General features: G+C 69.5%; 88 protein-coding genes, 4 tRNA genes and 1 pseudogene. 38 read left to right on the top strand and 55 right to left on the bottom strand.

Annotated features, from left to right (window positions below; genetic code table 11):
- The first annotated feature begins 23 nt into the window (after nucleotides 1-23).
- Together thiE and Tfont_RS04665 are read left to right on the top strand one after the other, a co-directional pair.
- The gene (gene thiE, locus Tfont_RS04670) at nucleotides 24-941 is read left to right on the top strand and encodes a thiamine phosphate synthase (RefSeq protein ID WP_143968581.1); all 918 of its coding nucleotides are present in this window, start codon (nucleotides 24-26) and stop codon (nucleotides 939-941) included.
- An 11-nt stretch (nucleotides 942-952) separates the two neighbouring features.
- A tRNA-Asn gene (locus Tfont_RS04665) sits at nucleotides 953-1028 on the top strand.
- 54 nt (nucleotides 1029-1082) lie between these two features.
- Here the strand turns inward: Tfont_RS04665 and Tfont_RS04660 are convergent.
- Nucleotides 1083-2324: a glutamine synthetase family protein gene (locus tag Tfont_RS04660; protein WP_260682260.1), complete on the bottom strand. Its 1242-nt coding sequence runs from the start codon at nucleotides 2322-2324 to the stop codon at nucleotides 1083-1085.
- Nucleotides 2325-2556: 232 nt separating this feature from the next.
- Nucleotides 2557-3975, bottom strand: a complete 1419-nt coding sequence (locus Tfont_RS04655) for a Rieske 2Fe-2S domain-containing protein (protein ID WP_143968566.1) — start codon at nucleotides 3973-3975, stop codon at nucleotides 2557-2559.
- 146 nt (nucleotides 3976-4121) lie between these two features.
- Between Tfont_RS04655 and Tfont_RS04650 the strand changes: the two genes are divergently transcribed.
- Complete coding sequence (locus tag Tfont_RS04650) at nucleotides 4122-4700, top strand: LexA family protein (protein WP_068609461.1); 579 nt, start codon at nucleotides 4122-4124, stop codon at nucleotides 4698-4700.
- 29 nt (nucleotides 4701-4729) lie between these two features.
- The gene (locus Tfont_RS14680; protein WP_260682259.1) at nucleotides 4730-4864 is read left to right on the top strand and encodes a hypothetical protein; all 135 of its coding nucleotides are present in this window, start codon (nucleotides 4730-4732) and stop codon (nucleotides 4862-4864) included.
- 30 nt (nucleotides 4865-4894) lie between these two features.
- Here the strand turns inward: Tfont_RS14680 and bktB are convergent, their stop codons facing one another.
- Nucleotides 4895-6079: a beta-ketothiolase BktB gene (gene bktB / locus Tfont_RS04645; protein WP_068609459.1), complete on the bottom strand. Its 1185-nt coding sequence runs from the start codon at nucleotides 6077-6079 to the stop codon at nucleotides 4895-4897.
- Here bktB and Tfont_RS04640 point away from each other — a divergent pair.
- Both Tfont_RS04640 and Tfont_RS14675 read left to right on the top strand, forming a co-directional pair.
- Complete coding sequence (locus Tfont_RS04640) at nucleotides 5982-6446, top strand: globin domain-containing protein (RefSeq protein ID WP_313906458.1); 465 nt, start codon at nucleotides 5982-5984, stop codon at nucleotides 6444-6446. The two genes, bktB and Tfont_RS04640, sit on opposite strands and share 98 nt — an antisense overlap.
- Nucleotides 6447-6476: 30 nt before the next feature.
- A pseudogene (locus Tfont_RS14675) lies at nucleotides 6477-7592 on the top strand (diguanylate cyclase domain-containing protein); the annotation flags it as partial.
- Between the two features lie 84 nt (nucleotides 7593-7676).
- On the opposite strand, the gene Tfont_RS14670 reads toward Tfont_RS14675, so the two are convergent.
- From Tfont_RS14670 to Tfont_RS04625, 3 genes are read right to left on the bottom strand one after another with little or no spacing between them, the layout of a single operon-like run.
- Nucleotides 7677-7913 (bottom strand): DUF2789 domain-containing protein, encoded by a 237-nt coding sequence (locus Tfont_RS14670; protein ID WP_260682263.1) that lies wholly within the window; start codon nucleotides 7911-7913, stop codon nucleotides 7677-7679.
- A 28-nt stretch (nucleotides 7914-7941) separates the two neighbouring features.
- Entirely contained in the window at nucleotides 7942-10413 is a 2472-nt protein-coding gene (gene dnaB / locus Tfont_RS04630; protein ID WP_143968563.1) for a replicative DNA helicase, read from the bottom strand.
- A 56-nt stretch (nucleotides 10414-10469) separates the two neighbouring features.
- Nucleotides 10470-14021 (bottom strand): EAL domain-containing protein, encoded by a 3552-nt coding sequence (locus tag Tfont_RS04625; RefSeq protein WP_143968562.1) that lies wholly within the window; start codon nucleotides 14019-14021, stop codon nucleotides 10470-10472.
- Nucleotides 14022-14147: 126 nt separating this feature from the next.
- Between Tfont_RS04625 and Tfont_RS04620 the strand changes: the two genes are divergently transcribed.
- Nucleotides 14148-17528 carry a bifunctional diguanylate cyclase/phosphodiesterase gene (locus Tfont_RS04620; RefSeq protein WP_143968561.1) on the top strand — a complete coding sequence of 1127 codons (3381 nt, stop codon included), beginning with the start codon at nucleotides 14148-14150 and terminating at the stop codon, nucleotides 17526-17528.
- 73 nt (nucleotides 17529-17601) lie between these two features.
- Here Tfont_RS04620 and Tfont_RS04615 read toward each other — a convergent pair.
- From Tfont_RS04615 to Tfont_RS04605, 3 genes are all read right to left on the bottom strand, one after another.
- Nucleotides 17602-17678, bottom strand: a tRNA-Val gene (locus Tfont_RS04615).
- 66 nt (nucleotides 17679-17744) lie between these two features.
- Complete coding sequence (locus Tfont_RS04610; RefSeq protein WP_143968560.1) at nucleotides 17745-19961, bottom strand: RelA/SpoT family protein; 2217 nt, start codon at nucleotides 19959-19961, stop codon at nucleotides 17745-17747.
- Nucleotides 19958-20935, bottom strand: a complete 978-nt coding sequence (locus Tfont_RS04605) for an alpha/beta fold hydrolase (RefSeq protein WP_143968559.1) — start codon at nucleotides 20933-20935, stop codon at nucleotides 19958-19960. The genes Tfont_RS04610 and Tfont_RS04605 overlap by 4 nt, the downstream gene beginning before the upstream one ends.
- 76 nt (nucleotides 20936-21011) lie before the next feature.
- On the opposite strand from Tfont_RS04605, the gene Tfont_RS04600 reads away from it, so the two are divergent.
- Entirely contained in the window at nucleotides 21012-21782 is a 771-nt protein-coding gene (locus tag Tfont_RS04600; protein ID WP_143968558.1) for a 3-hydroxybutyrate dehydrogenase, read from the top strand.
- A 9-nt stretch (nucleotides 21783-21791) separates the two neighbouring features.
- On the opposite strand, the gene Tfont_RS04595 is transcribed toward Tfont_RS04600, so the two are convergent.
- On the bottom strand, nucleotides 21792-22562 hold the full coding sequence (locus tag Tfont_RS04595; protein ID WP_143968557.1) for an SIMPL domain-containing protein: 771 nt from the start codon (nucleotides 22560-22562) through the stop codon (nucleotides 21792-21794).
- A 104-nt stretch (nucleotides 22563-22666) separates the two neighbouring features.
- Between Tfont_RS04595 and ompR the strand changes: the two genes are divergently transcribed.
- Nucleotides 22667-23386: an osmolarity response regulator transcription factor OmpR gene (gene ompR, locus Tfont_RS04590; RefSeq protein WP_068609445.1), complete on the top strand. Its 720-nt coding sequence runs from the start codon at nucleotides 22667-22669 to the stop codon at nucleotides 23384-23386.
- Nucleotides 23386-24687 carry an ATP-binding protein gene (locus tag Tfont_RS04585; protein ID WP_143968556.1) on the top strand — a complete coding sequence of 434 codons (1302 nt, stop codon included), beginning with the start codon at nucleotides 23386-23388 and terminating at the stop codon, nucleotides 24685-24687. The genes ompR and Tfont_RS04585 overlap by 1 nt, the downstream gene beginning before the upstream one ends.
- Before the next feature lie 28 nt (nucleotides 24688-24715).
- Here the strand turns inward: Tfont_RS04585 and ispD are convergent, their stop codons facing one another.
- Complete coding sequence (gene ispD, locus Tfont_RS04580; RefSeq protein ID WP_143968555.1) at nucleotides 24716-25981, bottom strand: 2-C-methyl-D-erythritol 4-phosphate cytidylyltransferase; 1266 nt, start codon at nucleotides 25979-25981, stop codon at nucleotides 24716-24718.
- 28 nt (nucleotides 25982-26009) lie between these two features.
- Between ispD and mfd the strand changes: the two genes are divergently transcribed.
- From mfd to serB, 5 genes are read left to right on the top strand one after another with little or no spacing between them, the layout of a single operon-like run.
- Entirely contained in the window at nucleotides 26010-29498 is a 3489-nt protein-coding gene (gene mfd / locus Tfont_RS04575) for a transcription-repair coupling factor (RefSeq protein ID WP_143968554.1), read from the top strand.
- On the top strand, nucleotides 29495-30115 hold the full coding sequence (locus Tfont_RS04570; protein WP_143968553.1) for a YitT family protein: 621 nt from the start codon (nucleotides 29495-29497) through the stop codon (nucleotides 30113-30115). Before mfd ends, Tfont_RS04570 begins: the two co-directional genes overlap by 4 nt.
- A 51-nt stretch (nucleotides 30116-30166) precedes the next feature.
- A complete protein-coding gene (locus tag Tfont_RS04565; RefSeq protein ID WP_185974471.1) occupies nucleotides 30167-30385 on the top strand; it encodes a DUF2281 domain-containing protein in 219 nt (72 codons plus the stop codon).
- Complete coding sequence (locus Tfont_RS04560) at nucleotides 30382-30741, top strand: type II toxin-antitoxin system PemK/MazF family toxin (protein ID WP_143968551.1); 360 nt, start codon at nucleotides 30382-30384, stop codon at nucleotides 30739-30741. The genes Tfont_RS04565 and Tfont_RS04560 overlap by 4 nt, the downstream gene beginning before the upstream one ends.
- Nucleotides 30738-31454, top strand: a complete 717-nt coding sequence (gene serB, locus Tfont_RS04555; RefSeq protein ID WP_143968550.1) for a phosphoserine phosphatase SerB — start codon at nucleotides 30738-30740, stop codon at nucleotides 31452-31454. Before Tfont_RS04560 ends, serB begins: the two co-directional genes overlap by 4 nt.
- A 41-nt stretch (nucleotides 31455-31495) precedes the next feature.
- Here serB and Tfont_RS04550 read toward each other — a convergent pair whose 3' ends face one another.
- Nucleotides 31496-32866, bottom strand: a complete 1371-nt coding sequence (locus tag Tfont_RS04550; protein WP_143968549.1) for a TrpB-like pyridoxal phosphate-dependent enzyme — start codon at nucleotides 32864-32866, stop codon at nucleotides 31496-31498.
- A 56-nt stretch (nucleotides 32867-32922) separates the two neighbouring features.
- Here Tfont_RS04550 and Tfont_RS04545 point away from each other — a divergent pair, with 56 nt between their 5' ends.
- A complete protein-coding gene (locus Tfont_RS04545; RefSeq protein WP_143968548.1) occupies nucleotides 32923-33462 on the top strand; it encodes a redoxin family protein in 540 nt (179 codons plus the stop codon).
- Nucleotides 33463-33662: 200 nt separating this feature from the next.
- Here Tfont_RS04545 and Tfont_RS04535 read toward each other — a convergent pair whose 3' ends face one another.
- Nucleotides 33663-34856 (bottom strand): aminotransferase-like domain-containing protein, encoded by a 1194-nt coding sequence (locus Tfont_RS04535; protein WP_143968580.1) that lies wholly within the window; start codon nucleotides 34854-34856, stop codon nucleotides 33663-33665.
- A gap of 101 nt (nucleotides 34857-34957) precedes the next feature.
- On the opposite strand from Tfont_RS04535, the gene nth reads away from it, so the two are divergent.
- Genes nth through Tfont_RS04515 form a run of 4 tightly spaced genes read left to right on the top strand, consistent with a single transcriptional unit; the run spans nucleotide 34958 to nucleotide 38007 of the window.
- On the top strand, nucleotides 34958-35638 hold the full coding sequence (gene nth, locus Tfont_RS04530; RefSeq protein WP_143968546.1) for an endonuclease III: 681 nt from the start codon (nucleotides 34958-34960) through the stop codon (nucleotides 35636-35638).
- The gene (gene aat, locus Tfont_RS04525; RefSeq protein WP_068609433.1) at nucleotides 35638-36429 is read left to right on the top strand and encodes a leucyl/phenylalanyl-tRNA--protein transferase; all 792 of its coding nucleotides are present in this window, start codon (nucleotides 35638-35640) and stop codon (nucleotides 36427-36429) included. Before nth ends, aat begins: the two co-directional genes overlap by 1 nt.
- On the top strand, nucleotides 36426-37163 hold the full coding sequence (locus Tfont_RS04520) for an arginyltransferase (protein ID WP_068609429.1): 738 nt from the start codon (nucleotides 36426-36428) through the stop codon (nucleotides 37161-37163). The genes aat and Tfont_RS04520 overlap by 4 nt, the downstream gene beginning before the upstream one ends.
- A gap of 58 nt (nucleotides 37164-37221) precedes the next feature.
- Nucleotides 37222-38007: an IclR family transcriptional regulator gene (locus Tfont_RS04515; protein ID WP_143968545.1), complete on the top strand. Its 786-nt coding sequence runs from the start codon at nucleotides 37222-37224 to the stop codon at nucleotides 38005-38007.
- A gap of 52 nt (nucleotides 38008-38059) precedes the next feature.
- Here the strand turns inward: Tfont_RS04515 and Tfont_RS04510 are convergent, their stop codons facing one another.
- From Tfont_RS04510 to Tfont_RS04485, 6 genes are all read right to left on the bottom strand, one after another.
- Complete coding sequence (locus Tfont_RS04510; RefSeq protein ID WP_143968544.1) at nucleotides 38060-39331, bottom strand: D-alanyl-D-alanine carboxypeptidase family protein; 1272 nt, start codon at nucleotides 39329-39331, stop codon at nucleotides 38060-38062.
- 150 nt (nucleotides 39332-39481) lie between these two features.
- A complete protein-coding gene (locus tag Tfont_RS04505; protein WP_143968543.1) occupies nucleotides 39482-41023 on the bottom strand; it encodes a 2-isopropylmalate synthase in 1542 nt (513 codons plus the stop codon).
- A 251-nt stretch (nucleotides 41024-41274) separates the two neighbouring features.
- Nucleotides 41275-42078 (bottom strand): CDP-diacylglycerol--serine O-phosphatidyltransferase, encoded by an 804-nt coding sequence (gene pssA, locus Tfont_RS04500; protein ID WP_068609425.1) that lies wholly within the window; start codon nucleotides 42076-42078, stop codon nucleotides 41275-41277.
- A gap of 177 nt (nucleotides 42079-42255) precedes the next feature.
- Entirely contained in the window at nucleotides 42256-43272 is a 1017-nt protein-coding gene (gene ilvC / locus Tfont_RS04495) for a ketol-acid reductoisomerase (RefSeq protein WP_068609424.1), read from the bottom strand.
- 30 nt (nucleotides 43273-43302) lie between these two features.
- A complete protein-coding gene (ilvN, locus tag Tfont_RS04490) occupies nucleotides 43303-43794 on the bottom strand; it encodes an acetolactate synthase small subunit (RefSeq protein ID WP_068609423.1) in 492 nt (163 codons plus the stop codon).
- Nucleotides 43795-43922: 128 nt separating this feature from the next.
- Complete coding sequence (locus Tfont_RS04485) at nucleotides 43923-45701, bottom strand: acetolactate synthase 3 catalytic subunit (protein WP_143968542.1); 1779 nt, start codon at nucleotides 45699-45701, stop codon at nucleotides 43923-43925.
- A 280-nt stretch (nucleotides 45702-45981) separates the two neighbouring features.
- Between Tfont_RS04485 and Tfont_RS04480 the strand changes: the two genes are divergently transcribed.
- Nucleotides 45982-46527, top strand: a complete 546-nt coding sequence (locus Tfont_RS04480) for an RDD family protein (RefSeq protein WP_143968541.1) — start codon at nucleotides 45982-45984, stop codon at nucleotides 46525-46527.
- 32 nt (nucleotides 46528-46559) lie between these two features.
- The gene (locus Tfont_RS04475; RefSeq protein WP_143968540.1) at nucleotides 46560-47162 is read left to right on the top strand and encodes an LOG family protein; all 603 of its coding nucleotides are present in this window, start codon (nucleotides 46560-46562) and stop codon (nucleotides 47160-47162) included.
- A 33-nt stretch (nucleotides 47163-47195) separates the two neighbouring features.
- On the opposite strand, the gene Tfont_RS04470 is transcribed toward Tfont_RS04475, so the two are convergent.
- Nucleotides 47196-47534, bottom strand: coding sequence for a P-II family nitrogen regulator (locus Tfont_RS04470; protein WP_068609418.1), 339 nt, complete (start codon nucleotides 47532-47534; stop codon nucleotides 47196-47198).
- A gap of 129 nt (nucleotides 47535-47663) precedes the next feature.
- The gene (locus Tfont_RS04465) at nucleotides 47664-49355 is read right to left on the bottom strand and encodes an NAD+ synthase (RefSeq protein ID WP_143968539.1); all 1692 of its coding nucleotides are present in this window, start codon (nucleotides 49353-49355) and stop codon (nucleotides 47664-47666) included.
- Here Tfont_RS04465 and Tfont_RS04460 point away from each other — a divergent pair.
- Nucleotides 49354-50583, top strand: coding sequence for a GNAT family N-acetyltransferase (locus Tfont_RS04460; RefSeq protein WP_143968538.1), 1230 nt, complete (start codon nucleotides 49354-49356; stop codon nucleotides 50581-50583). The genes Tfont_RS04465 and Tfont_RS04460 overlap by 2 nt on opposite strands.
- On the opposite strand, the gene ppa is transcribed toward Tfont_RS04460, so the two are convergent.
- Nucleotides 50559-51107, bottom strand: a complete 549-nt coding sequence (gene ppa, locus Tfont_RS04455) for an inorganic diphosphatase (protein WP_143968537.1) — start codon at nucleotides 51105-51107, stop codon at nucleotides 50559-50561. The genes Tfont_RS04460 and ppa overlap by 25 nt on opposite strands.
- Nucleotides 51108-51355: 248 nt before the next feature.
- Between ppa and Tfont_RS04450 the strand changes: the two genes are divergently transcribed.
- A complete protein-coding gene (locus tag Tfont_RS04450) occupies nucleotides 51356-53410 on the top strand; it encodes a sodium-translocating pyrophosphatase (protein ID WP_143968536.1) in 2055 nt (684 codons plus the stop codon).
- A 21-nt stretch (nucleotides 53411-53431) separates the two neighbouring features.
- Here Tfont_RS04450 and Tfont_RS04445 read toward each other — a convergent pair whose 3' ends face one another.
- Entirely contained in the window at nucleotides 53432-53971 is a 540-nt protein-coding gene (locus tag Tfont_RS04445; RefSeq protein ID WP_068609410.1) for a TlpA family protein disulfide reductase, read from the bottom strand.
- Nucleotides 53972-54056: 85 nt separating this feature from the next.
- Here Tfont_RS04445 and moaA point away from each other — a divergent pair, with 85 nt between their 5' ends.
- From moaA to moeA, 3 genes are read left to right on the top strand one after another with little or no spacing between them, the layout of a single operon-like run.
- On the top strand, nucleotides 54057-55193 hold the full coding sequence (gene moaA, locus Tfont_RS04440) for a GTP 3',8-cyclase MoaA (RefSeq protein ID WP_068609409.1): 1137 nt from the start codon (nucleotides 54057-54059) through the stop codon (nucleotides 55191-55193).
- A gap of 4 nt (nucleotides 55194-55197) precedes the next feature.
- The gene (gene mobA / locus Tfont_RS04435) at nucleotides 55198-55866 is read left to right on the top strand and encodes a molybdenum cofactor guanylyltransferase MobA (protein WP_143968535.1); all 669 of its coding nucleotides are present in this window, start codon (nucleotides 55198-55200) and stop codon (nucleotides 55864-55866) included.
- Between the two features lie 58 nt (nucleotides 55867-55924).
- Nucleotides 55925-57223 carry a molybdopterin molybdotransferase MoeA gene (gene moeA / locus Tfont_RS04430; protein ID WP_143968534.1) on the top strand — a complete coding sequence of 433 codons (1299 nt, stop codon included), beginning with the start codon at nucleotides 55925-55927 and terminating at the stop codon, nucleotides 57221-57223.
- A gap of 40 nt (nucleotides 57224-57263) precedes the next feature.
- Here moeA and Tfont_RS04425 read toward each other — a convergent pair whose 3' ends face one another.
- Nucleotides 57264-57812 (bottom strand): YggT family protein, encoded by a 549-nt coding sequence (locus Tfont_RS04425; protein ID WP_068609402.1) that lies wholly within the window; start codon nucleotides 57810-57812, stop codon nucleotides 57264-57266.
- Between the two features lie 35 nt (nucleotides 57813-57847).
- Nucleotides 57848-60139, bottom strand: coding sequence for a ribonuclease R (gene rnr, locus Tfont_RS04420; RefSeq protein ID WP_390612278.1), 2292 nt, complete (start codon nucleotides 60137-60139; stop codon nucleotides 57848-57850).
- A 112-nt stretch (nucleotides 60140-60251) separates the two neighbouring features.
- On the opposite strand from rnr, the gene Tfont_RS04415 reads away from it, so the two are divergent.
- Nucleotides 60252-60336, top strand: a tRNA-Leu gene (locus Tfont_RS04415).
- 206 nt (nucleotides 60337-60542) lie between these two features.
- Nucleotides 60543-60627, top strand: a tRNA-Leu gene (locus Tfont_RS04410).
- A 107-nt stretch (nucleotides 60628-60734) separates the two neighbouring features.
- On the opposite strand, the gene rimO is transcribed toward Tfont_RS04410, so the two are convergent.
- Nucleotides 60735-62144, bottom strand: a complete 1410-nt coding sequence (rimO, locus tag Tfont_RS04405) for a 30S ribosomal protein S12 methylthiotransferase RimO (protein ID WP_143968532.1) — start codon at nucleotides 62142-62144, stop codon at nucleotides 60735-60737.
- 61 nt (nucleotides 62145-62205) lie between these two features.
- Entirely contained in the window at nucleotides 62206-62748 is a 543-nt protein-coding gene (gene phaR, locus Tfont_RS04400; protein WP_068609395.1) for a polyhydroxyalkanoate synthesis repressor PhaR, read from the bottom strand.
- Between the two features lie 135 nt (nucleotides 62749-62883).
- Between phaR and Tfont_RS04395 the strand changes: the two genes are divergently transcribed.
- Nucleotides 62884-63480, top strand: coding sequence for a chromate transporter (locus Tfont_RS04395; RefSeq protein ID WP_068609394.1), 597 nt, complete (start codon nucleotides 62884-62886; stop codon nucleotides 63478-63480).
- A gap of 8 nt (nucleotides 63481-63488) precedes the next feature.
- Complete coding sequence (locus Tfont_RS04390) at nucleotides 63489-64094, top strand: chromate transporter (protein WP_143968531.1); 606 nt, start codon at nucleotides 63489-63491, stop codon at nucleotides 64092-64094.
- A 40-nt stretch (nucleotides 64095-64134) separates the two neighbouring features.
- Here Tfont_RS04390 and rlmB read toward each other — a convergent pair whose 3' ends face one another.
- Nucleotides 64135-64923, bottom strand: a complete 789-nt coding sequence (gene rlmB / locus Tfont_RS04385; RefSeq protein ID WP_068609388.1) for a 23S rRNA (guanosine(2251)-2'-O)-methyltransferase RlmB — start codon at nucleotides 64921-64923, stop codon at nucleotides 64135-64137.
- A gap of 28 nt (nucleotides 64924-64951) precedes the next feature.
- Nucleotides 64952-65656, bottom strand: coding sequence for an ABC transporter ATP-binding protein (locus Tfont_RS04380; RefSeq protein WP_068609386.1), 705 nt, complete (start codon nucleotides 65654-65656; stop codon nucleotides 64952-64954).
- A 14-nt stretch (nucleotides 65657-65670) separates the two neighbouring features.
- Between Tfont_RS04380 and Tfont_RS04375 the strand changes: the two genes are divergently transcribed.
- Complete coding sequence (locus Tfont_RS04375; RefSeq protein ID WP_143968530.1) at nucleotides 65671-66327, top strand: arylesterase; 657 nt, start codon at nucleotides 65671-65673, stop codon at nucleotides 66325-66327.
- A 14-nt stretch (nucleotides 66328-66341) separates the two neighbouring features.
- Here Tfont_RS04375 and hutC read toward each other — a convergent pair whose 3' ends face one another.
- Nucleotides 66342-67067 (bottom strand): histidine utilization repressor, encoded by a 726-nt coding sequence (gene hutC, locus Tfont_RS04370; protein WP_143968529.1) that lies wholly within the window; start codon nucleotides 67065-67067, stop codon nucleotides 66342-66344.
- Between the two features lie 131 nt (nucleotides 67068-67198).
- On the opposite strand from hutC, the gene Tfont_RS04365 reads away from it, so the two are divergent.
- The 5 genes from Tfont_RS04365 to hutG are packed head-to-tail and all read left to right on the top strand — an operon-like array spanning nucleotide 67199 to nucleotide 74036.
- Nucleotides 67199-68563, top strand: coding sequence for a YjiH family protein (locus tag Tfont_RS04365; RefSeq protein ID WP_143968528.1), 1365 nt, complete (start codon nucleotides 67199-67201; stop codon nucleotides 68561-68563).
- A gap of 37 nt (nucleotides 68564-68600) precedes the next feature.
- Nucleotides 68601-70301, top strand: a complete 1701-nt coding sequence (hutU, locus tag Tfont_RS04360) for a urocanate hydratase (protein ID WP_143968527.1) — start codon at nucleotides 68601-68603, stop codon at nucleotides 70299-70301.
- A gap of 8 nt (nucleotides 70302-70309) precedes the next feature.
- Nucleotides 70310-71857 (top strand): histidine ammonia-lyase, encoded by a 1548-nt coding sequence (gene hutH / locus Tfont_RS04355; protein ID WP_143968526.1) that lies wholly within the window; start codon nucleotides 70310-70312, stop codon nucleotides 71855-71857.
- Entirely contained in the window at nucleotides 71854-73086 is a 1233-nt protein-coding gene (gene hutI, locus Tfont_RS04350; protein ID WP_143968525.1) for an imidazolonepropionase, read from the top strand. Before hutH ends, hutI begins: the two co-directional genes overlap by 4 nt.
- Entirely contained in the window at nucleotides 73083-74036 is a 954-nt protein-coding gene (gene hutG, locus Tfont_RS04345; protein WP_143968524.1) for a formimidoylglutamase, read from the top strand. Before hutI ends, hutG begins: the two co-directional genes overlap by 4 nt.
- A gap of 46 nt (nucleotides 74037-74082) precedes the next feature.
- On the opposite strand, the gene Tfont_RS04340 is transcribed toward hutG, so the two are convergent.
- The 20 genes from Tfont_RS04340 to Tfont_RS04245 form a co-directional block, all read right to left on the bottom strand.
- Entirely contained in the window at nucleotides 74083-75276 is a 1194-nt protein-coding gene (locus Tfont_RS04340; RefSeq protein ID WP_143968579.1) for a cystathionine beta-lyase, read from the bottom strand.
- A 5-nt stretch (nucleotides 75277-75281) separates the two neighbouring features.
- Nucleotides 75282-75806 (bottom strand): phosphoribosyltransferase, encoded by a 525-nt coding sequence (locus Tfont_RS04335; RefSeq protein WP_068609383.1) that lies wholly within the window; start codon nucleotides 75804-75806, stop codon nucleotides 75282-75284.
- A 32-nt stretch (nucleotides 75807-75838) separates the two neighbouring features.
- Complete coding sequence (locus Tfont_RS04330; protein WP_143968523.1) at nucleotides 75839-77227, bottom strand: adenylosuccinate synthase; 1389 nt, start codon at nucleotides 77225-77227, stop codon at nucleotides 75839-75841.
- A gap of 69 nt (nucleotides 77228-77296) precedes the next feature.
- Nucleotides 77297-78475 carry an ATP phosphoribosyltransferase regulatory subunit gene (locus Tfont_RS04325; RefSeq protein WP_143968522.1) on the bottom strand — a complete coding sequence of 393 codons (1179 nt, stop codon included), beginning with the start codon at nucleotides 78473-78475 and terminating at the stop codon, nucleotides 77297-77299.
- A 72-nt stretch (nucleotides 78476-78547) separates the two neighbouring features.
- Nucleotides 78548-79444 carry a protease modulator HflC gene (gene hflC, locus Tfont_RS04320; RefSeq protein WP_143968578.1) on the bottom strand — a complete coding sequence of 299 codons (897 nt, stop codon included), beginning with the start codon at nucleotides 79442-79444 and terminating at the stop codon, nucleotides 78548-78550.
- A 17-nt stretch (nucleotides 79445-79461) separates the two neighbouring features.
- A complete protein-coding gene (gene hflK / locus Tfont_RS04315) occupies nucleotides 79462-80829 on the bottom strand; it encodes an FtsH protease activity modulator HflK (RefSeq protein WP_143968521.1) in 1368 nt (455 codons plus the stop codon).
- Nucleotides 80826-82040, bottom strand: coding sequence for a GTPase HflX (hflX, locus tag Tfont_RS04310; RefSeq protein ID WP_260682254.1), 1215 nt, complete (start codon nucleotides 82038-82040; stop codon nucleotides 80826-80828). The genes hflK and hflX overlap by 4 nt, the downstream gene beginning before the upstream one ends.
- Nucleotides 82037-82291 (bottom strand): RNA chaperone Hfq, encoded by a 255-nt coding sequence (gene hfq, locus Tfont_RS04305; protein ID WP_068609376.1) that lies wholly within the window; start codon nucleotides 82289-82291, stop codon nucleotides 82037-82039. Before hfq ends, hflX begins: the two co-directional genes overlap by 4 nt.
- Before the next feature lie 93 nt (nucleotides 82292-82384).
- On the bottom strand, nucleotides 82385-83722 hold the full coding sequence (der, locus tag Tfont_RS04300; protein WP_143968520.1) for a ribosome biogenesis GTPase Der: 1338 nt from the start codon (nucleotides 83720-83722) through the stop codon (nucleotides 82385-82387).
- Nucleotides 83719-84873: an outer membrane protein assembly factor BamB gene (gene bamB, locus Tfont_RS04295; protein ID WP_143968576.1), complete on the bottom strand. Its 1155-nt coding sequence runs from the start codon at nucleotides 84871-84873 to the stop codon at nucleotides 83719-83721. The genes der and bamB overlap by 4 nt, the downstream gene beginning before the upstream one ends.
- Before the next feature lie 5 nt (nucleotides 84874-84878).
- Complete coding sequence (locus Tfont_RS04290) at nucleotides 84879-85544, bottom strand: YfgM family protein (RefSeq protein WP_068609374.1); 666 nt, start codon at nucleotides 85542-85544, stop codon at nucleotides 84879-84881.
- Between the two features lie 69 nt (nucleotides 85545-85613).
- The gene (gene hisS, locus Tfont_RS04285) at nucleotides 85614-86921 is read right to left on the bottom strand and encodes a histidine--tRNA ligase (RefSeq protein ID WP_143968519.1); all 1308 of its coding nucleotides are present in this window, start codon (nucleotides 86919-86921) and stop codon (nucleotides 85614-85616) included.
- A gap of 91 nt (nucleotides 86922-87012) precedes the next feature.
- Nucleotides 87013-88317 (bottom strand): flavodoxin-dependent (E)-4-hydroxy-3-methylbut-2-enyl-diphosphate synthase, encoded by a 1305-nt coding sequence (gene ispG / locus Tfont_RS04280; RefSeq protein ID WP_068609372.1) that lies wholly within the window; start codon nucleotides 88315-88317, stop codon nucleotides 87013-87015.
- Nucleotides 88318-88322: 5 nt separating this feature from the next.
- A complete protein-coding gene (locus tag Tfont_RS04275; protein WP_143968518.1) occupies nucleotides 88323-89249 on the bottom strand; it encodes a helix-turn-helix domain-containing protein in 927 nt (308 codons plus the stop codon).
- Nucleotides 89242-90069 carry a type IV pilus biogenesis/stability protein PilW gene (pilW, locus tag Tfont_RS04270; RefSeq protein WP_143968517.1) on the bottom strand — a complete coding sequence of 276 codons (828 nt, stop codon included), beginning with the start codon at nucleotides 90067-90069 and terminating at the stop codon, nucleotides 89242-89244. The genes Tfont_RS04275 and pilW overlap by 8 nt, the downstream gene beginning before the upstream one ends.
- On the bottom strand, nucleotides 90066-91220 hold the full coding sequence (gene rlmN, locus Tfont_RS04265; RefSeq protein ID WP_143968516.1) for a 23S rRNA (adenine(2503)-C(2))-methyltransferase RlmN: 1155 nt from the start codon (nucleotides 91218-91220) through the stop codon (nucleotides 90066-90068). Before rlmN ends, pilW begins: the two co-directional genes overlap by 4 nt.
- A 7-nt stretch (nucleotides 91221-91227) precedes the next feature.
- Nucleotides 91228-91653, bottom strand: a complete 426-nt coding sequence (ndk, locus tag Tfont_RS04260; protein ID WP_068609364.1) for a nucleoside-diphosphate kinase — start codon at nucleotides 91651-91653, stop codon at nucleotides 91228-91230.
- 42 nt (nucleotides 91654-91695) lie between these two features.
- Nucleotides 91696-92694 (bottom strand): 23S rRNA pseudouridine(2605) synthase RluB, encoded by a 999-nt coding sequence (gene rluB / locus Tfont_RS04255; RefSeq protein ID WP_143968515.1) that lies wholly within the window; start codon nucleotides 92692-92694, stop codon nucleotides 91696-91698.
- Complete coding sequence (scpB, locus tag Tfont_RS04250) at nucleotides 92691-93338, bottom strand: SMC-Scp complex subunit ScpB (protein WP_143968514.1); 648 nt, start codon at nucleotides 93336-93338, stop codon at nucleotides 92691-92693. Before scpB ends, rluB begins: the two co-directional genes overlap by 4 nt.
- Complete coding sequence (locus Tfont_RS04245) at nucleotides 93335-94435, bottom strand: RluA family pseudouridine synthase (RefSeq protein WP_143968513.1); 1101 nt, start codon at nucleotides 94433-94435, stop codon at nucleotides 93335-93337. The genes scpB and Tfont_RS04245 overlap by 4 nt, the downstream gene beginning before the upstream one ends.
- A 36-nt stretch (nucleotides 94436-94471) precedes the next feature.
- Here Tfont_RS04245 and Tfont_RS04240 point away from each other — a divergent pair, with 36 nt between their 5' ends.
- Nucleotides 94472-95296 (top strand): outer membrane protein assembly factor BamD, encoded by an 825-nt coding sequence (locus Tfont_RS04240; protein WP_068609361.1) that lies wholly within the window; start codon nucleotides 94472-94474, stop codon nucleotides 95294-95296.
- A 60-nt stretch (nucleotides 95297-95356) separates the two neighbouring features.
- Here Tfont_RS04240 and rplI read toward each other — a convergent pair whose 3' ends face one another.
- The 5 genes from rplI to Tfont_RS04215 form a co-directional block, all read right to left on the bottom strand.
- Complete coding sequence (rplI, locus tag Tfont_RS04235) at nucleotides 95357-95809, bottom strand: 50S ribosomal protein L9 (protein WP_068609359.1); 453 nt, start codon at nucleotides 95807-95809, stop codon at nucleotides 95357-95359.
- A gap of 14 nt (nucleotides 95810-95823) precedes the next feature.
- Nucleotides 95824-96102, bottom strand: coding sequence for a 30S ribosomal protein S18 (gene rpsR, locus Tfont_RS04230; protein WP_068609357.1), 279 nt, complete (start codon nucleotides 96100-96102; stop codon nucleotides 95824-95826).
- A gap of 9 nt (nucleotides 96103-96111) precedes the next feature.
- Nucleotides 96112-96429 (bottom strand): primosomal replication protein N, encoded by a 318-nt coding sequence (gene priB / locus Tfont_RS04225; protein ID WP_260682252.1) that lies wholly within the window; start codon nucleotides 96427-96429, stop codon nucleotides 96112-96114.
- On the bottom strand, nucleotides 96426-96788 hold the full coding sequence (rpsF, locus tag Tfont_RS04220) for a 30S ribosomal protein S6 (RefSeq protein WP_068609356.1): 363 nt from the start codon (nucleotides 96786-96788) through the stop codon (nucleotides 96426-96428). Before rpsF ends, priB begins: the two co-directional genes overlap by 4 nt.
- A 64-nt stretch (nucleotides 96789-96852) precedes the next feature.
- Entirely contained in the window at nucleotides 96853-98934 is a 2082-nt protein-coding gene (locus Tfont_RS04215) for a sodium:solute symporter family protein (protein WP_143968512.1), read from the bottom strand.
- Between the last annotated feature and the right edge of the window lie 85 nt (nucleotides 98935-99019).

Here is a 99019-nt window from a genome sequence, read left to right as displayed (position 1 = left end):
CCCCCGCTGTCCTCGACGCCCCCCTGTCCGCGGTGGACGCCATCGTGCAGCACCACCGTGCGCTGCGGATCGAGCGCGACGCCGACCCCACTGCCACCCCCGCCGATGGCACCGTGCAGGCCGTCGCCTATGCCGCGGCGCGTCGCCTCGGCTTCGTGGATGGGGATGCGCAGTGCGTGGCGCAGGCCTGGGCCCGGCGCAGCGCCCACCGCCCGTTCGACCCCGCCGACTGGCCGGACGATCCGGCGGATTTCGGGTTCGACCCGCCCGCGGCCCGCTTTGCCCCCTGCCCCCATCGGCTGGGGCTGTACGCCGTGTTGCCGGACGCGGCCTGGGTGGCCCGCATGGCGCGTGCCGGGGTGCCCACCCTGCAACTGCGCTTCAAACACCCCGATCCCGAACGCATCGCCCACGAAGTGCGCGCCGCCGTCGCCGCCGTGCGCGACACACCCGCGCGGCTGTTCATCAACGACCACTGGCGCGACGCCATCGACGCCGGCGCCTATGGCGTCCACCTGGGGCAAGAGGATCTGGACACCCTGACGACGGACGATCTGGCCCGCCTGCGCGACAGCGGGCTGCGCCTGGGGCTCAGCACCCACGGCTACGCCGAAATGGCGCGTGCCTGGCGCGTGGGGCCCAGCTACCTGGCGCTGGGGGCCGTGTTCCCCACCACACTCAAAGTCATGCCCACCGCCCCGCAGGGGCCGCAACGGCTGGCGCATTACGCCCGCGTGGCGCGCGACGTGCCCACGGTCGCCATCGGCGGCATCGGCCTGGCCGAGTTGCCCGCCATCGCAGCCAGCGGGGTGGGGTCGTTCGCCGTGGTGCGGGCCATCACCGGCGCAGAGGACCCCGAGGCAGCGGCGGCCACCCTGATGCACACCTGGGCCCGCCTGCAGACTGGCACGCAAGAGCAAAGGGCCGGCGAAGGGTTATAATGGAAGCTTGTTCCCCGATAGCTCAGTCGGTAGAGCGCCGGACTGTTAATCCGTAGGTCCCTGGTTCGAGCCCAGGTCGGGGAGCCAGCAAAATCAATGACTTAGCCCGCTTCGCGCGGGCTTTTTGCTTTTCCCTGCCGCTCACAACCGACTGAAATACTCCCGCCGCTCGAAGGCCTCGCGGTCCTCGGCCGCGGTGTAGCGCTGCCACTCCAGCCCCTTGATCTGGCGAATGTAGGCCACCCAGTCGTGGCCCAGCCGCTCGGCCAGCGCCGTGTCCTGGTCCAGGGCGTCGAGCGCCTCACCCAGGCTGGTCGGCAAAGGGGTGGCGGTCGAGCCGTACGGGTCCTCGGTGGCAGGCGGCGGCATCAGCCCCCGCTCCAGGCCGTCCAGTCCGGCTTCGATCTGCGCGGCCAGGTACAGGTAGGGATTGGCCGCCGGCTCGCCGATGCGGTTTTCGATCCGGGTGGCCGCATCGCCGCAACCACCGATGACGCGCAGCATGGCGCCGCGGTTGTCGCGCCCCCACTGCACCGACTGCGGGGCCAGCGCATGCGGGCGAAAGCGCCCGTAGCCATTGGCCGTGGGGGTGCAGAAAACGGCCATGCCGCGCGCATGCGCCAGCAGGCCGGCCAGATAGTGCGCGCCGGCGTCGGACAACACGCTGCGCGCGTCGCTGGGGGCGCAATCGGGCGCAGGCGCCGCGCGGCACATGGCGTTGGCACCAGTGGCCAGATCGACCAGCGACTGGTGCAAATGCCACCCGCTGGACATGATTTGGGCAAACGGCGGCCGGCACATGAACGTGGCGTGGTAGCCCGCCTCGCGCAGCGCCATGCGCACCGCGTTGCGAAACAGCACCATGTTGTCCGCCGCCGTCAACGCATCGGTGACGTCGAACACCGCCTCCACCTGGCTGGGGCCCATCTCGGCCTCCAGCGACGACAGCGGCAGGCCCAAGCCCTGCGCCGTCTGGCGCACGATGCGCAGGGCGGCGTCGGCCTGGTCCAGCCAAGCCTCGGAGAGCAACTGGTAGCCCGGGTGGATCATGCGCACCGCCGGGGGCTCGCCCGGCCAGGCGGCGCACCGCGGGTCGGTCTGCGCGCCGTCGTCCACGATGCGGTAGATGTGGAACTCGACCTCCAGCCCGCAGCGCAGGCCATAGCCCCGCGCGGCCAGGCGCTGCAAGGCGCGCTGCAACAGGCGGCGGCTGTCGAAGGGGACGGGCCGGCCGTCGGCAAACCACGCCTGCGCGCGCAGCCAGCCGGTGGAGGGCCGCCACGGCAGCACCCGGAAACTGGCCGGATCGGGCAGCAGCACCACATTGTTGGCTTGCCCGAAGCCGGGCAGATCGGCTGCCCCCCGGGCTGGAAAACCGGCCACGCCGTGCGGTCCGACGTGTCCTTGAGCAGCAGCGTGGATACCATGCCGACCCCGCCGTGCAAGGCGGCGCGAACGGCCGCCGGCGTCAGGGCCTTGGCGCGGGTGATGCCGTGAATGTCGCACCATGCCACCCGCACCAGATCCAACCCGCCGGACTCGATGGCGGCCAGCACCGCCTCGGCAGCGCGCTGCCGCTCGGGCGAGTGCTCGCCGCCGCGGAGGGCGAAATCGCTCATGCCGCCGTGGCCGCGCGACGGTCGGACGGATGGCCGGCCATTGGGTCTGCCCGCCGCTGCGACAGCCACGGCGCACGTCGCCGCTTGTCCTGGGCCTGCTGCTGCCACCAGCCGACCCAGTCACCGGCCGGGGCGATGCCGTCCACCGTATCGGGCCCGGCGATCTGATCGTGCAGCGTCGCATCCGCCACCCCGGGGGCCTCTCCCCCGGCCTGCACGGTGTCGATGGCCTGCAGCAGCAGACGCCGGTGCGCCATGATGACCTTGTCCGTCGTGCCCAAATGCTCCCGGGTGCGGTCCTGAATCGGGCCCATGCTCTCGACCGCCCATTGGTCGTGGACGTTGATGTCCTCTTCCCCCATCCCAAGGTAGGTGCGTTCGCGCTGCTCCCGCGGGTCGAACCCCCACTGGTTGTGGCGCCCAGCCTTGGGCAGGTAGTGCGGCGGTTCGATGAACTGCGCCCGCTGGGCGCGCATGGCCACCTTGTCCACCGGCTTGTCGAAGCTGGTGAAAAACGCATACCAGTAGGTGCGCGTGTCGTCCACGGGCACATGCATCTGGGTGATGGTGAGCGTCTCGGACAGCGGGATGACGAAGGTGTGCGGAAAAACGTCGTGCGTCACCCGAACATGGGTGAGCGCCTCGGTCATGGCCCGCAGCGTGGTGAGCTGAAAGCCCCACGGGCGCGGCTCGAAGCGGATGTCGGGGCGGTGGAACTCGCGCATGATGCGCGTCATGGGCCAGCGCTGGCCGTCGGCCTCGCCCAGGCTGGCGCTGCGGAACTGCTTGCCCGCCGCGTTATCCCCGATGGCCTCCAGAGGCGCATCGTTCAAGAAGCGGTGCAAAAACGACGTGTGCGCCGGATCGATGCCCACCTCGAAGGCCTGCAGCCAATTGCAGTGCCACAAGCCCTTGAAGGCAAACACATGGGTATCGGGCGCCACCCAACAGTCCAGCCGCGGCAGCGGTGGGGGCGAGCGCCCCTCCTCCCACAGCCACGCAAACAGCACCCCGCTGCGCTCGACGACCGGGTAGCTGCGCTGTCGCACCCGGTCGCACAGCGTGCTGCCCAGCGGCTCTGCCGGCGTCTCCAGACAGCGGCCGGTGGCGTCGAACTTCCAGCCATGGAAGGGACAGCGCACGCCATCCCCCTCGTGCCGGGCAAAGGCCAAATCGGCATTGCGGTGCGGGCAGTCCCGATCCAACAGGCCCCAGCGCCCGAGGTCGTCGCGGAACAGAATCATGTCCTGCCCCAGCACGCGCACGGCCTTCAGCGGGCGCTCGGCCATGCGGGAATCGAGGGCGGGGTCGAACTCCTCCGCCAAGGCCACCGGCTGCCAGTAGCGGCGCAACAGTGCTCCGCAGGGCGTTCCCGGCCCGATCCGGGTCAGACGTTCGTTCTGCTCGGCCTTCATGGGCAATGCGCCTCCTGCACACGCGACGTGGCAGATATAGCGCGCTCCTCCCGCGCTGTCCATGGCCGATGGCGCGCGCCGTTGACAGCCACCCACGATTCACTCACAATGGTGAACATTCATTCACTCGAGTATCGGTTCTTGCCATGTCGGACGATCAACACCTCAACGCCCTGCGGGTGTACTGGAAGGCGCACAAGGCCTTCCCCTCCATGGCGCGGCTGGCCGACGTGCTCGGGCTGTCGTCGTCGGGCGGCGTGTTCAAGGTGATCGGCCGGCTGGTGGACGCCGGCTACCTGGAGCGGGTGGATGGCCGCATCGCCCCGACACGCCAGTTTTTTGCGTTGCCGGTGCTGGGCCAAGTGCGGGCCGGGCTGCCACAGCCGGAAGACCAATCCGCCGGCCTGGAGAGCGTGGGGGTGGAGGACTATCTGATTCGCCACCCGGAGCGCACGGTGTTCTGCCGCGTCCGGGGCGACTCCATGAAGGACGCGGGCATGCTCGACGGCGACATGCTGGTGGTCGAGCGCAACCGCCCCACAAAGCCCGGCGACATCGTGGTGGCGGTGGTGGACAACGAGCTGACCGTCAAGCACCTGTACCCGCTCAAGGGCGCCGCGGGCTGGGTGCTCAAGCCCGCCAACCCCGACTACCCCGACATCATCGCGCACCAGTCGCTCGAGGTGCTGGGGGTGGTGGTCGGAGTGTTCCGGCGCCACGACTGACCCACTACCCCAGACGGAGACGATGCGACATGAGCCTCAAAGCCTGGATCCGCAAGCTCACCGGCAAAGGGGGCGCGCTCAACCGCGCCACCTCGGCCCGTGACGTGTGCCGCCTCAACGCGATCGCGATGGCGTCTCGGGTGTCGGTGTACGAACTCGACTGACGCCCGGGATCGCCACCGGTGGGCGCAGCGTCAGACCCGCTCGAAAATCGCGGCGATGCCTTGTCCGCCGCCGATGCACATGGTCACGAGGGCATAGCGGCCGTTGATGCGCTGCAGTTCGTGCAAGGCCTTGACGGTGATGAGCGCACCGGTCGCCCCGATCGGGTGACCCAGCGAGATGCCGGAACCGTTGGGATTGACCTTGGCCGGATCCAGCCCCAGGTCGCGCGTGACGGCACAGGCCTGAGCGGCAAAGGCCTCGTTGGCCTCGATGACGTCCAGATCGTTGACGCTCAGGCCCGCCTTTTGCAGCGCCAGGCGCGACGCCGGCACCGGGCCAATACCCATATATTTGGGGTCCACCCCGGCGTGCGCATAGGTCACCAGCCGCGCCATGGGCTTCAGGCCGCGGGCCTGCGCCGTGCGGGCGTCCATCAGCAGCACGGCCGCCGCCGCATCGTTGATGCCGGAAGCGTTGCCGGCCGTCACCGTGCCGTTTTCTTTCAGGAAAACGGGCTTGAGCTTGGCCAGTTCTTCCATCGTTGCGTTGGGACGGAAGTGCTCGTCGGTCGCATAGGCTACTTCGCCCTTGCGGGTCTTGATCGTCACGGGGATGATCTGGTCCTTGAAGTAACCCGCCTCGGTCGCCCGCTGGGCGCGTTGGTGGCTTTCCAGCGCCAGACGGTCCTGGTCCTCGCGGGTGATGCCCCATTTGGCGGCAATGTTCTCCGCCGTCACGCCCATGTGGATGTTGTGGAAAGGATCGTGCAACGCACCCACCATCATGTCCACCAGTTTGGTGTCCCCCATGCGGGCACCCCAGCGCGTGTTCAGGCTGGCAAAGGGGGCACGGCTCATGTTTTCGGCGCCACCGCCGATGGCGATGTCGCAGTCACCCAGCAGAATCGACTGCGCCGCCGACACGATGGCCTGCAGACCCGAGCCGCACAGGCGGTTGACGTTGAACGCGGGCGTGCCCTCGGCACAGCCGCCCTGGAGGGCTGCCACACGGGACAGATACATGTCCTTCGGCTCGGTGTTGACGACGTGACCAAAGACCACATGGCCGACGTCCTGCCCCGGCGTCTGGGCACGGGCCAAGGCCTCGCGCACCACGATGGCCCCCAGCTCGGTGGGGGGCACGTCTTTCAGGCTGCCGCCAAAGGTGCCGATGGCGGTGCGCACGGCGCTGACGACGACAACTTCACGGGTCATGACGGGGTCTCCGATAAATCAAAACAGGGGGCGATGCGCCACTGGACATCATAGCTGCCTGACGGTGGCACCCCCAGACGTTCGAGAAAAGCGCGCGGATCGTGCGTGGCGACAAAGGCCTCCAAAGCGTCACCCGGCACAGCGGGGCGACGCACGCCAGAATCTGTTCGAGTTTCTCTCCGGCTGGCTGGGCGGCCCGCCGCTGTATGCGCAGAAGCACGGCCACCCGCGCCTATGCACGCGCCTGGCGCTGGCCGATGCGCTGCAAACTGGCCGACCACATGGTCAACGTCACGCCGGCAACAGCCTGAGCGACACCATCCCCAAAATGGGGGATGGCCAAGGTCAACCCGAATTTATAGCATAGCTTTTTTATCGGATTTGACCTGCTGCCCTCATGCACCGTCAACCGCTACTGCCAGCTTCACCGACTTCCGAGACGGCAGGTGCGGCGTGGCCTTGGCCGGCGCCACCCGAGGCGCTGCTGGCGCTGGCCGCCGACTGGGTCTGGACAATGGACGCGCAGTTGCGCCTCGTGCGCATGGCACGAATCGACGGCCAGCCGTTGCCGTCCGGCCTGGAGCGGGCGCTGGGCGTGGCGCCGTGGGACAGTCCCTTGTTCGAGCCAGGCCTTGGTCAGTGGCGCCGCCACCGGCGGGTGCTGTGCTCACAGCGGCCGTTTGCGGGGCTGGAACTCGGCTGGCACCGCCCCGGTGAGTCGTTGCGGTGGTTTGCCATCAGCGGCATGCCACGCTGCGACGACCATGGATGTTTCGCCGGCTACATGGGCGTGGCGATGGACATCACCGCGCGCAAGCGCACCGAACAAACCTTGCGCGAGGTGCGGGCGGATCTGACGGCGACGCTGCGCGCCCTGCCGGACCTGATGTTCGAAGTCGACCGCGAGGGCACCTTCCACCACGTGCACGCTCCCCGGCCGGAGTTGCTGCTGGTGCCGCCGGACGCCATCGTCGGCCGCAACCAGCGCGACCTGCTGCCACCGGGGACCCTGCGCGAGGCCGAGCTGAGCGAGCTGGCGTTCTACGACGCGTTGACCGGGCTGCCCAACCGCCGGCTGCTGCTGGACCGCATCGAGCAAACACTGCTGCGCCAGGCACGCGAGCCGTCGTGGTGCGCACTGCTGTTCATCGACCTGGACGATTTCAAACGGGTCAACGATCACCACGGCCACGGCGTCGGCGACCAGGTGCTGACCGTGGTGGCGCAGCGTTTGCGCGCCAGCGTGCGCGAGACGGACCCCCTGGGGCGGTTGGCCGGCGACGAGTTTGTCGCCTTGCTGCCTGACCTGGGCGAGAACGCCGCTGCGGCGCGCCGGGTAGCGCAACGGGTGGCGCGTACACTCGTGCGCACGCTGGGCACCCCACTGCACGACCGCCCGGCGATCACGCCGTCCGCCAGCGTCGGGGTGCTGATGTTCCGCGGTCACCACGCCGTGGCGGACCTGCTGGCGCAGGCCGACTGGCTGATGTACCGCGCCAAGGACGCCGGCAAGGGTCAGCTGACCCTGCGCTGGTACGGCCGTGAAGCGCCCACACCCGCCCCCCGCCCCCCGCCCGCCGGCACCGCGGCTGACGCCTCAGCCGCGGCGCAAGGCAGCGTCGAGCTGCTCGACCACCCCGGCCCAGTCGGCGTCCTCGCACACCGCCTCACGCAGAAACCGTGCCTGCGCCGGGGTCCACCAAGGCGCATCGGCCAGCGCGACGCCAGCCGGCAACGGTGCGTGCGTCTGCACGAAAGCCTCGATCGAGGCCGCATCGTCGGGCAGGCCAAGCTGCCGGAACAGTTCACTCAGGGGGTGGAACGTCTGCTGCATCGCGTCGATCCTTTCGTTGTCAACCGCCTCAGTAACCGCTGTCGTAACCCGCCAGGTTCTCAAAGCGGGTCAGCGCGTTGAGGAACGCCAGCTTGACGGTGCCCGTGGGGCCGTTGCGCTGCTTGCCGATGATGATCTCGGCCACGCCCGGTTCCTTGCACTGGTCCTTGGTGTAGTACTCGTCGCGGTAGATGAACATGATGATATCCGCGTCCTGCTCGATCGCACCCGATTCGCGCAAATCGGACATCATCGGCCGCTTGTCGGTGCGCTGCTCGACCCCGCGGTTGAGCTGCGACAGCGCGATCACCGGGCACTGCAGTTCCTTGGCCAACATCTTCAGGCCGCGCGAGATTTCACCCAGCTCGGTCGCGCGGTTTTCGCCGTCGCTGTTGGTGCCGCTCATGAGCTGCAGATAGTCCACCACGATCAATCCGAGCTTGCCGCACTGGCGCGCCAGCCGGCGCGCGTTGGCTCGCAGCTCGGACGGCGTCAGGCCCGGCGTCTCGTCGATGTAGAGCGAGATGTTGCGCAGCTTTTCGATCGCTTCGGTCAGGCGCGGCCACTCGTCGGGTGTGAGCTTGCCGGTGCGCAAATGCCCTTGGTTGATGCGGCCGATGGAGCCGACCACCCGCACCGCCAGCTGCGCCGCGCCCATTTCCATCGAAAACACCGCCACCGGCAACCCCTCGTTGAGGGCCACGTGCTCGGCGATGTTGATCGCAAACGCGGTGTTGTGGGTGACGATGTCGCCGTCGGTGATGTACAGGCGTGACGGGTGGCTGACGGCGATGCACTGGCACTCGGCCTCGCGGCTCGGCTCGATGGCGACGATGTTGAGCCGTTTCTGGCGCATCCGCTGGGGTTGCAGCCGCGCCTGTTTGTCCGACAGCAGCAGCAACTGGTCTGGCTGCGGGTGGGCGATGTTGAGCACGTGCGCCGGGCGGCCGGGGTGGACCTGCCCTTGCGCGTCGCGAAACGTCGTCGCGCGGACATGCACGCGGCACCAGCCGCCCAGCGAGCGCACCAGCTCGGCCACGTCCTGCGCCAGCTGGGGGCTGGCGGTCGCGAAGCGGATGCTGCCCCAGCGCTCGACCCAGCCGCCGGTGTCCAGCAACCCGCGCAGCAGGTCCAGTCGCGCCGAGCGGGACGCCTCGAGGTACGGACGCGGGATGAACTTGTGCTCGCTCGACACGCCGGTCAGCCCCAGCGCATCCAGCGCCTGGCGCAGCGGGTTCGGCAGCACGCCGGCCTGACCGGCCGTGTGCGCACCACCGCGGCGCACGATGCGGTGGTCCACGGCCGAAGCGGCGCTGAGCGCGAGCTCCCCGCCCAGCCGTTCGGCCAGGCGCTGCAGCATCTCGTCCGACGCGGTGGCAAAGCGCACCGTCCCGCGGCCGGTCAGGTTGCCGTCGCCCAGCAGCGCCCCGAGCACCCACGGGTCGATCGGCAGCGGCTCCTGGTGGCCGAACTCGCCGCTGTGCGGCTCGATCCAGACGCGGTTGCGGTAGCGCGCCTTGCCGAGCAGCACGATGAGCTCCGCGGTGCTGAGCACGCGCGGCCCGGTCCAGTGGCGGCAGTGCACCTGCCACAGGTGCTCGGCGCAGCATTCGGTGCTGCGCCCATCCGACAGCGTGACGCGGTACAGCGCGCGCCGCCCCTGCGGGTAGATACCGGTCACGATCGACGGGCGCCCGTCGACCGAGGCCAGCGCGTCGCCGACGCGCAGCTCGCCCATGCGCTTCCAGCCGGTGAGCGTGCGCACGCGGGCGTCCAGCGGCTGCGCCTTGCCCATACTGGGGCGCGCCGCCAGCACGATCAGGTCGCCCGGCTGCAGCCCGGCGGTCATGCGGTCCAGGTCGATGAAGCCGGTGGGGACCCCGGTGATGTCGTTGGGGTTGTCGGCCATCTCCTGCACGCGGTCGAGCAGCTCCACCACCAGCTTGTCCATCGACTGGAAGCCCTGCTTCATGCGGCTGCCTTCTTCGCCGATCGACAGGATCTTCTGCTCGGCCTCGTCCAGGATGGTGGCCACCGCCTTGCCGCGCGGCGCAAACGCCTGCGAGGCGATGTCGTCGCTGGCGGCGATCAGCTTGCGCAGGATGGCGCGCTCGCGCACGATCTCGGCGTAGCGACGGATGTTGGCGGCGCTGGGCACGAACTGCGCCAGCTGGTTCAGGTACGCCAGCCCCCCCACGTCGTCGGCGCGGCCCAGGCTGGCCAAGTGCTCGTACACCGTGATGACGTCGGCCGGCTTGTTGGCGTTGATCAAGGCGGCGATCGACTCGAACACCCGCTGGTGCTCGGGGCGGTAAAAGTCGGTTTCGGTCACCAGATCCGCCACACGATCCCAGGCCCCGTTGTCCAGCAACAGGCCGCCCAGCACGCTGGACTCGGCCTCCAGCGAGTGCGGCGGCACGCGCAACTGGGTGAGCTGCGGGTCGTCGTAGTGGGGCACGACCGGATCGGTCGGCAGAGGGTAAGACAGTTCGTCGCTCATTGGTCCGGATTGTGGCAGCACGCCGCCGGGCGCGGGCAGGGGGCCCGGCGATACGGTCAGCGGGGCACGGCGTCGCCCGGCGGTGGCGCCCCTAGGCGTTCGAGGAAGGCGCGCGGATCGTGCGCGGCGACGAAAGCCTCGAAGGCGTCGGCGGGCACGGCCGGACTGACCAGCCAGCCCTGCAGATGGTCGCAGCCCGCCTGCGCCAAAAAGCGCGCCTGCTCCCATGTCTCCACCCCCTCGGCCAGGGTCTGCATGCCCAGCGTCTGCGCCAACTGGACGATGGCGCGGATGATGGCCTCGTCGTCCGGGTCCCGCCCGATGTCGGTGACGAAGGAGCGATCGATCTTGAGCTTGTAGAAACCCAGCTTTTTCAGATAGCCCAGCGACGAATGGCCGGTTCCGAAGTCGTCGATGGACACCCGCACCGACAGCTCGGCCAGCCGGGCCAGGATGGCGGCGGCCGCAGCGGGCTCGCCCATGGGGATGGACTCGGTCAGCTCCAGCTCCAGGCGCTGCGCGGGTAAGCCCTCGCGCTGCAAAACGTCGCGGACGGTGTCCACGAAGTCCCGGTGCCGGAATTGCACGGCGGAGATGTTGACCGCCACCGTCAATCCATCCCCAGGGATGCGCCAATGGCGGGCCTGCCGCGCCGCGGTCGACAGAACCCAGCGACCCAGCTCCAGAATGCGTCCGGTGTTCTCGGCCACCGGCACGAACTCCGCCGGCGAGACATCGCCCAGCTCCGGGTGGCGCCAGCGCAACAGGGCCTCGGCCGCGACCACGCGGCCGGTGCGCAGCGACACGAGCGGCTGGTAATGCACGACCATTTGCTCCAGCTCCACCGCGCGCGCCAGCGCCGTGGACAGCGCCAGCAGCCGATCGGATCGCGCCTGCAGCTCCGGCGTGAAGAAACGAAAATCGTTGCGCCCTGCCGCCTTGGCCTGGTACATGGCCGCGTCGGCTTTGCGCAGCAGCACATCGGCCTCGGTTCCATCGTCCGGGAACAGGGCGACGCCAATGGAGAGCCCGACGCTGATCTCGCTGTGCGCCACGTGCACGGGCGCGCGCATCGCCTCGATGAGGCGCTGGGCGAAGTGGGTGGCCCCGGCCGCGTCGGTTTCGGCGAGGATGACGACGAACTCGTCCCCACCCATGCGGCTGGCGATGTCCGATGACCGGCACACCCCCTGCAAGCGCTGCGCCACCTGGACCAGGAGCTGGTCGCCCGCCTCGTGGCCCAAGGAGTCGTTGATGGTCTTGAAGTGATCCAGATCGACGAACACCACCGCCAGCGCGTGCGCGTTGCGCTGCGCCAGCGCCAGGTGCTGCTCGAGCAATTGGTGCAACTGCGTGCGGTTGGGCAGGCCGGTCAGTTGGTCGAAGTGCGCGAGTTGCTCGATGCGGGCCTGGGCGGCCTTGCGCTCGCTGATGTCGCGCGTGACGCCATGGATCTCCACCGCGCCGGTCAGCGGATCTTCGACGTAGTTGACGACCACCTCCGTCCAGACCAGCGAGCCGTCTTTGCGCGGCTGGGGCAGCTCGCGGACCACGACGTCCTCCGGGCGCAGGCGCCCCGCCCGAAAGTCGCTCAGATCGCGCTGGATCTGCGCGCGCAGCTCGCTGGCCACATCGGGCGGCAGCGCGGCATCGAAAGGTTGCGCCATGACCTCCTGCGGCGTATAGCCGCGCAGCCGCTCGACGCTGGGGCTGACGTAGGTGAAGCGCATGGTCTGCGGGTCCAGGGTCCAGATGACGTCCCGGATGGATTCGGTGATGCGGCGGTAGCGCTGTTCGCTGCGGCGCAGTTCCACGACCAGGTGGCGGCGCTCCTCGTCCCGCGCGAGCTTGTCCAACCCGTATTCCAGCGCCCTGGCCATGCGCAGCAGCAAGACCTGGGTCTGCTCGTCGAAGGCGTTGATCGCCTGCGCGTAGAGCACCAGCACGCCCTCCACCCCGTCGCCCCGGCGCAGGGGAATGGCTGCGAGCGAACGCCAGCCGTGCACCTGGGCCACGGCATGCCAGGGCGCGAGCCGCGGATCGGCCAGATAGTCCTGGCACCAGTAGGGGGCCCCCGTCTGCACGGCATGCGCCACCGGGCCGGCGGGTTGCGACGGGTCCTGCGCTTGCAGGGGCAGGACCAGATGGCGCAGCACCTCCTGGCCCAGGCCGTACCACGCCTGTGGCCGCACGGTTTGCGTGCTGCGGTCGATCCAGCCCACCCACGCCAGCGCCAGTCCACCCACCGCCACGGCGGCCTCGCACACCCCGGCGATCATGCGGTCGGCGTGGGCGGCGCGGATGACCGCCTCGTTGGCCTGCCCCAGCGCCGCGTACAGGCGCGAGACGTGGTGCACCCGCATCTCGGCGTTGCGGCGATCGGTGATGTCGCGCGCCAACACCAGCGCGGTGGGGTTGCCCGCGTCCGATGCCTTGCGGGCAACGGACAGCTCGAACCAACGCGGGCCCGTCGGCGTCTGCACGGCGAGCACATGGCCATGGCTGACGCCCGCCTCCAGGGCTTGCCGCACCGCCCCCAAAAACTCCAGCGCCGTGTCGGGGAGCAGCAGATCCTGCACGAAGCGCCCCACCCACTGCGGCCCGAGCACCGCCTCCGCACCGGGGGACACGGCGTGCACCGCGGTGCAACGGCCCTCGGCATCGATTTCGCACAGGGTATCGGGAATCGCCTGCAGCGTGGCCCGCAGGTTGTGGTGCGCGGCCTGCAAGTCGGCCACCGCCCGGCGCACCCGGCGGCGCAACCACACCACCGCCACCCCCAGGCCCGCCCCCAGCGCTGCCGCACCGGCCAGCGCCTTGGGCACCCAGTCGGGCAGCACGGCCTCGGCGGGTGGCCCGATCCAGCGCCGCAACGCCTGGAAATACGGCGATCGGTCGTCGGCCTGCCAAGCGCGCAGCCGCCGGTCGATGGCCTCCAACACCGCCGTGTGGCGCCCTTTGGGCGCGGCGATGAAGAGCTTGGACGGGTTCCACATGATCGGCGTGATGACCAGCCCATACCGCCCCGACTGGTAGCCGCCAAAAAAGTGATTGACCGCGGCCAGATCCGCGCGCCCATCCGCCACCGCTTGAAAGGCTTGGGCAAACGACGCGACGGGCACCAGCTCGGCCTGGATGCCGAAGCCGCTCAACATCGCGCGCAAGGTCGATTCCTGCACACTGTCGCGCAGCACCGCGATGCGCAGACCCTGCACGTCCAGCACCGTATTGACGGCCAAGCCCGGACGCCGGTAGAGCTGTGACCAGCTCTGCAACGCCGGCGTTTGGTGGAAGGCAAACCGCCGCAGCCGCTCATCGGTTTGCGCCATGTCGGGCATCAAATCCAGATCGCCGCGCTCCAACTGCGCCAGGCAGTCGCTCCATTCGCAGCGGACGAACTGCAGGGTCCACCCCTCCTGGGCCGCCATGGCCCGCAGCAGGTCCGGGAAAATTCCGCTGGCCTCGCCGTGCGGCGAGGTGAAGAGCTTGGGCTCATTCTCGTACAGGCCCACGCGCAGGGTCTGCGCGTGCGCGGGCCATGCCAACATCAGCGCGCCCAGCATCAGCAGGAAGCGCAGCCAGGGGGTCGGCGAGCGCAGCGGGTCCATGGTGCAATGCCGCAACGATAGCACGCGCTCGTCCGCTGCGGCCCCGTGCGTGGCATGGCCCCGTGGTACGCTTGCCAGCGGTTCGTATGGGCGCTTTGCGCCGTGGGTACGCTCCGCCCAACCCTCATGGTCACTTTTTCCATTGCGCGCGCACCGGGCTTCAGGGCCTTCGTGCTGTGGCTCATCGCCCTGTTGCTGGGTGTAGGTCTGGCGCAACTCTTGCCCCCGCCCCCGCAGGCCGAGGGTTTGGCAGGCTACGTTCCGCTGCACACCCTCCTCGAAATGGTGGCGGTGGCAATTGCGGTGATGATCTTCGGCATCACCTGGGAGACCCACCCCTACCGATCGGACGGCCGGACGCTGGTGCTGGGCGTGGGGTTTTTGGGTGTGGCGCTGCTGGACATCGGGCACACCCTGTCCTACCACGGCATGCCCGACTTTTTGACCCCCAACACGGTCGAAAAGGCGATCAACTTCTGGCTGGCGGCGCGCACGCTGGCCGCCGGGGTGCTGTTGTTCGTGGTGTTCTGGCCCGCGCGATGGGACGCGCGGCTTCTGCGCCTGCCCCGGCACGCGCTGCTGGTGGCGTGCGTGGCACTGGCCATCGGGCTGAGCTATGTGTTCCTCTTTCACGGCGACCGCCTGCCCGCGACCTATGTGGCGGGCAGCGGGCTGACGCCTTTCAAGGTGGGGTACGAATACGCGTTGATCGCGCTCTACGTCCTTGCTGGCCTGGGCTGGCTCGCCCGCTCGTCGACGGGCCCCACCCCCACGGTGTGGAATCTGGCGCTGGCCGCCTTGGCCATGGCGATGAGCGAGTATTTCTTCACGCTCTACGCCCTGGCCACGGACGTCTACAACCTGCTGGGGCATGTCTACAAGATCGTCGCCTACGGCTTTTTGTACCGCGGGCTGTTCGCCTCCACCATCGCGCAGCCGTATCTGGCGCTGCAACGATCACAATCCGAGTTGCAAGCCACGATCAGCACCTTGCCCGATCTGCTGTTCGAGATGGACGCCCGGGGCGTCTATCTGGCCATCCATGCGCGGGAACGCCATGCACTCACGGCCCCGCCGAGCGAGTTGCTGGGCCGCAATCTGCAGGCGGTCATGCCACCAGACGCCGCACAGCAGTGCTTTGCCGCGATGGACGAGGCGCGCCGCACCGGGATTTCGCGCGGGCGGCGGATCCGCCTGCCGCTGCCGCAGGGGCCGCGGTTTTTCGAGCTGTCGGTGGTCCTGAAGCCACCCAGCGGCCCGCCGGACCGGCGGGAGCCCACCTTTTTGGTACTGTCGCGGGACGTCACCGAAACCGTGCACAACGAGCAGCGCATCGAGCGCGAAGCCCGGCTGAACGCCGCCATCCTGGACCTGCGCGACCATGTCGATCGGGAGCAGGAAAGCGAGTTTTTTCGCCGCGGCGTGGAGCACGCGGAGCGGCTGACGGGCAGCGTGATCGGGTTCGTCCACCTGGTCCACGAGGACCAGGACACCATCGAACTGGTGTCCTGGTCGTCGAGCACACTGCAAAACTACTGCACCGCCACCTACGACCGGCACTACCCCGTCAGCCGCGCCGGCATCTGGGCGGAGGCCTTGCGGCAGCGCCGCGCCGTCGTTTTCAACGACTATGCGCAGGCACCGGAGCGGCGCGGCCTGCCCCCGGGCCATGCGCCGCTGCAGCGGCTGGTGAGCCTGCCCGTGGTGCGGGGCGACCGTGTGGAACTGCTGATGGGCGTGGGCAACAAGCCCGAGGACTACACCGACGCCGACGTCGAGCTGCTGCAGCGGCTGGCCGACACCCTGTGGTCGCTGGTGACCCAACGGCGCCAGCAGGCGCTCATTCTGCGCCTGTCGCAGGCACTGGAGCAAAGCCCCTACCCCGTGCTGATCACCGACACCCATGGGGCGATCCAGTACGTCAACCGCGCATTCACCCAGGTCAGCGGCTACGAGGCGGCCGAGGTGATCGGCGCCAATCCCCGGCTGTTTCAGTCGGGCCAGACCCCGCCCGAGACCTACGCCGGGCTGTGGCAGACACTGGAGCGTGGCCAGCCGTGGGAAGGCGAATTCATCAACCGGCGCAAAGACGGCGGCATCTATTTCGAAAAGGCTGCCATCTACCCGATTCGCGACGAGTCCGGGCAGCTCACCCACTACGTCGCGCACATGGAGGACGTGAGCCTGCGGCGCGAGGTCGAGCAACGCATCCGCAACCTGTCCGACTTCGACCCGTTGACGGGTTTGATGAACAAGAAGGCCTTCGAGGAGCGGCTGCACAGCGAGGTGCACCTGGCACGCAGCCGTGGCGAGCCGCTGTCGCTGCTGTGGTTCAACCTGGACAACTTCAAAGTGGTCAACGAATCCCTGGGCCACCCGGTGGGTGACGAGCTGCTGGTGGAGACCGCGCACCGCCTGCGCGAGGCACTCGGCCCCGACACGGCCCTGGCGCGCTACGCGGGTGACTCCTTCGTCGCGTTGATGCCGCGCGCACCGCAAAGTGCGGTGGCCCTGTCGGCGCGCGCCGCCCTGCAGGCCGTGCAGGCGCCGCTGACCGTGCGCGACAACCTGCTCTCGGTCGGGGCCTCGGTCGGCATCGCGGTCTTTCCGGCCGATGCGGACAGCGCCACGGCCCTGGTATCCGCCGCGGAAAGCGCCATGTTCCGCATGAAGCAGGAGGGCCGCAACGGCCTGCGCTTCTTCTCGCCGGATCTGCAGGCCAACACCCAGCGCTCGCTCGAACTGGCAGCGGCCCTCAAGGGCGCGATTGCGGCCAACGAGCTGTTTTTGGTGTTTCAGCCCCAGATGGCGCTGCGCGACGGCCGCCTCACCGGGGCCGAGGCCCTGTTGCGCTGGCAGCACCCCAAATGGGGGGCGGTGTCGCCGGCGGAATTCATTCCATTGGCGGAACAGACGGGCAGCATCGTGCCCATCGGCCGGTGGGTGCAGCGGCAGGCGCTGCGGACGGTGCGCGCCTGGGACGAAGCCGGCTTGCCCCCCATCACCCTGGCCATCAACGTATCGGCGGTGCAGTTTGCGCAGACCGAGCTGGTCGATGAGCTGTGCACCATGGCGCGCGACGCGGGCGTGCCGCCCGAGCGCATCGAGATCGAACTGACCGAGGCGGTCGCCTTGCGCGACCCAGTGGCCGCGGGCAAGACGCTGCAGCGCCTGCACGACGCGGGCTTTCGCCTGTCGATCGACGACTTCGGCACGGGGTACTCGTCGCTGAGCTATCTGCGCGATTTCTCGGTCAACAAGCTGAAGATCGACCGCTCGTTCGTCCGCGACATCGCCCACGACGAGATGGCGCGCCGGCTGGTCCGGACGATGGTGGACATGGCGCACGCCCTGGGCATGACGGCCATCGCCGAAGGGGTGGAAACGGACGAGCAGCGCGCGCATCTGCAAGCCTGCGGATGCGACGAAATCCAGGGCTTTCTGTACAGCCGGCCGCTGGAGGCGGACGCCTTTGTGGCATTCGCCCGCGCCAACGCCCGCCCCTGACCGGGCACAAACAACACCCGGCACAAAAAACAAAGGCCCGGAGGTGACTCCGGGCCTTTGTGCTGTTGGTGTTTGGTAGGCGCGATTGGACTCGAACCAACGACCCCCACCATGTCAAGGTGGTGCTCTAACCAGCTGAGCTACGCGCCTGTCGCGTCTAGCACATCGGTGCGTCGACAGAACCGAGACTATAGCAGAAAAACGGGCCGATCGCCGTCAGCGGCGCCAGACTTTTTGCACCCCCGGCACGTCGGTGAGCACCGCCATCACGCGGCTGACGCGGGTCGCATCGCTGACCTCCACGGTAAATGTCATCCACGCCACGCCTTTGACGGATTGGGTTTGCACGCCGATGACGTTGATCTTCTCGCGCGCAAAGGCTTCGGAAATGTCGCGCAGCAGGCCCTGGCGGTCCTGGGCCTGCACGCCCACGTCCACCGCATAGACGGGGGCATGGGGCCCTGCGGGGGCGCTGCCGGACCACTCCACCTCGATCACCCGGCCGGGCTGGCGGCGGGCCAGGGCCAAAAAGTCGGGGCAGTCGGCGCGGTGCACGCTCACCCCCTTGCCTCGGGTGACGAAGCCGCGAATGTCGTCGGGCGGCGCAGGCTTGCAGCAGCGCGCCAGCGTGGTCATGAGGGACCCCACCCCCACCACCAGCACACCGCCGGGGCGCCCGCCGGGCTGGCTGCGCGCCTTTTTCAGCACCAGTTCGTCGGGCGGCGGGGCCGGCTCGGCGCGGTGGAGCAGCTGCTCGATGGCGCGCAGCGTCAGCGCCTCCTTGCCCACGGCTTCGAACAGGTCGTCCGGGGTCTCGAACCCCAGCTCCAGGGCCAGGTCTTCGAGCTTGACGGCGGTTTTGCCTTCGCGCTGCAGCAGCCGCTCGACCTGCTCGCGGCCCCGCGCGATGTTGTCGGCCGCAGCCTGCGCGTTGAACCAGGCGCGCACCTTGGCCTTGGCGCGGTGACTGACCAGATAGCCCGCTTCGGGGTTGAGCCAGTCGCGCGACGGCCCGCCCTCCTTGGCCGCGACGATCTCCACCGTCTGGCCATTGGCCAGCGGGGTGTTCAGCGGCACCATCTGCCCGTCGACGCGCGCGCCGCGGCAGCGGTGGCCCAGATCGGTGTGCACCGCGTAGGCAAAATCGACCGGCGTGGCCCCTTTGGGCAGCTCGACGATGGCCGCGTGCGGCGTGAGCACGTAGATGCTGTCGTCGAACAGACCGTGCGACAGGCCGCTCAAGTCGCGCTGCCACGCCAGCAGCTGGCGCAGCACCGCGATCTTGGCGTCGTAGGACGACCCGGCGGTCACGCCCGCGTAGCCCTTGGTGCCGGCCTCCTTGTAGGCCCAGTGGGCCGCCACGCCGTGCTCGGCGTGCTCGTGCATGGCCCGCGTGCGGATCTGGATCTCGAAGGCGCGCCCCTGCTCGTCGCGCACCACGGTGTGCAGCGACTGGTAGCCATTGGGCTTGGGCTTGGCGATGTAGTCGTCAAACTCGTCGGGCACCGGCGAAAAATGCGCGTGCACCCACGCCAGCACCCGGTAGCAGTCGTCCACCGTCTCGACGATCACCCGCAGCGCCCGCAGGTCGTAAACCTGGTCGAAATCGAGCGACTTGCCGCGCATCTTCTTGACGATGCTGTAGATGTGCTTGGGCCGGCCCTGTACCTGCGCGGACAGGCCGAGGGCCGCCAGCTCGCGCTCCAGGCGCTGGCGGACGTGCTCGACATGTGTCTCGCGTTCGACCCGCTTTTCGTCGAGGAGCCGGGCGATGTGCTTGTAGGTGTCCGGCTCCAGAAAGCGGAAGGCCAAATCCTCCAGCTCCCACTTGAGCTGCCAGATGCCCAGGCGGTTGGCCAGCGGCGCGAACACCTGCAGCGACTCGGCGGCGAGCGAGCGCTCCGGCAGGCGCTTGACGGCGGCGTGGTAGCGCAGCGTCTGCAGGCGCGAGGCCAGCCGCAGCAGCACCACGCGCAGGTCGCGCGAGAAGGCCAGCAGCATCTTGCGCACGTTTTCGGTCTGCGCGGCATCCAGCGCCGACGCGGCGGCGTCGGCCGGTGCGCTGCGCTGGCGCGCCTGGCGCTGCAACTGGATGAGCTTGTTGGTCTCGATGGCGACGTCGGCGAACGCCTCGCCGAAGGCCTTGGCGATCATCTCGCGCGGGCGCGCAAGAAAGGGACTGGCGTAGACGAGGTACACACAGGCTTGCAAGTCCGGCGTGCCCCCGATGCGGCCCAGGATCTGGACCACGGCGTCGGCGTGGTCGAGCACGGGCTCGCCCGTGTCCAGCGCTTCGCCGCTGAGCAGGGGCTCGGCAAACGCCCGGGCGCGCTGCAGGGCGCGGCCGTCGCCGTCGGTGGGGGTGGCGAGCGCGGCCGTGATCGCCGTGGCCGTGCCGGGGGCTTCGTCCTCGTGGGTGGGGCGGCTGATCATGGCGCAAGCAGAAAGTCCCGCACGACCCGCACCTGGTCCTCCTGCACCAGCGTCGGGGCGTGGCCCACCCCGGCAAACTCCACCAGCCGCGCGCGCGGGCCGCGCTGTGTCATGGCAACGGCCGTGGCGCGGGACAGCAGGTCCGACTCGGCCCCGCGCAACAGCAGCGTGGGGCAGGTGATGGCGTCGTACATCGCCCACAGGCCCGCCTCGCCCGCCTGCTGCGCGGCGGAGCGGGCCTGGGCTGCGGCAACGGGGTCGGCCGCCTGGGCCGCGCGCTGGGCCTCCAGAAGGGCACGAAACGGCACCGCGATGGCGGGGTCGTAATGCAGCGTCCATCCCCCCGCCACCGGCCGCAGCATCGGGCGCGTCAGCGCCAGCCACTGCTCGGGCGTGTGCGGGCCGAAGGTGCTGGACACCTGCCAGAGCGCGTCCGCCGCGGCCTGCTCGCTCGGATAGACGGGCTGCTGGCCCAGATAGCGGGCGATGCGCTCCAGCGAGGCCGGCTCGATCACCGGCCCGACATCGTTGAGGACCAGCCGGTGCAAGCCCATGGCGGGCTGCGACGCCAGCGCCATGCCGATCAACCCGCCCATGCTGGTGCCCACCCAGTCGATGCGCAGCGCATAGGGCTCGGCGGTGCCGGTCGCCTGGGCATGGCGCTGGCGCAGGTGGGCCAGCAGAACCGCCAGGTCGTTGACGTAGGTCGGGATCTGGTAGGCCAGCGGATCGTCGAGCCAGTCGCTCTGGCCGCGGCCGGCCACATCCACGCACACGACGGCCGCGTGGGGCGCCAGCGCCCGCGCCAGCACATCGAAGTCGCGCGCCTGGCGCGACAGGCCGTGCACGCACACGACGACATGGGCGGGGTGGGCGGCTCCGGTGGCGTTCCACTCCCACCAGGCGATGCGACGGGGCTCGCCATGCGCAGCGCGGGGGCCAGGAACGGCCAGGTGATGCAGCGTCGGTTCCATGGGCATGTGTGGCTGATAATGCGTGCGATTTCGTCGACGTCGATCGCCAGATCGTAAAGGAATTGGAGCGCGCACCATGCTGAAGCACAAGACGGCCCTCGTCACCGGATCCACCAGCGGCATCGGGCTGGGCATTGCCAAGGCCCTGGCTCGCCAAGGGGCCAACATCGTCCTCAACGGCTTTGGCGATGTGGACGGGGCGCAGGCGGAGATCGCCGCGCTGGGCGTGGACGTGCTCTACCACGGCGCCGACATGAGCCGGCCGGCGGAGATCGAGGACATGATGCGGGCCGCCGCCGAGCGCTTCGGCCGCGTGGACATTCTGGTCAACAACGCCGGCATCCAGCACGTGGCGGCGATCGAGGACTTTCCGCCGGAGCGCTGGGACGCCATCATCGCGATCAACCTGAGCAGCGCCTTCCACACCACGCGGCTGGCGCTGCCGGCCATGAAGGCGGCCAACTGGGGGCGCATCATCAACGTCGCCTCGGTGCACGGCCTGGTGGCCTCGGCGCAGAAGTCCGCTTACGTGGCGGCCAAGCACGGCATCGTGGGGCTGACCAAGGTCGTGGCGCTGGAGACGGCCACCACCGGCGTCACCTGCAATGCCATCTGCCCGGGCTGGGTGCTGACGCCGCTGGTGCAAAAGCAGGTGGACGCCAAGGCCGCGGCCCTGGGCATCAGCAACGAAGAGGCGACGCGCCTGCTGCTGGGCGAGAAGGAACCGTCGATGCAGTTCACCACGCCCGAGGAACTGGGCGAACTCGCGGTGTTTTTCTGCTCGCCGGCGGCCAACAATGTGCGCGGCGCGGCCTGGAACATGGACGGCGGCTGGGCCGCGCAGTGAGGGGCCGCGTCACTTCAACCGCACGGCCCCCGAGACGGTGACCTGCAGCAGCGCCTGCCCCGGCTCCACCGGCAGCGCGGGGGCGGCCTCTGCGACATTGGCCGCCATGGCCCGCAGCAACGGACGCGGCTCCGGCCCCGGGGTCTGCGTCCCGACGTGGACCTCGCGCAGCTCGTAGCCCTGGAAACCGAAGGCCCGCGCCACCTCTGCGGCCTGTTGGCGAAAGGCCTCGATCGCCTGCCCGCGCACCGCCGCCTCGGCCTGCCGGGCGGCCTCGCGGCTGAGCGACATCTGCAGCCCCGTGACGGCCATGCCCGGCAGCTCGGCCGCCAGGGCGGCGATGCCCGCCAGATCCCGCCCCTGCAGCAGCAGCTCGGCGCTGCCCTGCCAGCCGGTGATCTGCCCGTCGCGCCCGTAGCGCGGCTGGACCTGGAAGCCGCCGCTGGCCACCTCCAGCCGTCCGGCCCGCTCGCGCGGGCGGATGTGCGCCAGCGCCTGATCGAGCGTTCGCCGCAGGTGCGCTTGCACGGTGGCAGCATCGGGGGCTTGGTGGCGCACCGCCACGGTGACGGTGATCCAGTCCTGCGGCAGGCGCTGCTCGGCCTGGGCGCTGAGGTGCACGACATTCGCTTCCGACACCCCCTGGGCCAGCAGCGGCAGCGGCGCGCCCAGGCACAGGGCCCACACGACGGCGCTCGACGACAACGCGCCGCGCAGCCCGCAACGCGCAAGGACAGCGGGGTGGGTGGTGACGGGCGAGGTCGTTCGGGCAAACGGCATGGGGTGCTCCTGGGGCGACGGCAAGCCTGCAGTGTGCCACCGTCGAGCGATGCCGCGCCCGCGCCGGCGCTGCCAGCGCGGGATTTTCACGCCACAATGCCCGCATGAACACGCGCCGCCCGGACCGCCTCGTGATCGTCGACGACGACACCCGCATCCGCGAACTGCTGCACCGCTACCTGAGTCAGGAAGGCTTCGAGGTGCTGCTGGCCGAAAACGGCCAGCGCCTGGACCGCCTGCTGCTGCGCGACCCCGTGGACCTGATCGTGCTGGATCTGATGCTGCCCGGCGAAGACGGGCTGTCCATCTGCCGGCGCCTGCGCGCCAGCGGCGACCACACGCCCATCATCATGCTCACCGCCAAGGGCGAGGACGTGGACCGCATCGTCGGCCTCGAACTCGGCGCCGACGACTACCTGCCCAAGCCCTTCAATCCGCGCGAGCTGCTCGCGCGCATCCATGCCGTGCTGCGCCGCCGTCCCCGCCCCGAGGCCCCGGGGGCCGCCGCCGCGGACAAGGCCGTGGTGCACTTTGGGCCGTTTGCCTTCGATCTGGGTCAGCGCATCCTCACCCGCGACGGCGTCGAGGTGCCGCTGACGACGGGCGAGTTCGCCATGCTCAAGGCCCTGGTGCGCCACCCACGCCAGCCGATGTCGCGCGACAAGCTGGCGCAACTGGCCCGCGGGCGGGAGTTCGAACCCTTCGACCGCAGCCTGGACGTGCAGGTCTCGCGCCTGCGCAAGCTGATCGAGCCCGACCCCGCCAACCCGCGCTACATCCAGACGGTCTGGGGTGTGGGCTACATGTTCGTGCCGGACGACTGATGAGCCTGTTCTGGCGCAACTTTCTGCTGCTGTCGGGGTTGCTGCTGCTCAGCGTGCTGGCGTGGTTTCAGACCTTTCGCACGCTGGAGCAGGAACCCCGCGCCCTGCAGAGCGCGCAAGCCCTGGCCTCGCTGGTCAACCTGACGCGCGCGGCCCTCATCTACACCGACCCCATCGCCCGCGTGGCGCTGGTCAAAACCCTGGTGGACGAAGAGAACGTACGCATCGCCGTGCGCGACGAGCACGACACCTACACCCCGTTCGAGGCCGACTCCCCGGGCCACCGGGTCGCAGTGGCCCTGATCGATCGCCTGGGCCCCGGCACCATCGTGGCGCGGGAGGTCAACGGCTTCGATGGGCTGTGGATCGGCTTTGCCATCGAGGGGGAGAAGTACTGGCTGCTGGCCGACCCCTCCCGGCTGGATGCCGTGCGCGGGCGCACCTGGCTGGCCTGGCTGGCGACGGCGCTGGCGCTGTCCATGGTCGGCGCGGCGGCGATCACGCGCTTGATCAACCAGCCGCTGCAGCGGCTTGCGCAGGCCGCGGCGCGCGTGCGCGACGGGGATTTCGACGGCGCGCGCCTGGACGACACCCTACCCACGCGCGAGATTGCCGGCGTCAACCGGGCCTTCAACCGCATGGCCGAGCAGCTCGCCCGCGCCGAAGCGGACCGCCGCCTGATGCTGGCGGGCATCTCGCACGACCTGCGCACCCCGCTGGCGCGGCTGCGGCTGGAAATCGAAATGGGCGTGCCGGACGCCTCGACGCGGGCCCGCATGGCCGACGACGTGGCCGATGTGGACACCATCATCGGCCAGTTTTTGGATTACGCGCGCGAGCGCCCGGCCCACCTGGACGCCACGCCGATCGCTGGCGCGCTGGAGCGGGCCGCCGCCCCCTACCGCCAGCGCGACGACGTCGAGCTGCGCGTGCGTGCTCCAGAGGGGCTGCACGCGATGGCCGACACCACGGCCTTGCAGCGCGTGCTGACCAACCTGTTCGAGAACGCCACGCGGCACGGCCGCAGCGCCGACGGCCGCGTGCGCATCGACATCCAGGTCGCGCGGCGGGGCGAATGGATCGAGCTGGAGGTGCGCGACCACGGCCCGGGCACGGCGCCGGACGCGCTGCCGCGGCTGACCGACCCCTTCTACCGTGCGGAAAGCGCGCGCACCACGCCGGGCAGCGGCCTGGGGCTGGCGATCGTGCGGCGCGCGCTGGAGCGCATGGGGGGCGAGTGCCACATCCGCAACGCCCCGGGGGGCGGCCTGTCGGTGACGCTGCGGCTGCGGCCGGCGTAAGCCGGTTGCGCCCGCGGGGGCCGCCGCGTCAGGCGCACGACGCGCGCCGCAACAGCACCACCGCGCGCGCCTCGATGCACAGCCCCTGGCCCGCGGGCCCCAGCCGTTCGGCCGTCTTAGCCTTGACGTTGACGGCCTGCGGCGGCAGGTCCAGACAGGCGGCGATCCGGGCCTGCATGGCTGCGCGGTAGGGGCCCAGACGCGGCGCCTGCGCGACGACGGTGGCATCGACGTTGACCGGCAACCATCCCCGTTCACGGACGGCGGCACGCGCCTCGGCCAACAGCCGGACGGAATCCGCACCGCGCCAGCGCTCGTCCGTATCGGGGAACCAGGTGCCAATGTCGCCCAAACCCGCCGCGCCCAGCAACGCGTCGGTGATGGCGTGCAGCAGCGCATCGGCGTCGGAGTGGCCCAACAGCCCGCGGTCGAACGGAACCTCCACCCCGCCCAGCACCAGCCGCCGGCCCGGCACCAGCGCATGGACATCCCAGCCTTCGCCAATGCGCCAGGCGGGCGCGTCGGAATCGGTCAGCAAAGCCTGGGCCACGGCAAAGTCCTCCGGGTAGGTGAGCTTGACGTTGTGGGTGCTGCCGCGCACCAGCCGCGGGCGGGCGCCGCAGCGCTCGAGGGCGCTGGCCTCGTCCGTGATGCCGGCAAACCCCGTATCGCGGTGGGCCTGCAGGGCGTCGCGCAAGGCCCCCAGGCGAAACATCTGCGGCGTTTGTGCCAGCCACTTGCCGTCTCGCGGCAGGGTCCGGTCGATGCCGCCGTCGGCGCCCGCCTCCTTGAGCGTGTCCGCCAACGGCACCGCCAGCAGCCCGCCCACGGGCTCGTCGCGGCAGGTATCGATCAGGGCCTGGATGTCCGCCGGCCGCACCAGACAACGCGCCGCGTCGTGCACCAGCACCCAGTCGTGGTCGCGCGCACCGGCCTCGGCCAGGGCTGTCAACCCGTTGAGCACGCTCTCGGCGCGGGTCGCGCCCCCGACGTGCCAGACCCGCACCCGCGCATCCTGGCCGACGGGGGTGTCGTCCTGCGGCGCCAGCACCACCCCCACCCCGACCAGCGCGGGCACCGCCGTCAACGCCGCCAGCGTGTGGTCGATCACCCGGCGCCCCGCGATCACGTGGTACTGCTTGGGCGTGCTCAGGCCCGACCGGCTGCCGCTGCCCGCCGCCGGCACGAGCGCATAGCAACGCACCGCGCCCCCCGCGTCCGAGGGCCACGGCACGCCAGCGCCATTCGCCGCTCGGGAAACCGGCAGGGCATGCGCAACATTCGCATCCGTCATGGCCGTGGATTCTAGAATGCAGCCCCTCATGGAACTTCCCCGCCTCACCCCTGGCAAGCGCTTCCAGTCGGCGCGCCCCGCCCCATCGGCCGATGCGATGGTGCTCGCCGCCCTGGCCACGCGCGAGAAGGCCGCCGGCCGCCCGACGGCCATCGTCACCGCCGACGCGGCAGACGCCCAGCGGCTGCTCGCCGAGCTGCCGTTCTTTGAGCCCGGGCTGCGCTGCGCGCTGTTTCCGGACTGGGAAACCCTGCCCTACGACACCTTTTCGCCGCACCAGGACCTGATCTCTGAGCGGCTGGCCACGCTGTGGCGCATCCAGCAGCGCGCGGCGGACGACGGCGCCGACGTCATCCTGGTGCCGGCCACCACGGCGCTGTACCGGCTGGCGCCGCCGTCGTTTTTGGCGGCCTACACCTTTGCCTTCAAAACCGGGCAAAAGCTGGACGAAGCGCGCCTGCGCGCCCAGCTCACCCTGGCGGGTTACCAGCACGTCACCCAGGTCGTCAGCCCGGGCGAATACGCGGTGCGCGGCGGGCTGATCGATCTCTTCCCCATGGGGTCGCCCATGCCGTACCGCGTCGATCTGTTCGACGACGAGATCGACTCCATCCGCACCTTCGATCCGGACACGCAGCGCAGCCTGTACCCCGTGCCCGAGGTGCGCCTGCTGCCCGGGCGCGAGTTTCCGATGGACGATGCGGCGCGCGCGCGCTTTCGCGCCCGCTGGCGCGAGCTGCTGGAAGGCGACCCGACCAAGAGCCGCCTGTACAAGGACATCGGCAACGGCGTGGCCACCGCGGGCATCGAGTACTACCTGCCGCTGTTCTTCGACGAGACGGCCACCGTCTTCGACTACCTGGGGGCGGACGCGACGCTGGTGTGGCACGGCGACCTGGACGACGCCTTCCAGCGTTTTTGGCAGGACACCCGCGAGCGCTACCGCCTGGTGCAGGGCGACCCGGAGCGCCCCGCCCTGCCGCCGGAGACCTTGTTTTTGGACGCCGAGGGCTTTTATGCCCGCGCCAAACCGCACGCCCAATGGGCGCTGCGCCCCGCCGCTGCCGCGCAAGCGCTGGCGGCATGGCCCGGCGTCATCGACGCGCTGCCCGACTTGACCGCGCAGCGCGGCGCCGACGACCCGCTGGAGCGGCTGCACGCCCACCTGCGGCGCACCACGGCCCGGGTGCTGATTCTGGCCGAAAGCGACGGCCGGCGCGAGAGTTTGCTGGACTTTCTGCGCTCCAGCCGGCTGGATCCCCCGGTTTTCGACGACCTGGCGGCCTTCCGCGCCAGCACCGAGCCGGTGGGCATCGCCACCGGGCCGCTGGCGGCGGGGTTTGCCTGGCCCGAGGCCGGTATCGAACTCGTTACCGAGACCGAGCTGTTTGCCGCCGGTCCGACCGTGCGCCGACGGCGCAAGCAGGAGCAGACCAGCGATGTCGAAGCGCTGATCAAGGACCTGAGCGAGCTGCAATTGGGCGACCCCGTCGTGCACGCGCAGCACGGCATCGGGCGCTACCGCGGGCTGGTCAACCTGGACCTGGGCGAGAAGAACCCCGACGGCACGCCCGCCCTGCAGGAGTTTTTGCACCTGGAGTACGCCCAGGGGGCGACGCTTTACGTGCCCGTGTCGCAGCTGCACCTGATCAGCCGCTACACCGGCGTCAGCGCCGAGGAGGCGCCGCTGCACCGCCTGGGCAGCGGCCAGTGGGACAAGGCCCGGCGCAAGGCCGCCGAGCAGGTGCGCGACACCGCCGCCGAGCTGCTCGACGTCTATGCGCGCCGTGCCGCGCGCGAGGGCCACGCCTTCCGCTTCGACGCCAAGGACTACGAGGCGTTCGCCAACGACTTCGGCTTCGAGGAAACGCCGGACCAACGCGCCGCCATCCACGCCGTCATCCAGGACATGATCAGCCCGCGGCCGATGGATCGGCTCGTCTGCGGCGACGTGGGCTTTGGCAAGACCGAGGTGGCGCTGCGCGCGGCCTTCGTCGCCGTGACCGGGGGCAAGCAGGTCGCCTTCCTGGCCCCGACGACGCTGCTGGCCGAGCAGCACTACCAAACGCTGGTGGACCGTTTTGCGCGCTGGCCGGTGCGCATCGCGGAGATGAGCCGCTTCCGCACGGCCAAAGAGATCAGCGCCGCACTCAAGGGCATCGCGGACGGCACCATCGACATCGTGGTCGGCACGCACAAGCTGCTGTCGGAAAAGACCCAGTTCAAAAACCTGGGGCTGCTGATCATCGACGAGGAGCACCGCTTCGGCGTGCGCCACAAGGAGGCCATCAAGGCGCTGCGCGCCGAAGTGGACGTGCTGACGCTGACCGCGACGCCCATCCCGCGCACGCTCGGCATGGCGCTGGAGGGGCTGCGCGACCTGTCGGTGATCGCCACCGCGCCGCAGCGGCGGCTGGCGATCAAGACCTTCGTGCGCGAGGAAAACGCCGGCGTCATCCGCGAGGCGGTGTTGCGCGAGCTCAAGCGCGGCGGGCAGGTCTACTTCCTGCACAACGAGGTGGAAACCATCGAGAACCGTCGGGCCAAGCTGGAGCAGCTGCTGCCCGAGGCGCGCATCGGCATCGCCCACGGCCAGATGCCGGAGCGGGAGCTGGAGCGCGTGATGCGCGACTTCGTCGCCCAGCGGTTCAACCTGCTGCTGTGCTCCACCATCATCGAGACCGGCATCGACGTGCCGACCGCCAACACCATCGTCATCAGCCGCGCCGACAAGTTTGGCCTGGCGCAGCTGCACCAGTTGCGCGGGCGCGTCGGGCGCAGCCACCACCAGGCCTACGCCTACCTGCTGGTGCCCGACATCGAGGGGCTGACCAAGCAGGCCGCGCAGCGGCTGGAGGCGATCCAGCAGATGGAGGAGCTGGGCAGCGGCTTTTACCTCGCGATGCACGACCTGGAAATCCGCGGCGCCGGTGAGGTGCTGGGCGAGAGCCAGAGCGGCAACATGATGGAGGTCGGCTTTCAACTCTACAACGAGATGTTGGCCGAGGCCGTGCGCAGCCTGCGCGAGGGAAAGGAGCCCGATCTGCTCAAACCCCTGGCCGCGACCACCGAGATCAACCTGCACGCCCCGGCCCTGCTGCCGCAGGACTACTGCGGCGACGTGCACCTGCGCCTGAGCTTTTACAAGAAGCTCGCCACCGCCAAGACCAACGAGCAGATCGACGCGCTGGTCGAAGAAATCGTCGACCGCTTTGGCAAATTGCCCCCGCCCGCGCAAAACCTGATCGACGTGCACCGGCTGCGTGTGCTGGCCAGCCGCTACGGCGTGGTCAAGATCGACGCCGCCCCGTCGCATGTGCTGATCAGCTTTCGCCCCAATCCGCCCGTGGACCCGATGCGCATCATCGAGCTGGTGCAGAAGAACCGCCAGGTCAAACTGGCGGGCAATGACCGCCTGAAGATCGAGCGCGCCCTGCCCGAGCCATCGGGGCGCGCCCAGCTGGTGCGTGACGTGCTGCGATCGCTGGGTCAGCCTTTGGCCGCCGAAACCGCATGACCCCCGCCGACACGCCCTTTCCCACCCCGCGCCACACCTGGCTGGACGATACACAGGCCCTGCTGACCGGCACGCTGATCGTGACGCTGGGGCTGGTGCTGTTCCGCCAGGCGGGGTTGGTGACCGGCGGCACCGTGGGTCTTGCTTTCGTCACTCACTACGCCACCGGCTGGCCGTTCGGCGCGCTGGTGTTCGCCATCAACCTGCCGTTCTACGCGCTGGCCTGGGTGCGCATGGGGGGCGCGTTCACGCTCAAGACGGTGCTGGCCGTCGGGCTGCTGGCCGCCTTTACCGAGGCCGTGCCGCGCTGGCTGGCAATCGAGTCGCTGCATCCGCTGTTCGCCGCCGTGGCCGGCGGGCTGCTGATCGGCGTCGGCTTCATCATCCTGTTCCGCCACCGGGCCAGCCTCGGCGGCTTCAACACCCTGGTGCTGTGGCTGCAGGAGCGCTACGGCTGGCGCGCCGGCGTGGTGCAGCTGGCCATCGACGCCGTCATCCTGCTGGCCGCCATTCCGTGGGTCGGCCCGCTGCAGCTGCTGCTGTCGGTGCTCGGCGCGGCGCTAATGAACCTGACGCTGGCGATCAACCACCGGCCCGGGCGCTACGTGGCGTACTGATGCCTTATGCCCAGTAGAATTTCCATATCCAATACCTTGGGCGTGATGACCATGACCACCCTTGCCGATCGACTGCTGGAGCGGTTCCAGACGCTGCCCGCCGACGCGCAGGCGGAGGTCGTCGATTTCGTCGAATTTCTTCTCACACGGCATCAGTCGATGGTCGCAGACTGGAGCGAGGCCGACCAAAACATCCTGGCCCAGCTGGCGGCGATCGACGATGACCCCGTCGCATACGACGAGCGCGACCTTCGGGAACGCTGGGCATGAAGCGACCTGGTCAGGTCGCCCTGCTGCGCCTTGCCCAGACCGACCTCACCCCCGGCAAGCTACGGCCCGTTGTGCTGCTGCGCCGCGCCTCCAGCCGCTTCGACGACTGGCTGGTCTGCATGGTCACCTCCCGCCTGCACCAGGCCGAGCCGGATCTGGATGAACCGATCCTGCCCACCGACCCGGACTTTGCCGACACCGGCCTGAAGGCCCCGAGCGTGGCACGGCTGTCGCGGCTGGCGGTGGTCGAGGGGGCCACGCTGGCGGGCGCCCTGGGTGCCGTCGCGCCCGCGCGGCTGGATCGCATGCGCCAGCGGCTGGCCCACTGGATCGTCCACGAACCAACCCCACCATGACCCCACTGACCGACATCGCCCCCGGCCTCGCGGTGCGGGGCATCGCGCCGCCGCTGCGTCTGCGCGACTTCAAGCTGATCGCCTTCGACATGGACTCCACGCTGATCAACATCGAGTGCGTGGACGAGATTGCGGATGCCGCCGGGCGCAAGGCCGAGGTCGCCGCCATCACCGAAGCCGCCATGCGCGGCGAGATCGCCGACTACAAGGAAAGCCTGCGCCGCCGCGTGGCGCTGCTGGCCGGCGTGCCGGTGCAGCACCTGGAGGACGTCTACCGCCAGCGCCTCCAGCTCAACCCCGGCGCGGCCGAGCTGGTGCTGGCGTGCAAGGGGGCGGGGCTCAAGGTGCTGCTGGTCAGCGGGGGCTTCACCTTCTTCACCGACCGGCTGCGCGAGCGGCTGGCGCTGGACTTCGCGCGCAGCAACAAACTGGAAATCGTCGACGGCCGCCTGACCGGGCGGCTGCTGGACCAGCACTGGGGCGACATCTGCGACGGCGCCGAGAAGCGCCGCACGCTGCTGCAGGCGTGCGACCTGATCGGCTGCACGCCCGAGCAGGCCATCGCGATGGGCGACGGCGCCAACGACCTGGAGATGATGGCCGCCGCCGGCCTGGCGGTGGCCTACCGCGCCAAGCCGAAGGTGCGCCAGCAGGCCCACGTCGCCATCGACATGGGCGGGCTGGACCGGCTGCTGGAGGTCGTGCGGCCCTGAGCAACCAAACCATTTCCATCGGATGCCAACCCACGCCTTTCTCAAACCGGCTCCGGCACGCTCGGCAGGCCCGACAACGCCATCGCCAGCTCGCGCTCGTCGTAGGTCTCGTCCTTGAGCTCGCCGGCGAAGTATTTCTGGTACGCGGCCATGTCGAAGTGGCCGTGGCCGCACAGGTTGAACAGGATCGTCTCGCTCCGGCCCTCGCGCTTGCAGCGCAGCGCCTCCTCGATCGCGCCCTTGACGGCGTGGTTGGCCTCTGGCGCCGGCACGATGCCCTCACTGCGCGCGAACAGCACACCGGCCTCGAAGCACTGCGTCTGCGTGTAGGCCACCGCCTCGATCAGGCCCAGCTCCTTCAGGTGCGACACCAGCGGCGCCATGCCGTGGTAGCGCAGCCCGCCGGCGTGGAACGGCGGCGGCGTGAAGGTCGAGCCGAGCGTATGCATCTTGGTCAGCGGCGTCAGGTGCGCCGTGTCGCCGAAGTCGTAGGCATATTTGCCGCGCGTCAGCGACGGGCAGGCGGCCGGCTCCACCGCCACGATGCGCGGCCGCGCCCCGCCGCGCAGCCCGTGGCCGATGAACGGGAAGGCGATGCCGGCGAAGTTGCTGCCGCCGCCGGTGGCGCCGACGATCACGTCCGGCCAGGCGTCGGCCATCTGCAGCTGCTCCATCGCTTCCAGCCCGATCACGGTCTGGTGCAGCAGCACATGGTTGAGCACCGAGCCGAGCGCGTACTTGGTGTCGTCTCGCTGCGCGGCCAGCTCCACCGCCTCGGAGATCGCAATGCCGAGGCTGCCGGGGTGGTCCGGCCGCTGCGCCAGGACGCGGCGGCCGTACTCCGTCTCGGTGGACGGCGACGGCAGGCAGCGCGCGCCGTAGGTCTCCATCACCGCGCGGCGGTAGGGCTTCTGGTCGTAGCTGACGCGCACCTGGAACACCAGCACCTCCAGCCCGAACAGCTGCCCCGCGAACGACAGCGACGTGCCCCACTGCCCGGCGCCGGTTTCGGTCGTCAGGCGCTTCGTGCCGGCCTGCGCGTTGTAGAACGCCTGCGGCACCGCGGTGTTGGGCTTGTGGCTGCCGGCGGGGCTGACGCCCTCGTACTTGTAGAAGATCTTGGCCGGCGTGCCCAGCGCCTTCTCCAGCCGGTGGGCCCGGAACAGCGGGCTCGGCCGCCAGAGGCGGTAGATCTCGCGCACCGGCTCGGGGATCTCGATCTCGCGCTCGGTGCTGACCTCCTGCAGGATCAGCTCCATCGGGAACAGCGGCGCCAGATCGTCCGGGCCGACCGGCTGCAGCGTGCCCGGGTGCAGCACCGGCGGCGGGGCCTTCGGCAGGTCCGCGGCGATGTTGTACCAGTACTTGGGCATCTGGCTTTCCTGCAGCAGGAACTTGGTCGGCGTCGTCACGGGGGGATCTCCTCGAGGGTCGGATACGGTGGGGGGTGCCCGGGCACAATGGCGCCATGGGCCGCATCCGCCATTTTGTACGCGAAGCTTCGATCACCCTGACGCTGGCGCTCGGGGTTTTCCTGGGGGTGCAGGCGTGGCTGACGCGCGCCACCCCAGAACGCTGGGCGCCCGAAGGGACGCTGGCGTGGCTGCTGCCGGACGGCAGCGAGGGCCGCGGCACTTGGGCCGACCTGCGCGCGCAGCTGGGCGCCGGCGTGGGGTCGCCCGTGGCGCTGCACGTCTGGGCCACCTGGTGCGGCATCTGCCGCGCCGAGGAAGGCACCGTCAGCGCGCTGGCCGCCCACCGGCCGGTGGTGACGCTGGCCACGCGCAGCGGCGATGCGGCCACCGTGCGCGCCTACCTGCGGCAGCGCGGCCTGCCGTGGGTCACGGTGCTCGACGCGGACGGGCGCCTGGCCGCCGCGCACGGCTGGCGCTCGGTGCCGGTGTTCGCGGTGCTGGACGCCGGCGACCGCCTGCGCCACGTCACCGTCGGCTACACCACCGGCGTCGGCATGCGGCTCAGGTTGTGGGCGGCCACGCTGGCGCGGTGACCCGCAGAAAGATGATGACGGCGGCTGCGAAGATCAACAGGGCGATGAGTTTGGACAGCGCATCCCGAGAGGCGGAAGTGCGAGCCCACCGACCACCCAGCCATCGCCCCAGCACGATGGACGCCGCCCATAACGCCATGACCCCGATCACCAGGGCCACGGTCTTGAAGAAGATGGCCTGAACCACCCTCGAGCGCCTTTCAGCCCAAGGCGACCGCCAGCCGCCGCACCCCCTCGCGGATGCGCTCCTCATCCACCGTCGCGAAGCTCAGCCGCAGCGTCGCCGGATCCGGGTCGCGGGCGAAGAACGGCGCCCCCGGCACGAAGGCCACGCCCTGTTCGATCGCCCGGCGCGCGAGCTCGCCGCCGTCCGCCGGCTTGCCGCCCGCGCCGGTCAGCCGCGCCCAGACGAACAGCCCGCCGCGCGGCGGCACGAAGTCGATCGCCTCGCCCAACTCCTGCCGCAGCGCCTCCACCATCGCCGCGGCGCGGCGGGCGTAGATGCTGCGCACGCGCTCGAGCGTCGCCGGCATGCGGCCGCTGGCCAGATACTGCGCCGCGGTGGCCTGCGCGAAGGTGCTGGTGTGCGCATCGCTGAACTGCTTGCACATCGTCGCCTTGGCCAGCAGCTCGGGCGGGGCCACCATCCAGCCAATCCGCAGCCCTGGGGAGAGCACCTTGCTCAGGCTTCCGCAGTGCACGAGGCAGTCCCGGCTGCCCGGCACCTCGTGGCTCAGCGCCAGCAGGCTTGGCGGCGGCGGGGCGTCGAAATAGAGATCGCCGTAGGGATCGTCCTCCACCACCAGCGTGCGCGTGCGCACCGCCAGCTCCAGCACGCGGCGGCGGCGCTCCAGGCTCATCTGCGCGCCGCTCGGGTTGCCGAACGTCGGGATGAGGTAAACGAACTTTGGCCGGTGCCGCTCGATCAGGCGCTCGAGCTCCCCGACATCCGCGCCCTGCCCGTCCACCGGCACCGTCAGCAGCTGCGCGCCGTAGAGGCGGAAGCACTGGATGGTGGCCAGGAACGTCGGTGCCTCGACGATCACCGTGTCACCCGGCGAGACGAGCGTCTTGCCGATCAGGTCCAGCGCCTGCTGGCTGCCGGTGGTCACGATCAGGTCGGTGGGCGCCACGCCGCGCGCGCCCTTGGCGGCCATGAAGGCCGCCAGCTGCTCGCGCAGCGGATCAAACCCCTCGGTGGCGCCGTACTGCAGCGCCGCGCCGGGGTTGGCGGCAAGCGCCGCCAGCGTCGCCTCGCGGATGCCGTCGACGTCGAACAGCGCCGCATCCGGAAAGCCGCCGGCGAAGCTGATGATGCCGGGCTTGCCCAGCAGCTTGAACAGTTCCCGGATCGCCGAGGTCTCGACGTAGGCCAGCCGCTCGGCCAGCCGCACCGGGGAGGCGGGCGCGTCATCCGTCATCGCGTATCCTTCAGGAGAAAATGCGCATCCGCAGCACCCCGCCACCTGGGGGCCTCAAGCGCCACGGACCCGTGATGAAACCGCGCGACATCGAAGCCTTTTTCTCGGCCCTGCAGGCCGAGCGGCCCGAGCCGCAAACCGAGCTCGAGTATACGAGCGTGTTCGAGCTGCTCGTGGCCGTGATGCTGAGCGCCCAGGCCACCGACCGCAGCGTCAACCAGGCCACGCGGCGGCTGTTCCCCATCGCCAACACGCCGCAGGCCATCCTCGCGCTGGGGCAGGAGGGGCTGGAAAGCCACATCCGCACCATCGGGCTGTACCGCAGCAAGGCGCGCCACGTCCTCGAGACCTGCCGCCTGCTGCTGGAACGCCATGGCGGCGAGGTGCCGCGCCGCCGCGAGGAGCTGGAAGCGCTGCCCGGCGTCGGCCGCAAGACCGCCAACGTGGTGCTCAACGTCGCCTTCGGCGAGCCGACGATGGCGGTGGACACGCACATCTTCCGCGTGGCCAACCGCACGGGGCTGGCCCCCGGCAAGACGCCGCTGCAGGTCGAGCGGGGACTGCTGCAGCGGGTGCCGGCGCGCTTTTTGCGCGACGCGCACCACTGGCTGATCCTGCACGGCCGCTACACCTGCACCGCGCGCGCGCCGAAGTGCGGCGCGTGCCCGGTGGCAGCGTGGTGCGACCACGCCAAGGCCCAGACAACAGCATCGACCCAGCCCCGTCACCCGCGTCGGGCCCGAACCGCCCCCTGATGAGCACCCCCCGCCCGCTGCCTTGGCTGGATCCTGGCGACCCTTTTCCGCCCGCGGAGCGCGCCTGGGGGCGACGGGACCCCATCCCGGGACTGCTCGCGGCCGGCGGCGCGCTGGACACCCCGACCCTGCTGCAAGCGTACCGCCACGGGGTGTTCCCATGGTACGGCGAGGGGCAGCCCATCCTGTGGTGGAGCCCCGACCCGCGCATGGTGCTGCGGCCCTCGCGCTTTCACCTCAGCCATTCGCTGCGCAAGGCCCTGCGCGCCGCGCTGCGCCAGGGGCGGCTGCAGATCCGCATGGACAGCGCATTCGACGCCGTGATCGACGCCTGCGCCCACACCCCGCGCCCCGGACAGGACGGCACCTGGATCGTCCCGGAGATGCAGGCTGCCTACCGGGGGCTGCACCGCGCCGGCCACGCGCACAGCGTCGAGACGTGGTGGGATGGCCAGTTGGTCGGCGGTCTGTACCTGGTCAACATCGGGCGCGCGGTGTTTGGCGAATCGATGTTCAGCCACCGCCCCGACGCCTCCAAAATGGCCCTGGCGGCGCTGGTGGCGGCCTGCCGCGCCTGGGGCGTGCCCTTGATCGATTGCCAGCAAAACACGCGCCATTTGGCATCGCTCGGGGCGGCCGAGGAATCGCGCGACCGTTTTTTGCACGAGGTTCGTCAGGCCATCGATGCGCCCACCCCCGCATGGCGCTGGGATTGCCTATACTGGAACTGCCTTTGGCCTGACGCGCCGCTGGACCCGCTGCCCCCCACCATCCCTTCGACACCCCCGTGACCCGCCTGCACGAACTGCCCCTGACCGCCGTGCAGTTCTATGCCACGGCGCCGTACCCGTGCAGCTATCTGCCGCAGCGGCTGGCGCGCTCGCAGGTGGCCACCCCCAGTCACCTGATCCAGGGCGAGACCTACTCCCGCCTCGTGGCCAGCGGGTTTCGGCGCAGCGGCCTGTTCACCTACCGGCCCTATTGTGACGGCTGCCAGGCGTGCATCCCCTTGCGCGTGCGCGCCGCAGAGTTCGCCCCCAACCGCAGTCAGCGCCGCGCCTGGCGAGAACACGCCACGTTGCACGCGCGGGTCATGCGCCTGGGCTATTCGCCCGCGCACTACGCGCTGTACCTGCGTTACCAGCGCAGCCGCCACGCGGGGGGCGGCATGGACCACGACAACGTCGAGCAGTACAGCCAGTTCCTGCTGCAAAGCCACGTCAACTCGCGGCTGGTGGAGTTTTGGGCGCGCGGTGACGCCGACACCCCAGACCGGCTGGTGATGGTGTCCTTGATCGACCTGCTCGACGATGGCCTGTCCGCGGTCTACACGTTCTACGACCCCGACTGGCCCGGCTCGCTGGGCACCTACGGTGTGCTGTGGCAAATCGAGCAGGCCCGCCGCCTGCACCTGCCCTATGTGTACCTGGGGTATTGGATCGCCGACAGCCCCAAGATGGCTTACAAGGTCCGCTTTCGCCCGCATGAGCTGTACCAGGACGGCCGCTGGCAACTGGCGCTGTGAGGATGAGCCCTGATTTCATCTGGTAAAATCGGCCGTCGATATTTCCGACGACGGTCTCATGCGCAAAACGGACGACAGCCCCCCTCCACGGCCCAGCGTGCAGGTGCTCGAGCGCATGTTCGCCGTGCTCGACGTTCTGTCGCGGCACGAGGATCCCGTGTCGCTCAAAACGCTGGGCGAAGAAACCGGTTTGCACCCCTCCACCGCCCACCGCATCCTCAACGACCTGGCGATCGGCCGCTTCGTGGAGCGCCCCGAACCCGGCATGTATCGGCTGGGTCTGCGCCTGCTGGAGCTGGGCAACCTCGTCAAGGCGCGTCTGGATGTGCGCGAAGTCGCCGTCGGCCCGATGCGCGAGCTGCACCGCCAAATCCAGCAGCCGGTCAACCTGAGCGTGCGCCAGGGCGACGAGATCGTCTACATCGAGCGCGCCTACAGCGAGCGCTCGGGCATGCAGGTGGTGCGCGCCATCGGGGGGCGCGCGCCGCTGCATCTGACCTCCGTGGGCAAGCTGTTCCTCGCGCAAGAGGACCCGCAGCGCCTGCGCGCCTACGCCACCCGCACCGGGCTGGCTGGCAACACCCCCAACAGCATCACCCAGCTGGCCGTGCTGGAAAAAGAGCTGGCCCTGTGCCGCCGACTCGGGGTGGCGCGCGACAACGAGGAACTGGAGCCCGGCGTGCGCTGCATGGCCGCCGGCATCTACGACGATCAGGGGCGGCTGGTGGCTGGTCTGTCCATCTCCGCCCCCGCCAACCGCATCGACGAGAGCTGGCTGCCCAAGCTCCAGGCCACCGCGGCCGAAATCAGCGCCGCGCTCGGCTATCGCGGCGAGCGCGCCTGATCAACCCCCACCCGATCATCCCGACCTGCCCGTCGGCGCGGCGCCACAGGCCTCACCCCGGCAGGCGTTCGGTCCAACGATCCGCCACGGGGTCCGCCATGGCGCCCCACGGCTGCGACACGCGCTCCGGCATCAACGCCTCGCGCTTGCCCGCCCCGGGACGCAGCAACGACTGCTCCAGCCAGCGCAGCAAGCGCTCGGCATCCGTCCAGCGCGCCGACGAATCCGCGGCATCCATCAACACCATGATCAGGTCGCGCCCCGCCAGCCGCACCTGCATGGCGACACAGCGGCCGGCCTCGCGGATGTAGCCGGTCTTCTGCAGCAGGATGTCCCACTCGCTTTCGCGCACCAGCTTGTTGCTGTTGCGGTAATGCACCACGCGCCGGCCGCTGGCCAGTTCGTACTCGGGCGATGTGGTCAGCTCGCGCAGCACCGGGCGCTCGGCTGCGGCGGACACGAGTCGCGCCAGATCGCGCGGGCTGGACTGATTGTCGCTGGACAGGCCGGTGGGCTCGACGAAGCGGGTGGCGCTCATGCCCAACTCCGCCGCCTTGCGATTCATGGCCGCGACGAACGCCGGAATGCCCCCCGGATAGGTCCGCCCCAGCGCATGGGCCGCACGGTTCTCGCTGGACATGAGGGCCAGATGCAGGGCCTCGGCCCGCGACAGGCGCGTGCCCACCGCCAGGCGCGATCCGCTGCCCTTGAGGCGATCGACGTCGTCCGCCGTGATGGTGAGGATTTCATCCATCGGCAGGCCCGCGTCGGCGATCACCAGCCCGGTCATCAGTTTGGTCAGCGACGCGATGGGCAGCACCGCCGCGTCGTTTTTGCCGACCAGCACCGCGTTGGTGTCGCGGTCCACGACCAGCACGGCGTTGGAGTTGAGGCGCACCGGATCGAGCGACAGCGCGTGCATGTCGTCCGCCCCACCTCCCGCCGCTGCGGAGGCGTATGCCGCGCCCGACAACGCAGCCGCCCCGGCGGAAGCGGATACCAGCGTGGCGCGTGTCCGGGGCATGGGCGCGGCCGCCGCGCGCGGTGCCGCGGCGGCGGGAAGCGCCGCCTGCGCCTTGGGGGCCGCAGGCTGGGCCGATGCGGCGCGGCGCTCGCCCGTGCGTTGCACCCGATGTTTGGCGCGGGGCGCGGCCTTGGCGGCCTTGGCGGCCTTGGCCCGCGGCTTGGCCGGGGGTTTTGCGCGGTCCGCCTTGGCGCTCACCGCCACAGCCGCCGCATGCGCCGCCTGCGGCGGCAGACTCAAACCCCATCCGACCAGCGCGAGCACCAGCGCCCGCGTGCCCCACAACAGCGTCTTGTTCATGGTGTCGGCCCCATAGCCATCGACAAGGTTGGCAGTATAGGGGAGCGATCGCTCAAAACACCCTTTTCGACACCGTGTTAGGCAAAATTTTTGAGCCGTTTCCACAACACCGGGGCCGCGCCCACCGCCCGGCCCCGGCGCAACGCCCGCTCAGCCCTGCGCGGCGACGCGATCGACCTTGCTGTGCAGCTTGTTGAGGGCCGACAAATAGGCCTTGGCCGACGCGACGACGATGTCCGGATCGGCCCCGACGCCGTTGACCACGCGACCGCCGTGCTGCAGGCGGATCGTCACTTCGCCCTGCGACTCGGTGGAGCCGCTGGTGATGGCGTTGACCGAGTACAGCAGCAGCTCCGCGCCGCTCTTGACGTGCGACTCGATGGCCTTGATCGACGCATCCACCGGCCCGTTGCCGTCGGCCTCGCCCACATACTCCTTACCGTCGATGGTGAAGACGACTCGCGCGTGCGGGCGCTCGCCGGTCTCGGAATGCTGCGACAGCGACACCAGCCCGTACTGTTCCTTCTCCGGCGTGACGCTCTCGTCGCTGACCAGCGCCAGAATGTCCTCGTCAAAGATTTCGGCCTTGCGGTCGGCCAGCTCCTTGAACTTGGCAAAGGCCGTGTTGAGGTCCGTCTCGGACTCCATCTCGATGCCCAGGTCCTGCAAGCGCTGCTTGAAGGCGTTGCGCCCCGACAGCTTGCCCAGCACGATCTTGTTTGCGCTCCAGCCCACGTCCTCGGCGCGCATGATTTCGTAGGTGTCGCGCGCCTTGAGCACGCCGTCCTGGTGGATGCCGCTGGCGTGCGCAAACGCATTCGCCCCCACCACCGCCTTGTTCGGCTGCACGACGAAGCCCGTGGTCTGGCTGACCATGCGGCTGGCGGGCACGATCTGCGTGGTGTCGATGCCGACCTCCAGCCCAAAGTAATCGCGGCGGGTCTTGACCGCCATGACGATCTCCTCCAGCGAGCAGTTGCCCGCCCGCTCCCCCAGGCCGTTGATCGTGCATTCGACCTGACGCGCCCCGCCGATCTTGACACCGGCCAGCGAGTTGGCCACCGCCATACCCAGGTCGTTGTGGCAGTGCACGCTCCAGATCGCCTTGTCGGAGTTGGGAATGCGCTCGCGCAGGGTCTTGATGAAATGGCCGTACAACTCCGGCACCGCGTAGCCGACGGTGTCCGGGATGTTGATGGTCGTCGCCCCTTCGGCGATCACCGTCTCCAGCACGCGGCAGAGGAAGTCCACCTCGCTGCGGTAGCCGTCCTCGGGGCTGAACTCGATGTCGGCGCACAGGTTTCGCGCAAAGCGCACCGCCTGCCGCGCCTGCTCCAGCACCTGGTCGGGCGTCATGCGCAGCTTCTTTTCCATGTGCAGCGGCGACGTCGCGATGAAGGTGTGGATGCGCGCGCGGTTGGCGCCGCGCAGCGCCTCGGCCGCCCGCGCGATGTCGCGGTCGTTGGCCCGGGCCAGCGAGCAAACGGTGGAGTCCTTGATCGTGTCGGCAATCGCCTTGACCGCCTCGAAGTCGCCGTTGGAGCTGGCCGCAAAGCCCGCCTCGATCACATCGACGCGCAGCCGCTCGAGCTGGCGCGCGATGCGCAGCTTTTCGTCCTTGGTCATCGAGGCGCCCGGGGACTGCTCGCCGTCGCGCAGGGTGGTGTCGAAAATGATCAGCTTGTCGGTCATGGCGGAACTCCTGCTAGGGGTGGCTGTGGTCGCTGCCCATGCGCTGCCGGCAAAACAAACGGCCCGCAGCGGGGGCATGCGGGCCGTGGGGGTTTGGAAACGCGCGCTAAACCGCCTGCCCGCAACGGGGTAGCAGCAGTAGGCGGATCGACGCGAATTCCATGGACTTCAATGTAACACAAGCGGCACGGGGCGCGCGATGGATGGGCGATAGACCATGACGATCACCGCGATGGCCTGCGCCGCGCCGCTCAGTCGTGCAGCCCGCGCTCGTCCGGCTCGTCGGTGGAGGTGGACAGCACACTCGCCGGCTTGCCCTTGGCCTTGCGCATGCCGTAGACCACGTAGCCCGACAGACCGTACAGCACGAACAGCGCGAACAGCACCGTCGGCGGGTGGATGTTGATGACGGCGATGCCCAGCGCGATGGCCACCAGCGTCGCAAAGGGCACGCTGCGCTTGAGGCTCAGGTCCTTGAAGCTGTAGAACGGCACATTGGTCACCATCGTCAGCCCGGCGTACAGCGTCAGCCCGAACAGTGCCCACTGCAGCCCGTCGCCGTCGTGGCCGGCGTCGGTGGCCAGCCAGATGAAGCCAGCCACCAGCGCCGCCGCCGCCGGCGACGGCAGACCCTGAAAGTAGCGCTTGTCGACCACGTGCGTGTTGACGTTGAAGCGCGCCAGCCGCAGCGCCGCACAGGCGCAGTACACGAACGCCGCGATCCAGCCCCAGCGCCCCAGGTCGCGCAGCGCCCACTCGTAGGCCACCAAGGCGGGCGCCGCGCCGAACGAGACCATGTCCGACAGCGAGTCCATCTGCTCGCCAAACGCGCTTTGCGTGTGCGTCAGGCGCGCGATGCGGCCGTCCAGGCTGTCCAGCACCATCGCCACGAAGATGCCGCTGGTGGCCAGGTCGTAGCGGCCGTTCATGGCCATCACGATGGCGTAAAAGCCACCGAACAACGCCGCCAGCGTCACCAGGTTGGGCAGGACATAAATGCCCTTGGCGCGCCGCGGCGCCTCCGAGGTGGGGGGAATGTCAGATCCGTCGAGCATGAACCAAAGCCACTGCGAGGGGACTGTCCCGGCGCGGCGAGCGCGCGGGCCGAGCGCAAGTGTACGCCCACGCGGGACGGCCCACGCGCCCCCGCATGCGACAACGCCCGCGCACGGGCACGGCGTGCCGCACGCGGGCGTTGGGGAGGGAGCGGCCGGCCACCGGCCGGCGATCCATCAGTTGCGGCTCTGATCGACCAGCTTGTTCTTGGCGATCCAGGGCATCATGGCCCGCAATTGGGCGCCGACCACTTCGATCGGGTGCGCGGCCAGGTTGCGGCGGCGCGCCGTCATGCTGGGGTAGTTCAGGCGGCCTTCCTGGATGAACATCTTGGCGTAATCGCCGTTCTGGATGCGCTCCAGCGCCTTGCGCATGGCCTTGCGAGACTCCTCGTTGATCACCTCGGGGCCGGTGACGTACTCGCCAAACTCCGCGTTGTTGGAGATGGAGTAGTTCATGTTGGCGATGCCGCCCTCGTACATCAGGTCGACGATGAGCTTGAGTTCGTGCAGGCACTCGAAGTAGGCCATCTCGGGCGCGTAGCCGGCCTCGACCAGCGTCTCGAAGCCCATCTTGACCAGCTCCACCGCGCCGCCGCACAGCACGGCCTGCTCGCCGAACAGGTCGGTCTCGGTCTCTTCCTTGAAGGTGGTCTCGATGATGCCGGCCTTGCCGCCGCCGTTGGCCATGGCGTAGGACAGCGCCAGATCACGCGCCTTGCCGCTGCGGTCCTGGTGCACCGCCACCAGATGCGGCACACCGCCGCCCTGCAGGTAGGTGCTGCGCACGGTGTGGCCCGGGGCCTTGGGCGCGACCATCCACACGTCCAGATCGGCGCGCGGCACCACCTGGTTGTAGTGCACGTTGAAGCCATGCGCGAACGCCAGCGACGCGCCCTGCTTGATGTGCGGGGCGACGTTCTGGTTGTAGACCTCGGCGATCTGCTCGTCGGGCAGCAGAATCATCACGACATCCGCCGCCTTGACCGCGTCGTTGACCTCCATCACGGTCAGGCCGGCCTTCTCGGCCTTGCTCCACGAGGCACCACCCTTGCGCAGACCGACGATGACCTTGACGCCGCTGTCGTTGAGGTTTTGCGCATGCGCGTGGCCTTGGCTGCCATAGCCGATGATGGCCACGGTCTTGCCTTTGATCAGGCTCAGGTCACAGTCCTTGTCGTAGAAGACTTTCATTGTTCGCTCCAGGTAAAAAGGGGGTGGGGTTCAGACGCGCAGAATGCGCTCGCCGCGGCCGATGCCGCAGGCACCGGTGCGCACCGTTTCCAGAATGGCGCTGCGGTCGATGGCTTGCAGAAAGGCATCGTTCTTGGCCTGGTCGCCGGTGAGCTCAATGGTGTAGCTCTTCTCGGTCACGTCGATGATGCGGCCGCGGAAAATGTCGGCCATGCGCTTCATCTCCTCGCGCTCCTTGCCGACCGCGCGCACCTTGACCAGCATCAGCTCGCGCTCGGTGTAGGCGCCCTCGGTCAGGTCGACGACCTTGACGACCTCGATCAGGCGGTTGAGGTGCTTGGTGATCTGCTCGATGACGTCGTCCGAGCCCGTCGTCTGGATCGTCATGCGCGACAGCGACGGGTCCTCGGTCGGGGCGACGGTGAGCGACTCGATGTTGTAGCCCCGCGCCGAGAACAGCCCGACGACGCGCGACAGGGCCCCGGCCTCGTTTTCCAGCAAAACGGCGATGATGTGTTTCATGGGTGAGATTCCTCTTTTCGGCCGCCCTCCCCCGCCCCCGGTAAGGGGCGGGCTTGGCGGTCAATAGATTCCTCGGATTCGTCGCCAGCGGGCCATCCCCACACCGGGGGCCGCCCGCCGCGATGGCGTCACAGGTCCTCGCTGCCGAGCAGCATCTCGGTGATGCCCTTGCCCGCCTGCACCATGGGCCAGACGTTTTCGGTCGGGTCGGTGCGGAAGTCGATGAACACCGTGCGATCCTTGAGCTTGCGCGCCTCGCGCAGCGCGGGCTCGACGTCCTGCGGCCGCTCCACCAGCAGGCCGACATGCCCGTAGGCCTCGGCCAGCTTGACGAAGTTGGGCAGCGCGTCCATGTAGGAGTGGCTGTAGCGGCCGGAGTACTCGATCTCCTGCCACTGGCGCACCATGCCCAGGTAGCGGTTGTTCAGCGACAGGATCTTGATCGGCGTGTTGTACTGCAGGCAGGTGGACAGCTCCTGGATGCACATCTGCACCGAGCCTTCCCCCGTCACGCAGAACACCTCGGCCTCGGGCTTGGCCAGCTTGATGCCCATGGCATAAGGGATGCCCACACCCATGGTGCCCAGGCCGCCCGAGTTGATCCAGCGCCGCGGCTGGTCGAACTTGTAGAACTGCGCCGCCCACATCTGGTGCTGACCGACGTCCGAGGTGATGTAGGCCTCGACATCCTTGGTCATTTTCCAGAGGGTTTCGATGACCATCTGCGGCTTGATCACGTCGGTGTTGTCGCGGTCGTAGCGCAGGCAGTCGCGAGAGCGCCAGCCCTCGATCGCCTCCCACCAGGCGGCCAGCGCCCGCTCGTCCGGACGGACCGGGCTTTCCCGCACCATCGCGATCAGCTCGGTCAACACGTCCTTGACATCCCCGACGATGGGCACATCCACCTTGACGCGCTTGGAGATGCTGGACGGGTCGATGTCGATATGGATGATCTTGCGCTCGATCTGGGCGAAGTGCTTGGGGTTGCCGATGACGCGATCGTCGAAACGCGCCCCCACCGCCAGCAGCACGTCGCAGTTCTGCATGGCGTTGTTGGCCTCGAACGTGCCGTGCATGCCCAGCATGCCCAGGAAGCGCCGGTCGGTCGCCGGAAACGCCCCCAAGCCCATGAGGGTGTTGGTCACGGGGTAGTTGAGCAGGTCCACGAGCTGCCGCAACTCGGGCACCGCATTGCCCAGAATGACGCCGCCGCCCGTGTAGATGTAAGGCCGCTTGGCGCTCAGCAGCAGTTGCAGCGCCTTGCGGATCTGGCCGCCGTGCCCCTTGCGCACCGGGTTGTAGGAGCGCATCGTGACGCTTTCCGGATAGCCGGTGAACGCGGTCTTCTTGAAGGACACGTCCTTGGGAATGTCCACCACCACCGGCCCGGGACGGCCGGTGCGCGCGATGTGGAAGGCTTTCTTGATCGTGCTGGCCAGATCGCGCACATCCTTGACCAGGAAGTTGTGCTTGACGATGGGCCGGGTGATGCCGACGGTGTCGCACTCCTGGAAAGCGTCCAGGCCGATGGCGGCCGTGGGTACCTGCCCGGTGATGATGACCATCGGGATGGAGTCCATGTACGCCGTGGCGATGCCGGTGATGGCATTGGTCACGCCCGGACCGCTGGTGACCAGCGCCACGCCGACTTCGCCGGTGGCGCGGGCGTACCCGTCCGCGGCATGCACGGCCGCCTGTTCGTGGCGCACCAGCACATGCTGGATGCTGTCTTGCTTGTAGAGCGCGTCGTAGATGTAGAGGACCGCGCCGCCCGGGTAGCCCCAGACGTATTTCACGCCTTCGGCCTGCAGGCACTTGACGAGCACCTCCGCACCCATGAGCTCGGCGGCGGGGGGCTGGCTGGCAGCAGCCGCGGCGGATGCGATTTCGGCCTTGTTGATTTCCATGGCAAACAACCTTTCAGTATTTCTCTGACGAAAAACCTCCGGTGCCCCTCGATCGCGCCCTTGTGAGGCGGCTTTGGGACTTGAGGCCAAGGCCATGGCGGTTGATCCGCGACCTTGACCCGTTTCGGGCTGGCAATGATGAATACCGACCCCCATTATGGCACTGCAGCATGCAAACTCCGCGCCCCGGCCGGATTTTTTCCGCACCGGGGGCACGAACGGGACATGCGACAATGACCGACCGGTTTTCTCTGGCCCCGACCGCTTCCCCGCCGCGCGCATGCCCCCATCCCCCGCCGCCCCCAACTCGACCGCCACGATCGAACGGCTGCCGACCCCGTCGCTGCCGCGCCGCATGGCCTGCTGGCTCTACGAGGGCATGCTGCTGTTCGGCGTGGTGTTCATCGCGGGTTACCTGTTTTCGGCCCTGACCCAGACGCGCCACGCGCTGGACAACCGGCACCTGCAACAGGCCTTTTTGTTCGTCGTGCTGGGGGTGTATTTCACCTGGTTCTGGCACAAGGGCCAGACGCTGGCCATGAAAACCTGGCACATCCGCGTGGTGGACCGCCAGGGACGGCCGCTGACGCAGGCGCGCGCCCTGCTGCGTTATCTGCTGTCGTGGTCGTGGTTCTTGCCGCCGCTGGCGCTGCGCGAGGCCATGGGCTGGCCCGCGCTGGAAGCCGTGGTGCTGCTGGGCGGCTGGATCGCCATCTGGGCGGTGCTGGCGCGCTTTCACCCGGACCGGCAGTTCTGGCACGACGCCTGGGCCGGCACTCGGCTGGTCGACAGCCGCCCCGCGCGCTCCATCGCCAAAGCCGCCTAAATCGCGCCCGCCCTGTACGCCCGCCGACACGCATGAACACCCCCCGCCCGGACGATCCGCCTTTTTCGTTGTGTGTTTATTGCGGCTCGCGCCCCGGCGCCGACGGCCGCTTTCTGCCGCTGGCCGAGGCCGTGGGCACCTGGATCGGCCGCCACGGCGGGCGGCTGGTCTATGGGGGCGGCAACCAGGGGCTGATGGGCCGAGTGGCGGACGCGACGCTGGCGGCTGGCGGCACGGTGGTCGGCATCATTCCCGAAAGTCTGGTGGAGCGCGAGTTTGCCAAACGCGACTGCACCGAGCTGCACGTGGTGCAGACGATGCACCAGCGCAAGCAGATGATGGCCGAGCGGGCCGACGCCTTCCTGGCGCTGCCCGGCGGCATCGGCACCTTCGAGGAACTGTTCGAGGTGTGGACATGGCGCCAGCTGGGCTACCACGACAAGCCAGTCGGCATCCTGAATGCGGACGGCTACTACGATGCGTTGCTGCGCTTTCTGGCGCAGACGGTGGCAGACGGCTTCGTCAGCGGCTGGCAGATGGACCTGGTGACGGTGGGCGCCGACCCGAACATCTTGCTGCCGCGCCTCGTCGAGGCCGCGGGCTGCTCGGTGCAGGCCCAGTTTCAACAGATTTGAGCCCACCCGCCGCGGGTGGGCCGGGGCGCGGAATCAGACTGCGGCGTCGTCTTCTTCGCCGGTGCGGATGCGGATCACCTTCTCCACCGGGGTGACGAAAATCTTGCCGTCGCCGATCTTGCCGGTGCGCGCCGCGCGCACGATGGCATCGATGCAGCGATCGACATCGTCATCGCGCACCACCACGTCGATGCGCACCTTGGGCAAAAAGTCCACCACGTATTCGGCACCGCGGTACAGCTCGGTGTGCCCCTTCTGGCGGCCAAAGCCCTTGACCTCGGTCACCGTCAAGCCCGTCACGCCCTGCTCGGCCAGCGCCTCGCGCACTTCCTCCAGCTTGAACGGCTTGATGACGGCGGTGATCTGCTTCATGCGGGACGACTCCGAAACGACAAAGGGTACTCGACGGGGAACGCTAGGCGGGCGCTGGTCGGCCCGGCCGGGCCGCCATGCGAATGGAATCTACCATACCGGGGCGGGGTTTCGGGTCGCCCCACCCGCTCACCCCCGCCAGCGGTTGGTGTTGGGGTAGCGCCAGTCCTTGCCGAAGCTGCGGTGCGTGACGCGAATACCCACCGGCGCCTGGCGACGCTTGTATTCGTTGACGCGGATCAGCCGCACCACCTGCTCCACCGCCGCGGCGGGGTAGCCCTCGGCGACGATTTCCGCCGGGCTGTGGTCGTTTTCCATGTAGCGCTCGACAATGGCGTCCAACACATCGTAGGGCGGCAGGGTGTCCTGGTCCTTTTGGTCCGGGCGCAGCTCCGCGCTGGGCGGGCGGGTGATGATGCGCTCGGGAATCGGATCCCGCCCGCGGCCGAAGGGGTCGTTCGCATTGCGCCAGCGCGCCAGCCGCCAGACCCAGGTCTTGGTGACGTCCTTGATGACGGCAAAGCCGCCCGCCATGTCGCCATACAAGGTGCAGTAACCGGTGGCCATCTCGCTCTTGTTGCCGGTGGTCAGCACGATGTGGCCAAACTTGTTGGACAGCCCCATGAGCAGCGTGCCGCGGATGCGCGCCTGCAGGTTTTCTTCGGTGGTGTCGGCCGGCCGACCTTCGAACAGCGGATCGAGCGCGGCCAAAAACCGCTCGAAGATGGGCCCGATCGCGATCTCGTCGTAGCGCACGCCCAGCCGGGCCGCCATCTCGCGCGCATCGAGCCACGAGATGTCCGCCGTGTACGGCGACGGCATCATCACGGCCCGCACTGCGTCGGGCCCGAGCGCGTCGACGGCAATGGCCAGCACCAGCGCCGAGTCGATGCCCCCCGACAGGCCGATGATGGCACCGGGAAAGCCGTTTTTGCGCACATAGTCGCGCGTGCCCAGCACCAGCGCGTGCCACAGGTCCGACTCGGTCGACGGCTCCGGCGCAATGGACCCGCGCACCGTCCGGCCGCCGGGGCCGTCGTCCAGCTCCACGACCAGCAAATCCTCGGCAAAACTGGGCGCGCGGGCCGCCACCGCGCCGCGCGCATCCAGCGCGAAGCTGCGGCCCTCGAAGACGATTTCGTCCTGCCCACCGACCAGATGGGCATACACCAGGGGCCGCCCCGTTTGCAGGACGCGCTCGCGCATGGCGCGCTCGCGTTCATCGCCCTTGCCGATGTGAAACGGCGAGGCGTTGATGACACAGAGGACGTCGGCGCCCGCATCCGCCGTTTCGGCCGCCGGACGGGTGTGCCAGGCGTCCTCGCAGATCAGCAATCCCATACGGTGGGTGCGCCCGGCATGGGCCACCTCGAAGACGCAGGGCCGGTCGCCGGGCACGAAATAGCGCCGCTCGTCGAACACCTGGTAGTTGGGCAGCTCGCGCTTGGCGTAGCGATGGGTGATGCGGCCTTCGCACAGCACGCTCGCGGCATTGAGGCAGGGTGTGCGGCCGACGCTGCGCCCAACGGACGGCGCGGCTGTACCGGGCGCCGGCAGCGGCTGTCCCACCACGATGTGCAGGCCCTTCAAGCCCGCCGTCTGCGCGGCGACCGATTGCACGGCATCATCGCAGGCATCGACGAACGCGGGCCGCAAAAACAGGTCTTCGGCGGCGTAGCCGCAAATGGCCAGTTCCGGCGTCAGCAGCACCTGCACGCCCTGGGCATGGGCCGCGTGCGCGGCGTCGACGATGCGGCGGGCGTTGCCGGCCAGGTCACCCACCACGAAATTGCACTGCGCCACCCCGATCTTGATCGCCATGGATGCCCCGACGTCCTCTGAAAGCGCGGATTATGTCACCCGAGTCGTGCACGATCCGCATGCGGTGCCGGCCCACGCCTGGAACGCGCTGCTGCACGCCCAGCCGGATGGCCAGGCCTGCGGGCCGTTCATGCGCCACGAGTATTTGGCGGCGCTGCACGACAGCGGCTGCGCAACGGCCGCCACCGGATGGGCGCCGCACTGGGTGACGCTGTGGTCGCGTGCGGATGGCGCGCTGGTCGCCGCCGCACCGCTGTACGTCAAGACGCACTCCTACGGCGAGTATGTGTTCGACTGGGCGTGGGCCGAGGCCCACCACCGGCATGGGGTGCGCTATTACCCCAAGGGCGTGGTGGCGGTGCCCTTCACCCCCGTGGCGGGCCCGCGCCTGCTCGCCCGGGACGCCGCCGCGCGCGCCGCGCTGGTGCGGGCGCTGCTGGCCCATGCCCGCGCCCAGGGCCTGTCCTCGCTGCATGTGCTGCTGGGCACGGCCGCCGACTGGGCCGCAGCGGATGCATCCGACCTGCTGGCCCGCGAGACGGTGCAATTCCACTGGCACAACCGCCATCCGGCACGCGGCGGGGCGTTTGCCGATTGGGAAGACTTTCTGGCCAGCCTGAGCCACGACAAGCGCAAAAAAATCCGCCAGGAGCGGCGCAAGGTGGCCGACGCCGGGGTAACCTTCGAGGCGCGCCGGGGAGCCGACATCACGACCGAGGACTGGGCGTTCTTTACCCGCTGCTATCGGCAGACCTACCGGGAGCACGGCAATCCGCCGTACCTCAACGAAGCGTTTTTCCGCGCCGTCGGCGCGGCCCTGCCGGATGCGTGGCTGATGTTTACCGCCCGCGATGCCGCGGGCACCCCCATCGCGGCCAGCCTGGTCGCCCTCAGCGACGACAGCGCGTCACCCGCCGCAGCCTATGGCCGGTATTGGGGCGCGATGGCACGCGTGGATTGCCTGCACTTCGAGGCGTGCTACTACCAACCACTGGCCTGGTGTCTGGCGCATGGTGTCGGGCGCTTCGAGGGCGGCGCCCAGGGCGAGCACAAAATCGCCCGCGCCCTGTTGCCCGCGGTGGTGCACAGCCGCCACTGGCTGGCGCACCCCGCTTTTGCGGACGCGGTGGGGGACTACCTGGTCCGCGAGCGCGCCGCGACGGAGCACTACCGTGCGGCGCTGCAGGCGCACTCGCCGTTTCGTCAGGCGCCCTGCGCGCCCGCCTGAGCCTGATAGGCCTGCACGCCAGAGAGCACCTCCTGGCGCGCTTCCTCGACGGAACCCCAGCCGATCACCTTGACCCACTTGCCGGGGTCCAGGTCCTTGTAGTGCTCGAAGAAGTGCTCGATCGTCTTCAGGCGCACGGGGTTGAGGTCTTCGTACGACTTCCAGCGCGAGTACAGCGGCAGAAGCTTTTCGGTCGGCACGGCCAGCACCTTCCAGTCCACGCCGCCTTCGTCTTCCATTTTCAGCACGCCAAGCGGGCGGCACTTCACCACCACGCCCGGGGGCAGCGGCACGGGGGTGATGACCAGCACGTCCACCGGATCGCCGTCGCCCGACAGCGTCTTGGGCACGTACCCGTAGTTGGTCGGGTAGTGCATGGCGGTGTTCATGAAGCGGTCGACGAAGATGGCGCCGGAGGCCTTGTCCACCTCGTATTTGATCGGCTCGCCGTGCATCGAGATTTCGATGATGACGTTGAAGGAGTCGGGGATCTTGTCACCCGCGGTGACTTGGTCGAGGGACATGGGTACGCAGCTCCGAAAAAAGTGATGGAGATGAGAGAGTTTGGGGGATTTTACTGGCGCGAGCCTGACGGGCCGGCGCAACACGGGGGTGCATCGCGGCGCGCCTTGCGCTACAGTGAACGCGTTGGCCAATCGCCGCCGGAGGACGCGCCCGGATGCGCCCCGGCGGTGAGGAAGCAACGCAGCGGAAGCCGGCGGCTCGCTTGCGTTGGCTTCCTCCAAGTCGAACCCTTTGAGGAGACACTGGCATGGTTGGTCAATCCGCGTTGATATTTGCGGTGGTCTGCGCGCTGGTCGCCGTGGCGTACGGCATCTGGGCACGGACCTGGATCCTGGCGCAAGACCCGGGCAACCCCCGCATGCAGGAAATCGCCGCGGCGGTGCAAACGGGTGCCGCCGCCTACCTGGCACGGCAATACAAGACCATCGCGGCGGTGGGCGTCGTGCTCGCGGTGCTGATCGCGGTGGCCATCGACGGGGTGACGGCGGTGGCCTTCGTCGTGGGGGCGGTGCTGTCGGGCACCTGCGGCTTCATCGGCATGAACGTCTCGGTGCGCGCCAATGTGCGCACCGCTCAAGCCGCGGCACGCGGCATCGGGCCGGCGCTGGAGGTGGCGTTTCGCGGCGGGGCCATCACGGGCATGCTGGTGGTGGGCCTGGGCCTGCTGGGCGTGACCGCGTTCTACGGCTTTCTGGTCGGCAACGGGCAACTGACGCCCGACCGCAAGCTGACCACGCTGTTGCAGCCGCTCATCGGCCTGGCGTTCGGCGCTTCGCTGATTTCGATCTTTGCCCGGCTGGGCGGCGGCATCTTCACCAAGGGCGCCGACGTCGGGGCCGATTTGGTGGGCAAGGTGGAGGCAGGCATCCCCGAGGACGACCCGCGCAACCCCGCAGTCATCGCCGACAACGTTGGCGACAACGTGGGCGACTGCGCCGGCATGGCGGCCGATCTGTTCGAGACCTATGCGGTCACACTCATCGCCACCATCGTCCTGGGTGCTTTGCTGGTGAGCGCGGCCCCGCTGCAAGCCAGCCTGTACCCGCTGGCGCTGGGCGGGGTGTCGATTCTGGCGTCCATCGTGGGCTGCTTCTTCGTCAAAGCGACGCCGGGCATGAAGAATGTGATGCCGGCGCTGTACAAGGGGTTGATCGTCGCGGGCGCCCTGTCGGCCGTGGCGTTTTATGGGGTGACGGTGTGGCTGATGCCCGATGACGCCATCGCCGCCAGCGGCACGCAGTGGCGGCTGTGGGCGGCGGCGCTGGTCGGGCTGGCGCTGACGGCGGCCATGGTCTGGATCACCGAGTACTACACCGGCACCGACTACGCCCCGGTGCGGCACGTCGCGCAGGCCTCCACCACCGGGCACGCCACCAACATCATCGCCGGCATCGGCGTGAGCATGAAGTCCACCGCTTGGCCGGTGCTGGCGGTCTGCGCGGCCATCGTCGCCTCGTACGCGCTGGCAGGCCTGTACGGGGTGGCCGTGGCGGCCACGGCGATGCTGAGCATGGCGGGCATCGTGGTCGCGCTGGACGCTTACGGCCCCATCACCGACAACGCCGGCGGGATTGCCGAAATGGCGGAGCTGCCCTCGAGCGTGCGCGACGTCACCGATCCGCTGGACGCGGTGGGCAACACCACCAAGGCGGTCACCAAGGGCTATGCCATCGGCTCCGCCGGGCTCGCGGCCCTGGTGCTGTTTGCCGACTACACGCACAAGCTGGAGCATGCCGGGCGGGCGCTGCGCTTCGATCTGTCCGACCCCATGGTCATCGTCGGCCTGTTCATCGGTGGCCTGATCCCCTACCTGTTCGGGGCGCTGGCCATGGAGGCCGTGGGCCGCGCCGCCGGCAGCGTGGTCGAGGAGGTGCGCCGCCAGTTCCGCGAGATCGCGGGCATCATGGACGGCACCGCCAAACCGGAGTACGGCCGCGCGGTGGACATGCTGACCACGGCGGCCATCAAGGAGATGATGCTGCCCAGCCTGCTGCCGGTGGTCGTGCCGATCGTGGTCGGCCTGGCGCTGGGGCCGGTCGCCCTGGGGGGGCTGCTCATGGGCACCATCGTGACCGGGCTGTTCGTCGCCATCAGCATGTGCACCGGCGGTGGCGCCTGGGACAACGCCAAAAAGTACATCGAGGACGGCCACCACGGCGGCAAGGGGTCCGACGCGCACAAGGCCGCCGTCACGGGCGACACCGTGGGCGATCCCTATAAGGACACCGCGGGCCCGGCCGTCAACCCGCTGATCAAGATCATCAACATCGTGGCGCTGCTGATCGTGCCGCTGCTGGCCTGAGCAGGGGCGGGGGCGGCCGGCTCACAGCCACTGGGCGATGGCGTCGATGTCCTCGGCAAAGAGCTGGCCGCGCTCGGCCATCAGGAGGCGGCCGTCGCGCCCGCGCACCAGCGTGATCGGCAGGCCCTTGGGCTTGGGCATGGCGCGCTGGATGTCGGGCGTGACCCACGCGCACGGGAAGGCGTAGCCGCGCTGCTGCAGGTAGCGCACCGCCGCCTCGCGCGTGCGGTCGATCGACAGCGTCAGCAACTGCCAGCCGGGTCGCTGGCGGTGGCGCTGCCAAAAAGCGTTGAGGTGCGGCGTCGTCACGGCGCAGAACGGACAGGTACTGGCCCACCAGTACAGCACCAGCACTTGGCCATCGGCACGCACCGGCTCGAAGCGGCCGCCGTCCAGCAGTTCCATCGGCGGCAGCGCCCACGGCGTGCCGAGCGCCGGCAGAGGGGGCGCTTTGGCTTCGGCCGCGGCGGCATCGGTGGGTTGGGCCCAGCCGCGCGCAGCGACCGTGGCCAGCGCCAGCGCGCCGGCACCGGCCATCCAGTCGCGTCGGTTCCGGGTCATCGTGTCTCCTCGTATCGCCAGCCCTGTCGCCCGCGGAAAACCCCACCCGCGTCGCAGGCGGCGGATGGCGATAATCTAGCGCACCATGGCCGAGCGTGTCATTCCCCTGTACGACCAGCGCGCCGCCGCGTTGCCTGCCCCTCGTCCGTCCGCCCCGGTGGCGCCCGACGGTCGGCTGCTCGACCGCCTGCAGCGGCCGCTGCGCGACCTGCGCATCAGCGTCACCGACCGCTGCAACTTCCGATGCAGCTACTGCATGCCCAAGGAGGTGTTCGGCAAGGACTACCCCTATCTGCCGCACGCGGATTTGCTGACGTTCGAGGAGATCACCCGGCTGGCGCGCATTTTTCTCGCGCACGGCGTGCGCAAGATCCGCCTGACCGGCGGCGAGCCGCTGCTGCGCAAGCACATCGAGCGCCTGATCGAGATGCTGGCCGCGCTGCGCACGGTGGACGGCACGCCGCCGGAGCTGACACTGACCACCAACGGCAGCCTGCTGGCGCGCAAAGCGCGCGCGCTGCGCGACGCCGGCCTGCAGCGCGTGACCGTCAGCCTGGACGGCTTGGACGACGCGGTGTTCCAGCGCATGAACGACGTCGGCTTTCCGGTGGCGGAGGTGCTGGACGGCATCGCCGCCGCGCAGGCCGCGGGCCTGGCGCCGATCAAGGTCAACATGGTGGTCAAGCGCGGCACCAACGACGACCAGATCGTGCCGATGGCGCGCCACTTCCGCGGCAGCGGCATCGTGCTGCGCTTCATCGAGTACATGGACGTCGGCAGCTCCAACGGCTGGTGCATGGACGAGGTGCTGCCCAGCGCCGAGGTGCTGGCGCGGCTGCAACAGGCCTTCGCACTGGTGCCGCTGGAACCCGGCAGCCCCGGCGAGACCGCCGAACGCTGGGGCTACGCGGGCGCCGACGGCCGCCACGACCCGGCGCTGGGCGAGGTCGGCTTCATCAGCAGCGTCACGCAGGCGTTCTGCCGCGACTGCAACCGCGCGCGCCTGTCCACCGAGGGGTGCCTGTACCTCTGCCTGTTCGCCGAGCGTGGCTACGACCTGCGCGCGCTGCTGCGCGGCGGCGCCAGCGACGCCGAGATCGCCGCGTCGCTCGCCGCCATCTGGGGCCAGCGCGCCGACCGCTATTCCGAAATCCGCGCCACGCTGCCGCCGGAGACGCGCCGCGCCGCGCGGCGCATCGAGATGAGCTACATCGGAGGCTGACCGCATGACGAGCGCCGCGCCGACATCGCTGCCCCCTCCGCCTGGACCGCGAACGGTCACGGGCGTGGTCCTGGCCGGCGGGCAAGGCAGCCGCATGGGCGGGGTGGACAAAGGGCTGCAATCCTTTCAAGGGGCGCCGCTGGCGCTGCACGCGCTGTGGCGGCTGCGCATGCAGCACGGCGACTGGATGGCCGATTGCATGATCAACGCCAACCGCAACCTGGCGGCGTACGAGGGCTTTGGCGTGCCGGTCTGGCCCGACGAGCTGGGCGGCTACGCCGGCCCCCTGGCGGGCATGCTGACGGCGCTGATGCACTGCGAGACGCCGTACCTGCTGACCGTCCCGTGCGACACCCCCCGGCTGCCGCTGGATCTGGCACAACGGCTGTGCCAGGCCCTGACCGAGCAGCAGGCCGACCTGGCGATGGCCGCCGCCCCCGAGGCCGACGGCCGCGTTCGCACCCAGCCCGTGTTCTGCCTGCTGGGGGCGCACCTGCTCGAGAGCCTGAGCGCGTTTTTGCAGGAGGGCGGTCGCAAAATCGACGCCTGGACCGCGCGCCACCGCTGTGCGGTCGTGTCCTTCGACCGCCCCGACGACGACCCCCTCGCCTTCACCAACATCAACACACGCGGGGAGCTGCACGCCTTGCAACAGGCCACCGCCTCCCCCTGACCGCTGCGGCCGCCCAGTGCCCGCTGGTCGGCCAGCCACCGCACCGCGCCCCAAAACCATGAAGACGCTCGATCAGATCGCCGCCGAACTCCAGGGCTACGACCCCACGGCCCTGCCCGCCACGACCGTGGGTGATTTTCTGGCCCAACTGGTGGAGCCGCTGTCCGACACGGAGACGGTCGGGATTTTCAAGGCGCTGGACCGGGTGCTGGCGCAAGACATCGTCTCCCCCATCGACGTGCCGCCGCTCGACAACGCCGCCATGGATGGTTTCGCCCTGCGAGGGGCCTGCCTGTCGGGGGACGGGGAGACGGTCTTGCGCGTGGTGGGGACCTGCTACGCGGGCGATGCCCGCTGGTCCCACCCCATCCCGGCGGACGCCTGTGTGCGCATCATGACCGGGGCGGTGATGCCCGACGGGCTGGACACCGTGGTGCCGGTGGAGTTCGTGCGCACCGACCGGGACGGTACGCAGGAGCGCGTGCACATCCCCGCCGGGGTGGTCCAGCCCGGCGATCACCGGCGCCGGCGCGGCGAAGACCTGACGGCCGGACGGGCCGCCGTGCGCGCGGGCCAACGCCTGGGACCGGCGGCGCTGGGCCTGATTGCCAGCCTGGGCATCGCGCAGGTCCCCGTGGTGCGGCGGCTGCGCGTGGCGTATTTTTCCACCGGCGATGAAATCGTCTCGCTGGGCGAGCCGCTGCGCGAAGGCGCCATTTACGACAGCAACCGCTACACCGTTTATGGCCTGCTGCGACGGCTGGGCGTGGAGGTCATCGACCTGGGCGTGGTGCGCGACGACCCGGCTGCGCTGGAGGCGGCCTTCCGGCAGGCGGCCGCGCAAGCCGACGCCGTCATCACCAGCGGGGGCGTGAGCATGGGCGAGGCCGACCACACCAAGGCCATGATGCGCCGCCTGGGGGATGTGGCGTTTTGGCGGATCGCCATGCGTCCGGGCCGCCCGATGGCGGTCGGCCGCCTGCTGGACCCCGCGGGCGGCGCGCCGACGGTGCTGTTCGGCCTGCCCGGCAACCCTGTCGCGGTGATGGTGACGTTTCTGGCCTTCGTGCGCCCGGCCCTGCTGCGCATGATGGGTGTGCGCGAGACGGCGCCCGTGCTGCTGCGCGCCCGCAGCGCCGAGCCGATGCGCAAAAAACCGGGGCGCACGGAGTACCAGCGCGGCATCGTGACGCGGGAGGCCGACGGCACCCTGCGGGTGCGCACCACGGGCAACCAGGGCTCGGGCGTGCTGCGCTCGATGGTCGAGGCCAACGGGCTGATCGTGCTGGGTCACCAGCAGGGGCCGGTGGCCGTGGGCGACGAGGTGGATGTGATGATGTTCGACGGCGTGATCTGAACCGGCTGCGGCCGTGGCCCCGCCCAGCCGCACATGGGCATCAGCCCAGCAGCATCAGGCCCACCTGCAGCAACACCAGCAGCACCAGCACCGACAGATCCACGCCGCCCACGGTGGGGACGATGCGCCGCACCGGCGCCAGCACCGGATCCAGCAGCCGCCCCAAGGTCCCGATCAAGGGCGAAAACGGCTGCACCCAGGTCAACACCGCGTAGACCAGCAACAACAGCATCAACCCCTGCAACACGGTGCGCAGCAGCATCTGCAGCGCCATCAGGGGCACGGTCAAGGCAAAACCCAGGGCCTCCACGCCCGGCAGCGCGCCGCCCCACAGCAGGTGCACCAGCCCCGCGTAGGCCAGCGCCAGCAGCGCCGCGGCCAAAAAACTGCCCCAGTCCACATTGGCCTGGGCCCACGCGCGGGGGAGCGAGCGGCGCAGCGGCTGGACGATCCAGTCCGTCACCGCGATGACGAACGGCCCCGGCTGGGCGGCCATGCGCAGACGCCGCGTGTTCATCCAGCCTCGCAGCAAGGCCGCCCCGATCAAAAAGAACGACAGCGTGTCGAGCAAAAACAGGACGATGCGCATGGGCCGATGGGCAAAGTTGGCGATGAGCGGCCGCGTCAACCGCGACCGGGGCGCGCACGGCGGCCGCGCCCGGACACCGGGGATTGTGCCGCAGACCCCGACCCGGCCGCACGCGGGGCGGACCGCCGGCCCTTGCCCGTGCCCGACGACGCCGTCCCCCGGCCACGGGAAGACGCCGGTGCAGGCGCGGACGGCGCCCTGCCGCCCTTGCCCGCGCGACGGCTGGGGGGCGTGTCCGCCACCTCGTCGGCCTCCGCGTTGGGCTCCCGCGGGGTGCGGCCGGCGGGGCGGCCGCTGCCCCGCTCCGGTCGGCCTTCGGCGGCCGCATCCTCGCGCACCAATCGGAAATCGATGCGCCGCCCATCCAGATCGACACGGCTGACCTGGACCGCCACCTTGGAGCCCAAGGTGTAGCGCACCCCGGTGCGCTCGCCGCGCAGCTCCTGCCGGCGCTCGTCGTAGCGGAAGTACTCGCCCCCCAGTTCGGTGATGTGCACCAGGCCCTCGACATACAGGCTGTCCAGCGTGACGAACAGGCCGAAGCTGGTGACGGCGGTGACGGTGCCGGCAAACTCCTCGCCCAGGCGCTCGCGCATGTACTTGCACTTCAGCCAAGCCTCGACGTCGCGGCTGGCCTCGTCGGCGCGGCGTTCGTTGGCGCTGCAGTGCAGACCGGCCGCCTCCCAGCCCAGCACCTCACTGGACGGGCGCCCGCGCGAGCGCTTCATGGCCTCCGACGCGCCGCGCTCCTCCAGCCGCTTGGCCAGCTTGGCCTGCGCCTCGCCGGGAATGGGCAAGACCGGCAGGTGATAGCGCTCGCCCTTGAGGATGGCCTTGATCACCCGGTGCACCAGCAGGTCCGGATAGCGACGGATGGGGCTGGTGAAGTGCGTGTAGGCATCGAACGCCAGCCCGAAATGCCCCACGTTGTGCGGCGAGTACATGGCCTGCTGCATCGAGCGCAGCAGCATTTGGTGGATCTGTGGTGCATCGGGCCGGTCGGCCGTCGCCTTGGACAGGGCCTGAAAGTCGCGCGGCCCCGGCATGTCGCCGATGGTCGCCGGCACCCCCAGCGCCTTGAGGTATTCGCGCAGGATCTCGACCTTGTCGGCCGACGGCCGCTCGTGCACGCGGTACAGCCCCGGGTGATGGTGGGTGGCGATGAACTCGGCCGCGCAGACATTGGCCGCGAGCATCGCCTCCTCGATCAGGCGGTGCGCGTCGTTGCGCGTGCGCGGCTCGATGCGCTCGATGCGGCCGGCCTCGTCGCAGACGATGCGCGTCTCCACCGTCTCCAAGTCCACCGCGCCACGGGCCTCGCGCGCGGCGAGCAAGGCGCGGTAGACATCGTGCAGATTCAGCAGGTGCGGCACCATGGCCGCGTAGCGCTGGGCCTCGGCCCCGCGCGTGTTCTGCAGGATCGCCGCCACCTCGGTGTAGGTGAAGCGCTGGTGGCTGTGCATCACCGCCGGGTAGAATTGATAGGCTTGGACCAGCCCTTTGGCGTCGATCAGCATGTCGCACACCATGCACAGGCGGTCCACCCCGGGGTTGAGCGAGCACAGCCCGTTGGAGAGCTTTTCCGGCAGCATCGGGATGACGCGGCGCGGGAAGTAGACGCTGGTGGCGCGGTCGTAGGCGTCGATGTCCAGCGGCGAGCCGTTGCGCACATAGTGGCTGACGTCGGCGATGGCCACCAGCAGCCGCCAGCCCTTGCCGCGGCCGACGCGCGCCGGCTCGCAGTAGACGGCGTCGTCGAAGTCGCGCGCATCCTCGCCGTCGATGGTCACCAGCGGCACGTCCGTCAGGTCCACCCGGCCGCGGCGGTCCACGGCCCGCACCTTGTCCGGCAGCGCCCGCGCCTCGGCCAGCGCCCCTTCGGAGAACTGGTGCGGCACGCCGTACTTGCGCACCGCAATTTCGATTTCCATACCGGGGTCGTCGATGTCGCCCAGCACTTCTTTGACGCGCCCGACCGGCTGGCCATAGAGCGCCGGCGGCTCGGTCAGCTCCACCACCACCACCTGCCCGGGCTGGGCGGTGCCGGTGGCGCCCTTGGGGATGAGCACGTCCTGGCCGTAGCGCTTGTCCTCCGGCGCGACGAGCCACACGCCGTTTTCGTGCAGCAGACGGCCGATGATCGGCGAGCCGGATCGCGCCAGGATCTCGGTCACGCGGCCCTCGGGGCGCCCGCGCCGGTCGTAGCGCACGATGCACGCCTTGACCCGGTCTTTGTGCAGCACGGCGCGCATCTCGTTGGGCGGCAGGTACAGATCGGGCTGGCCGTCGTCGCGCACGACGAAGCCGTGGCCATCGCGGTGGCCCATGACCACCCCTTCGATTTCAGGGAGGGAGACAGTGGATTTTTCTTTCACGGACAAGGGATTTCCTGCGGGGGGATAGACCCGCTTCATGTGTATAATTTTGGTTTCCTGAAGCGCCCAGGTGGCGGAATTGGTAGACGCACTAGTTTCAGGTACTAGCGCCGAGAGGCGTGGAGGTTCGAGTCCTCTCCTGGGCACCAGATGTGGGGTAGCCAGCTTGGCGGTCGCGCTCTCAATCGACGACGCAGTGACCCGATCATACCGCGCCCCGTCCCGACCTGCAGAAAAACCCGCCCGGAAGCCGTCCCGGCGGGTTTTTTGTTGCGCAAACCCCATCGATGACGGCCACGCCCGCCTCGGAAAAACCCCTTCCGAATGCTGCTATAATCTCGTTCATTCCTGAAGCGCCCAGGTGGCGGAATTGGTAGACGCACTAGTTTCAGGTACTAGCGCCGAGAGGCGTGGAGGTTCGAGTCCTCTCCTGGGCACCACAAATCACCGATCTGCCTTCAGATCAACGCTCAAGCCGGCCACCGCCGGCTTTTGTTTTGGGTTCGCCCGCCGACCGCAGCGCTTCACCGAGGTCGGGGGTCGGCGCTCAGACCGGCAGGCCGATCAGATCGTGGCCTTCGGCCGCCACGATGCGGGCCTTGATGAAGTCCCCCGTGCGGTAGGTCTTGCTCGCCTTCTCGGGCGGCAGCAGGCGCACGGTGCCGTCGATCTCCGGTGCGTCCGCGTACGTGCGCCCCACCCCGCCCTTCTTGCCCAGACCCTGTGACTGGTCCACCAGCACCTGCATGGTGGCGCCGACGCGGCGCTGCAGGCGCTCCACGGCCACGGCCTCGGCCACCGCCATGAAGCGCGCGCGGCGCTCCTGGCGCACCGCGTCCGGCAGCGCGCCGGGCAGCGCATTGGCTGCCGCGCCCTCCACCGGCGAATAGGCAAAGCAGCCCGCGCGGTCGATTTGCGCCTCGCGCACGAAGTCGAGCAGGTGCGCGAATTCCTCTTCCGTCTCGCCGGGAAAGCCGGCGATGAAGGTGCTGCGCACGACCAGTTCGGGGCAGATCTCGCGCCAGCGGCGTATGCGCTCCAGGTTGCGCTCGCCGCTGGCGGGGCGCTTCATGCGCCGCAGCACATCCGGATGGCTGTGCTGGAACGGCACGTCCAGATACGGCAACACCAAGCCTTCGGCCATCAGCGGCACGATGTCGTCCACATGGGGGTATGGGTAGACATAGTGCAGCCGCACCCAGGCACCGTGCGCGCGCGCCAGCGTACCCAGCTCGCGCACCAGGTCGAGCATCCGCGTGCGCACCGGGCGCCCGTCCCAAAACCCGGTGCGGTACTGCACATCGACGCCGTAGGCGCTGGTGTCCTGGCTGATGACGAGCAGCTCTTTGACCCCGCCCTCGAACAGCCGCCGCGCCTCGGTGAGCACGTCGCCGATCGGGCGGCTGACCAGGTCGCCGCGCATCGACGGGATGATGCAGAAGGTGCAGCGGTGGTTGCAGCCCTCGCTGATCTTCAGATACGCATAGTGGCGCGGGGTGAGCTTGACGCCGACGCCCTCGATGGCGTTGCTGGGCGGGGGCACCAGGTCCACGAAGGGGTCGTGCGGCTTTGGGGCGTGGGCGTGGACGGCATCGAGCACCTCGTCCGTGGCGTGCGGGCCCGTCACGGCCAACACGGCCGGGTGCAGCGCCTTGACCAGATTGTCCCCGTGCGCATCGGAGCGCGCGCCCAGACAGCCGGTGACGATGACTTTGCCATTGGCCGCCAATGCCTCGCCGATGGCGTCCAGGCTTTCCTTGACCGCATCGTCGATGAAGCCGCAGGTGTTGACGATGACCAGATCCGCCCCCTCGTACTGGCGGCTGGTGCGGTAGCCCTCGGCGCTCAGGCGGGTGAGGATGAGCTCGGAATCGGTCAGGGCCTTGGGGCAGCCCAGGCTGACAAAGCCAACGGTCGGCGTCTGGGCGCCGGGGCGATCGGGGGTCGGGGTGGACATCCCCGTATTGTCTCAGGTCGCGCCGCCGCGCGCCTGGCTGGGCCCGGGCAGGGGCCGGCCGTCAGTGCGGGCGCTTGACCCCAAAGGCACCGAGCATCTGCTCCTGCATCTGCGCCAACGCCTTTTGCGATTGGGCAAAGAAGTTTCCCATCATCAGCGGCGTCTGCGCGGCCATGAACTGCTGCCACACCTCGGGGGTCAGTTCCTTGGCTTGCTCGGCCATCTTCTGCTGCAGCTCCATGAAGATCTGCAGGTTGCGCTCCAGGTACGAGCCCATGAAGTCCTGCATGGCGTGGCCATAGAATCGAATGATGTTGGCCAGCATCTTTTCCGAGAAGAGCGGCACGCCCGCGGTCTCCTCCTCCAGAATGATCTGCAGCAGGATGGAGCGGGTCAGATCCTCGCCCGTCTTGGCATCGCGCACGACGAACGGCTCGGCACGCATGACCAGCGCCTTGACGTCGCTGAGCGTGATGTAGGACGACGAATCGGTGTCGTACAGGCGGCGGTTGGGGTATTTTTTGATGACACGGACCGCGGGGCCGGCCGATTCGGGCTGCTGCGTGGCTTCGGTTGCGTCGGCCTTGGCCTTCGTTGACTGCACGAAACGGACTCCTGAAACGATGGATGCAAAGATGGCCGCGCGAGCGCACGACACCCCTCGGGGCATTGTAGAGCGGTCGGGACGCCTTGCCGGGCGGGGATTTCCCGGCGTCGAACGTCACGTTGGATCGGCGCCATGAGCGCCCCGCCCGCCCCCGCCGCACCGGCTGCGCCGCGCTCCCCGGCGGCGCTTTTTTGGGCCTGCACCTGGCTGGCGCTGCAGGGCTTTGGGGGCGTGCTGGCCGTGGTGCAGCAGGAGCTGGTGGAGCGGCGCCGCTGGCTGACGCGCGAGCAGTTTCTGGAGGACTGGGCGGCCGCCCAATTGCTGCCCGGCCCCAACGTGGTCAATCTGTCGCTGATGATCGGCGGGCGCCACTTCGGCTGGCGGGGGGCCGTGGCCGCGCTGGCGGGGATGCTGCTGGCGCCGCTGGCGCTGCTGCTGGTGATCGCGATCGCCTTCACCCACGTGGCAGCCCACCCCATGGCACAGGGCGCGCTGCGGGGCATGGGGGCGGTGGCGGCGGGCTTGATCCTGGGGACGGCGCTGCGGCTGCTGGCCCCGCTGCGGGGGAATGTGCTGGGGCCGAAGGCCTGCGCCGCGCTGGCGGCATCGACCTTCGTCGCCGTGGCCTGGGTGCGGCTGCCGCTGGCCGTGGTGCTGGCGGTGACCGGCGGCCTGGGCTGGGGCCTGGCCGCGCGGCGGCTGCGTCGCCCGGGCGGGGGGCGGCCGTGAGCGCGACGATGGACGTAGCCGCGAGCGGGCTGGCCGCGGCGGACTGGCTGGCGATCTTTACGCACTTTCTGTCGCTGTCGTTGCTGGCGATCGGGGGCGCCATCACCACGGCGCCGGACATGCACCGCTACCTGGTCACGCAGCACGGCTGGTTGAGCGAGTCGCAGTTTTCGGCGTCCATCGCGCTGGCGCAGGCCGCCCCGGGGCCCAACATCCTGTTCGTGGCGCTGATGGGGTGGACCGTCGGCCTCAACAGCGCCGGGGGACCGGCGGCCGGCCCAAGCGCGTGGGGGCCAGGCCTGCTGGGGGTCGTCGTGTGCCTGGGGGCAATGCTGCTGCCCTCGTCGCTGCTCACCTACGGCGTCGCGCGCTGGCTGCACCGGCGCCGTGACTGGTGGCCGGTGCAGGCGTTCAAGCAAGGGCTGGCCCCGGCGGTCGTGGCGCTGCTGTTCGCCTCGGGCTGGTTGATGGCGCGCGGATCCGGCGATTGGCGGCAGGATGGGGCGCAGTGGCTGCTGGCTGCCGCCAGCGCGCTGATCGTCTGGCGCACGCGGCTGCACCTGTTGTGGTTGTTGGCCGCCGGCGCACTCCTGGGCGCTCTGGGCTGGGTTTGACGACGCCCACGCCGTGGGCGCGCGACCACCCAGACCGGCGTCACGCGGGCGCGGTGGACGGCACGGCAAGCCGCTGCCGGACCGCTTCGTACAGGCAGACCGCGCTGGCGACCGACACGTTCAAACTCTCGACCGCCCCGCGCATGGGGATGGACACCAGCTCGTCGCACGTGCGGCGCACCAGGGGGCGCATGCCCTTGCCCTCCGACCCCAGAACCACGGCCACGGGACCGCGCCAGTCGTGCTGATACAGGCTGCGCGGGGCGTCGTCGCTGGTGCCGATGATCCACAGCCCGCGCTGTTTGAGCGCCTCCAGCGTGCGCGCCAGGTTGGTGACCATGAAGTACGGGACCGTCTCGGCCGCTCCGCTGGCCACCTTGGCTACCGTGGCGTTGAGCCCGCAGGACTGGTCCTTGGGAGCGATGACGGCATGCGCCCCGGCCCCGTCGGCCACGCGCAGGCAGGCCCCTAGGTTGTGTGGGTCGGTGACGCCGTCGAGCACCAGCAGCAGCGGCGGATCGGCGCGGCGCTCGGGCTCGCTGCGCGCATCCAATTGGTCCAGCAAATCGTCCAAGGTGCGGGCCTGCGCCACGGGCTGCACCCGGGCCACCACGCCCTGGTGGTTGGCGCCCCCCGCCAGCTTGGCCAGCCGGGGGCCGTCGGCCTCGATGACGCGCACCCCCGCTTCCTGCGCGCGTTGCAAAAACTGGCGCATGCGGGCGTCGCGGCGGGTGGGGTCGGCGTAGACCTCCAGAATGGTGGACGGCGCGGTCTTCAGGCGCACGCCGACGGCGTGAAACCCGAACAGGATTTTGGTTTCGGACGACATGGGGCGCGATTATGCGTCGCGGGGCCGCTCAGGGCGATGCGGCCGGCGCCGGTTGTACAGGCCACTCGCGGGCGCGGCCGGCCTCGATGGCGATGCGGCGCTCGCAGCGCGCGGCAATCGCCGGATCGTGCGTGACCAGCACCAGGGTGGTGCCGTGCTCGCGGTTCAAATCGAACATCAACTGCATGACGCGCTCGCCGGTGGCGTGGTCGAGGCTGCCGGTCGGCTCATCGGCCAGAAGCACCGCCGGCTCGACCACGAAGGCGCGCGCCAGGGCGACGCGCTGCTGCTCGCCACCGGACAGCACGCGGGGGTAGTGCCCCAGCCGCTCCCCCAGGCCCACGCGCTCCAGCATGCGCCGGGCGGCCGCGCGGGCGTCGCGCCGGCCGGCCAGCTCCAGCGGCAGCATGACGTTTTCCAGCGCGGTGAGGTTGCCCAGCAACTGAAAGCTCTGGAACACGAAGCCCACTTTGCGCGCCCGCAGCGCGGCGCGCGCGTCTTCGTCCAGCGCGAAAATGTCGACACCGTCCAGGTGAACCGTGCCGGCGGTCGGGGTATCCAACCCGGCGATCAGGGACAGCAGGGTGCTCTTGCCCGAGCCGGATGCGCCGACAATGGCCAGGGTCTCGCCCGGGGCGACGGCAAATTCGACGTCGTGCAGGATGCCGAGCGTGCCCGTCGCATCGGTGACCGATTTGGACAGGCGGTGCACGGCAATGATGGATGTGGACATGAAAGGCCTTTGACTTGAACCGCAGAGACTGTAACGCCACCGTGCTGGCCGCCGCCGCACTCGCGTACCTGCCCTTCAGAGCGGGGGCCGCCGAGCCGGGTTCCGCGCCGGTGATTCTGGTGGTGGGTGATTCGTTGAGCGCCGAATACGGACTGGCGCGCGGTACCGGGTGGGTGGCGCTGTTGGAGCGGCGGCTGCAGGAAGGCCGGCGCACGGCGCGGGTGGTCAACGCCAGCGTCAGTGGCGACACCACCGCCGGCGGCCGCAGCCGCCTGCCGGCGCTGCTGCAGCAGCACCGTCCGGCGGTGGTGGTGATCGAGCTGGGCGGCAACGACGCGCTGCGGGGACTGCCGCTTTCCGGCACACGCGACAACCTGCGCGCCATGATCCGCGCCAGCCGCGAGGCCGGCGCGCGCGTGCTGCTGCTCGGCATGGACATGCCGCCGAACTACGGCGAGCGCTTCCGCGCCCAGTTCCGCGCCGTTTATACGGACCTGGCCCGGGAAGAAAAAGTGGCCCTGGTGCCGTTTTTCCTGGCCGGCGTCGCCGACGGTCCGCAAGCCGCCGCCCTGTTCCAGGACGACCGCATCCACCCCAACGAGCGGGCACAGCCGATCCTGCTGGACAACGTGTGGCCGGTCATGCTGCCCCTGCTGCCCCCAAGCCGCTGATTCCGTCACCCACGCTAGAAACTGCCGGTAAATTGGTAGCGCGATGCCGGATGCCACATCGCCGCCACCGAGGCCACTTGACCTTTGGACAACGTCTGGCGACGCAACACCAGGCACGGCTCATGCGTTTCCATGCGCAGTAGATCGCCAATCTCCTTCGGCGGCAAGCAGGCCTCGATGGCAAAGCGCACGCCCTGCAGCGGCGCCACGCGCATCAGGTAGGCATTGGGCGTCTGGCTGCGAAAGTCCTGGGCCAAATAATCGGGCGCCACCTGGGGATTGACGTAGCGATCTTCGACTTGGATAGGCCGCTCGTTCTCGTAGTGCACCACCACCGAATGGAAGAGCATCGCCCGCGGTGACAACCCGAACTGACGTGCCAACGCCTCGCTGGCCTTACAGCGCTCAAGCAGTTGCAGCTCACTGCGGTGCACATGGCCGCGCGCGGCGACTTCGTCGGCGATATTGCGGATCTCCACCAACGTGGACTGGTACTTCTGCTGGGCCACGAAGGTTCCCGAGCCCTGCACCCGAACAACGAGCTGCTCGTCGCTCAGCTCGCGGATCGCGCGGTTGACCGTCATGCGCGACACGCCGAACTCGCGCGCCAATGCCTCCTCGCTGGGAATCGCGTCGCCCTCCTTCCACTGCCCACTCTGGATACGCGCCAGCACATGCTCTTTGATGACTTGGTAGGCCGGCTGGCGGGCCCCATCGGTGGGAGGGGGAGTTGTGCTCATCCTAGGGTAATCACTAAGACTTAATGACGTGGATTGTATTGACGTCCCTTGATCTCGACAATCAAAATGTATATACAACTTGGCGACAGGTTGAGCCATTTGTATAGGTTAACCCCTACAGGAGACACCGCATGACCCGCCCCGACACCGCCCTGGCCTCACCCCCTGGCGGCCTGGTCCTTCCCCTGTTCAAGCTGCTGGCTTTTAGCGCCGCGGGCATCTTCCTGTTCTTCGTCGACATCGAGATCGGTGGGCGTCACACCATCCCGGTCGACCACCTCAGCAGCTACTTGGTTCGAGAGCAGCGCAGCATCGCGGTGATCTTCGTGCTCGCGTTGATGGCCTGGGGGGCATTCATTCCCTTCGTCACCGGCACTTTCCGCCAAAGCGTCACGGCGCGGGTGTTCAGCGTGATCAAGCTTGTCGGCTTGGCCCTGGCGGGCCTGTACTTGGCCGGACTGGCGCCCGACTGGGCGAACCAGAAGGACATGTTGCCCTTCCTCTTCGAGAAGCTGGCGCTGCCGGTGGGCGTGCTCATCCCTATTGGCGCACTGGCACTGACTTTCCTAGTGGGCTTCGGTCTGCTGGAGCTGGTGGGCGTGCTGATGGAGCGCGTGATGCGCCCGCTCTTCCGCACCCCCGGCTACTCGGCCATCGACGCCGTTACTTCCTTCGTCGGCAGCTATTCCATCGGCCTGCTCGTCACCAACGCCATGTACCTGCAAGGCAAGTACACGGTGCGCGAGGCCATGGTCATCTCGACCGGCTTTTCCACCGTCTCGGCCACCTTCATGATCGTCGTGGCCAAGACCCTGAACCTGATGGAGCACTGGACGTTCTTCTTCTGGGCCAGCTTCGTGGTGACCTTCGCCGTCACCGCGATCACGGCCTACCTGCCGCCCATCGCCGGCATGGACGACCGCCGTCCCACGCCCGCCGGGGACGAGCACGGCACGGCCGCCGGCAACCGCTGGCAGCGCGCACTCCAGGCCGGCGTGGCGCGCTACCAGTCGCGCGAGCCGCTGCCGCAGATGCTGTGGTCCAACCTGAAGGACGGGCTGCAGATGTCCGCCGTGGTCGCCCCCAGCATCCTCGCGGTGGGCTTTGCCGGCCTGTGCCTGGCCAAGTTCACGCCGGTGTTCGAGTGGATCGGTGTGCTGCTCAAGCCCGCGCTGTGGGTCGCCGGCACCCTGCTCGGCCTGGAGAACGCAGCGGCCGCCAGCGGCGCCTTCGCCTCGGGCCTGGCCGAAATGTTCCTGCCGGCCATCCTGCTCAAGGACGCCGAGTTCCTGCTGCGCTTCCTGGTGGCCCTGGTCTCGATCAGCACGGTGCTCTTCCTGTCCGGCTGCGTGCCCTGCATCCTTGCCACCCGCATTCCCGTCAAGTTCCGCGACCTGCTCGTGATATGGCTGCTTCGCAGCCTGCTGAGTATCGTTCTCGGTGCCGTCGCGCTGCGCGCCGGTCTGGCCTTCGGCTGGATCGAAATGCCGGCTTGACCCTTACCGCCCACAACTGCCTGCTCTGGAGCCCACCATGACTACCAACCTTGATCCCCGCTACGACTCCACCCGCGTGATTCGCGCACCGCGCGGCACAACGCTGCACTGCAAGAACTGGCTGACCGAAGCCGCCTACCGGATGATCCAGAACAACCTGGACCCCGATGTGGCGGAAAACCCGCAAGCCCTGGTGGTCTATGGCGGCATCGGGCGCGCGGCCCGCGACTGGGCCTGCTTCGACCAGATCCTGGCCACGCTGCGCGAACTCAACGACGATGAATCGCTGCTGATCCAGTCGGGTAAGCCCGTGGGTGTGTTCAAGACCCACCCCAACGCCCCGCGCGTGCTGATCGCCAACTCCAACTTGGTGCCCAAGTGGGCCACCTGGGAACACTTCAACGAACTCGACCGCAAAGGCCTGTTCATGTACGGCCAAATGACCGCCGGCAGCTGGATCTACATCGGCAGCCAAGGCATCGTGCAGGGCACGTTCGAGACCTTTGTCGAGGCCGGTCGCCAGCACTATGGCGGCGACCTCTCGGGCAAATGGATCCTCACCGCTGGCCTGGGCGGCATGGGTGGCGCCCAGCCCCTGGCCGCCACGCTCGCTGGCGCCTGTTCACTCAACATCGAGTGCCAGCAAAGCAGCATCGACTTTCGTCTGCGCACGCGCTACGTGGACAAACAAGCCCGCGACATCGACCACGCGCTGGAACTGATTCGGGAACACACGGCCAAGAAAGAAGCCGTCTCGATCGCCCTGCTGGGCAATGCCGCCGAAATCCTGCCCGAACTCGTCAAGCGCGCCCAGGCCGGTGGCCCGCGTCCCGACATCGTCACCGACCAGACCTCGGCCCACGACCTCATCCACGGTTACCTGCCCATGGGCTGGACCGTGGCGCAGTGGAAGGCGGCGCAGCAAGACCCATCGCAACACGCCGCCCTGAAGGAGGCCGCCGCCAAGAGCTGCGCCGTGCACGTGCAGGCGATGCTGGATTTCCATGCGATGGGCGTGCCCACCGTGGACTACGGCAACAACATCCGCCAGGTGGCCTTCGACCAAGGCGTGAAAAACGCCTTCGACTTCCCCGGTTTTGTGCCCGCCTACATCCGCCCGCTGTTTTGCGAGGGCAAGGGCCCTTTCCGCTGGGTGGCGCTGTCGGGCGACCCGGAGGACATCTACAAAACCGACGCCAAGATCAAGGAACTCTTCCCCGACAACCACCACACCCACCGCTGGCTGGACATGGCGCGCGAGCGCATCGCCTTCCAGGGCTTGCCCGCACGCATCTGCTGGCTGGGCCTGGGTGAGCGCCACCGCGCGGGCCTCGCGTTCAACGAGATGGTGCGCAAGGGGGAGCTGAAGGCGCCCATCGTCATCGGGCGCGACCACCTCGACACCGGCTCGGTGGCCAGCCCCAACCGCGAGACCGAGGGCATGCGCGACGGCACCGACGCCGTCAGCGACTGGCCGCTGCTCAATGCCCTGCTCAACACCGCCGGCGGCGCCACCTGGGTCAGCCTGCACCACGGCGGCGGCGTGGGCATGGGTTATTCGCAGCATTCGGGCATGGTCATCGTGGCCGACGGCACCGATGCCGCCGCCGAGCGCCTGGCGCGCGTGCTGGTCAACGACTGCGGCTCGGGCGTGATGCGCCATGCCGACGCGGGTTACGAACTGGCCATCGAAACCGCCAAGAAACAGGGCTTGCACTTGCCCATGCTGCGTGCATGATGACGACCATGATCCACTCCTTGCTGATTCAACCCGGCCAGATGACCCTGGCCGACCTGCGCACCGTCTGGCTCAGCCCGGTGCAAGCGTCTCTGCCTGCCGAGGCTTACGAGGCCATGCGCGCATCGAGCGCGGCCATCCAGTCCATCGTGGACCAGGGCGATGCGGCCTACGGCATCAACACCGGCTTCGGCAAACTGGCCAAGACGCGCATTCCCGACGATCAATTGGAGGCGCTGCAGCGCAACCTGATCCTGTCTCACTCGGTGGGCAGCGGCGAGCCGATGAGCGCGGCCACCGTGCGGCTGGTGATGGTGATGAAGGCCGCCAGCCTGGCGCGCGGCTACTCGGGCGTGCGCCCGGTGGTGGTGGACACGCTGCTGGCTGTGCTCAACGCCGGCATCGTGCCGCGCATTCCGGTCAAGGGCTCGGTGGGCGCTTCCGGCGATTTGGCCCCCCTGTCGCACATGACGCTGGCGCTGATGGGCGAAGGCGAAGTCTGGTACCAGGGCCAATGGCAACCGGCAGCGCAAGCCTTGAACGCCGCAGGCATCGCCCCGCTGACGCTGGCGGCCAAGGAAGGGCTGGCCCTCATCAACGGCACCCAAGTGTCCACCGCCCTGGCCTTGCACGGCCTGTTCATGGCCGAACGCTTGCTGGAAGCCGGCACGGTGATTGGCGCGCTGTCCGTCGATGCCGCCAAAGGCAGCGACGCCCCCTTCGACCCGCGCATCCACGCGGTGCGGGGCCAACCGGGGCAGATCGCCAGCGCCGCCGTCACGCGGGCGCTGTTGCAGGGCAGTCAGATCCGCCTGTCCCATCTGGACAACGACGAGCGCGTGCAAGACCCCTACAGCCTGCGCTGCCAGCCCCAGGTGATGGGCGCCTGCCGCGACCTCATCGCCCAGGCCGCCCGCACGCTGCTGATCGAGGCCAACGCCGTCACCGACAACCCGCTCGTCTTCACCGACACCGGCGAGGTACTCTCGGGTGGCAACTTCCACGCCGAGCCGGTGGCGTTTGCGGCCGACACGCTGGCCCTGGCCATCAGCGAAATCGGAGCCATTTCCGAGCGACGCATCGCGCTGCTGATCGACAGCACCCTCTCGGGGTTGCCACCCTTCCTGGTGAACAACCCGGGGCTGAACAGCGGCTTCATGATCGCCCACGTCACCGCCGCCGCGCTGGCCTCGGAGAACAAATCCCACGCCCACCCGGCCAGCGTGGACAGCCTGCCCACCAGCGCCAATCAAGAAGACCATGTGAGCATGGCCACCTACGCCGGCCGGCGCTTGGCCGAGATGGCCGACAACACCGCCACCATTCTGGGCATCGAGTGGCTGGCCGCGGCGCAAGGGGTGGATTTTCACCGCCCCCTGCTGACTTCGCAGCGGCTGCAAAAAGCCCATGCGGTGCTGCGGGCGCAGGTGCCGTTTTACGCACACGACCGGCTGTTCGCCCCCGACATCGAAGCGGCCAAAACCCTGGTGATGCAGGGCCGCGCCGCTGAGGGCAATGCCGATGTGCTGAGCCTGCTTTGGGGCGACGGGGCATGAATACCGACCATACCCCGCGCCGCCTATGGCGCAACGCCCGGCTGGCGACCATGACCGGCCCCGGCTGGGGCCTGATCGAAGACGGGACCCTGCTGGCCGAAGGCGAGCGCATCGCCTGGCTGGGCCGGCAGGCCGACCTGCCCGCTGCACTGCAGGTGGACGAGGAATATAACCTGCAAGGCGCTTTGCTGACCCCGGGTTTGATCGACGGGCACACCCATTTGGTCTATGGCGGCCACCGCGCCGATGAAGCCGAGCAGCGCCTCAATGGCGCGAGCTACGAAGCCATCGCCCGCGCCGGCGGCGGCATCCGCGCCACGGTGGCGGCCACCCGAGCCGCAAGCGAAGAAAGCCTGCTGGCCCAGGCGCTGCGCCGCGCCCGCGCCCTTATGCGCTCGGGCGTGACCACGGTGGAAATCAAGTCCGGCTACGGCCTGTCGCTGGCCGACGAAGCCCGCTGCCTGCGCGTGGCCCGCCGCCTGGGACAGACCCTGGGCATCGGGGTGCAGGTCACCTGCCTGGCGGCGCACGCCGTGCCTGCCGAATTCGAAGGCCGGGCCGACGACTACATCGACGCAGTGTGCGCCTGGCTGCCCGAGTGGCACGCGCAAGGCTTGCTCGATGCGGTGGACGCGTTCTGCGAGCACATCGGCTTTACTCCTGCACAAACCCGGCGCGTGTTCGAAACCGCCCAGCGCCTGGGGCTGCCGGTAAAGCTGCACGCCGAGCAACTCTCCGACCAAGGCGGCGCGGCTCTGGCGGCCAGCTTTGGCGCCCTCTCTTGCGACCATCTGGAACACCTCAGCCCCGCGGGCGTGGCGGCCATGCAGGCCGCCGGCACGGTGGCCATGCTGCTGCCCGGGGCGTTTTACATGCTGTGCGAAACGCAGCTGCCGCCAATCGCTGCCCTGCGCGAAGCCGGCGTGCCCATGGCGATTGCCACCGACCACAACCCCGGCACATCGCCGGCCCTGTCGCTGCCGCTGATGGCGCACATGGCCTGCAGATTCTTCCGCCTTACGCCGTTGGAGGCTGTGCGCGGCATCACCGTCCACGCGGCACGGGCCCTCGGCCTGCGCGACCGCGGTACCCTGGCCGTGGGCCAGCGCGCGGATCTGGCGCTATGGGATTTGCAGCACCCCAACGAGCTGACCTATTGGTTCGGCCACGACGCCTGCCTAGGCGTGGTCGTCGGCGGACGGCGCATGACTTCGGAAGCCCCCGCATGAACGCGCCCGCCCCCGGCCAGCCCTTGGTGTGGCAAGGCCGCATCGATACCGAAGAAATCGGCGTCACCACCCGCTGGCACCAACACGTGCGCCCCTGGCATGCGCAAGCCCGCGGCGGCGTGGCGCTGCTGGGCTTTGCCTGCGATGAAGGGGTGCGGCGCAACGGCGGCCGCCCCGGCGCGGCCCAGGGGCCGGCTGCCCTGCGGCAGGCGCTGGCCAACCTGCCTGTGCTGGGCGAGCCCACGCTGTGGGACGGCGGCGACGTGACGTGCGAAGGCCAAGCGCTGGAGGCGGCCCAAACCGCCCTGGCCGCCCGAGTGGCCGAGGTACTGGCGCAAGGCGCCTTCCCCCTGGTGCTCGGCGGCGGGCATGAGGTGGCGTGGGGCACGTTCCAGGGTATCGTGCAGGCCGAGCCCAAGCGGCAGCGACTGCTCATCGTCAATTTCGACGCCCACTTCGACCTGCGTCACGCAGCCCAGGCCAACTCAGGCACGCCGTTTCGGCAAATCGCGCAATGGTGCCAAGCCCAGGGCCGCCCCTTTGACTACCACGTGCTGGGCATCAGCCGCTACGCCAACACCCAGGCGCTGTTCGACCGGGCGCACGCGCTGGGGGTGCGCTACCGGTTGGACGAAGCCTTGCAAACCGAAGCCGATGTGGCCGCCGCCCGCGCAGCGCTGCAAGCGGACCTGGCCGCCTGCGATGCGGTCTATCTCACCATCTGCCTGGACGTGCTGCCGGCGCACCAAGCCCCGGGCGTCAGCGCCCCGGCGACGCTGGGCGTGCCCCTGCCCTGGCTGATCCCACTGATGGACACGGTGCTCATGAGCGGCAAAGTGGTGGCGGCCGACATCGCTGAGCTCAATCCGGCGCTGGACCGGGACGGCCAAACCGCCCGCACCGGTGCCCGGCTAGCCGCGCAAATCGCCCGTCACACTCAACTTCGATGACACCGAGCCAACCCCATCAGATGGTGGCCAAGCTCCTCGAAGCCCGTCAGCCCAGCTTTGTCAACGCCCGCCTCAAATCGGCGCGCAGATCCTCCACATCCTCCAGCCCCACGGCCAACCGCACCAGCCGGGGGGCGTAGGGCCAGGGACGCGCGCGCATCGTCGGGATGTCGTAGGGCACGCACAGGCTGACCGGTCCGGCCCAGCTGTACCCCAGGCGAAACACCCGCAAGGCATCGCAGAAGGCATCCACCCGCTGCGCGGGGATCGCCGGATCGAACACGACGCTGAACAGGCAGCCCGCGGCGCGGGCGTCGCGGCGCCATGCGGCATGGCCGGGGGAGTCCGGCAGTGCCGGATGAAACACCCGGGCCACGTGCGGCTGGGTCTGCATCCACGCGGCCAACTCGCGCGTGGCGGCGTCTTGCGCGTGATAGCGCAAGGGCAGACTGGGCAGGCCGCGCAACACGGCCTCGACGTCGTTGGCCCCGACGCCCAGGCCCAGGCGCATGTGGGTGGACAGCAGTGCACGGTGCAGGGCCTCGTCCCGCGTGACGACGGAGCCCATCAACACGTCGGCGCCCCCGCTGGGGTATTTGGTGAGGGCCTGCATGGCCACGTCCACCCCCAGATCGAACGGGTTGAAGGCCACCCCGGCGCCCCATGTGTCGTCCAGCGCCGTGACGATGGGCCGCGCGCGTCCCTCATTCGCAGCGCGAACGACGCCGACCAGCGCGGGCACGTCCGGAAACTCCAGCGTGACCGAGCCGGCCGCCTCCAGCCACACCAGGCGCGTCTGGGGTGTGATGGCCGCAGCCAGATCCGCAGGATCCATGGGATCGTAGATGCGGTGCCGGATGCCCCAGGCGGCCAGCTCGTGGCTGGCCAGCGCCTTGTTGGGGCCGTAGGCGTTGTCGGGGATCAGCACTTCATCGCCGGCACGCAAAAACGCCAGATCGACCAGCGCGATGGCGGCCAAACCGCTGGGGGCCAGAATGCAGTGGCGCCCCCCTTCCAGGGTGGCCAGGCGCTCCTCCAGCGTGAAGGTGGTGGGCGTGCCGTGCAGACCGTAGGTGTAGCCGGACTTGTCCTGCCACTGGCGCTCGCGCATCGCCGCGACGTTGGGGAAGAAGACGGTCGAGGCCTTGTGTACCGGCACCATCACGGCGTCGAAGCCGTCCGGTGCGCGGTAGGGGTGATGAATCAGGCGCGTGGCCTCGCCCGCAGGTGCCGCCCCCATGGCGGTCAGATCTTCCACTTGGCCAGCAGCTGCTCGGGCCGCAGGTTGTCGTAGCACTCGAACGGCTGGTGGATCCAGGGGTTGGTGGGCAAAAACTCCACCGAATAGTCCGGCGTGAAAATGGACACGCCCTTGGTCCAGATGACGGCGCTGCGCAACTCGGTGATCGGCGCGTAGTTGGTGCGCAGCATGTCGATCACGGCCTTGAGCGTATGGCCCGAGTCGGCCAGGTCATCGACCAGCAGGACGCGGCCGGCGATCTCGCCCTTGGGCGTGGTGATGTAGCGCGCGATGTCCAGCTGGCCGCGCACCGTGCCGCCCTCCGCGCGGTAGGAGCTGGTGGACATGATGGCCAGCGGCTTGTCGAAGATGCGGCTGAGGATGTCGCCGGGGCGCATGCCGCCGCGCGCCAGGCACAGGATGGTGTCGAAGTCCCAGCCCGACTGGTGGATTTTGATCGCGAGCTTTTCGATCAGGTTGTGGTACTCGTCGTACGAGACGTACAGGTGCTTGCCGTCTTCGGTGAGCATATCGGGGTCTTTCGCGTGGCGCTGCGGGGGCCTCAAGCGGCGAAGGGATGCCGCACCAGGATGGTATGGTCGCGGTCCGGGCTTGTCGAGATGACGTGGATCGGCACGCCGGTGGTGGCCTCGATGCGCTCCAGGTAGCGGCGCGCGTTGGCCGGCAGGTCCTCGTAGCGCGTGATGCCGGCGGTCGGCTCGCTCCAGCCCGGCAGGGTCTCGTAGATCGGCTCGCAGCGCGCGATCTCGTCCGCCCCAAGCGGCAGCAGGTCGATCTCGCGCCCGTCCAGGCGGTAGCCGACGCACAGCTTGAGCTCCGGCAGGCCGTCGAGCACGTCCAGTTTGGTGATGCACAGCCCCGACAGGCCGTTGACCTGCGCCGAGCGCTTCAACAGCGCGGCGTCGAACCAGCCGCAGCGGCGCGCGCGGCCGGTGGTGGTGCCCTTCTCGGCGCCGACGGTGGCCATGTGCCAGCCGGGCGTGCCTTCGGTCTGCCAGTCGAGTTCGGTCGGGAACGGCCCGCCGCCGACGCGCGTGCAGTACGCCTTGGTGATGCCGAGCACGTAGTGCAGCAGCCCCGGGCCGACACCGGAGCCGGCGGCGGCGTTGCCGGCCACGCAGTTGCTGGACGTCACGAACGGGTAGGTGCCGTGGTCGATGTCCAAGAGCGTGCCCTGCGCGCCCTCGAACAGCAGGTTGGCGCCGGCGCGGTGCGCGTCGTTGAGCTCGCGCGAGACGTCGGCCACCATCGGCAGCAGCTGCTCGGCCTGGCGCATCGCCTCCTCGTACACCGGCTCGAAGCGCACGCGCCCGCGCTCGATGTAGGGCGCCAGCGCCGGGCTCCACTCCAGCGTCTCGGCGCCGAGCAGCGTCACCAGCACGTGGTTGTGCAGCTCCAGCAGCTCGCGCAGCCGCTCGGCGAAGCGCTCGGGGTGGCGCAGGTCCTGCACGCGCAGCGCGCGGCGCGCCACCTTGTCCTCGTAGGCCGGGCCGATGCCCCGCCCGGTGGTGCCGATCTTGGCGGCGCCGACCTTTTCCTTGGCGGCCTCGCGCGCCACGTCCAGCGCGGCGTGGAACGGCAGGATCAGCGGGCAGGCCTCGCTGATGCGCAGGCGGCTGCGCACCTCCACGCCGGCGCGCTCCAGCCCTTCGATCTCCTCCAGCAGCTTGGCCGGCGGCAGCACCACGCCGTTGCCGATGTAGCACCGGACGCCGGCGCGCATGATGCCGCTCGGAATCAGGTGCAGCGCGGTCTTGACGCCGCCGATGACCAGCGTGTGGCCGGCGTTGTGCCCGCCCTGGAAGCGCACCACGCCGTGCGCGGTCTCGGTCAGCCAGTCGACCAGCTTGCCCTTGCCCTCGTCACCCCACTGGGTGCCGACCACCACCACGTTGCGCCCCGGCTGGGGCTGGAAAACCTTGTCGTTCATGGAAAAAATCGCTCGATCGGTATCGCTTGGAGAGCGGTTGGGGAAAGGGCCGCGATGGTGCGGTGGGCATCAGCTCGCCTGCGCCGCGAGCGGTTGCACCACCCACGCGCCGTCGCGTTCGACCAGCGTGCGGTCGCAGGCAAATTCGTCCACCTCGTGCTCGTGCCCGGGCAGCACGCAGACCACGGTTTCGCCGGCCGCGCGCAGTTGGGCGATGGCCGCACGCAGGGCGCCATCGTCGCGCCACGGTGCCCGGATCGCCGGCCGCAGCGCGGGGGCCGGGGCCAGCCGGACCAGTTGCTTGAGATCCAGGCTGAAGCCGGCCGCGGGACGGCGGCGCCCAAAGACCGCGCCCACCTCGTCGTAACGGCCACCACGCGCGATTTCCTGCCGCTCGGCTCCACCGGCGCCAAACAGCGAAAACCGCACGCCCGTGTAGTAGGCGTAGCCACGCAGATCCGCCAGATCGAAGGTGACGGAAACCAGCGGGTCGCGCTCGTGCAGGCGATCGGCCAGCCAGGACAGATCGTCCAGGGCCCGCTGCAGCCGCTCGCCGCCCGGCAGGCGCCGCCGGGCCTCGGCCAGGACGGCCGCATCGCCATACAGCTCGGGCAAGGCCAGCAGGCCGTCGCGTACCGCGGGGGGCAATTCCGCGGCCAGCGCCGCCAGCGCGGCCGCATCCTTGGCCGCCAGCGCCGCATGCAGCCGCGCGATGCGCGCCGGCGGCAGCGGACAGCCATCCAGCACCGCATCGACGACGCGCACGTCGCCCAGGTCCACCCCCAGGCGCGTCAGTCCCGCCGCGCGCAGGGCGTCGAGCGCGAGCTCGAGCACCTCCAGATCGGCCTCCAGGCCGGCATGGCCGTAGATTTCGGCGCCGAACTGCAGCGGCTCGCGCGTGCCGTGGGTGGCAGCGCGGGTGTGCACCACCGGCCCGCAGTAGCACAGCCGCGCAATGCCCTGGCGGTTGAGCAGGTGCGCATCGATGCGCGCGACCTGTGGCGTGGTGTCGGCACGCAGTCCCAGCATCCGGCCCGAGAGCTGGTCCACCAGCTTGAAGGTCTGCAGGTCCAGCGCCTCGCCGGTGCCCGTCAGCAGCGACTCCAGGTGTTCGAGCAGTGGCGGGATGACCAGCTCGTAGCCGTAGCGGCGCGCCGCTTCGAGCAGCGAGCGGCGCAAGTCCTCGATGTGGCGCGCCTCGGAGGGCAGCACATCGGCGATGTGATCCGGCAGCAGCCAGGCAGACATGGGTGGTTCGGCAGCAGGCAAAGGCAGGATTTTACCCCGGCCCCGATCCGGGGCCGGTCACGCATCACCGCCTCAGCGCGCCCCGGCCGCCGGCGCGCTGCCCTTGAACGCCTTGAAGAACTCGGACGAGGGGTCGACCACCAGCACATCGCCCTTGCCGGCAAAGCTGGCCTTGTAGGCCTCGAGGCTGCGGTAGAACTGGGCGAACGCCGGGTCCTTGCCGAACGCCTGGCTGTAGACGCGGGCCGCTTCGGCGTCGCCTTCACCCTTGATCTTCTGCGCCTGGCGGAAGGCGTCCGCCAGAATGACCTCGCGCTGGCGGTCGGCCTCGGCACGGATCTTCTCGCCTTCGGCGAAGCCGGTGGAGCGCAGCTCGTTGGCCACGCGCTTGCGCTCGGCCTCCATGCGGTCGTAGACCGAGCGGGTGATCGACTCGGCGTAGTCGATGCGCGAGATGCGCACGTCGACCACGTCCATGCCCCAGGGCTTCTCGGCGCCGCGCACCGCAGCCAGCACCTCGCGCTGCACCGCGGCCATCAGCTCCTCGCGCTTGGCGGAGAGCAGCTCGCGCAGAGTGCGCTTGTTGACCTCCTGCTGGAAGGCGTTACGCACCACGCGGTTGAGCTGGGCGGCGCCGGCGCGCTCGTCCAGCCCGACGTTGCGGATATAGGCCGACGGGTCGGAGATGCGCCAGCGCACGTACCAGTCGATGACGACGCGCTGCTTCTCGGCGGTCAGCGTCGGCTCGGTGTCGGTGCTCTCCAGCGTCAGCAGCCGCTTGTCGATGTAGGACACGTTCTGGAACGGCGGCGGCAGCTTGAAGTTCAGGCCCGGCTCGGTGACCACGTTGCGGATCTGGCCGAACTGAAACACCACACCGAACTGGCGCTGATCGACGACGAACAGGGTGGAGCTGACGATGGCCAGCAGGACCAACAGGGAAGAGGCAATGAATCCGATTCGGTTCATCATGGCGTCGGCTCCGTTCAGCGCCCTTCGCGGTCGCGGCTGCGCAGGTCGTCACGCCCGCGCGCATCGGCGGCGGCCGGCGCGCTCGACGCGGCCGCCGACGGGGCGGGCGACGGCACCGCCCCCACTGGCCCCTGTCCGGCGCTGACCTGTTGCATGATCTTGTCCAGCGGCAAATAGAGCAGGCTGGACTGCTGGCGGGTATCCACCATGATCTTCGTGACGTTGGTGTAGATCTGCTGCATGGCCTCCAGATACAGGCGCTCGCGCGTGACCTGCGGGGCCTTCGCATACTCGGCCTGCACGAGCGAGAAGCGCTGCGCATCACCCTGCGCCTGCGCCACGATGCGCGCCTTGTAGCCCTCGGCCTCTTCGATCAGGCGCGACGCCGCGCCGCGCGCCCGCGGCACGACGTCGTTGGCGTAGGCCTCGGCCTCGTTCTTGGCGCGCTCGCGCTCCTGCCCGGCCTTGAGCACGTCGTCGAACGCGGCCTGTACCTGCTCGGGCGGGCGCACGCCGCCGGCCTGCAGGTTGATGCCGACGATCTCGATGCCGACGTTGTAGCGGTCCAGGATGTTTTGCATCAAGGTCCGCACACGGGGGGCGATCTGCTCGCGCTCCTCGGCCAGCGCGGCGTCCATCCTCATCTTGCCGACCACCTCGCGCACGGCGGTCTCGGCGGCCTTGACCACTGCCGCATCGGGGTCGCGGCTGCTGAACAGGTAGGCGCGCGCGTCGCTCAGGCGGTACTGCACGGCAAACTTGATCTCGACGATGTTCTCGTCCTCGGTCAGCATCGCCGACTCGCGCAGGCCCGTGGCGCGCACGATCGCATCCCGGCCGATGTCCACCGAGCGGATCTGGGTGACGAACACCGATTCGTGGCGCTGGATGGGATACGGCAGCCGCCAGTTGAAGCCGGCGCCGACCGTGCTGTGGTAGCGGCCGAACTGGGTGATGACGGCCTGCTGGCCTTCCTGCACGATGAAAAAGCCCGTGCCCAGCCAGATCAGCACACCCACGCCGACGATCAGGCCGGCGCCGATGCCCGCCCCTTTGGGGTCGGGGCGCATCGGCGCGCCGCCCTCCCCCCGGCCCCAGCCGGGGCCACCCGGCGGGCGGCCACCGCCGCGACCGCCAAACAGGCCGCCGAGCTTGCGGTTGAAGTCGCGCCACAGTTCGTCCAGGTCGGGCGGCGTCTGCCCGCCCGACGGCCGGCGCTGTCCGCCACCGTCGCGGGCATCGTCGTCCTCCCCACGCCCCCAGCGCGGGTCGTTGAGGTTGAACACCGCGCGCAGGCGGCGCGCCCAGCCTGCCCGGGACCACAGGCCCAGGCGGTCAGGCCCGCGTCCAGAAGGTCGTGCGCCCAAGGGGAAGTCGCTCATGGATGAAAACGTGGATCGTTGGATGGCATGCGAATTGTGCCGAATTGCGGCACGCCCCCGTCGCCGTCGGGCATTGCGAGGTGCTCGCGCACGGCGTCGGCCAGCACCGCCCGCAACGCGTCGAGCCCCTCGCCGGTCTGCGCGCTCACGAAAACCCGAGTCACGCTGCGCCCTTCGAGTTCCGTGACATCGCGGTGCTGGCGCGGGCGCCGCTCGGGCGGCAGGGCGTCGATCTTGTTGAACACCAGAACCTGCGGCACGTCGGCCGCGTCGATCTCGTGCAGCACGCGCTGCACGTTGTCGATCTGTTCCGGGTGTTGCGGATTGGCCGCATCGACCACGTGCAGCAGCAAGTCGGCGTCGCGCGCCTCCTGCAAGGTGGCGGCAAAGGCCTCGACCAGCGTGTGAGGCAGGTCGCGGATGAAGCCGACCGTGTCCGACAAAGACACATTGCAGCCGACCTCGCCCAGATACATCTGGCGCGTGGTGGTGTCGAGCGTCGCAAACAACTGGTCGGCCGCGTAGGCGCGCGCCTTGACCAGCGCGTTGAACAGCGTGGACTTGCCGGCGTTGGTGTAGCCGACCAGCGAAATGGTGAAGGTGCCGCGGCGCTCGCGCTGCCGGCGCTGGGTGCGCCGCTGGCGCTTGACCCGCTCGAGCCGCTCGCGGGTGCGCTGGATCGCCTCGGCGATCATGCGCCGGTCCAACTCGATCTGGGTCTCGCCGGGGCCGCCGCGCAGGCCGATGCCGCCCGTTTGGCGCTCCAGGTGCGACCAGCGCCGCACCAGCCGCGTCGACAGGTAGCGCAGCCGCGCCAGCTCCACCTGCAGCTTGCCCTCGTGGCTGCGGGCCCGCTGGGCAAAGATGTCCAGAATCAGCAACACCCGGTCGTTGACCGGCATCTTGAGGTGCCGCTCGAGGTTGCGCTGCTGCGCCGGGCTCAGGGACTGGTCGAACAGCACCTCGCTGGCGCCATGCGCCGCGGCAAGGGCTGCGATTTCGTCCGCTTTGCCGCTGCCCACGTACAGCGCCGCATCGGGCGCGCGGCGGCGGCAGACGACCTTGTCGCACACCCGGTACCCCGCCGACTGGGCCAGTTGGGCCAGCTCGTCCAGGGTGGCGTCGAAGTGCGGCTGGCCGATGTCGACGCCGACGAGAATGACACCCGGCGCCGGCTCACCGGCCGTGGATGCCGGGGCGGATCCGGTCACGGTGCCGACGCAGCCTCGGCCGTCTGGCCTGCCGTGAACTGCACCGGACGGCCCGGCACGATGGTGGAGATGGCGTGCTTGTACACCATCTGGGTGACGGTGTTGCGCAGCAGGACCACGTACTGATCGAACGATTCGATCTGCCCCTGCAGCTTGATGCCGTTGACGAGGTAGATCGACACCGGCACGTGCTCGCGGCGGAGTTGGTTCAGAAACGGGTCCTGGAGGAGTTGGCCTTTGTTGTTGCTCACGATATCGTCCGTGTTCGATATAAAAATGGGACGCCGACTATACCACAAACGGCGGCGGCGTGCGTGGGCGCAAAGCCCCGCGGAAGGGGCGCGTCAGTCGTAGGGGTTTTCCTGCGTCTTGAACTCGATGCGCAGCGGCGTGCCGACGAGGTCGAACGCCTTGCGAAACCGCGCCTCCAAGTAGCGCCGGTAGGCGTCGCCCACGTGCTCGAGCGAGTTGCCGTGGATGACGATGACGGGCGGATTCTGCCCGCCCTGATGCGCATAGCGCAACTTGGGGCGGAACATGCCGCTCTTGCGCGGCGCCTGGAAGGCAACGGCCTCCTGCAACAGGCGGGTGAGCACCGGCGTGGGCATCTTGACCATCGCCGACGCATAGGCCCGGGCGATGGACTTCCACAGCGCCTGGATGCCCTGGCGCTTGCGCGCGGAAATGAAGTGCAGCGGCGCAAACTTCAGAAAGGCCAGCCGCACTTCGATGGAGCGCTGCAGTTGCTCGCGCTGGTAGTCGTCCACCGCGTCCCACTTGTTGACCGCCACGACCACCGAGCGGCCGCTGTCCAGGATGTAGCCGGCGATGTGCGCGTCCTGGTCGGTGACGCCCTGCGTGGCGTCCAGCAGCAGGAGCACGACGTGCGCGCTCTCGATGGCCTGCAGCGTCTTGACGACGGAAAACTTTTCCACCGCCTCGAATACCCGGCCCTTGCGGCGCAGGCCGGCGGTGTCGATCAGCTCGAAGCGGCGCCCCTCGCGCTCGAAGGGCACGCGGATGGCGTCGCGCGTGGTGCCGGGCAGGTCGAAGGCAACCAGCCGTTCCTCGCCCAGCCAGGCGTTGATCAGCGTGGACTTGCCGACGTTGGGGCGGCCGGCGACGGCAAGCCGGATCGCCTCTTCGGCGGCCTCGTCGGCCTCGGAGGTGTCGTCGGGCCAGATCAGTTGATCGAGCGCGGCCTCGACCATCGAGCGCACGCCCTGTCCGTGCGCGGCCGACACCGGGATCACCTCCCCCAGGCCCAGTTCATAAAACTCCGCCAGTTGCGCGCCCTCGCGCATGCCCTCGGCCTTGTTGGCTACCAGCAGGCAGGGTTTGGCCAAGCGGCGCAGGTAGTCGGCGATTTCGTGGTCCTGCGCGCTCAGCCCGGCCCGCGCGTCCACGACGAAGATCACCACATCCGCCTCGGCCACGGCCTGGCGGGTCTGCTTGGCCATCTCGCGGTAGATGCCGCTGGACGCGTCGGGCTCGAAGCCGCCGGTGTCGATGACGATGAACTCGCGCCGCCCCAGCCGGGCGTTGCCGTAGTGGCGGTCGCGGGTCAGGCCGGGCATGTCCGCGACGATGGCGTCCCGGCTCTTGGTGAGCCGGTTGAACAGCGTGGACTTGCCGACGTTGGGGCGGCCGATCAGCGCGACGACGGGTTTGAACGCGGTCATTCGGGGCGCCAAGCGAACACGCCGCCGTTGCGGGTCACGGCCAGCAGGGTGTTGCCGACCAGCAGCGGCCCGTCGACGATGGGCGAGCCATCCGTCGGCAGCCGGTTCAAGAAAGACCCGTCGGCGCGCGACAGCAGGTGCACATGGCCCTGCGCATCCCCCACGGCCAGGGAACGGCCCACCGCCAGCGGTGCCGAGAGGCCCCGGTACAGCAGCCGCTCGTTGGCCCACGCGCGCACGCCATCCTCGCGCCGCAAGGCGATGACCCGGCCGTTCGACTCCACGCCATACACCCGCTCGGCATCGGCCTGCACGCCGGTCGTGCCGTCGGCCGGTTGCGTCCAGAGCACCCGGCCGCGCTGGGCATCCACACAGCCGATCGCGGACTGGAAAGCACGCGCGCACAGCACGTCGCGGTCGCGCCCGACACGGCCCACCAGATCGACGAGGCGCTCGATTTCGTTGGCGCCGCGCGAGCGGCCGATGGTGGCGTCCCACTGGATGCGCCCGGTGTCGGGATCCAAGCCGACCAGACGGCCGCCGATCCCGACGACCAGCGTGTTGCCCACCGCGCCCAGCACCCCGGCCTGGCGCAGCACCAGCGGCTCGGTGCCGCGGCTGGTTTGCGACCACAGGCGCGCGCCCGTCGCGGCGTCGAAGGCCACCACGCTGCGGTCGCCCCCCAGCACGAACACGCGCTCACCGGCCACGAACGGCGGCGTGAAGGTGCGCGCGGGCAGCCGCTGGCGCCAGCGCTCGCCACCCTCGGTCAGCACCACCAGATCGTTGTCGCGCGTGACGACGGCCGCGCGCCGCCCATCGAACCCGACCCCGGCGGCCATGGGGGCGCCGGACTCGGCCCGCCAGCGCACGCGACCGCTCTCGCCATCCAGCACCGTCACCGTGCCCGCGGCGTTGACCAGCGCCACCGACGCGCCGTGGACAGCCGGCACCATCAGCGCATCGACCGGGCCGAGCGCCTGCGTCCACACCTGCCGTGCGGGCACGAGCGCGGCCACCGGCTCCAGCGGCATGGGCTCGGGTTTGCGGCCGCTGGACGAGCAACCGGCCAGCGCCAGCGCGAGGGCGGCACCGGCCAGCCACGTGCCCGCACGCCGGACGAGCGAGGAGGGGTGAACGGGGGGGTGGATGAGGTTCACGGCTTGGCCTCCGGACGGGCGGTGGGATCGACACCCAGTGCGTTGAGCTTGGCCTCGACGATGGCACGGTAGCCGGCCGCAGGCTCCAGCCCCTTCCAGGCGTCCAGGTAGGCCGCGCGGGCGGCTTCGTCCTGGCCCTGGCGGTGCAGCACGTCACCGCGCCGGTCGGCGCGCCACGGGCGCAGGGCCTCGGGCACATCGGCATCGAGCAGGCGCAGAGCCGCGTCGAGGTTGCCGGCGTCCAGCTCCAGCCCCGCGAGGCGCACGCGGGCCACGGCCACCAGGGCCTCGTCACGCCCACGGTCGATCACGAACTGCAGGGCCGCGCGCGCGTCGGCGGTCTGGTCGGCTTCGGCCAACACCCGGGCGGCCAGCAGCGCGCCGTGCTGCGCCTGCGCCGTGCGGGCCGCCTGGGCCTGCATATCGCCCCAGGTGCGCCGCACCCGCTCGACGTCGGCCGCGCGGGCCGCCTGATCCAACTCATCGTACAGGGCGGCCGCCTGCGCGGCCTGGCGCCGCTCCCAATACTGCCAGCCGTTGTAGGCGGCATAAGCCCCCAGCACCCCGATCAACAGCCAGGTGATGAGGTTGCCGTACTTTGCCCAAAATGCCTTGAGCTGGGCGATTTGTTCCTGCTCTTCGAGGTCGTAATGCGAGGCCATGCGCTGCCCGGTGGGTGTCGATGTGGCGGGATTGTAGAGGGGGGCGCGCCCCGGTCGCGATCGGCCGCGTCAGGTCGCGCCAGCGGGGCGCAACCGGGTGGCCCACTCGGCGGCCTCGGCCACGGGCAGCAGGGTCTGAGCCGTGACGGGGCCGCTCAGCCCTTCGCGCAGGGGCTTGACCGCCACCTGCCCGGCGGCCAGCTCGGCCTCGCCAAAAATCAGCGCGTAGCGCGCCCCGCTCGCATCGGCCTTTTTGAACTGCGACTTCATGCTGCCCAGCCCGTCCGGCCCGGCGGCGTGCATCAGCACCTGCAGACCGGCAGCGCGCAAGGCCCGCAGCACGGGCATCACCTGCGGCCAGGCCTGGGGGTCGGGCACGATGGCATACGCGTCCGGCACCGGGGCGGCCGGCAGGCGCTGCTGGGCCTTGAGCAGTTCCAGAATGCGCTCCACTCCCATGGCCCAGCCGACGCCAGGGGCGGGTTTGCCGCCCACCTCGGCCATCAAGCCGTCGTAGCGCCCCCCGGCGCAGACCGTGCCCTGCGCCCCAAGCGAGGTGGTGACGAATTCGAACACCGTGTGGTGGTAGTAGTCCAGCCCACGGACCAAACGCGGATTGACGCGGTAGGCGATGCCCTGGGCGTCGAGCAGGCGACGCACCGCCTCGAAGTGCGCCAGCGACGCCGGGCCCAGGTGGTCGAGCAGCTTGGGCGCCGCTTCCACCAGGGCCTGCATCGCCGGATTCTTGGTATCCAGAATGCGCAGCGGGTTGGTGTAGAGGCGGCGGCGTGCGTCCTCGTCGAGCTGGTCGCGGTGCTGCTCGAAATACGCGATGAGCGCCTGGCGGTGCGCCTGCCGTTCGGCGGGCTGCCCCAGGCTGTTGAGTTCCAGCGCGATGTCCTGCAGGCCCAGTTCGCGCCACAGGTCTGCGGCCATCGCGATCAGTTCGGCATCGGCCTCGGGGCCGGCCAGGCCCAGCGCCTCCACCCCCACTTGGTGAAACTGCCGGTAGCGGCCGCGCTGCGGCCGCTCGTGGCGGAACATCGGGCCCATGTAGTAGTAGCGCTTGGGGCCGTCGTAGAGCAGCGAATGCTCCACCACCGCGCGCACCACGCCGGCCGTGCCCTCCGGACGCAGCGCGAGCTGCTCGCCGTTGAGCCGGTCCTCGAAGGCGTACATCTCCTTCTCGACGATGTCGGTGACCTCGCCCAGCCCGCGCACGAACAGGGCCAGCGGCTCGACGATGGGGGTGCGGATGTTGCGGTAGCCGTAACGCGCGAACAGATCGCGCACGCGCGCCTCCAGCCACTCCCAGTGGGCGGAATCGGGCGCGACGATGTCGTTCATGCCTTTGACGGCGGTGATCTTGTCTGTCATCTCGGTCTCGGGTGGGGGCGCCGCGGCAATGGTGCGGCGGTGCCCGTGTGCCAGCAGAAAGGGGGATGGGGCGGGCGCGGCGGGCGGCGCGTCAGGACGCCCCGGCACCAAAGCGCCGAGCGACGTAGTCCTCGACGATCTGGCGAAAGTCCTCGGCGATGCGCTCACCGCGCAGGGTGGTGACCTTCTCGCCATCCAGATAGACGGGGGCGGCCGGGGCCTCGCCGGTGCCGGGCAGGCTGATGCCGATGTCGGCGTGCTTGCTCTCGCCCGGCCCATTGACGATGCAGCCCATGACGGCGACCTTGAGGTTCTCCACCCCGGGATAGCGGCTGCGCCAGACCGGCATGGCCGCGCGCAGATGGTCGTCGATCTGTTTGGCCAGCTCCTGGAACACGGTGCTGGTGGTGCGCCCACAGCCCGGGCAAGCGGTGACGCTGGGCACGAATGCGCGCAGCCCCAGCGCCTGCAAAATCTCCAGCGCGACCACCACTTCCTGGGTGCGGGGCTCGCCGGGCTGCGGGGTCAGGCTCACGCGGATGGTGTCGCCGATGCCCTGCTGCAACAGCACGGCCAGGGCCGCCGCCGACGCCACGGTGCCCTTGGTGCCCATGCCCGCCTCGGTCAGCCCCAGGTGCAGCGGATAGTCGCAGCGGCGCGCCAGCTCCTGATACACGGCGATCAGGTCCTGCGCGTTGCTGACCTTGCACGACAGCACCACATCCTCGGGCGCCATGCCGAGTTCCACCGCGCGTTCGGCCGACGCGAGCGCCGAAGTGATCAGCGCCTCGTACATGACCTGCCGCGCGTCCCAGGGCTGGGGACGGCGGCCGTTTTCGTCCATCATCTGCCCGAGCAGATCGGCATCCAGACTGCCCCAGTTGACGCCGATGCGAATGGGCTTGCCCCAGCGCAGCGCCGCCTCGATCATCTGGGCGAACTGGCGGTCTTTCTTCTCGCCGCGACCCACGTTGCCCGGGTTGATGCGGTACTTGGACAGCGCCTGCGCCATCGCCGGATGGTCGGCCAGCAGCCGGTGGCCGTTGAAATGAAAGTCGCCGATCAACGGCACCGACACCCCCATGCGGTCGAGCTGTTCGCGGATGTGCGGCACGGCCCGGGCGGCCTCGTCGTTGTTGACCGTGATGCGCACCAGCTCGGAGCCGGCCTGGGCCAGTTCCTTGACCTGGATGGCGGTCGCGATGGCGTCGGCCGTGTCGGTGTTGGTCATCGACTGCACGCGGATCGGCGCATCGCCGCCGACGGTGACGCGGTGCTCACCCCAGGCGACGACACCCTGGCGGGAGCGGCGCGGGGCCGCGGCGCCCAGCGGAATCGGTCGGTCGGCGTTCGGCGCTGCGCCCCATGCGGCGGCCGAAGGGTCGATGGCGCTCATGACAATCAGCGGATTTCGAAACGGGCAACGTTGTTGCGGGTCATCGGCCCCAGATCGAAGGGCTGGCCGCGCACCACGACCTCGGTGGCATCGGCGCGCCCGACGGTGACCGCCAGCGGCAGATCCTCGTCGAAGCGGACGTCCTCGCCCGGCTGCAGGCTGCGCTGCAGCCAGACGCGCCCGGATGCGCCGATGACCTGGATCCAACTCGGGGCCTGCACGCGCAATTGCAGCGCCGCCGGGGCGGCAGGTGCCGCGGGTTGGGCACCGCCCGCGGCGGGCGCCGACGCAGACGCTTGCGGTGCCGGAGCCGGAGCCGGTACCACCGGCGCTGCCGGTGCCGTCGGGGGCGTCGGCGCGGCGGCCGTGGCCGGCGGCGGCGACATCGACGCCGGCCCGGTCGCGCCCGGGCTGGCATCGGCCGGGGATGGCACGGTCGCAGCTGACGGGCTCGCGCCGCCCTCCGCCCCACCCGCCACGGGGGCCCCGGGCGAATGCCCTGCGGTCGGCAGCACGAACCACAGTACCCCGGCCAGCACGACCAGCGCCAGCGCAATCCACAGCGGCGTGCGACGGCCGCCCCCTTCGCTGCCACCGAAATCGGGCGAGGCGCTCTCGCGCGGCATCGGGGCATCGATCGAGCCATGGGTCGGCCCGAGCTGCGGGGCCTGCCCGGCCGGCAGGGCCGCAAGGATGGGGGCGGGATCGATCTTGAGCACGCGACAGACGCTCAGCGCCAGCGCGCGCACGAAGGTGGCATCGGGCAGCGCCTCGTAGCGCCCGGCCTCCAGCGCCTCCAGACGCTGGACCGGCACCTTCAGCGTCGCGGCGACGGCGGCGATGTGCAGCCCCGCGCGCTCACGTGCCTGCCGCAGCGCCTCGCCGGCCGACTGGGGCTCCGCCGCCGGTGGGGTGACGCCCGTCTCACTCATGAAAAGCCCCCCGCTCGTACGAGCCGGCCTCGCGCGAGGCCGGGAACCGGCGTTTGAGCTGCTCGCCCAGTTGGAGCGCCGCTTCGCGGTTCTGCAGCCGGTTTTCGATCTTGATGCCCAGCCAAAGGGACTCGGCGTTGGCCAGCTCGGAATTGTTGAGGCGGCGGATGTAGAACCGCGCCCGCTCGCTGTCGCCACGCTGGTGCAGCAGCAGCGCCAGGTTGTACAGCACCACCGGGTTGCCCGGATCGAGCTCGAAGGCGCGCTGCAGGCTGCGCTCACCGGGCTCGGGCTGCCCCGCGCGGACTTGGCACACGCCCAGCGCCATCCAGGTCCGCGCCGCAGAGCGGTACCCCGGCGCCTCCAGCGCGCGCCGGAAGGCATCGAACGCGGGGGGATAGCGCCCGTCCTGGCAATACATCCACCCCAGGTTGTGCCAGGTGTCCCCGTCGCGTGCGTCCAGCCGCAGGGCCTGCTGGAAACTCTCCTCCGCCAGCCGCAGATCCCGCAGTTGGGTGTAGATCAGCCCGCGCAGGTTGAACGCGGCCGCGTAGGTCGGATCGATCTGGATGGCCTGTTTGACCTCGTCCAGGGCGACCGTCGTCTGCCCCTGCTCGAAGTAACCGACGGCCAGCTCCAGCCGGGTGCGGGCCCGCTTGCGGGCCTGGGGCTCGTCCGATTCGGTGATCCAGTCGCGGCCGGTGCCAGCACCCGCCGCCGCCCCTGCGCCCGCGCAGCCGCCCAGGGCCGCGAGCCACACCGGCACGCCCAGCGCCACCGCCGCACGCGCGACCACCGCCAATGCCCGCCGTCGACTCATGCCGATCCCTCCGCGGCGCGGACTGGCCGGTGCACGCGCACCACGGCCAGATCGTCGCCGCGCCGTGCCAAACGCTCGCCCACGCGGGTGCGGTCGAGCACATCGCCCGCGAGCTGGCCGCAGGCTGCATCGATGTCGTCCCCCCGCGTCTTGCGGATGGTGGTGACGAGTCCCGCCGCATTGAGCCGATCGGCAAACGCCTTGACCGCCGCACGCGGCGAGCGCTGCAGGCCCGACTCGGGAAAGGGGTTGAACGGAATCAGGTTGACCTTGCACGGCACCCCCCGCCCCGCGTGGCCACGCAGGAGGGCGATCAGCTCCTGCCCATGCTGCGGGGTGTCGTTGATGCCGTCGAGCATGCAGTACTCGAAGGTGATGAAGTCGCGCGGCGCGGCCGGCAGGTAACGCAGACAGGCGTCCAGCAGCTCGTGCAGCGGGTACTTGCGGTTGAGCGGCACCAGCCGGTCGCGCAGCGCATCGTTGGGGGCGTGCAGCGAGACGGCCAAGGCCACGGGACAATCCTGCGCCAGCCGGTCCATCATCGGCACCACGCCCGAGGTGGACACCGTCACGCGCCGGCGCGACAGGCCGTAGCCGTGGTCGTCCAGCATCACCCGCAAGGCGGGAACGAGCGCGCCATAGTTCTGCAGCGGCTCGCCCATGCCCATCATCACCACGTTGGAAATGACGCGCTCGCTCGTTCCCAGGCGGCGGCGCAGCTCATGCTCGGCATACCAGAGCTGGGCGATGATCTCGCCCGTGGTCAGGTTGCGGCTGAAGCCCTGGTGGCCCGTGGAGCAAAAGCGGCAGCCGACCGCGCAGCCGGCCTGGCTGGACACGCACAGCGTGCCGCGGTCGTCCTCGGGGATGTAGACGGCCTCCACCGCATTGCCGTCGCCGACGTCGAACAGCCATTTGATGGTGCCATCGGCCGACGCCTGCTCGGTGAGCACCGACAGGCCTTGGATGCGCGCGACCGCCGGCAGCCGCTCGCGCAGGTCGCGCGCGAGGTCGGTCATGTCCTCGAAGCGCGCGACGCCTTTCTGGTGGATCCAGCGAAAGAGCTGGACGGCCCGGAAACGCTTGTGTCCGAGCCGCTCGCAGAAGGCGGCCAACCCCTCGAGGTCGAAGTCGAGCAAATTGGCCGTCATGACATGATCAGCGCGAGTAGATGTTCATGCCCGGGAAGAAGAACGCCACCTCGACGGCAGCGGTTTCCGGGGCGTCGGAGCCGTGCACCGCGTTGGCGTCGATGCTGTCGGCGAAGTCGGCGCGGATGGTGCCGGGGGCGGCCTTCTTCGGGTCGGTGGCGCCCATCAGCTCGCGGTTCTTGGCGATGGCGTTTTCGCCCTCCAGCACCTGCACCATGACCGGGCCGGACACCATGAAGTCCACCAGATCCTTGAAGAACGGGCGCTCCTTGTGGACGGCGTAGAACTGCTCCGCCTCACCGCGCGAGAGGTGCACCATCTTGGCCGCGATGATCTTGAGGCCGGCGGCCTCGAAGCGGCTGTAGATCTGGCCGATGACGTTCTTGGCGACGGCGTCGGGCTTGATGATGGAGAGGGTGCGTTCGATGGCCATGATGATCGAAATGGTTGGGGATGATAGACAAAACCTGCGATTTTAACCGGCGCGGCGACGGGGTGCACGCGCGCCCTGCCCCACGCCACGCCCGTTGCGTTCCGGGGCGGGCGGGCGGCTCGGCCGCGGACCGGCCCCACGGGGCGGGCCGGCCCGGCGCCGGGGTGCCACCGGCCGAGCGGGCAACGGCGCGCCCGCCGCTTCCATGAGCTGGGCGACGACGCGCGGGTCCAGCTCCATGTAGGCACCACGGCGCAGGCCGCGCGGCAGTTCGACGGCCCCGTAGCGCACCCGGATCAGGCGGCTGACCGCATGGCCGACCGCCTCGAACAGACGGCGCACCTCGCGGTTGCGGCCCTCGGCAATGGTCACCCGGTACCAGCGATTGGCGCCATCGCCGCCGCCGTCCTCCACCGAGCGAAACTGGGCCGGGCCATCGTCCAGCTCGATGCCCTCCAGCAGCCGCTGCCGCTCGTCCTGCGACAGCGCGCCCAGCACGCGCACGGCGTATTCGCGCTCCAGCCCGAAGCGCGGATGCATCAGGCGGTTGGCCAGCTCGCCGGAGTCGGTGAACAGCAGCAGCCCCTCCGTGTTGATGTCCAGCCGCCCCACCGCCATCCACTTGCCCGAGCGCAGACGCGGCAGGCTGCGAAACACGGTGGGCCGGTTGTCGGGGTCGTCCAGCGTCACGACCTCGCCCGTCGGCTTGTGGTAGGCCAGCACACGCGGCAGGCGGGTCGGCGTGGCGCGCCAGCGCACCAGGCGGCCGTCCAGCTTGACCACGTCGCCGCTGGCGATGCGCTGCCCCACATGCGCCGCCTCGCCATTGACCGTGACCCGGCCCGCGGCGATGGCCTGCTCCATGTCCGCCCGCGAGCCCAGCCCCACCTGCGCCAGCACCTTGTGCAGCTTGAGGGTGTCCCCCGCCTGCGGCGCGGCGGGCCGGGCGGCCGGGGTGGGACGGGGCGCAGCCGCCACGGAGCGGACACGGGGGGCGCTGGATCGGGCGCTGGATCGGGTGCCGGGGGGCGTTTTCTTCATGACTGTCTTTCGTTCGTCGCGGCCACCGGGGCCTCGTCGTGGGCGGGGCCGTCCGCGGGTCGTTCGGCTCCGGCGTGTTCGGCCCCGTCGAGCAGGGCGAGTTCCAGCCCCGCGTCGTCGCGGGCGGGCGCGTCCGTATCCTCCAGCAGCGGCAGCTGGTCCAGCGACGTCAGGCCCAGATCATCCAGAAACTGCCGCGTCGTCGCATACAGCGCGGGGCGTCCGACCGTTTCGCGGTGGCCGATCACCTCGATCCAGCCGCGGTCCTCGAGCTGTTTGAGGATCTGGCTGCCGATGGTCACGCCGCGAATGGCCTCCATGTCGCCACGGGTGACGGGCTGTCGGTAGGCGATGATCGCCAGGGTCTCCAGCACCGCGCGGCTGTAGCGCGGCGGCTTTTCCGGGTGCAGGCGGTCCAGAAACGGCCGCAACTGCGGCCGGCTCTGAAACCGCCAGCCACTCGCCACGCACACCAGCTCCAGCCCCCGATCCGCCCAGGCGAGCTGCAAATCCGCCAGCAGGCGGCGCAGCGTGTCGGGGGCCAGGGCGCCGTCGAACAGCGCCGCCAGCTCCCGCAGGGACAGGGGTTGGGCCGCGCACAGCAGCGCGGTTTCCAGAATGCGGCGGGCGTCGGTCGTGTTCATGCGCTGCCGGTGATACGGTCGTGCCCAGGGCCGTCGTGCTCGCCATCGGGCCGGACGGCCCACAGGAGGGCGGGATTGTAGTGCAGGCCAGCCGCCGTGACGGCGTCAGCCAGATCGGGGGGCAGCGGGCTCTCGAAGGCCAGCCAATCTCCGCCGACCGGATGCCGCAGCCCCAGCCGAACGGCATGCAATGCCTGGCGCGCCATGCCCAGGGCCGGCCGCCCGCCGTAGAGCGTGTCCCCGACCAGCGGATGCCCCAGCCATGCCAGATGGACGCGAATCTGGTGGGTGCGCCCGGTGTGCAGCTTGCAGCCGACCAACACCCACTCGGCGCGCCCCGGCGTGCCGCCGTCGAGCCGCCGGATATCCGTGCGCGCCGGTTTGGCCGCGCCGCTCTCGGGCGGATGCACCGCCATGCGCAGGCGCTGGCGCGGATCGCGCCCGATCGGCTGATCGACCCCCACGCGGTCCGGATGCCGCCACGGCCCGCCCGCCAGCGCCACATAGATGCGCTGCACCTCCCGCGCAGCGATCATCGCCACCAGGGCGTCGAACGCCCTCTGTGTCTTGGCCACGACCATCAGGCCGCTCGTGTCCTTGTCGAGCCGGTGCACGATGCCCGCCCGCGGCAGGCGCGCAGCGCCCGCGTGGTGCGCGAGCAGGCCATTGAGCAAGGTGCCCGACCAATGGCCGGCAGCGGGGTGCACCACCCAGCCCGCCGGCTTGTCGATGACGAGCAGATGGTCGTCCTCGAACACGATGGGCAAGGCCATCGGCTGCGGCACGAAGGCCTGCGCCTGCGCGGTCGGGCGCAGCTCGATGGCCAGGGATTCGCCCACGCGCAAGCGCCGCGCTGGCTTGGACTGCACCGCCCCGTCCAGGCACACCGCCCCTTCCGCGATCAGCTGCTGCAGGTAACTGCGCGACACTTCGGGCACGCGCGCCGCCAGCCAGCGGTCCAGGCGCGCGCCATGCCCGTCGGCATCCACCACGAAGCGGCGCCACTCCGACTCGGCGCCGGGGTCTGCCGCACCACCGTCCGCCGCGTCGGCCAGCGCCGCGACGTCGGCCTCGACCTCTATAATTTTTGACACCATGTTTGCTGCTGCGGCAGCGCGCCTGAGGGGCGCCCAATGAAGACCCACCGATTATCCGCCGATCGCCTGCGCGCGCCCACCCTGTCCGCCATCGCTCTGGGCATCGCCTTGCTGGCCGGCTGCGCCAGCGGCCCCGAAAAGGACGTCACCGCCGGCTGGAGCCCCAACAAGCTCTACGCCGAGGCCATGGACGAGCGCGCCGCCGGCAACTACGACAAGGCCATCCAGTACTTCGAAAAACTCGAAGGCCGGGCCGCGGGCACACCGCTGGCGCAACAAGCCCAACTCGAGAAGGCCTACGCCCATTACAAGAACGGTGAGCAGGCCCAGGCCATTGCCACGCTGGACCGATTCATCAAGCTGCACCCGGCCAGCCCCGCCCTGGACTATGCCCTCTACCTCAAGGGGCTGGTCAATTTCAACGACAACCTGGGGCTGTTCGGCTTCATCTCGCAGCAGGACCTCTCCGAGCGGGACCAGAAGGCGGCCAAAGACTCGTTCGAGGCCTTCAAGGAACTGACCGAGCGCTTCCCCGACTCGCGCTACGCCCCTGATGCGCGCCAGCGGATGACGTACATCGTCAACTCCCTGGCACAGTCCGAGGTGCACGTCGCGCGGTACTACTACCGGCGGGGGGCCTACGTGGCCGCGATCAACCGCGCCCAGGCCGCTCTCAAGGACTACCAGAATGTCCCGGCGATCGAAGAGGCGCTCTACATCCTGATGAAGTCGTACGAGGCGCTGGACATGCCCGACCAGGCGCGCGATGCCCGCCGTGTGCTGGAAGCCAACTTCCCCGCCAGCCCATTCCTCACCCAGGGCTTTCGCCGCGACAGCGGCCCGTGGTGGAAACTCTGGTGAGCACAAAAAAGGCCGCCTTGCAGGCGGCCTTTTGATGTGCGGGCAGAACGGCCTGACGGATCAGACGGTTTCGCCCAGCACCTGGACGTTGACGTCCACCACCACGTCGGTGTGCAGCACCACCGACACCGTGTAGTCGCCCACCATCTTGAGCACGCCGTTGGGCATGCGGACCTGGGCCTTGGCGACCGGGTAGCCGGCCTTGGTCAGCTCCGCAGCGATGTCGTGGTTGGTGACCGAGCCGAACAGCCGGCCGTCCACACCCGCCTTTTGCGACAGCTTGATGGTCATGCCATTGAGCTTTTCGCCCAAGGCCTGGGCCTCGGCCAGCTTGGCGGCAGCTACTTTCTCGAGCTCGGCGCGGCGCGCGTTGAACTCGTCGATGGCCGACTGCGTCGCCCGGCGGGCGCGGCCGGTCGGGATCAGGAAGTTGCGGGCATAGCCGTCTTTGACCTTGACGATGTCGCCCAGGTTGCCCAGGTTGACGACCTTGTCGAGCAGGATGACTTGCATGTTCTCGGGCTCCTTCAGACGCGGTGCTGGTCGCTGTACGGCAGCAGCGCCAGGAAGCGCGCACGCTTGATGGCGGTGGCGACCTGGCGCTGGTAGATGGCGCGGGTGCCGGTCAGGCGGGCGGGGATGATCTTGCCGTTTTCGGCAATGAAATCCTTCAGCGTGTCGACGTCCTTGTAGTCGACTTCCTCGACGCCGGCGACGGTGAATCGGCAGAACTTCTTGCGCTTGAACAGCAGGTTGTTGCTGGCGCGCTTGGGGCGGTTGCCCTGATTGCGTTGCGGTGCAGCCATGATGGTTTCCTAAATCGGCTTGAAATCCTGGATGTGGAACACGATCCCGTGACCGCGGCGCGCAGAGGTTAAAAACCCTGCACACCACAGCGTGGCGCCCAGCGGCTGGGTGGCGAGTCGTTCGGCATCGGCGCCGAACGCCACCGCTTTCAGACGCAGGGCCACTCGCCTGGGCTGGCCGGCTTCTACTTGCTCGGATGCATGCTCCAACAGCACGTCCAGCGCGGGGATGCCGGCCGGGGTGTAGCGCATGGCCGCGCACTGCGCGAGCGTGGCCACGAGCACCAGGCGATTGACGGGTGACGCGGTCGCCCCTGCTGGGGTCAAGCAGCGGCTTCCTGTTGCGCCTTGCGGGCTTCCTCGCGCTCGACGGCCTTCATCATCGCCGACGGGCCGGTCTCGGCCTTCTTCTTCTGGACCACCAGGTGACGCAGCACGGCGTCGTTGAAGCGGAAGGCGTGCTCGAGCTCGTTCATGACCTCTTGCCCGGCCTCGATGTTGAGGCACAGGTAGTGGGCCTTGGACAGCTTGTTGATCTGGTACGCCAGCTGGCGACGACCCCAGTCCTCGACGCGGTGGATGACTCCGCCGCCGGCCGTGATCATGCCCTTGTAGCGCTCCAGCATGGCGGGCACCTGCTCGCTCTGATCCGGGTGGATCAGCATGACGATTTCGTAGTGACGCATGAACTCTCCTTGTGGAACGACTGCCACCCCCGCGTCAACTGGGGTGTGGCAAGGAAGCCGGCGATTATAGCTTGCCCGCGAATGGCGAGCGCAAGCGCCGCACCCAGGCGCGCCGCTGCGGCGACGGCGCCGGGGTGATGAGGCTCACGACGACCGTGACCGCCAGGCCCACCGGAACGCCAAACACCCCCGCGGCGATCGGTTGAATGTCCCACCACAGGCGCGGCTCGCCGCTCAGGCCCAACACCGAGCGCAGCCACGGCTGCGTCGTGGCCATGTAGTAGACGGTGACGGCCAGCCCCGCCACCATGCCCGCCACGGCCCCCGGCCCGTTGGCCCGCGACCAGAAGATGCCCAACACCAACGCCGGAAAGAAGGCCGCCGCCGCCAGGGAAAACGCCGCCGAGACGAGGAACAGTATGTCCGCCGGCTTCTGTGCCGCGATATAGGCCGCAAGCAAGGCCACCACCAGCAGCAGCACCTTGGACAGGGTGACGCGGCGCGCCGTCTCGGCGGTCGGATCGAGGGTTTTGTAGTACAGGTCGTGGCTGAGCGCGCTGGTGATGGCCAGCAACAGCCCATCGGCCGTCGACAGCGCGGCGGCCAGCCCTCCGGCCGCCACGAGGCCGGCCACGACATAGGGCAAGCCGGCGATTTCGGCGCTGGCCAGCACGATGATGTCGGGCCCGATGGTGATTTCGCCCAGCTGGAGCACCCCGTCGCGGTTGACGTCGCGCACCGACAACAGGCCGGGATCGACGCGGCTCCAGGCGCTCACCCAGTGGGGCAAGGCATCGAACGAGGTGCCGACCAGGCCGTTGAGCACCTCGAACTTGACCATCACGGCCAGCGCCGGGGCCGTCAGGTACAGCAGCGCAATGAAGCCCGCCCCCCACGCCACCGACTGCCGGGCCTGGCGCACATTCGGGACGGTGTAGAAGCGCACCAGCAAATGGGGCAAGGCCGCGGTCCCCACCACGAGACAGAACACCAGCGCCAGGAAATTGCGGCGCGACGGCTCCACCCCCGCCTGCGGCCCTGCCTCGGCGGTGTCCTGCGCGTAGGGTCGCGCCTGCGGCGGCATGCCGCCGAGCGCGGTGGTCTTGGTCTGCGCCTGCTCGAGCTGACGCGTCCACAGCGCGCGGGCGGCGGCCTCGTCGCGCGGCAGGCGCGACAGCAGCCGCTCCGCCTCGGCAATGTCCGCCGGATCGCCGTCGTAACGCCGCAGCGCCTCGATGTGGCGCTCGACCTGGGTGCGCTCGCGCTCCAGGGCGGCGGCCGGATCGCGCAGGCGCTCGCGCAGCACATGGGCCTGATGGGCCCAGATGCCCTGCACATGGACCTCTTGCGGACTCTCGGCCAGGGCCTGCTCGCGCTCGGTCACCTTCTGCAGCTGGATGCCGTAGGTGAGCTGGGGCACGGGCCAGCCAGTCTGCTTGACGGACAGCCAGACCACCGGGGTGACATAAGCCAGAATCAAGACGATGTACTGGGCAACCTGCGTCCACGTCACAGCCCGCATCCCCCCCAAAAAGGAGCAGACCAGAATCCCCCCCAGACCAAGGAACACCCCCACTTCGAAGGCCAGTCCGGTCAGGCGCGAGGTGATCAGGCCCACCCCATAAATCTGCGCCACCACATAGATGAACGAGCACAACAGCAGCGCAAACACCCCGAGCAGCCGCGGCACCGGGCCGCCGTAGCGCTCCGCCAGAAAATCGGGGATGGTGAACTGCCCGAACCGCCGCAGGTACGGTGCCAAGAACAGGGCCACCAGCACGAAGCCGCCCGTCCAGCCGAGCAGGAAGGCCAGGCCGCCAAAGCCCTGCATGTACAGCGTGCCCGCCAGCCCCAGAAACGAGGCCGCCGACAGCCAGTCCGCCGCCAGCGCCATGCCGTTGTAGAACGCCGGCACGCGCCGCCCGGCCACGTAGTACTCGACCGGGTCGATGGTGCGGGTGAGGATGCCGATCGTCGCATAGACGGCCAAGGTGCCGAGCAGGAAGGTGAGTCCGATGGCGCTCTTGGACCAGCCCACGCGCTCCAACACCCCCAGCAGCAGCACGAAGCCAATGAACCCCCAGGTGAAACGCCAGTACAGACGGTCGAGATAGGGGCGAAGGTGGGAATCGGACGACGCAGGCATGGCGCAAAGACGGCAACGGCTTGACGCAACGCAAAGCCGTGGCGGGCGTTGGTCTTGGCAGCGGACGGTGCGGGTGTAGCATGGC

It is taken from the genome of Tepidimonas fonticaldi (assembly GCF_007556755.1).
In the GTDB taxonomy this organism is placed as follows: Bacteria; Pseudomonadota; Gammaproteobacteria; order Burkholderiales; family Burkholderiaceae_C; genus Tepidimonas; species Tepidimonas fonticaldi.
Note: the sequence above shows the minus strand (reverse complement) of the source record. Positions and strands in the feature narration are given on the sequence as shown.

Coding starts and splice junctions, on each gene's coding strand:
- nth (WP_143968546.1), top strand. CDS start 34,958: ATGAAACCGCGCGACATCGAAGCCTTTTTCTCGGCCCTGCAGGCCGAG.
- Tfont_RS04475 (WP_143968540.1), top strand. CDS start 46,560: ATGAACACCCCCCGCCCGGACGATCCGCCTTTTTCGTTGTGTGTTTAT.
- Tfont_RS04485 (WP_143968542.1), bottom strand. CDS start 45,701: ATGGAAATCAACAAGGCCGAAATCGCATCCGCCGCGGCTGCTGCCAGC.
- moaA (WP_068609409.1), top strand. CDS start 54,057: ATGGCCGAGCGTGTCATTCCCCTGTACGACCAGCGCGCCGCCGCGTTG.
- Tfont_RS04470 (WP_068609418.1), bottom strand. CDS start 47,534: ATGAAGCAGATCACCGCCGTCATCAAGCCGTTCAAGCTGGAGGAAGTG.
- Tfont_RS04505 (WP_143968543.1), bottom strand. CDS start 41,023: ATGACCGACAAGCTGATCATTTTCGACACCACCCTGCGCGACGGCGAG.
- Tfont_RS04625 (WP_143968562.1), bottom strand. CDS start 14,021: ATGGACCCGCTGCGCTCGCCGACCCCCTGGCTGCGCTTCCTGCTGATG.
- Tfont_RS04560 (WP_143968551.1), top strand. CDS start 30,382: ATGAAGCGACCTGGTCAGGTCGCCCTGCTGCGCCTTGCCCAGACCGAC.
- mobA (WP_143968535.1), top strand. CDS start 55,198: ATGACGAGCGCCGCGCCGACATCGCTGCCCCCTCCGCCTGGACCGCGA.
- Tfont_RS04595 (WP_143968557.1), bottom strand. CDS start 22,562: ATGCCGTTTGCCCGAACGACCTCGCCCGTCACCACCCACCCCGCTGTC.
- ppa (WP_143968537.1), bottom strand. CDS start 51,107: ATGTCCCTCGACCAAGTCACCGCGGGTGACAAGATCCCCGACTCCTTC.
- Tfont_RS04515 (WP_143968545.1), top strand. CDS start 37,222: ATGCGCAAAACGGACGACAGCCCCCCTCCACGGCCCAGCGTGCAGGTG.
- Tfont_RS04620 (WP_143968561.1), top strand. CDS start 14,148: ATGGTCACTTTTTCCATTGCGCGCGCACCGGGCTTCAGGGCCTTCGTG.
- hutI (WP_143968525.1), top strand. CDS start 71,854: ATGAATACCGACCATACCCCGCGCCGCCTATGGCGCAACGCCCGGCTG.
- Tfont_RS04600 (WP_143968558.1), top strand. CDS start 21,012: ATGCTGAAGCACAAGACGGCCCTCGTCACCGGATCCACCAGCGGCATC.
- aat (WP_068609433.1), top strand. CDS start 35,638: ATGAGCACCCCCCGCCCGCTGCCTTGGCTGGATCCTGGCGACCCTTTT.
- Tfont_RS04605 (WP_143968559.1), bottom strand. CDS start 20,935: ATGGAACCGACGCTGCATCACCTGGCCGTTCCTGGCCCCCGCGCTGCG.
- ompR (WP_068609445.1), top strand. CDS start 22,667: ATGAACACGCGCCGCCCGGACCGCCTCGTGATCGTCGACGACGACACC.
- hutC (WP_143968529.1), bottom strand. CDS start 67,067: ATGAGCACAACTCCCCCTCCCACCGATGGGGCCCGCCAGCCGGCCTAC.
- serB (WP_143968550.1), top strand. CDS start 30,738: ATGACCCCACTGACCGACATCGCCCCCGGCCTCGCGGTGCGGGGCATC.
- hflK (WP_143968521.1), bottom strand. CDS start 80,829: ATGAGCGACTTCCCCTTGGGCGCACGACCTTCTGGACGCGGGCCTGAC.
- scpB (WP_143968514.1), bottom strand. CDS start 93,338: ATGAACACGACCGACGCCCGCCGCATTCTGGAAACCGCGCTGCTGTGC.
- ispD (WP_143968555.1), bottom strand. CDS start 25,981: ATGACGGATGCGAATGTTGCGCATGCCCTGCCGGTTTCCCGAGCGGCG.
- hutG (WP_143968524.1), top strand. CDS start 73,083: ATGAACGCGCCCGCCCCCGGCCAGCCCTTGGTGTGGCAAGGCCGCATC.
- bktB (WP_068609459.1), bottom strand. CDS start 6,079: ATGACCCGTGAAGTTGTCGTCGTCAGCGCCGTGCGCACCGCCATCGGC.
- Tfont_RS04395 (WP_068609394.1), top strand. CDS start 62,884: ATGAGCGCCCCGCCCGCCCCCGCCGCACCGGCTGCGCCGCGCTCCCCG.
- Tfont_RS04450 (WP_143968536.1), top strand. CDS start 51,356: ATGGTTGGTCAATCCGCGTTGATATTTGCGGTGGTCTGCGCGCTGGTC.
- Tfont_RS04570 (WP_143968553.1), top strand. CDS start 29,495: ATGACCCCCGCCGACACGCCCTTTCCCACCCCGCGCCACACCTGGCTG.
- Tfont_RS14680 (WP_260682259.1), top strand. CDS start 4,730: ATGAGCCTCAAAGCCTGGATCCGCAAGCTCACCGGCAAAGGGGGCGCG.
- mfd (WP_143968554.1), top strand. CDS start 26,010: ATGGAACTTCCCCGCCTCACCCCTGGCAAGCGCTTCCAGTCGGCGCGC.
- Tfont_RS04655 (WP_143968566.1), bottom strand. CDS start 3,975: ATGAAGGCCGAGCAGAACGAACGTCTGACCCGGATCGGGCCGGGAACG.
- Tfont_RS04245 (WP_143968513.1), bottom strand. CDS start 94,435: ATGGTGTCAAAAATTATAGAGGTCGAGGCCGACGTCGCGGCGCTGGCC.
- Tfont_RS04380 (WP_068609386.1), bottom strand. CDS start 65,656: ATGTCCACATCCATCATTGCCGTGCACCGCCTGTCCAAATCGGTCACC.
- Tfont_RS04275 (WP_143968518.1), bottom strand. CDS start 89,249: ATGAGTGAGACGGGCGTCACCCCACCGGCGGCGGAGCCCCAGTCGGCC.
- rlmB (WP_068609388.1), bottom strand. CDS start 64,923: ATGTCGTCCGAAACCAAAATCCTGTTCGGGTTTCACGCCGTCGGCGTG.
- rnr (WP_390612278.1), bottom strand. CDS start 60,139: ATGGGCCACCGCGATGGCCACGGCTTCGTCGTGCGCGACGACGGCCAG.
- pssA (WP_068609425.1), bottom strand. CDS start 42,078: ATGCTCGACGGATCTGACATTCCCCCCACCTCGGAGGCGCCGCGGCGC.
- Tfont_RS04330 (WP_143968523.1), bottom strand. CDS start 77,227: ATGAACGACAAGGTTTTCCAGCCCCAGCCGGGGCGCAACGTGGTGGTG.
- rpsR (WP_068609357.1), bottom strand. CDS start 96,102: ATGGCTGCACCGCAACGCAATCAGGGCAACCGCCCCAAGCGCGCCAGC.
- Tfont_RS04325 (WP_143968522.1), bottom strand. CDS start 78,475: ATGTCTGCCTGGCTGCTGCCGGATCACATCGCCGATGTGCTGCCCTCC.
- hutH (WP_143968526.1), top strand. CDS start 70,310: ATGATCCACTCCTTGCTGATTCAACCCGGCCAGATGACCCTGGCCGAC.
- Tfont_RS04460 (WP_143968538.1), top strand. CDS start 49,354: ATGGATGCCCCGACGTCCTCTGAAAGCGCGGATTATGTCACCCGAGTC.
- ispG (WP_068609372.1), bottom strand. CDS start 88,317: ATGAGCGCCATCGACCCTTCGGCCGCCGCATGGGGCGCAGCGCCGAAC.
- Tfont_RS04585 (WP_143968556.1), top strand. CDS start 23,386: ATGAGCCTGTTCTGGCGCAACTTTCTGCTGCTGTCGGGGTTGCTGCTG.
- rplI (WP_068609359.1), bottom strand. CDS start 95,809: ATGCAAGTCATCCTGCTCGACAAGGTCGTCAACCTGGGCAACCTGGGC.
- rimO (WP_143968532.1), bottom strand. CDS start 62,144: ATGTCCACCCCGACCCCCGATCGCCCCGGCGCCCAGACGCCGACCGTT.
- Tfont_RS04510 (WP_143968544.1), bottom strand. CDS start 39,331: ATGAACAAGACGCTGTTGTGGGGCACGCGGGCGCTGGTGCTCGCGCTG.
- rluB (WP_143968515.1), bottom strand. CDS start 92,694: ATGAAGAAAACGCCCCCCGGCACCCGATCCAGCGCCCGATCCAGCGCC.
- Tfont_RS04445 (WP_068609410.1), bottom strand. CDS start 53,971: ATGACCCGGAACCGACGCGACTGGATGGCCGGTGCCGGCGCGCTGGCG.
- moeA (WP_143968534.1), top strand. CDS start 55,925: ATGAAGACGCTCGATCAGATCGCCGCCGAACTCCAGGGCTACGACCCC.
- hflC (WP_143968578.1), bottom strand. CDS start 79,444: ATGAACCGAATCGGATTCATTGCCTCTTCCCTGTTGGTCCTGCTGGCC.
- pilW (WP_143968517.1), bottom strand. CDS start 90,069: ATGAGTCGACGGCGGGCATTGGCGGTGGTCGCGCGTGCGGCGGTGGCG.
- ilvC (WP_068609424.1), bottom strand. CDS start 43,272: ATGAAAGTCTTCTACGACAAGGACTGTGACCTGAGCCTGATCAAAGGC.
- Tfont_RS04290 (WP_068609374.1), bottom strand. CDS start 85,544: ATGGCCTCGCATTACGACCTCGAAGAGCAGGAACAAATCGCCCAGCTC.
- ilvN (WP_068609423.1), bottom strand. CDS start 43,794: ATGAAACACATCATCGCCGTTTTGCTGGAAAACGAGGCCGGGGCCCTG.
- Tfont_RS04650 (WP_068609461.1), top strand. CDS start 4,122: ATGTCGGACGATCAACACCTCAACGCCCTGCGGGTGTACTGGAAGGCG.
- hisS (WP_143968519.1), bottom strand. CDS start 86,921: ATGACAGACAAGATCACCGCCGTCAAAGGCATGAACGACATCGTCGCG.
- Tfont_RS04390 (WP_143968531.1), top strand. CDS start 63,489: ATGGACGTAGCCGCGAGCGGGCTGGCCGCGGCGGACTGGCTGGCGATC.
- Tfont_RS04465 (WP_143968539.1), bottom strand. CDS start 49,355: ATGGCGATCAAGATCGGGGTGGCGCAGTGCAATTTCGTGGTGGGTGAC.
- Tfont_RS04215 (WP_143968512.1), bottom strand. CDS start 98,934: ATGCCTGCGTCGTCCGATTCCCACCTTCGCCCCTATCTCGACCGTCTG.
- Tfont_RS04545 (WP_143968548.1), top strand. CDS start 32,923: ATGGGCCGCATCCGCCATTTTGTACGCGAAGCTTCGATCACCCTGACG.
- Tfont_RS04335 (WP_068609383.1), bottom strand. CDS start 75,806: ATGCTCACCGAAGACGGCAAGCACCTGTACGTCTCGTACGACGAGTAC.
- rpsF (WP_068609356.1), bottom strand. CDS start 96,788: ATGCGTCACTACGAAATCGTCATGCTGATCCACCCGGATCAGAGCGAG.
- Tfont_RS04425 (WP_068609402.1), bottom strand. CDS start 57,812: ATGCGCATCGTCCTGTTTTTGCTCGACACGCTGTCGTTCTTTTTGATC.
- hutU (WP_143968527.1), top strand. CDS start 68,601: ATGACTACCAACCTTGATCCCCGCTACGACTCCACCCGCGTGATTCGC.
- Tfont_RS14670 (WP_260682263.1), bottom strand. CDS start 7,913: ATGCAGCAGACGTTCCACCCCCTGAGTGAACTGTTCCGGCAGCTTGGC.
- Tfont_RS04480 (WP_143968541.1), top strand. CDS start 45,982: ATGCCCCCATCCCCCGCCGCCCCCAACTCGACCGCCACGATCGAACGG.
- Tfont_RS04240 (WP_068609361.1), top strand. CDS start 94,472: ATGAAGACCCACCGATTATCCGCCGATCGCCTGCGCGCGCCCACCCTG.
- Tfont_RS04640 (WP_313906458.1), top strand. CDS start 5,982: ATGGCCCCCAGCTCGGTGGGGGGCACGTCTTTCAGGCTGCCGCCAAAG.
- Tfont_RS04610 (WP_143968560.1), bottom strand. CDS start 19,961: ATGATCAGCCGCCCCACCCACGAGGACGAAGCCCCCGGCACGGCCACG.
- Tfont_RS04365 (WP_143968528.1), top strand. CDS start 67,199: ATGACCCGCCCCGACACCGCCCTGGCCTCACCCCCTGGCGGCCTGGTC.
- der (WP_143968520.1), bottom strand. CDS start 83,722: ATGACCGCGTTCAAACCCGTCGTCGCGCTGATCGGCCGCCCCAACGTC.
- Tfont_RS04565 (WP_185974471.1), top strand. CDS start 30,167: ATGACCACCCTTGCCGATCGACTGCTGGAGCGGTTCCAGACGCTGCCC.
- ndk (WP_068609364.1), bottom strand. CDS start 91,653: ATGGCCATCGAACGCACCCTCTCCATCATCAAGCCCGACGCCGTCGCC.
- rlmN (WP_143968516.1), bottom strand. CDS start 91,220: ATGACGGCCAATTTGCTCGACTTCGACCTCGAGGGGTTGGCCGCCTTC.
- Tfont_RS04340 (WP_143968579.1), bottom strand. CDS start 75,276: ATGGGGGCGGCACCTGCGGGCGAGGCCACGCGCCTGATTCATCACCCC.
- dnaB (WP_143968563.1), bottom strand. CDS start 10,413: ATGAGCGACGAACTGTCTTACCCTCTGCCGACCGATCCGGTCGTGCCC.